This window comes from Xanthomonas sp. F4 (genome assembly GCF_011761895.1).
On the sequence record NZ_JAASQX010000002.1, the window covers coordinates 226,356 to 341,698 of the forward strand.

At 66.0% G+C, this 115,343-nt stretch carries 96 protein-coding genes, 5 tRNA genes and 2 pseudogenes (1 of these 103 only partly in view); 46 read left to right on the top strand and 57 right to left on the bottom strand.

Features of this window, described 5'->3' with window-relative positions; translation table 11 throughout:
• Positions 1 to 93 carry the 3' end of a TraX family protein gene (locus FHR66_RS08925; RefSeq protein WP_160968095.1) on the top strand. Its footprint begins 606 nt before the window's first position, so only the last 93 of its 699 coding nucleotides appear in the window; its start codon lies beyond the left edge, outside the window; it ends in the stop codon at positions 91 to 93.
• Between the two features lie 183 nt (positions 94 to 276).
• Here the strand turns inward: FHR66_RS08925 and FHR66_RS08930 are convergent, their stop codons facing one another.
• The 4 genes and pseudogenes from FHR66_RS08930 to FHR66_RS08940 form a co-directional block, all read right to left on the bottom strand.
• A complete protein-coding gene (locus FHR66_RS08930) occupies positions 277 to 558 on the bottom strand; it encodes a hypothetical protein (RefSeq protein ID WP_160968037.1) in 282 nt (93 codons plus the stop codon).
• Positions 559 to 826: 268 nt separating this feature from the next.
• A complete protein-coding gene (locus FHR66_RS21070) occupies positions 827 to 1,279 on the bottom strand; it encodes a phospholipase D-like domain-containing protein (protein WP_237475362.1) in 453 nt (150 codons plus the stop codon).
• A 298-nt stretch (positions 1,280 to 1,577) separates the two neighbouring features.
• A pseudogene (locus FHR66_RS21075) lies at positions 1,578 to 1,658 on the bottom strand (hypothetical protein); the annotation flags it as partial.
• Between the two features lie 90 nt (positions 1,659 to 1,748).
• On the bottom strand, positions 1,749 to 3,338 hold the full coding sequence (locus FHR66_RS08940; protein WP_160968035.1) for an N-acetylmuramoyl-L-alanine amidase: 1,590 nt from the start codon (positions 3,336 to 3,338) through the stop codon (positions 1,749 to 1,751).
• A gap of 219 nt (positions 3,339 to 3,557) precedes the next feature.
• Between FHR66_RS08940 and FHR66_RS08945 the strand changes: the two are divergent.
• Positions 3,558 to 4,441: pseudogene (locus FHR66_RS08945) on the top strand (IS481 family transposase).
• 48 nt (positions 4,442 to 4,489) lie between these two features.
• Here FHR66_RS08945 and FHR66_RS08950 read toward each other — a convergent pair.
• Entirely contained in the window at positions 4,490 to 5,770 is a 1,281-nt protein-coding gene (locus tag FHR66_RS08950; RefSeq protein ID WP_343160676.1) for a phospholipase D-like domain-containing protein, read from the bottom strand.
• Positions 5,771 to 6,144: 374 nt separating this feature from the next.
• Complete coding sequence (locus FHR66_RS08955) at positions 6,145 to 6,375, bottom strand: hypothetical protein (protein WP_160968033.1); 231 nt, start codon at positions 6,373 to 6,375, stop codon at positions 6,145 to 6,147.
• Positions 6,376 to 6,564: 189 nt separating this feature from the next.
• On the opposite strand from FHR66_RS08955, the gene FHR66_RS08960 reads away from it, so the two are divergent.
• From FHR66_RS08960 to FHR66_RS08985, 6 genes are read left to right on the top strand one after another with little or no spacing between them, the layout of a single operon-like run.
• Positions 6,565 to 7,074, top strand: a complete 510-nt coding sequence (locus tag FHR66_RS08960) for a ZrgA family zinc uptake protein (protein WP_160968031.1) — start codon at positions 6,565 to 6,567, stop codon at positions 7,072 to 7,074.
• The gene (locus FHR66_RS08965) at positions 7,071 to 7,784 is read left to right on the top strand and encodes an ABC transporter ATP-binding protein (RefSeq protein WP_160968029.1); all 714 of its coding nucleotides are present in this window, start codon (positions 7,071 to 7,073) and stop codon (positions 7,782 to 7,784) included. The genes FHR66_RS08960 and FHR66_RS08965 overlap by 4 nt, the downstream gene beginning before the upstream one ends.
• Before the next feature lie 2 nt (positions 7,785 to 7,786).
• Positions 7,787 to 9,040, top strand: coding sequence for an FtsX-like permease family protein (locus FHR66_RS08970; protein ID WP_202394819.1), 1,254 nt, complete (start codon positions 7,787 to 7,789; stop codon positions 9,038 to 9,040).
• Positions 9,041 to 9,042: 2 nt separating this feature from the next.
• On the top strand, positions 9,043 to 9,636 hold the full coding sequence (locus FHR66_RS08975; RefSeq protein WP_160968025.1) for a DUF3299 domain-containing protein: 594 nt from the start codon (positions 9,043 to 9,045) through the stop codon (positions 9,634 to 9,636).
• Positions 9,623 to 10,273, top strand: coding sequence for a DUF3299 domain-containing protein (locus FHR66_RS08980; protein ID WP_237475361.1), 651 nt, complete (start codon positions 9,623 to 9,625; stop codon positions 10,271 to 10,273). Before FHR66_RS08975 ends, FHR66_RS08980 begins: the two co-directional genes overlap by 14 nt.
• Positions 10,274 to 10,285: 12 nt before the next feature.
• Positions 10,286 to 11,092: a hypothetical protein gene (locus tag FHR66_RS08985; protein ID WP_237475360.1), complete on the top strand. Its 807-nt coding sequence runs from the start codon at positions 10,286 to 10,288 to the stop codon at positions 11,090 to 11,092.
• Positions 11,093 to 11,212: 120 nt separating this feature from the next.
• Here the strand turns inward: FHR66_RS08985 and FHR66_RS08990 are convergent, their stop codons facing one another.
• Complete coding sequence (locus FHR66_RS08990) at positions 11,213 to 12,130, bottom strand: LysR substrate-binding domain-containing protein (RefSeq protein WP_160968023.1); 918 nt, start codon at positions 12,128 to 12,130, stop codon at positions 11,213 to 11,215.
• 137 nt (positions 12,131 to 12,267) lie between these two features.
• Here FHR66_RS08990 and FHR66_RS08995 point away from each other — a divergent pair, with 137 nt between their 5' ends.
• Complete coding sequence (locus tag FHR66_RS08995) at positions 12,268 to 13,485, top strand: FAD-dependent monooxygenase (RefSeq protein ID WP_160968021.1); 1,218 nt, start codon at positions 12,268 to 12,270, stop codon at positions 13,483 to 13,485.
• A 126-nt stretch (positions 13,486 to 13,611) separates the two neighbouring features.
• On the opposite strand, the gene FHR66_RS09000 is transcribed toward FHR66_RS08995, so the two are convergent.
• On the bottom strand, positions 13,612 to 14,253 hold the full coding sequence (locus FHR66_RS09000; RefSeq protein ID WP_160968087.1) for a TetR/AcrR family transcriptional regulator: 642 nt from the start codon (positions 14,251 to 14,253) through the stop codon (positions 13,612 to 13,614).
• Between the two features lie 312 nt (positions 14,254 to 14,565).
• Here FHR66_RS09000 and FHR66_RS09005 point away from each other — a divergent pair, with 312 nt between their 5' ends.
• From FHR66_RS09005 to qatD, 7 genes are all read left to right on the top strand, one after another.
• The gene (locus FHR66_RS09005; RefSeq protein WP_160968019.1) at positions 14,566 to 15,720 is read left to right on the top strand and encodes an epoxide hydrolase family protein; all 1,155 of its coding nucleotides are present in this window, start codon (positions 14,566 to 14,568) and stop codon (positions 15,718 to 15,720) included.
• Between the two features lie 797 nt (positions 15,721 to 16,517).
• On the top strand, positions 16,518 to 17,165 hold the full coding sequence (locus FHR66_RS09010) for a hypothetical protein (protein WP_009602080.1): 648 nt from the start codon (positions 16,518 to 16,520) through the stop codon (positions 17,163 to 17,165).
• Positions 17,149 to 18,255, top strand: coding sequence for a helix-turn-helix domain-containing protein (locus FHR66_RS09015; protein ID WP_343160675.1), 1,107 nt, complete (start codon positions 17,149 to 17,151; stop codon positions 18,253 to 18,255). The genes FHR66_RS09010 and FHR66_RS09015 overlap by 17 nt, the downstream gene beginning before the upstream one ends.
• A gap of 177 nt (positions 18,256 to 18,432) precedes the next feature.
• Positions 18,433 to 20,280, top strand: coding sequence for a KAP family P-loop NTPase fold protein (locus FHR66_RS09020; protein WP_160968018.1), 1,848 nt, complete (start codon positions 18,433 to 18,435; stop codon positions 20,278 to 20,280).
• Positions 20,281 to 20,516: 236 nt separating this feature from the next.
• Positions 20,517 to 21,122, top strand: coding sequence for a Qat anti-phage system associated protein QatB (gene qatB, locus FHR66_RS21080; RefSeq protein WP_304951781.1), 606 nt, complete (start codon positions 20,517 to 20,519; stop codon positions 21,120 to 21,122).
• The gene (qatC, locus tag FHR66_RS09030) at positions 21,119 to 22,396 is read left to right on the top strand and encodes a Qat anti-phage system QueC-like protein QatC (protein ID WP_160968016.1); all 1,278 of its coding nucleotides are present in this window, start codon (positions 21,119 to 21,121) and stop codon (positions 22,394 to 22,396) included. The genes qatB and qatC overlap by 4 nt, the downstream gene beginning before the upstream one ends.
• Positions 22,393 to 23,127 (top strand): Qat anti-phage system TatD family nuclease QatD, encoded by a 735-nt coding sequence (qatD, locus tag FHR66_RS09035; RefSeq protein WP_160968015.1) that lies wholly within the window; start codon positions 22,393 to 22,395, stop codon positions 23,125 to 23,127. Before qatC ends, qatD begins: the two co-directional genes overlap by 4 nt.
• Before the next feature lie 21 nt (positions 23,128 to 23,148).
• Here qatD and FHR66_RS20915 read toward each other — a convergent pair whose 3' ends face one another.
• Positions 23,149 to 23,478 (bottom strand): hypothetical protein, encoded by a 330-nt coding sequence (locus FHR66_RS20915; RefSeq protein WP_208417144.1) that lies wholly within the window; start codon positions 23,476 to 23,478, stop codon positions 23,149 to 23,151.
• A gap of 102 nt (positions 23,479 to 23,580) precedes the next feature.
• Between FHR66_RS20915 and FHR66_RS09040 the strand changes: the two genes are divergently transcribed.
• The 5 genes from FHR66_RS09040 to FHR66_RS09060 all read left to right on the top strand — a co-directional run bounded on the left by FHR66_RS09040 (position 23,581) and on the right by FHR66_RS09060 (position 31,271).
• Positions 23,581 to 23,907, top strand: coding sequence for a helix-turn-helix domain-containing protein (locus tag FHR66_RS09040; protein WP_160968014.1), 327 nt, complete (start codon positions 23,581 to 23,583; stop codon positions 23,905 to 23,907).
• 206 nt (positions 23,908 to 24,113) lie between these two features.
• Entirely contained in the window at positions 24,114 to 24,479 is a 366-nt protein-coding gene (locus FHR66_RS09045; protein WP_237475358.1) for a hypothetical protein, read from the top strand.
• Positions 24,480 to 24,628: 149 nt separating this feature from the next.
• Positions 24,629 to 29,530, top strand: a complete 4,902-nt coding sequence (locus tag FHR66_RS09050) for a type ISP restriction/modification enzyme (RefSeq protein ID WP_160968013.1) — start codon at positions 24,629 to 24,631, stop codon at positions 29,528 to 29,530.
• A gap of 124 nt (positions 29,531 to 29,654) precedes the next feature.
• On the top strand, positions 29,655 to 30,560 hold the full coding sequence (locus FHR66_RS09055; protein ID WP_237475357.1) for a restriction endonuclease: 906 nt from the start codon (positions 29,655 to 29,657) through the stop codon (positions 30,558 to 30,560).
• 87 nt (positions 30,561 to 30,647) lie between these two features.
• Positions 30,648 to 31,271, top strand: coding sequence for a histidine phosphatase family protein (locus FHR66_RS09060; RefSeq protein ID WP_160968012.1), 624 nt, complete (start codon positions 30,648 to 30,650; stop codon positions 31,269 to 31,271).
• 35 nt (positions 31,272 to 31,306) lie between these two features.
• Here FHR66_RS09060 and FHR66_RS09065 read toward each other — a convergent pair whose 3' ends face one another.
• The 7 genes from FHR66_RS09065 to FHR66_RS09095 form a co-directional block, all read right to left on the bottom strand.
• On the bottom strand, positions 31,307 to 31,786 hold the full coding sequence (locus FHR66_RS09065; protein WP_160968011.1) for a hypothetical protein: 480 nt from the start codon (positions 31,784 to 31,786) through the stop codon (positions 31,307 to 31,309).
• On the bottom strand, positions 31,779 to 34,112 hold the full coding sequence (locus FHR66_RS09070; RefSeq protein WP_237475356.1) for a hypothetical protein: 2,334 nt from the start codon (positions 34,110 to 34,112) through the stop codon (positions 31,779 to 31,781). The genes FHR66_RS09065 and FHR66_RS09070 overlap by 8 nt, the downstream gene beginning before the upstream one ends.
• Entirely contained in the window at positions 34,109 to 35,623 is a 1,515-nt protein-coding gene (locus FHR66_RS09075; protein ID WP_237475355.1) for a site-specific integrase, read from the bottom strand. The genes FHR66_RS09070 and FHR66_RS09075 overlap by 4 nt, the downstream gene beginning before the upstream one ends.
• A gap of 20 nt (positions 35,624 to 35,643) precedes the next feature.
• Positions 35,644 to 36,756: a tyrosine-type recombinase/integrase gene (locus tag FHR66_RS09080; RefSeq protein WP_202394787.1), complete on the bottom strand. Its 1,113-nt coding sequence runs from the start codon at positions 36,754 to 36,756 to the stop codon at positions 35,644 to 35,646.
• Between the two features lie 280 nt (positions 36,757 to 37,036).
• Positions 37,037 to 37,252 carry a hypothetical protein gene (locus tag FHR66_RS09085; protein ID WP_160968009.1) on the bottom strand — a complete coding sequence of 72 codons (216 nt, stop codon included), beginning with the start codon at positions 37,250 to 37,252 and terminating at the stop codon, positions 37,037 to 37,039.
• A gap of 56 nt (positions 37,253 to 37,308) precedes the next feature.
• The gene (locus FHR66_RS09090) at positions 37,309 to 38,559 is read right to left on the bottom strand and encodes a sensor histidine kinase (protein WP_237475354.1); all 1,251 of its coding nucleotides are present in this window, start codon (positions 38,557 to 38,559) and stop codon (positions 37,309 to 37,311) included.
• The gene (locus FHR66_RS09095; protein WP_160968007.1) at positions 38,556 to 39,245 is read right to left on the bottom strand and encodes a response regulator; all 690 of its coding nucleotides are present in this window, start codon (positions 39,243 to 39,245) and stop codon (positions 38,556 to 38,558) included. The genes FHR66_RS09090 and FHR66_RS09095 overlap by 4 nt, the downstream gene beginning before the upstream one ends.
• Before the next feature lie 108 nt (positions 39,246 to 39,353).
• On the opposite strand from FHR66_RS09095, the gene FHR66_RS09100 reads away from it, so the two are divergent.
• From FHR66_RS09100 to FHR66_RS09120, 5 genes are read left to right on the top strand one after another with little or no spacing between them, the layout of a single operon-like run.
• A complete protein-coding gene (locus tag FHR66_RS09100; protein WP_160968005.1) occupies positions 39,354 to 40,814 on the top strand; it encodes an efflux transporter outer membrane subunit in 1,461 nt (486 codons plus the stop codon).
• A gap of 29 nt (positions 40,815 to 40,843) precedes the next feature.
• Entirely contained in the window at positions 40,844 to 41,662 is an 819-nt protein-coding gene (locus FHR66_RS09105; RefSeq protein WP_160968003.1) for a MipA/OmpV family protein, read from the top strand.
• Between the two features lie 23 nt (positions 41,663 to 41,685).
• Positions 41,686 to 42,804 carry an efflux RND transporter periplasmic adaptor subunit gene (locus FHR66_RS09110; protein WP_160968001.1) on the top strand — a complete coding sequence of 373 codons (1,119 nt, stop codon included), beginning with the start codon at positions 41,686 to 41,688 and terminating at the stop codon, positions 42,802 to 42,804.
• Positions 42,801 to 45,875 carry an efflux RND transporter permease subunit gene (locus FHR66_RS09115; protein WP_160967999.1) on the top strand — a complete coding sequence of 1,025 codons (3,075 nt, stop codon included), beginning with the start codon at positions 42,801 to 42,803 and terminating at the stop codon, positions 45,873 to 45,875. The genes FHR66_RS09110 and FHR66_RS09115 overlap by 4 nt, the downstream gene beginning before the upstream one ends.
• The gene (locus tag FHR66_RS09120; RefSeq protein WP_160967997.1) at positions 45,872 to 47,737 is read left to right on the top strand and encodes an alpha/beta fold hydrolase; all 1,866 of its coding nucleotides are present in this window, start codon (positions 45,872 to 45,874) and stop codon (positions 47,735 to 47,737) included. The genes FHR66_RS09115 and FHR66_RS09120 overlap by 4 nt, the downstream gene beginning before the upstream one ends.
• A 387-nt stretch (positions 47,738 to 48,124) precedes the next feature.
• Here the strand turns inward: FHR66_RS09120 and FHR66_RS09125 are convergent.
• From FHR66_RS09125 to FHR66_RS09140, 4 genes are all read right to left on the bottom strand, one after another.
• Positions 48,125 to 48,200 (bottom strand) — tRNA-Glu (locus tag FHR66_RS09125).
• Positions 48,201 to 48,244: 44 nt separating this feature from the next.
• Positions 48,245 to 48,320: transfer RNA gene (locus FHR66_RS09130), tRNA-Ala, on the bottom strand.
• Between the two features lie 113 nt (positions 48,321 to 48,433).
• A tRNA-Glu gene (locus FHR66_RS09135) sits at positions 48,434 to 48,509 on the bottom strand.
• Between the two features lie 46 nt (positions 48,510 to 48,555).
• A tRNA-Ala gene (locus FHR66_RS09140) sits at positions 48,556 to 48,631 on the bottom strand.
• 441 nt (positions 48,632 to 49,072) lie between these two features.
• On the opposite strand from FHR66_RS09140, the gene FHR66_RS09145 reads away from it, so the two are divergent.
• The 3 genes from FHR66_RS09145 (at position 49,073) to FHR66_RS09155 (ending at position 53,662) form a co-directional block, all read left to right on the top strand.
• A tRNA-Leu gene (locus FHR66_RS09145) sits at positions 49,073 to 49,159 on the top strand.
• Positions 49,160 to 49,321: 162 nt separating this feature from the next.
• Positions 49,322 to 49,702: a response regulator gene (locus FHR66_RS09150; protein ID WP_160967995.1), complete on the top strand. Its 381-nt coding sequence runs from the start codon at positions 49,322 to 49,324 to the stop codon at positions 49,700 to 49,702.
• Between the two features lie 150 nt (positions 49,703 to 49,852).
• Positions 49,853 to 53,662, top strand: a complete 3,810-nt coding sequence (locus tag FHR66_RS09155) for a PAS domain-containing protein (RefSeq protein WP_237475352.1) — start codon at positions 49,853 to 49,855, stop codon at positions 53,660 to 53,662.
• Positions 53,663 to 53,755: 93 nt separating this feature from the next.
• Here the strand turns inward: FHR66_RS09155 and FHR66_RS09160 are convergent, their stop codons facing one another.
• The 3 genes from FHR66_RS09160 to FHR66_RS09170 all read right to left on the bottom strand — a co-directional run bounded on the left by FHR66_RS09160 (position 53,756) and on the right by FHR66_RS09170 (position 58,143).
• Positions 53,756 to 56,122 (bottom strand): Tex family protein, encoded by a 2,367-nt coding sequence (locus FHR66_RS09160; protein WP_160967991.1) that lies wholly within the window; start codon positions 56,120 to 56,122, stop codon positions 53,756 to 53,758.
• Between the two features lie 95 nt (positions 56,123 to 56,217).
• The gene (locus FHR66_RS09165) at positions 56,218 to 57,783 is read right to left on the bottom strand and encodes a hybrid sensor histidine kinase/response regulator (RefSeq protein ID WP_237475364.1); all 1,566 of its coding nucleotides are present in this window, start codon (positions 57,781 to 57,783) and stop codon (positions 56,218 to 56,220) included.
• 144 nt (positions 57,784 to 57,927) lie between these two features.
• Positions 57,928 to 58,143 carry a hypothetical protein gene (locus tag FHR66_RS09170; protein WP_010342968.1) on the bottom strand — a complete coding sequence of 72 codons (216 nt, stop codon included), beginning with the start codon at positions 58,141 to 58,143 and terminating at the stop codon, positions 57,928 to 57,930.
• 177 nt (positions 58,144 to 58,320) lie between these two features.
• On the opposite strand from FHR66_RS09170, the gene FHR66_RS09175 reads away from it, so the two are divergent.
• Positions 58,321 to 59,532 carry an NAD(P)/FAD-dependent oxidoreductase gene (locus FHR66_RS09175; protein ID WP_160967987.1) on the top strand — a complete coding sequence of 404 codons (1,212 nt, stop codon included), beginning with the start codon at positions 58,321 to 58,323 and terminating at the stop codon, positions 59,530 to 59,532.
• A 150-nt stretch (positions 59,533 to 59,682) separates the two neighbouring features.
• On the opposite strand, the gene FHR66_RS09180 is transcribed toward FHR66_RS09175, so the two are convergent.
• The 5 genes from FHR66_RS09180 to FHR66_RS09200 all read right to left on the bottom strand — a co-directional run bounded on the left by FHR66_RS09180 (position 59,683) and on the right by FHR66_RS09200 (position 63,271).
• A complete protein-coding gene (locus FHR66_RS09180; protein ID WP_160968079.1) occupies positions 59,683 to 60,138 on the bottom strand; it encodes a hypothetical protein in 456 nt (151 codons plus the stop codon).
• Entirely contained in the window at positions 60,135 to 60,335 is a 201-nt protein-coding gene (locus FHR66_RS09185; RefSeq protein WP_026144177.1) for a PspC domain-containing protein, read from the bottom strand. Before FHR66_RS09185 ends, FHR66_RS09180 begins: the two co-directional genes overlap by 4 nt.
• An 81-nt stretch (positions 60,336 to 60,416) precedes the next feature.
• Entirely contained in the window at positions 60,417 to 61,493 is a 1,077-nt protein-coding gene (locus FHR66_RS09190; RefSeq protein ID WP_160967985.1) for a class III poly(R)-hydroxyalkanoic acid synthase subunit PhaC, read from the bottom strand.
• The gene (phaE, locus tag FHR66_RS09195) at positions 61,490 to 62,611 is read right to left on the bottom strand and encodes a class III poly(R)-hydroxyalkanoic acid synthase subunit PhaE (RefSeq protein ID WP_160967983.1); all 1,122 of its coding nucleotides are present in this window, start codon (positions 62,609 to 62,611) and stop codon (positions 61,490 to 61,492) included. The genes FHR66_RS09190 and phaE overlap by 4 nt, the downstream gene beginning before the upstream one ends.
• Before the next feature lie 45 nt (positions 62,612 to 62,656).
• Positions 62,657 to 63,271 carry a CDP-alcohol phosphatidyltransferase family protein gene (locus FHR66_RS09200; protein WP_160968077.1) on the bottom strand — a complete coding sequence of 205 codons (615 nt, stop codon included), beginning with the start codon at positions 63,269 to 63,271 and terminating at the stop codon, positions 62,657 to 62,659.
• A 142-nt stretch (positions 63,272 to 63,413) separates the two neighbouring features.
• On the opposite strand from FHR66_RS09200, the gene FHR66_RS09205 reads away from it, so the two are divergent.
• Positions 63,414 to 64,172 carry a 3-hydroxybutyrate dehydrogenase gene (locus FHR66_RS09205; RefSeq protein WP_160967981.1) on the top strand — a complete coding sequence of 253 codons (759 nt, stop codon included), beginning with the start codon at positions 63,414 to 63,416 and terminating at the stop codon, positions 64,170 to 64,172.
• A gap of 629 nt (positions 64,173 to 64,801) precedes the next feature.
• Here FHR66_RS09205 and FHR66_RS09210 read toward each other — a convergent pair.
• From FHR66_RS09210 to ppsR, 3 genes are all read right to left on the bottom strand, one after another.
• A complete protein-coding gene (locus FHR66_RS09210; protein WP_160967979.1) occupies positions 64,802 to 65,290 on the bottom strand; it encodes an NUDIX hydrolase in 489 nt (162 codons plus the stop codon).
• Positions 65,291 to 65,367: 77 nt separating this feature from the next.
• Positions 65,368 to 65,865: a DUF1249 domain-containing protein gene (locus tag FHR66_RS09215; RefSeq protein WP_160967977.1), complete on the bottom strand. Its 498-nt coding sequence runs from the start codon at positions 65,863 to 65,865 to the stop codon at positions 65,368 to 65,370.
• Positions 65,866 to 65,990: 125 nt separating this feature from the next.
• A complete protein-coding gene (ppsR, locus tag FHR66_RS09220; RefSeq protein WP_160967975.1) occupies positions 65,991 to 66,812 on the bottom strand; it encodes a posphoenolpyruvate synthetase regulatory kinase/phosphorylase PpsR in 822 nt (273 codons plus the stop codon).
• A gap of 145 nt (positions 66,813 to 66,957) precedes the next feature.
• On the opposite strand from ppsR, the gene ppsA reads away from it, so the two are divergent.
• The gene (gene ppsA / locus FHR66_RS09225; RefSeq protein WP_160967973.1) at positions 66,958 to 69,333 is read left to right on the top strand and encodes a phosphoenolpyruvate synthase; all 2,376 of its coding nucleotides are present in this window, start codon (positions 66,958 to 66,960) and stop codon (positions 69,331 to 69,333) included.
• 5 nt (positions 69,334 to 69,338) lie between these two features.
• Positions 69,339 to 70,289 carry a mechanosensitive ion channel family protein gene (locus FHR66_RS09230; protein ID WP_160967971.1) on the top strand — a complete coding sequence of 317 codons (951 nt, stop codon included), beginning with the start codon at positions 69,339 to 69,341 and terminating at the stop codon, positions 70,287 to 70,289.
• A 96-nt stretch (positions 70,290 to 70,385) separates the two neighbouring features.
• On the opposite strand, the gene orn is transcribed toward FHR66_RS09230, so the two are convergent.
• The 3 genes from orn to mntR all read right to left on the bottom strand — a co-directional run bounded on the left by orn (position 70,386) and on the right by mntR (position 72,020).
• The gene (orn, locus tag FHR66_RS09235; RefSeq protein ID WP_160967969.1) at positions 70,386 to 70,958 is read right to left on the bottom strand and encodes an oligoribonuclease; all 573 of its coding nucleotides are present in this window, start codon (positions 70,956 to 70,958) and stop codon (positions 70,386 to 70,388) included.
• Positions 70,959 to 71,058: 100 nt separating this feature from the next.
• Positions 71,059 to 71,559: a tRNA adenosine(34) deaminase TadA gene (gene tadA / locus FHR66_RS09240; RefSeq protein WP_160967967.1), complete on the bottom strand. Its 501-nt coding sequence runs from the start codon at positions 71,557 to 71,559 to the stop codon at positions 71,059 to 71,061.
• Entirely contained in the window at positions 71,556 to 72,020 is a 465-nt protein-coding gene (gene mntR / locus FHR66_RS09245) for a manganese-binding transcriptional regulator MntR (RefSeq protein ID WP_160967965.1), read from the bottom strand. The genes tadA and mntR overlap by 4 nt, the downstream gene beginning before the upstream one ends.
• A 228-nt stretch (positions 72,021 to 72,248) precedes the next feature.
• Here mntR and FHR66_RS09250 point away from each other — a divergent pair, with 228 nt between their 5' ends.
• Positions 72,249 to 73,520, top strand: coding sequence for an Nramp family divalent metal transporter (locus FHR66_RS09250; protein ID WP_237475474.1), 1,272 nt, complete (start codon positions 72,249 to 72,251; stop codon positions 73,518 to 73,520).
• A 56-nt stretch (positions 73,521 to 73,576) separates the two neighbouring features.
• Here FHR66_RS09250 and FHR66_RS09255 read toward each other — a convergent pair whose 3' ends face one another.
• A complete protein-coding gene (locus FHR66_RS09255) occupies positions 73,577 to 75,286 on the bottom strand; it encodes an ATP-binding protein (protein WP_160970766.1) in 1,710 nt (569 codons plus the stop codon).
• Positions 75,283 to 76,797 carry an ATPase domain-containing protein gene (locus FHR66_RS09260; RefSeq protein ID WP_160970764.1) on the bottom strand — a complete coding sequence of 505 codons (1,515 nt, stop codon included), beginning with the start codon at positions 76,795 to 76,797 and terminating at the stop codon, positions 75,283 to 75,285. The genes FHR66_RS09255 and FHR66_RS09260 overlap by 4 nt, the downstream gene beginning before the upstream one ends.
• A gap of 542 nt (positions 76,798 to 77,339) precedes the next feature.
• On the opposite strand from FHR66_RS09260, the gene FHR66_RS09265 reads away from it, so the two are divergent.
• The gene (locus FHR66_RS09265; RefSeq protein WP_237475472.1) at positions 77,340 to 78,917 is read left to right on the top strand and encodes an MASE1 domain-containing protein; all 1,578 of its coding nucleotides are present in this window, start codon (positions 77,340 to 77,342) and stop codon (positions 78,915 to 78,917) included.
• On the opposite strand, the gene FHR66_RS09270 is transcribed toward FHR66_RS09265, so the two are convergent.
• Positions 78,839 to 79,258 (bottom strand): hypothetical protein, encoded by a 420-nt coding sequence (locus FHR66_RS09270; protein ID WP_160970772.1) that lies wholly within the window; start codon positions 79,256 to 79,258, stop codon positions 78,839 to 78,841. The genes FHR66_RS09265 and FHR66_RS09270 overlap by 79 nt on opposite strands.
• A gap of 254 nt (positions 79,259 to 79,512) precedes the next feature.
• Positions 79,513 to 80,400 (bottom strand): LysR family transcriptional regulator, encoded by an 888-nt coding sequence (locus FHR66_RS09275; RefSeq protein WP_160970762.1) that lies wholly within the window; start codon positions 80,398 to 80,400, stop codon positions 79,513 to 79,515.
• 114 nt (positions 80,401 to 80,514) lie between these two features.
• Here FHR66_RS09275 and FHR66_RS09280 point away from each other — a divergent pair, with 114 nt between their 5' ends.
• Complete coding sequence (locus FHR66_RS09280; protein WP_160970760.1) at positions 80,515 to 81,291, top strand: class I SAM-dependent methyltransferase; 777 nt, start codon at positions 80,515 to 80,517, stop codon at positions 81,289 to 81,291.
• A 293-nt stretch (positions 81,292 to 81,584) separates the two neighbouring features.
• On the opposite strand, the gene FHR66_RS09285 is transcribed toward FHR66_RS09280, so the two are convergent.
• Positions 81,585 to 82,475, bottom strand: a complete 891-nt coding sequence (locus FHR66_RS09285; RefSeq protein WP_160970758.1) for a LysR family transcriptional regulator — start codon at positions 82,473 to 82,475, stop codon at positions 81,585 to 81,587.
• Between the two features lie 107 nt (positions 82,476 to 82,582).
• Here FHR66_RS09285 and FHR66_RS09290 point away from each other — a divergent pair, with 107 nt between their 5' ends.
• Both FHR66_RS09290 and FHR66_RS09295 read left to right on the top strand, forming a co-directional pair.
• Positions 82,583 to 84,154 carry a proton-conducting transporter transmembrane domain-containing protein gene (locus tag FHR66_RS09290; protein WP_160970756.1) on the top strand — a complete coding sequence of 524 codons (1,572 nt, stop codon included), beginning with the start codon at positions 82,583 to 82,585 and terminating at the stop codon, positions 84,152 to 84,154.
• A 23-nt stretch (positions 84,155 to 84,177) separates the two neighbouring features.
• The gene (locus FHR66_RS09295; RefSeq protein ID WP_160970754.1) at positions 84,178 to 86,613 is read left to right on the top strand and encodes a YbcC family protein; all 2,436 of its coding nucleotides are present in this window, start codon (positions 84,178 to 84,180) and stop codon (positions 86,611 to 86,613) included.
• A 249-nt stretch (positions 86,614 to 86,862) separates the two neighbouring features.
• Here FHR66_RS09295 and FHR66_RS09300 read toward each other — a convergent pair whose 3' ends face one another.
• Positions 86,863 to 87,768, bottom strand: a complete 906-nt coding sequence (locus FHR66_RS09300; protein ID WP_160970752.1) for a LysR family transcriptional regulator — start codon at positions 87,766 to 87,768, stop codon at positions 86,863 to 86,865.
• 79 nt (positions 87,769 to 87,847) lie between these two features.
• On the opposite strand from FHR66_RS09300, the gene FHR66_RS09305 reads away from it, so the two are divergent.
• Complete coding sequence (locus tag FHR66_RS09305; protein ID WP_202394993.1) at positions 87,848 to 88,513, top strand: DsbA family protein; 666 nt, start codon at positions 87,848 to 87,850, stop codon at positions 88,511 to 88,513.
• Positions 88,514 to 88,568: 55 nt separating this feature from the next.
• Entirely contained in the window at positions 88,569 to 89,399 is an 831-nt protein-coding gene (locus FHR66_RS09310) for an MBL fold metallo-hydrolase (RefSeq protein WP_202394992.1), read from the top strand.
• Positions 89,400 to 89,515: 116 nt separating this feature from the next.
• On the opposite strand, the gene FHR66_RS09315 is transcribed toward FHR66_RS09310, so the two are convergent.
• Genes FHR66_RS09315 through FHR66_RS09325 form a run of 3 tightly spaced genes read right to left on the bottom strand, consistent with a single transcriptional unit; the run spans position 89,516 to position 91,446 of the window.
• Positions 89,516 to 90,154 (bottom strand): DsbA family oxidoreductase, encoded by a 639-nt coding sequence (locus FHR66_RS09315; RefSeq protein WP_167087726.1) that lies wholly within the window; start codon positions 90,152 to 90,154, stop codon positions 89,516 to 89,518.
• Between the two features lie 16 nt (positions 90,155 to 90,170).
• Entirely contained in the window at positions 90,171 to 90,824 is a 654-nt protein-coding gene (locus FHR66_RS09320) for an NAD(P)-dependent oxidoreductase (protein ID WP_160970748.1), read from the bottom strand.
• A 4-nt stretch (positions 90,825 to 90,828) separates the two neighbouring features.
• Entirely contained in the window at positions 90,829 to 91,446 is a 618-nt protein-coding gene (locus tag FHR66_RS09325; protein WP_160970747.1) for an FMN-dependent NADH-azoreductase, read from the bottom strand.
• A gap of 109 nt (positions 91,447 to 91,555) precedes the next feature.
• Here FHR66_RS09325 and FHR66_RS09330 point away from each other — a divergent pair, with 109 nt between their 5' ends.
• Complete coding sequence (locus FHR66_RS09330) at positions 91,556 to 91,990, top strand: winged helix-turn-helix transcriptional regulator (protein WP_160970745.1); 435 nt, start codon at positions 91,556 to 91,558, stop codon at positions 91,988 to 91,990.
• 437 nt (positions 91,991 to 92,427) lie between these two features.
• On the opposite strand, the gene guaA is transcribed toward FHR66_RS09330, so the two are convergent.
• From guaA to folD, 3 genes are all read right to left on the bottom strand, one after another.
• Positions 92,428 to 93,993, bottom strand: a complete 1,566-nt coding sequence (guaA, locus tag FHR66_RS09335) for a glutamine-hydrolyzing GMP synthase (protein WP_160970743.1) — start codon at positions 93,991 to 93,993, stop codon at positions 92,428 to 92,430.
• A gap of 127 nt (positions 93,994 to 94,120) precedes the next feature.
• The gene (guaB, locus tag FHR66_RS09340) at positions 94,121 to 95,578 is read right to left on the bottom strand and encodes an IMP dehydrogenase (protein WP_160963519.1); all 1,458 of its coding nucleotides are present in this window, start codon (positions 95,576 to 95,578) and stop codon (positions 94,121 to 94,123) included.
• 234 nt (positions 95,579 to 95,812) lie between these two features.
• Entirely contained in the window at positions 95,813 to 96,724 is a 912-nt protein-coding gene (gene folD, locus FHR66_RS09345) for a bifunctional methylenetetrahydrofolate dehydrogenase/methenyltetrahydrofolate cyclohydrolase FolD (RefSeq protein ID WP_167087728.1), read from the bottom strand.
• 51 nt (positions 96,725 to 96,775) lie between these two features.
• Here folD and FHR66_RS09350 point away from each other — a divergent pair, with 51 nt between their 5' ends.
• Both FHR66_RS09350 and FHR66_RS09355 read left to right on the top strand, forming a co-directional pair.
• Positions 96,776 to 97,072, top strand: a complete 297-nt coding sequence (locus tag FHR66_RS09350; RefSeq protein WP_160969890.1) for a DUF1244 domain-containing protein — start codon at positions 96,776 to 96,778, stop codon at positions 97,070 to 97,072.
• A gap of 2 nt (positions 97,073 to 97,074) precedes the next feature.
• Positions 97,075 to 97,839, top strand: coding sequence for an alpha/beta hydrolase (locus tag FHR66_RS09355; protein WP_160969892.1), 765 nt, complete (start codon positions 97,075 to 97,077; stop codon positions 97,837 to 97,839).
• A gap of 104 nt (positions 97,840 to 97,943) precedes the next feature.
• Here the strand turns inward: FHR66_RS09355 and FHR66_RS09360 are convergent, their stop codons facing one another.
• The 11 genes from FHR66_RS09360 to ndk all read right to left on the bottom strand — a co-directional run bounded on the left by FHR66_RS09360 (position 97,944) and on the right by ndk (position 110,431).
• Positions 97,944 to 99,794 carry a monovalent cation:proton antiporter-2 (CPA2) family protein gene (locus FHR66_RS09360; protein WP_160969894.1) on the bottom strand — a complete coding sequence of 617 codons (1,851 nt, stop codon included), beginning with the start codon at positions 99,792 to 99,794 and terminating at the stop codon, positions 97,944 to 97,946.
• An 831-nt stretch (positions 99,795 to 100,625) separates the two neighbouring features.
• Positions 100,626 to 101,762 (bottom strand): molybdopterin-synthase adenylyltransferase MoeB, encoded by a 1,137-nt coding sequence (gene moeB / locus FHR66_RS09365; protein ID WP_160969896.1) that lies wholly within the window; start codon positions 101,760 to 101,762, stop codon positions 100,626 to 100,628.
• Positions 101,763 to 101,813: 51 nt separating this feature from the next.
• Entirely contained in the window at positions 101,814 to 103,031 is a 1,218-nt protein-coding gene (locus FHR66_RS09370; RefSeq protein WP_160969898.1) for a molybdopterin molybdotransferase MoeA, read from the bottom strand.
• Complete coding sequence (mobA, locus tag FHR66_RS09375; protein WP_160969900.1) at positions 103,028 to 103,633, bottom strand: molybdenum cofactor guanylyltransferase; 606 nt, start codon at positions 103,631 to 103,633, stop codon at positions 103,028 to 103,030. The genes FHR66_RS09370 and mobA overlap by 4 nt, the downstream gene beginning before the upstream one ends.
• A 7-nt stretch (positions 103,634 to 103,640) precedes the next feature.
• Positions 103,641 to 105,038, bottom strand: coding sequence for a ribosome biogenesis GTPase Der (gene der, locus FHR66_RS09380; RefSeq protein WP_160969902.1), 1,398 nt, complete (start codon positions 105,036 to 105,038; stop codon positions 103,641 to 103,643).
• An 18-nt stretch (positions 105,039 to 105,056) separates the two neighbouring features.
• Positions 105,057 to 106,412 (bottom strand): outer membrane protein assembly factor BamB, encoded by a 1,356-nt coding sequence (bamB, locus tag FHR66_RS09385; protein ID WP_160969904.1) that lies wholly within the window; start codon positions 106,410 to 106,412, stop codon positions 105,057 to 105,059.
• Positions 106,412 to 107,050, bottom strand: a complete 639-nt coding sequence (locus tag FHR66_RS09390; protein WP_160969906.1) for a YfgM family protein — start codon at positions 107,048 to 107,050, stop codon at positions 106,412 to 106,414. Before FHR66_RS09390 ends, bamB begins: the two co-directional genes overlap by 1 nt.
• Before the next feature lie 64 nt (positions 107,051 to 107,114).
• Positions 107,115 to 107,987, bottom strand: a complete 873-nt coding sequence (locus tag FHR66_RS09395; protein ID WP_160969908.1) for a RodZ domain-containing protein — start codon at positions 107,985 to 107,987, stop codon at positions 107,115 to 107,117.
• On the bottom strand, positions 107,984 to 108,775 hold the full coding sequence (gene pilW, locus FHR66_RS09400; protein ID WP_184647672.1) for a type IV pilus biogenesis/stability protein PilW: 792 nt from the start codon (positions 108,773 to 108,775) through the stop codon (positions 107,984 to 107,986). Before pilW ends, FHR66_RS09395 begins: the two co-directional genes overlap by 4 nt.
• A gap of 13 nt (positions 108,776 to 108,788) precedes the next feature.
• Positions 108,789 to 109,994, bottom strand: coding sequence for a 23S rRNA (adenine(2503)-C(2))-methyltransferase RlmN (gene rlmN, locus FHR66_RS09405; RefSeq protein ID WP_010342900.1), 1,206 nt, complete (start codon positions 109,992 to 109,994; stop codon positions 108,789 to 108,791).
• Between the two features lie 11 nt (positions 109,995 to 110,005).
• Positions 110,006 to 110,431, bottom strand: coding sequence for a nucleoside-diphosphate kinase (gene ndk, locus FHR66_RS09410; RefSeq protein WP_002812972.1), 426 nt, complete (start codon positions 110,429 to 110,431; stop codon positions 110,006 to 110,008).
• 214 nt (positions 110,432 to 110,645) lie between these two features.
• Between ndk and FHR66_RS09415 the strand changes: the two genes are divergently transcribed.
• From FHR66_RS09415 to FHR66_RS09425, 3 genes are all read left to right on the top strand, one after another.
• A complete protein-coding gene (locus FHR66_RS09415) occupies positions 110,646 to 111,278 on the top strand; it encodes a TetR/AcrR family transcriptional regulator (RefSeq protein ID WP_017916933.1) in 633 nt (210 codons plus the stop codon).
• 34 nt (positions 111,279 to 111,312) lie between these two features.
• Positions 111,313 to 113,685 (top strand): 3-hydroxyacyl-CoA dehydrogenase/enoyl-CoA hydratase family protein, encoded by a 2,373-nt coding sequence (locus FHR66_RS09420; protein ID WP_160969912.1) that lies wholly within the window; start codon positions 111,313 to 111,315, stop codon positions 113,683 to 113,685.
• A gap of 165 nt (positions 113,686 to 113,850) precedes the next feature.
• Entirely contained in the window at positions 113,851 to 115,056 is a 1,206-nt protein-coding gene (locus FHR66_RS09425) for an acetyl-CoA C-acyltransferase (protein ID WP_017913732.1), read from the top strand.
• Positions 115,057 to 115,343: the final 287 nt, after the last annotated feature.

Genomic DNA, 115,343 nt, shown 5'->3' on the forward strand with positions numbered 1-115,343 from the left:
TTCCAGGTCCCACGTATGCGCTGGGCTTTCTATGGGTACTACCTTGGACACCTGGCGGTGCTGGCGTTACTGACCAAGGTGTTGGCGGCGTAGTGCGGCTGGAAAGGGTAGAAGTTCCTACAGTCGGCGCAGCGGCCAAAGAGTGGCCATCGCTTTACCCAAGCCAGACCCTCTCCACCAGATGTTTGACGTTCGCCAAGCCAAAAAACAAAGCCCCGCAAACGGGGCCTTGTTCCTAAGAAAACGATGTCGCACATAAAGTCATGCAGGTCCAACTCACCCCTGCGGGATGTCGCACTTCATCTTTCCATCCACGTAGTACGGCTTGGGGACGTCCGGATTCTGGCTGCTCTTTTCGAACACCACCTCGAACGAGTTGGGATCCGGCGTGCCCTTGCGCGACGTGCAGGCCTCCTGCAACTTCTTCTTGACCGCGGCGATGCCGGCTTCGCGGTTGGCACCGTCCGCGCTGTTGGTGAGATTGGCGACCTCGGCGAAGGCCGGCGAGGCGAGGCCCAGCAAGCTTCCTGCGAACACGAGTGCGTACAGCTTCTTCATGGCGTCTCCTTGTTGTTGGGTATCCTTACGCAGCCGGAGGCGTTTGTCGCCACGCATGCGTCAATGCCTGGCACAGCGGCCGTCTTCCAGCGCGGGGCTAGCATAGGCAGCGGTGGTTAAGGCTTCGTGGGGATAGCGGCGGCACGACGTTGCAGCACCACCCTCGCAGCGATCGTGCATCTCGGTCTCGGTTGCGCCCTGTAGCCGATACGCGTGGCCCGGGGGTGCCCAACCCTGAAAGGGCATGTCGCCAGCGCGACAGCGGAGGCTACTCGGTACGCGGCGCCTCGTAGTTCTGGCCGGGCTGCAGCGTCGTCACGTAGGGACCGTTCCAGTCACGGTCGAAGATCCGCGTCAGCGTTTCGGCCGGGCCCTTGCCCTTGACGAACACCGAAGCATCCACCGCGGTGTTGAAGTAGCTCCATTCCCAGTTGCCGGTGCCGATCACGCTGCTGCGGTCGTCGGCCACCGCGTACTTGGCGTGCTCGACCCGCGCATACGGAATGAAGCCCTGCGGCGCCGGCGGCAGACGGCTGAACTTCACCGTGATGTTCGGCAGCGCGGCCAGGCTCTTCAGATACGCCTGCATCGGTTCGCGCAGCGCCCAGTCGGCGACGATGATGTGCACCTGCACGCCGCGCGCGGCGGCATCGCGGATGGCGCTGTCGACCGGCGCCCACCAGCCCTTGGGCCCGAAGCTGCGGATCGCCGAGAGCGTCATCACCTGGATGCGCAGCGCATGCTGGCTGGCTGGCGCGGATCATCTCGACAAGCGCCGGTTCCTCGGCGCTGACCCACGCCGGCTGCAGCGCCGGCGGGCTGAAGGCGGGGTAGGCGATCAGCGGCGCGTCGCTGCCGGCGTCCAGCAGCGCCGGATCGGTGGCCGTGGCCGGGGCGAAGTCGGGCGGCTGCACGCCGCGTGCCTGCGCCTTGGCCAAATCGCCCTCGTCGGCCAGGCGCCAGCTGTAGTCGAAGCTGGCGGCGAAGGTCCTGGCGAAGCGTGCATCATCGATGCGCGCCCCGATCTCGTGGATCTGCTCCAGCGCCCGCCAGTCCCAGTTCTGGCTGCCGACGAATACGCTGGCGTCGTCGACGATCATGTACTTGGCTTGCAGCACGCCGTCGGTCAGCTTATAGACCGGCAGCACCCGCACGGGTGATGCCCGGCACCTTGCCCAGCCAGGCGACGCTTATGTGCACGTTATCGTACTTTGCACCTTTGGACTCTTAACGCCATCGCTGTCTTCCAAGTAACGATTGACGACGATGACACTGCCTGGCACTGGCCTGAGCGCAGTGCAGCGTGACTCTCCCGACAAAACGCCCGGGTTGGGGCCAGGTGAGATGTATTGCGGCACTTGTTGGCTGCACTGGTAGCCTTGAGGGCAACTTACGATCTCTGATCGCAAGTAAAGCGGATAGGACGGCGTTCCGCTATACGTTACCGAATAGGGAATTCGAGTGGAATGGGCGCCCGTTACAGGAGGTGCGCTGGTGATCGTCAGCGGGCGGCAGTCGGTCTCGCCTTTCTTGAAGGTTCGATAACCCTTCTCGACGCCCTTCATGGCGGCAAGGCGGAACGCGGAAGTTCTGAGTGCCGTGGAGTCCTCGGTATTGGTGTGAAAGCCAACTTCCACTATCGCAGTCGGCATGGATGCTTCTCGGATCTCCGCATAGGATGCGCCGTCCTTTAGATCCGGCTGGATAACATAATCCGAGTAAGCAGGCAGCGCCTGGATTATTTCTTTCATATAACACATGATGTTCTTGGACAGCTGCACCGACTGCGGATCGCCAATCTTTGTGACAATTGATGCGCCATGTGCTGTTGGCGTGCCTGCATTGGTATGGAGGGAGATGAAGGCTTCGGCTCCGATATGGTTTGCGTAAAGAGGGCGCGTCACCAAATCTTCATCATAATGCCTGAGATTGAAGCGCGCTTGGTTTATACCATTTGGGAAGCGACCCCATATTGTACTTCCCTCGTCCGGGAGGAGGCTCTTTACAAAGTAGCGCGATGCGAGGTCAGCCCAAGAGTGCCTGCTCTCGTCTTCTATTCCCCCATTGAAGATGTCACGCGTGTGCCTGACAGAAGTGACAAACTCACGGCTCCGAGTCGTCAAATAGGTCTCTAGCGACGCGGCGTACAGCGGCGTAATGTTATCTTCGTAGATATCAGTCGTCCCCGCATATGCCTCTGGGCGCTGCAGCTCCCAAGTGTTGGTTAAGAAGTGAAGATATCGACCATGACCGGGATTGATCACTACCAGACCTTGCGTTGTACTCGATTTGGTTTTTACGTATTCTATAGAGCTATGCTTTTCTTTCTTCTCTTTGTCGCGAATGTAGATTGGTGGAAACAACTCATCAAGTGTCTTTCCGTCGATACGGGCTCTGATGGATAGAAAGGTAACTTCCCCCTGAATGTAGCTATTAAGTTCCTCCGTTACTTCGCGCACCTTTTCGCCAAGGCTCTCGTCAAAATCCATTTGTTCTCTTGGTATGAAGCCTGGCCCGAGGTCTACCCAAATGATGCTTGAACTCAGCTCAGGCGTGATTCGGACCGAAATATTTTTATCTTGACCAGGCAATCGCTCCAATTGGTCCACAAACTTTTGGAGGTCAGGCTCAATCTGTTCCAGAACTTGGGCACCCTCTGGTGTTAGCGTCCGCTCATGATCTTGGGGGGATATCTGTGCGATCGTCGGCACCGCAAATGTTGAAGCCATTACCAACGATAGCGCCATTCCTTTAGTACTTCTTCCACGTTCCCTACGCATTTGTCACTCCTTTGAGTTTACGTCTAGAGTTCTCGTGATTGGCCTTATAGAGAAAGCGGCAAGCAAATTCAACAAGCCATATAGCACGCTGAGGCTGCCACTCTTAACTTTCCCCTGCATTGATTTTTTGAAGCAGGGATATGCGTCACGCTTGGAATATTCCTGTGTCCCGCAATAATCGCGCGCCTGCATAAACATGCCCGTTTGAGCCCGCGAGTGATGGACCGCATCTTGGCACATGGTCTACGCGTGGAGGAAGCGGCGCATGCCACCGGGATCAGCGTGCGCACTGCCTACAACTGGCTCAGGTGGTGCAAGGAAGAAGGGGCAGCGGGGCTGATGGATCGATCCTCGCGGCCACGTCATTGCCCACACGCCACCCCGCAGCCCATCGTGGACCAGATACTTGAGCAACGCCGCTGCCGGCAAACTTACCGCCAGATCGCCGGGCAGCTTCCCGTGGCACCAAGCACCATCGCCCGGTTGCTGCGCCGTGCAGGCCTGCATCGGCTGGCCGAGCTGGAGCCAGCGCCGCCACACAACCGCTACGAATACGCCCAACCGGGGCAACTGCTGCATCTGGACATCAAGAAGCTGGCCCGCTTCCGCCAGCCCGGCCATCGGGTCACCGGCAACCTTCAGGTCAATTCCGATGGCATCGGCTGGGAGTACATCCATCTGGCCATCGACGACCATTCGCGGGTCGCCTTCGGCTGCATCGAGCCGGATGAACGCGGCATCAGCGCCTGCCGGGCGCTGATGAAAGCGGTTCGTTACTATCGGTGCGCTTTGCGCGTGCGCTGACCGACAACGGCGCCTGCTACACGTTCCGTCGCTTCCGCCGTTTGGTACGCCGGCTCGGCATGCGTCACCTACGCACCAAGCCGTATACCCCGCGCACCAACGGCAAAGCCGAGCGACTGGTGCAAACCACTCTGCGTGAATGGGCCTACGCGCGCTCCTACGTCAACTCCCAACAACGCGCCGACGCCTTCCCCGCCTGGGTGCATCACTACAACTGGCATCGCCCTCACGCAAGCCTCGGATACCTGTCGCCCATCTCCCGTATCCCAATGAACAACGTACTGGGTTTACACATCTAGGGATTGCCTGAACCCTGAAGGTGCATGCCGCCAGCGCGACAGTAGAAGCTACTCGGTACGCGGCGCCTCATAGTTCTGGCCAGGCTGCAGCGTCGTCACATAAGGGCCGTTCCAGTCACGGTCGAAGATGCGCGTTAGCGTCTCGGCCGGCCCTTTGCCTTTGACGAACACCGAGGCGTCCACTGCGGTGTTGAAGTAGCTCCACTCCCAGTTACCGGTGCCGATGACGCTGCTGCGGTCGTCGGCCACCGCGTACTTGGCGTGCTCGACCCGCGCGTAGGGAATGAAGCCCTGCGGCGCCGGCGGCAGGCGGCTGAACTTCACCGCGATGTTCGGCAGTGCGGCCAGGCTCTTCAGATACGCCTGCATCGGCTCGCGCAGCGCCCAGTCGGCGACGATGATGTGCACCTGCACGCCGCGTGCGGCGGCATCGCGGATGGCGCTGTCGACCGGCGCCCACCAGCCCTTGGGACCGAAGCTGCGGATCGCCGAGAGCGTCATCACCTGGATGCGCAGCGCATGCTGGCTGGCGCGGATCATCTCGACCAGCGCCGGCTCCTCGGCAGTGACCCATGCCGGCTGCAACGCCGGCGGGCTGAACGCGGGGAAGGCGGTCAGCGGTGCATCGCTGCCGGCGTCCAGCAGCACCGGATCGCTGGCAGTGACCGGAACGAAGTCCGGCGGCAGCACGCCGCGTGCCTGCGCCTTGGCCAAATCGCCCTCGTCGGCCAGGCGCCAGCTGTAGTCGAAGCTGGCGGCGAAGGTCCTGGCGAAGCGCGCGTCATCGATGCGCGCGCCGATCTCGTGGATCTGCTCCAGCGCACGCCAGTCCCAGTTCTGACTGCCGACGAACACGCTGGCATCGTCCACGATCATGTACTTGGCGTGCAGCACGCCGCCGGTCAGCGTATCGACCGGCAGCACCCGCACGGTGATGCCCGGCACCTTGCCCAGCCAGGCGACGCTGTCCGGGTTCTTGGCCAGGAAGGTGTGGTCGACCAGCAGGTGCACCGCCACCCCGGCACGGGCGCGGGCGGCCAGCGCGTCCAGTACCGGCGTCAGGCCGGTGCCGGGCTTCTCGGAGATGTAGAACGCGGCGATGTCGATGCGCTGCCTGGCGCCGTTGATCATCCCCAGCCAGGTCTGCTGGGTGCGCGGCACGCCGGGTTCGCCGTAGACGCTGGCCTCGGGCACGCTCTCGACGATCTGGAACTGCGAGGGCTGCGGCCGGGCCTCGGCACCGGTGACTGCCGACAGCAGCAGGCAGACCATGGCGGCGGACAGGAAACGGCGTGCGCGATGCGCGCTGGCGATGGAAGCGAGAGGCACGTTGGGTGTCCTTGCGGGAGCTTGGGAAGTGGACGCCGGGCGGCGATGCGCGTGCATGCTACCGGCAGCCGTCGTAGCTTGGCAGCCCGTTGCTGCAACACACGTGTCAGTGAGATGCCCCGGTGCCGATGGGTTCCGGATAGCTTGGCGCGGCCCTGTCCAGGCGCGTCAGCGCGTCAGGATAGAGCGCGCCGCCGATGCGCGCGCCGGTCGGGGCCGACCTCCATCGCTTGACGACTCACTGGCCGCATTGGATCGGGACGTTGCCATGCAGGGCTGCGCCGCGACCGACACGCCCGGCCGAGCAGCGGTTGCAGAAGAAACGCATCGCGGTCCAACGGCTCCCGCGACCGCGTCGCGCCATGCGGGAGGGTTCAAACGCGACCATCGGCGAATGCAGCCTGCGCCTGCGCAAACCACTGCCGCACCTGCTGGCGATGCGGCTCGCCCCAGCAGCGCACGAACTGCTGGGTGTGATGGTCGGTGGGATCGTTGAGCGCAGCGATACGTTGCGCGATATAGGCAGGCTCCAATCGCAGGCCGCAGTCGACCTCGATGCAGTGGCGCCACGCGGTGTAGCTATCGGGAATGATGGAAGAAGACATGAAGATCCCTGAAGTTCGGCACCCACCGCGGCGCAGCCCCCCGTGCGACGCACGTCGATGGTGGCCGGATGCGAACCGCGGCTGACTGACGGCAACGGCAGGCTTGCGCCCGTGATCGATTGTTCACTAATGTTATAGTGTAACTCAACCGATGCGCTGCATATGCGACCTGGCATTCCCCTGATCCTGTTGCTCCTCTTCGCCAGTTCGCCCGCCGCCGCTGCAATCCGCCACCACGGCCCGCATGTGCACGGCCAGGCCAACCTGGAGGTCGCCGTCGATGGCACGGCCGTGGACGTGCAGCTCAGTGCGCCCGGCATCGGCATCCTCGATTTCGAACACCCGACGCGCGACGCCGGCGAGCGCCAGCGTCTGCAGGCCGCGGTCGCCACCTTGCGCGGTGCAAGCTGGTTGCAGTTCCCGGTCGCGGCGGCCTGCTCGCTGCGCAGTGCGCAGGTCACCACCGAGGGCTACGACGTGGCGATGGCCGATCCGGACGAACCTGGCCACAGCCATGCAGAATTCCACGCCCACTACGCATTCAACTGCGCCCAGCCGACGCGACTCGATCACCTGCAGGTGTTGCTCCCGCAGCGTTTCCCGGGGCTGCACACGGCGGTGGTAGATGTCGCCACCGCTGCCGGGCAGGGCCGCACCGAGGTCGTGCCCGGGCAGACCCGGGTGAAGTTGCCGGAATGAACCAGCAGCCCGTCGTCGAACTGGCCGAGGTGCGCTTCGGCTATCCCGGCAGCGCCGCTCCGGTGCTGGACATCGCATCGTTCGCGCTGCCGCGTGGGCAACAACTGTTGCTGCGCGGCGCCAGCGGCTCGGGCAAGAGCACCTTGCTGGCGTTGATCGCCGGCGTGCTGCAGCCCACCACCGGCTGCGTGCGTGTGGCCGGTCAGGACCTGGCGGCGTTGCGCAAGGCCGCACACGACCGTTTTCGCGCCGACCACTGCGGCGTGGTCTTCCAGCAGTTCAACCTGCTGCCGTTCCTGAGCACCCGCGACAACATCGCACTGGGCCTGCAGTTCTCCGCGCGCCGCGGCCGGCTGGCACCAGGCACGCAGGCGTTGGACACGGAGATCGAACGGCTGATGGTCGCGCTGGGCCTGGACGTGGCGGCGCTGTGGTCGCGCCCGGCCGCCCGCCTCAGCGTCGGCCAGCAGCAACGCGTGGCCGCTGCGCGCGCGTTGATCGCGCGTCCGCCGTTGCTGCTCGCCGACGAGCCCACCTCCGCGCTCGACCCGTTGGCGGCGCAGGCCTTCCTGCAACTGCTGTTCGCAGAGTGCCGGCAAGGCGGCACCAGTTCGATCGTGGTCAGCCATGATCCGTCGATCGCACCGCTGTTCGACGCCCAGGCCGACCTGGCCACGCTCAACCGCGCCAGCGCCGGAGGGTCGCGATGACCCTGTTGAAGCTGGCCCTGGCCAGCCTGCGCAGCCGGCGCCTGGGCGTGGCGTTGACCGTGCTGGTGATCACCCTGAGCGTGACGCTGCTGCTGGGCGTGGAGCGGATCCGCACGCAGGCGCACGAGGGTTTTGCCAGCACGGTGTCGGGCACCGACCTGATCGTCGGCGCGCGCTCGGGCCCGGTGAACCTGTTGCTGTACTCGGTGTTCCATATCGGCGACGCCACCAATAACGTCTCCTGGAAGAGCTACCAGGACCTGAGCGCGATGCCCGAGGTGAAATGGGCGGTACCGCTGTCGCTGGGCGATTCCTACCGCGGCTACCGCGTGGTCGGCACCAGCACCGGATTCTTCGAGCACTATCACTACGGCGCCAAGCATCCCCTGGCGTTCGCGCAGGGCAGGGCATTCGACGACCTCTACGATGCGGTGATCGGCGCCGACGTCGCCGCCGCGCTCGGCCGCCACCTGGGAGACGAGATCGTCCTGACGCACGGTACCGGACGCATCAGTCTGGCCACCCATGCCGACAAGCCGTTCCGGATCGTCGGCATCCTGCGCCGCACCGGCACGCCGGTGGATTCCAGCGTGCTGGTCTCGCTGCAGGCGATCGAAGCGATCCATATCGACTGGCATTCCGGCGTGCGCCTGCCGGGCCAGCACGTCAGCGCGGCGCAGGCGCGGGCGATGGACCTGACCCCGGACACCATCACCGCCTTCATGCTCGGCCTGAAGACCCGCATCGCCACCTTCTCGGTGCAGCGGCGGATCAACGAGTACCCGGAAGAAGCGATGCTGGCGATCATGCCGGGCGTCACCCTGCAGCAGCTCTGGGGCACGCTGGGCACCGCCGAAGGCGCCTTGCGCATGATCGCCTCGCTGGTGGTGCTGCTCGGCCTGGTGTCGATGGTCGCGCTGCTGGTGGCCACGCTGCAGGAGCGCCGACGCGAGATGGCGATCCTGCGCGCGGTCGGCGCACGGCCGCGCGACATCGCCTGGCTGCTGTTGTTCGAGGCCGGCCTGGTCACAGTCGTGTCCTGCGCGCTGGCGCTGCTGGTGGTGACGGCGGCCAGCTGGCTGGCGCGCGGTTGGGTGCTGGAGCATTTCGGCCTGGCGATCAACCGCATCGGGCCCAGCGCGACGGAATGGGGCTGGCTCGGTTGCGTGCTGCTGGCCGGCGTGCTCGCCGGCATCGTGCCAGCCCTGCTGGCCTATCGCCGCACCCTGGCAGATGGCCTGTCGCCGGAGCTGTGAGCATGACGCGCTGGATCCTTCCCTTGCTGGCGCTCGCCGTGTTGTGCGGTTGCGGCCGGCAGCAATCCGCGGCCCCGGTGAAGGCGCAGGAAACAGCGGCGGCCCAGCCAGCGCCGGCCAACGACGCGGCGATCAACCCGCCGCTGGGCGAGCCCGACGCCGACGGCTATCGCGAGCTGGACTGGAGCGCGATGCTGCCACCGGCCGAGCTGAAGGCGCTGGAAAACAGCGATGAGGCGCCGGTCAACCACACCGGCAAGCGTGCGATGCCGCAGACCGGCACCTACAACACCGTGGCCGCCGTGCTGGCGCGCAAAGTGCGCCTGCCGGGCTATGTGGTGCCGCTGGACAGCGACGACGCCGGCCGCGTGCGCGAGTTCCTGTTCGTGCCGTACTACGGCGCTTGCATCCACGTGCCGCCCCCGCCGCCGAACCAGATCGTGCATGTGCGCCTGGACACCCCGATCGACCCACCCGACATGTACAGCCCGTTCTACCTGACCGGCCAACTGCGCGCCGAAACCCTCCACGGCGAACTCGCCGGCACCGCCTACACGATGGAGCAGGCGCACCTGCATCCTTATGAAAAAGGCTGATCGCCATTTCGCGCTGGTCGCGGTGCTGTGCCTGCTGGCGGCCTGCCACGGTGACGGCGGGAAGCAGCCGGACGCCACGCCGACACCATCACCGGTAGCGACGCACGCGACCGCAGCCGCCGACAGCGTCCCGGACACAGTGGAACGCTGGGAACAACTGGCGCCGGCCAACGACATCTACCAGCGTCCACCGCCGCGGATCAGCGCGTCCTGGCGAGGCGACGCCACGGTGATGGATCAGGCGGCGCCGGTCGACGATGGCCCGTCGGTGGTCAACGGCATGCCGATCGACCATTCCGGCACCCAACGCGCCGCGCAGTTCGGATCGTCGCAAGTGGTGAAGGGGCTGGAAGGCAAACGCTTCGCCCTGGACGGCTACGTGGTGCCGCTGGAAAGCGACGACGAGGGCAAGGTCAGCGAACTGCTGTTCGTTCCGTTCTATGGCGCCTGCATCCACGTACCACCGCCGCCACCGAACCAGATCCTGCACGTGGTGCTACGCACCCCGATCGACGTGCCCGAGCTGTGGGACCCGTTCCACCTGCAGGGGCGGCTGCATCTGGCCGACTTCAAGGCGGATATCGCCAATGCCACCTACGAGGCGGAGGACGCCACGATCACTCCGGTGCAGGGCTGAATGCGCGGATCTGTGCGCCTGAAGTCGCCCATGCTTTTGGCGATCGCGATCGCCGCCTGTGCGTTGGTTATTACCGGCGGCGTGCTGCTGACGTTACGCAAGCACGGGCACGTGGTATCAACACCGAATGCTGCTGCGACCACGGCGACCCATCCGCCAACTGTGCCCGCATTCCATGTCGCGCCATTGTCCGACGATGCAGCCGACAAGCGCATCACCACACTGCTGCAAAGCGACGCCGCATTCGCGCGCGACGCCACTTTCCTGATCGTGGCCAGCGTCCGCGAACGCTGCGCACCCGCCCATGCCGGCGAACTGGCGAAGATGGCCAACCGCGCCCGCCTGCCGGTATTGGCCGCGACGTCCGAGGTGACCGCACGCGAACCGGACCTGGACCATCCGATCTACCAGGCGATCCAGCGCATCGCCGCTGCCGCACCCTGCGGCCGCGCACTCGACCTGGCCGCGACCGGCCTGCCGCTGCAACTGGACCCAGAACGCTACGCGGCAGCGTTCCCCGACAGTTACTACCAACCGACGCTGGACACCGTGCCGCACGAATACGCCGGCCAGCCGCTGGGCGCCCGCGCGGCGCAGGAATGCCAGTCAATCGCCTACGCGGTGCTGCCGCTGGGCCGGGACGGCTGGCAGTGCAGGGCGCTGTGGTCCGGCGTGCGCCCGCGGATCGTCAAGGCCTGCGAGCAGGCCCGTAGCGAAGCCGGGCAAGGGGCTGGTGACGCGATTCCGCCCGAGGTCGCCAACCGGCTGACGCCGGTGGTGGCTGGCTTGCTGGAGAAGTTGCCGGAATCCTGTCGCTGAGCGCGCGCGTGCTTTCGCACGGCGGAAGCTAACGGCTCCGAAAGGCCGGAGTTGGCCAAGACAGAAGTTCGCGAAGCAGCTGATTAGAAAGGCTCCCACGCCACGTTATCGCGTCGGGCCTTACGTTGACGTGCCCCCGAACCCCTGCAACCGCACCTGGATGAACTCCAGTAACGCCCGAACCCGAGCAGTGACCGAATGACGGTGACTGTAGGCGCCAAGCAATTGCAGCGGTGCGGGGCTTAGATCCAACTGCACTTCCTGCAACCGGCCCGCGGCAAGATCGTCCTGGCACGGGTGGGCTGCAACGATCGCGAAGCCAAGTCCCTGGCGCGCGCCGGCCACAGCAAGCTCTCCGCTATTGACGCGGTAGCGGCTGCGCACAGGCACCTTCACGATCTCGCCCGCAGGATCGAGAAACTGCCAGGGCTGGCCCTTCAGTGCGCTCACGGTGGTGATGCAAGGCAAGGACTTGAGTTCGCGCACGTAGCGCGGCGTTCCGGTTCGGGCCAACAGCGCGGGGGACGCGACCACGATGCTGGGCAGTGTCGCCAGTTCGCGGGTAATGAACGCACTGTCATCCTGACGTCCGCGATGGAAGACGATGGAGAGGTCCATGTCCTCGCGCAACACTTCCAGGCCGGTCAGGCGCGTGTCGCATTCCAACTCAATGCCAGGATGAAGACTGCAGAATTCGGCAAGGATAGGCGCGAGCAGCCTGGGCGCTTCGTTGGGCATGCACATCCTGAGAGGCCCCTTCAAATCGCCCTGTACTGCGCCGAGCTCCTCCTCCGTGGACAGCAAGGCGTCGAGGACCGGTTTGGCGCGCTCGTAAACCAGCCTCCCGGCCTCCGTCATGCGCAGGTGGCGCGTGCTGCGTTCAAGCAAGCGAACGCCGAGCCTGCGCTCCAGTGCCGCGACGTGACGGCTGACGTTCGACGACGGCAGGGCCAGCAGGCGACTCGCGCCGGAAAAGCTCTGCTCGTCGACGACGGCCACGTAGACACGAACTGCATTCAGGTCGAGCTTGCTGCGCACCGTTATCCCACCTGAGGTATGAAAGCCCGCCATTTTTGCATGCTAGTTTGCGTAACTGGTGGAGACCAAGATGCACTCCCGTCCAACGGCTGCCCTGCAACGGCACGCCTGGACCAATCGAATCGGGATGCATCGGCATGGAGATCGGAATACTGGGTGGCGGCATCGCAGGCTTGAGCGTGGCCCTCGCGTTGCACAAGCAGGGGCACATGGTCCACGTCTATGAACGTCGGAACGGGCCGGCCACCATGGGTGCTGGCGTGACGCTTTGGCCCAACGCTGGCTTTGTGCTGCAAGAGTTGGGGTTATTGGAGGATGTCGCGGCAGCGGGCGGCCGGCCATTGTCAGTGCAGCGCAAGGACGCAGCGGGTAACTCGCTGGGAGGCCTGGACATCACGCTGCTGGACCGACTCATGGGCTACCCGACCCATACGATCCTGCGTCGGGACTTGCAGGCGGTGCTGCTGGACCACGTGGCACGCGCTGGTATCCAGGTGGAGTTCGGGCATCGCGCGGTAGCCATTGATCTGGATGCCGGCGATAAGGCCGTGGCGCGGTTCGAGAACGGGAAGCGTATCCGCCCGGACCTGCTTATCGGCGCGGATGGGCGCATGAACTCGGTGGCGCGCAGGTTCGTCGCAGGGGACAACACGCCCATTTACCAGGGCTTTGTGAACTGGATCGGCGTTGCACAGGGAAGTGGCGCGTTGGTGAGCGACCTCGCAATTCAGGACTACTGGGGGTCTGGCGATCGTTTCGGTTGCGTCCCGATCCGGACAGATCTGGTGTACTGGGCCGCCGCGCAGGCGCGGCCATTGCCCGAGGCGACGCCAGCAGCGGATCTGCGCAAGGAGGTGATGGATCTGTTTGCAGGATGGCCCGAACCTGTCGCGCGCCTCATCGAGGCCACGCCGGCGCACACCATCCAGCTGATTGCCGTCCATGACGTGGAGCCGCTGCACACATGGAGCCGAGCAAATGTGCTGCTCGTAGGAGATGCGGCGCACGCGCCGCTGCCGACCTCGGGCCAGGGCGCCTGTCAGGCATTGGAAGACGCCTGGCATCTGGCGCGGTGCCTCGCTGGCGCCGACGGTGGCCTTGATGAAGCACTGCCACGCTTCGCCGCAGTCCGCGGACCAAAGACCTTAAAGCTGGCAGAGCAGGGCCGAATGTTCGCACGCGGCCTTTTCGCCCAAGACCCCGAAACCTGCCGTCTTCGCAATGAGCGCGCCAAGGCGTCCGATCCAGTGCGCGATGCCCAGGCCATGGCGGCAACATGGTCGCAGGGGTTGCCGATGGCCGACTGCCTTGACCGGGCGCCGGCCAACGGTGCTGGCAGTCTGTATCGTCTATGACAGACGATTTTGATCCGGGCGTAGCATGGTATTTCTGGCCGCCCGAGCCAAAGATCAGCAGTTTATCGCCTCTCGTTCGTCCACTCTTCGTGGGAGAAAAAAGTGCGGGCTAAGCCGGAAGGCATGTCAACGAGGGCGCTCAGTCTTTAGCTGACCCGCAGCTCTGAGAAGCCCAAGTGCCCACTCGACGCGGTCTGATGCAGTGTCGACCAAGTTGCCGGGGTCTTCTCCCAGCAGCGCTCGAAGTTGATGCGGGGCGAAGACCAGGTCGACGAAGTTGCGTGCCAACGTGGACGGGTCGGCAGGTTGATCCGGGCCATCGAGAATCGCCACGCGGACGCGCTGCAGCCCGCCCTCCCAACCGATCCGGTTGACCTCAGTGGCAAGCGCCGGCGCTCGGATGGACGTGCCGACGACCAAACGCATCATGGCCACTGTCTCGGGTTGCAAGGCGTGCGCGAGTATTCCTTGACCTGCGAGCCTTAGCCGCCCCTCCAGATCCATCGGGACGCTGGCAGGGGCGGGCGCGGGCTGCGTCTCGACATCACGGCGAATCACCGCCTCGAAGATGGCGTCTTTGTTGGCATAGCGGGCATAAAGACTTGCCTTTCCTGCGCCCGCCAATCGCGCAATGTCTTCACACGAGGTGTGCTCGAAGCCGCGTTCCAGAAAAAGTTGCAATGCCGCGTCGAGTAGGCGCCGCTCGACATCGCCCGCCTTATCTAGCGGCGGCCTCCCGCCTTTGGATTTCTGCTTCGCAGTTTTCATCGACGAAAAGTTACACGGCGCTTGCGCTTTCAACAACTGAACGATATCGTTCAGTTGTTCTCTGCACGAGCCCTGGGCTGCACGTTGCATCGCAGCCGATGTGACAGGGCGCTTGTCTCTTCTATTGCACTGGCCATCCGCGGGTTTCGGCGCAAAAAGAGTCAAGCGAGAACGATGTGTCGAACGCCGGTCTGAATTCGCGGGTTGTCGTCGCCGGCGCCTTGACCCAGCTGGATAACGATCGCTACTGCGCGCGAACTTGGCAGACCGATCGTCGGACCCTAACCAGAACGTATGCATCGGGAGCCTAAAATGACGGACGCCATTGCACCGTTTCAGATCCACGTCTCACAGTCAGAACTCGATGACCTCCAGCAACGTCTCGGGCAAACCCGCTGGCCCAGCGCGGAAACGGTGAGCGACCAGAGCCAGGGCCCACAAGTCGAGCGCATTCGACGTCTGGTCGACCGCTGGCAGACTGGCTACGACTGGCGCGTAACGGAGAAGCTTCTGAATGGCTGGAACAGCAGTCGCACTACCATTGACGGATTGGATATCCATTTCCTTCATGTGCGCTCCCCGGAACCGGATGCGCTTCCATTGCTGTTGACGCATGGATGGCCGGGATCCATTCTTGAGTTTCGTGAGGTCATCGGCGCACTGAGTGACCCGGTAGCCAATGGCGGTAAAGCGTCGGACGCCTTTCATTTGGTGATTCCGTCGTTGCCTGGCTTTGGTTTCTCCGGGAAACCCGTCACCAGCGGATGGGGAGTAGGGCGAACGGCGATGGCATGGGTCCAGTTGATGCAGCGGCTGGGCTACGGCAAGCGGTGGGGTGCCCAGGGTGGCGACTGGGGCAGTGCGATCACGACAGCACTTGGATTTATGCAGCCGCCAGGCTTGGTCGGCATCCATCTGAACATGGTGATGTTCGACCCGAGCGCAGAGGAGATCGCCAACGCCACGCCTGCTGAGAAGAGGATGCTCGATGACGCCAAGCGCTACTACACAGAATTTTCCGGCTACATGCGGCTTCAAAGCACGCGGCCGCAATCTGTGAGTTTCGGCTTGGCTGATTCTCCGACCGGCTTGGCTGCCTGGATCTATGCGCTCTTTCAGGACGTCTCCCAAAGCAACGGCGAACCCGAAAAAGTGGTCACATTGGACCATCTCATCGACGACATCATGTTGTACTGGCTCCCCAATGCAGGCCCAAGCTCCGCGCGGTTTTATTGGGAAGCCGCGCATGAAATAGGGACAGCGATGCCTTCGCACGCGATGCGGACGCCAACGGGCATCAGCATGCTTCCAGGAGAACAGGTGCGTATTTCCCGGCAATGGGCAAAGCGACGCTTTGAGGATTTACGTTTCTTTGGAGAAGCGGAGCGGGGCGGGCATTTCGCTGCAATGGAAAATCCGTCCGCTTTTGCTGATCACGTGCGAGAGACCTTTCGGTCGCTTCGATGATGGTTGGCGGATTGGATGGATCCAGAGCGTTGGAGATCGCCATGGCGATCGCGTCACCATAGATGCCGACGGTGACCGGATTGTTGGAGACGTTACCGGAATCCTGTCGCTAAGCGCGGTTGCGGTTGTGCTGCGAGCGTAAACTGCTCCGAGCGCCACTTCTCAGGCTTCTCATTGCGCGCAGCGTGACGAGCAGCGCTTACGCATCCCGAAGCAGAAAGCGCCCAAAAAGCGCTGCTCATTGAGCTTCAGCACATGCAGGAAGCGACGCCGCTTGAGCGCGACACTTTTACCCAACGTGGGCGCGCCAGGGAAGATCGGGCACATGCGAAGGTAGATCGGGCGTGCTAGGAGACCAAAGAGGCTCATCAATTGAGAGCGAACAGGTAGGGTACGGTCCAAGCAAAGGACACGAACCGGAGAAGCTGCTGACGCGTTTCTAGCCGCATCCAATACAGGCGCGCCCGTGCCAGGCGAACATGTAATTTCGCAATCTTGGTACTAGTTAGCAGGTGTTGCGCGCCAAGAGCCATGGACACATGGTGTCGGCGATAGCATTTGGCCTTAGAGCGTGTTGCCTGGTCGCTGCCCACGCGTCTGTTGCCATCGCTTGCCGGCTTGGGCGCAACGACTTCACCTCAATCTAGGCGAAGTTTCCCGCCGGTCTGTTGCGCACTTCGACTACCACCTGACCTCAGTTCTCCCGGTTGCCGCGGGCGCCCGTCGATCTAGGAGTTGACAAAATCCAAGTTTGGAACAATCATCAGCTTTACAAATCCACGATTGGGAACCGGCAAGTGGACAAACTGGCAAGTCCCTCAGATATCTCCCACGAGTTGGCGCCTAGTCGCCTGAGCATTGTCGCGCAGGTGATGTTGGATGTTCTGGACAAGGCGCTGCTCGATACGAACACCGAACACGATTGCGCGTACACCCGCGGCACGCTCCCCTGGGGTCGTATCCGGAATGCGCTGAAGCAGTTGATCGCGACGCGGCGATATCCCTGGTTGAGTTTGAAGCACGGCGGCAATGACCTCCTGATCGGCATCGGCCCCCATCCTGTTCGGTTTTTTCTGGATGACCACCTTAATCCTCGCAAGCTTCGAGTGCTGAACCCCACCGAGAGTGAGGCAATCCAGCTTGAGCTCTTGCCCCAGTCCGGAGACAAGTCGGTCGATCTGTGGCGATTCATTGTCGAGCGCGCACTGACCGAGGACGACGAGCATCAGGTCTTCTTTGTCGGTTACAACCGAATGACTGAAGTGGTCGCGCAGTGGCAGTACAGCGAGTCGGTGCGTTCGCTCCATGCGGTGGACGATCACATCCCGGCAGCGGCTGAACTCGCGCCGCTCGACCTGACTCCTATTTACGACGAAGTAGCAACATCCGGTGATTCCTATGAAGCCAACGCAAACGCCGACGCAGTTGGTGACCGAGACCTTTAATGGCGGACAGCTTCGACTCGCGCGTCACTTTTGGGGCAAGACACTCAACGACGTAGCGGTCGATATCGACAAAACCCGTCAGTACGTCTCCCAACTGGAAACCGGAAAAGCAAAACCTCGATCAGATGACCCGATAGTTCTTTCGTTAGCGGATTCGCTCCAGGTCATGCCGGCATTCTTCTACAAGACTGCCGGTACTTTATTGTCTGAAGACCAGGCGCACTTCAGGAAATTGGCCACCACCAAGACCAGCACGCGGCAACGGGTGCTAGCGATGGGCACCATATTCGACCAACTCGTGGAGTTCTTCGACACGAAGGTGAGGTTGCCGGATGTCAATTTCCCGGATGAGTCCGGCGCTCACACGGCGGAAGAGATAGAGCTTGCGGCGGAAAGAGTGCGTCGCCATTGGTCACTGGGCGTAGGCCCAATCGCCCATATGGTGCGCGTGGTGGAGAGTGCGGGCGCCGTTGTGGCGTTCTTCAATGACGCCTCGACCGAGGTTGATGCTCTCTCGATCACGTCGCGGCGCCCGGTCATCGTCCGCAACGACGCCAAAGCCAGCCCGTTTCGGATGCGTTTTGACATAGCCCACGAGCTGGGGCATTTGGTCTTGCACGAAGGGCAGGTAACCGGGGATCGCAAGACCGAATCGGAAGCCAATCGATTCGCTTCGGCATTCCTCCTTCCCCGATCGACATTCCTGAAGGTTTTTCCCAAACGCGGAACCCGCATCGACTGGGCCGGTATTCGTGCGCTGAAGCTGGAGTTCCAAGTCAGCAAGGCGGCGATCTTGTATCGGGCCAAGTCCTTGGAACTGCTCGATGACGATCAGTACCGAGGTGCTGTGATTACCCTGAAGAACCGCGGCGAGGCTATTCAGGAGGCCGAAGACGCGTTCAGCCAGAAGGAAGAAGCGGAGATCGTAACCAAAGCGTTGGAAGTCCTTCGCATCCATCACAAGCTCGGTCGGGAGGCGGTGGCCAAGCAGTTGCACGTGAACCCCGCGCTACTCGCTCAGATTTTGCCCGTTAGCCCGGAGATTACCGAACCAACGCGGACGAAGCCCGTGTTACAGCTAGTGAAGTAACCCCACCAGAAGCATCGCAATGAGCAAAGGCCTAGACAGAACCGTATCCGTGTACTGCCTGTTGCTGCTCATAGACACCGCGGTCATTGCTATGAAGTATGGCTTCTAGCTGTCTACAAAAGCTTGGTCGATCCAAACTAAGCTTTTAAGACAATTTGGAGTCCGGGGGGGGGCTTGATGTGGGCCGATAACGAGACCGAACGTGATTTCCTGAACTTCTCTGGTGTGGCGGACACCATCGCCGAAATCATCGCGCAGGCTCAGGGTAAGCCGATTTCAATCGGCGTGTCCGGGCAATGGGGCAGGGGCAAGTCGTCGCTGATCAAACTGACACGAGCATCTTTGACGGGCCGTTCTAAGAAGAGCGGTGATCGGGACTTTGTTTTCGTGGAGTTCAATGCCTGGCTTTATCAGGGCTATGACGATGCGCGTGCGGCACTGATGGACGTTGTCGCCGAGAAGCTGCAGGAAGAAGCTGAAAAGCGGGGCAAGGGCAAGAGCAAGGTCCTGGAGTTCATCAAACGGATCAAGTGGTTTCGCGCCGCCAAGCTGGTAACTGGGGACGCCATTGCGTTGGCCTTGGGGCTGGCTCCAACCGGCGTGCTGGGCGGGCTCTTGCGTACGGCGAAAGGCATGGCCGATGGTGTGAGTCAGAAGGAGTTCGAGAAGGGTAAGGAGCAAGCCAAGGCAGCAGCCGACGAGGCTGGCTTCCTGCTGGGGGCCAAACCCGACGACTCTCCTCCTAAGGAAATTCAGGCGCTTCGCGATAGCTTTGAGGAAGCCCTGGAAGAGCTCGGCATCACACTGGTCGTATTGATCGACGACTTGGACCGATGCTTGCCGCCCACCACCATCTCGACGCTCGAGGCTATCCGGCTCTTCCTGTTCTTGAAGAACACGGCGTTTGTGATCGCTGCCGATGATGGAATGATCAAACACGCGGTGCGCAAGCATTTCGAAGGTCTTGAAGACGATACGTTGATCACCAACTACTTCGACAAGCTTATTCAGGTGCCCATCCGTGTGCCCGCACTGGGGACTCAGGAAGTTCGGGCGTACATGATGATGTTGTTCGTAGACAACAGCGAGCTTGAGGCATCTGTCAAGGAGATTATTCATCAGAAGGTCGGAGAGCGTCTGCGCCAGAGCTGGCTCGGAAAGCGCGTGGATCGTGCTTTCATCCAATCGCTGGAAATTGACCTTCCCCCTAGTTTGCTCGGTCAGCTGGACACAGCGGATCGGTTGGCGCCTTTGATGCTTGCCGCGTCGGACATTTCGGGCAACCCGCGCCTGATTAAGCGGTTTCTCAACGCGCTTTCGATACGAATGACGATTTCGAAGGCTCAAGGAGTCGGCGTCGATGAGGCCGTTCTCGCTAAGCTGCTGCTGTTTGAGCGCCTGGGCGATCCAAAGGCTTACGCCCAACTCATTGCTTCGGTAAGCTCGCATGACAGCGGTCACCCAACAATACTGGCGGAATGGGAGGAGAAAGCTGCCAGTGGTGGTGCTGTCGAATTGGCTGCACCTTGGCAAGGGTCTTTCGTGCAAGAGTGGTTGACGTTGCCGCCTGCGTTGGCGAAAGAAGATCTTCGTGGCGCGCTATACGTTGGCCGGGAACATGCGCCTCTGATCATGCCCGAAGACAGGCTGTCGTCAGACGCTGCGGACGTGTTGACTGGATTGCTGGCGAGCCCAGACATGGCGGGTGCACTGAAACCACGCTTGGCGGCCATCAGCCGTCCCGAGATTGCCATCATGATGGATCGCCTTTTGGATCGGGCCCGGCAGGAGCAGCAGTGGGGCGTTCCAGAGATCTTGGAGGCTTGCTTGATCGTGGGGGAGCACGATCCTGCCCAGGGGCTACGGTTGGCGTCCTTCCTTCGTGATCGGCCGATCGCGCAGATCCAAGCCAGCATCGTGCCGAAGGTCGATGGCCAACCATGGGCGGACAGTCTTTTCGATCACTGGCTCAGACAAGGAGTCGGTGGTCCAGCGAAGAAAGCAATCCAGCAAAGGACGAGCTGATGGGAACCTCTCAGAGCAGTAAAGGGCCAGGGCCGGGCGTGCCGATGATTCCACCGTGGGCGGACGACTCGGCGTCAGGTGGTCCACCTGAGGATGATCCTGGGCAGAACGGACAAGACGGACAGGACGGACAGCCTGGTGAAACTCCCACACCCACCCCGACGGCGCCACCGGGCAGGTGGGGGACGACCCGCAGGAACTTGGGGGACTACGCGCAAACCGGCGACAGCAGGTCGATGCGTAGGGCGCTGAAAGGGTACGTGCGCAGCGGGTATGGAGGATCCGGCACAGCATCTCGCCGGATGGGCAGCACCGCAACCACCGCAGGTTCCCTTTCTACAGCTCTCAGCAGCTTGGCCGGAGGGGCGAAGCCCGATCCCTCTGCGGTGTTGGATCGCGCTTTGCTGGTTGGGCGCAACGCCGACGAGATCATGGATGCGATCGTCGAAGCAGTGCGACCGGTGGATGGCACCCAGGATGCGGAAGCCTCACGAGCAGCGATTCGAGACGCTTTATCCGAGCTCTTAGCGCGCTACGAGAACGCTAACCTTCTGCAGCTGACGGACGAACAGCGGGAATTCGCGATTGAGCGTTTCACGGCAAACGACGTCGTTCGTCGGTTCGAGCTCGATACGGGCCAAGTCATCATCGAAAAGGCGCCTACCACCACCATGGGTTTGGCGAGGCTCAAGGAGATTCGCAGCTACATCAAGCAGACGGTGTCCGCTTCTTTTCGGGCCTTAAAGCAGGCAGGACGCCAACTGAATTCCGACAGGGTCACCCAAGTGGTGAGGGACGCGCTGAGGGAGACATTCACGGTGTTCGAGGAGTACGTGTCTTGAAGATCTTCTGTGCACCGAAGGGCTGTTCTGTCCCGCAAGGCCACGATCTAGAGGTTCTGCTTTACGGCCAGCGCAACCGGTCTAACGATCGCCAGGGCAGTGCGGGAGAAGCCGTCCAGCGGGAAATTTACCGAGCTGGACTACTGCCGGATCAACGTGCCTGGGACTTTCTCTCGCTGGCATTGGCGGTGGTGACGGCAGATGTTTCGGTGACGCGCCGTGACAGTCCCGACGGGTGGACGCGCCAGATAGAGCTCGTCGTTGCCGTTTCGGATCCTAGCTTTTGGTCCACCCAATCCAATGCCATCCAAGCAATGCTGGGCTTCCTGTCCACGGATCGCTGGAACATCAGTTTTGTCGAAGGAGGGCACACACCCAAAGCGCCGTCGAAGTTAGTTCGGCCCAAGGAAGATTGCGTGGTGTTGCTTTCCGGGGGGCTGGACAGCTTGGTCGGTGCGATCGATTTGGTAGAAAAGGGCTTTTCGCCCATTTCTGTGAGCAATGTGGTCCGAGGCGATGCGGACAATCAGAGCGTGTTCGCTGAGCGTATCGGTGCAGGCCTTAAGCACTTGGCTCTCAATCACAACGCTACCCCACCGTGGGATAAGGAAGATTCACAGCGCGCTCGATCCATCATCTTTTTGGCATTCGCTGTTGTCGCGGCAACCACGCTCGAGCGCTATCACGAAGGCGAGGAAGTCCCCGTGTTTGTTTGCGAGAACGGATTCATCGCCCTTAATCCATCTCTGACGCACACACGGTTGGGCAGCTTGAGCACCCGCACGGCGCATCCGGAGTTCTTGAGCAGGCTGCGTGATCTTCTGGCCTCAGCGGGGCTAAGGATTCGGCTGGAGAACCCGTATGAAGACAAGACAAAGGGTCAGATGTTGAATGAATGTATGGATCAAACCTTGCTGGAAGAACTTGCTCTCTCTTCCGTCAGTTGTGGCCGCTACCGCGTGTTTGGCTACCAACATTGCGGGCGCTGCGTTCCTTGTCAGGTCCGTCGGGCGGCAATCAATGCCTGGGAGCATGTGGACGACACGGGCTACAAATTCAAGAGCTTGGGTAAGAAGGACACCGATCACGCGAAGTTCGATGACGTAAGATCCGTCGCCATGGCCATTGCTGAAGTGAAGGCGGATGGGATCGATGCTTGGCTCTCTTCCTCCTTGTCGTATCCGCGGATGGGCGACAGGCCACGGCGCCGTGCGCTCGTGCAACGTGGGCTCGCTGAGCTTGAAAGCCTGCACGCAGAGCTTGGTGTGACGTGATCGACTTTCACTGCCACTTGGACCTGTATCCGGACCCTCACGCAGTCGCTGCGGCGTGCCAGGAGCGGGGCCTCTACGTCTTGTCGGTCACCACCACGCCATCGGCTTGGAATGGCACCTCGGCCTTGGCGTTGGGCAAGAGCCGTATCAGAACCGCCCTGGGGCTTCATCCTCAGGTGGCCCATCTGCGCAAGTCGGAGCTGCCGCTCTTCGAGCAATTGGTGGAGCAGACGCGCTACGTGGGCGAGATCGGTTTGGATGGGGCGCCAGAGTTCAAGCCGCACTGGAATGACCAAGTGGAAGTCTTCGAGCGAATCCTTGCAGCCTGCTCCAGCGCGGGCGGCAAGATCCTGTCGTTACACAGTCGCCGCGCGAGCAAAGACGTTCTGAGTCGGCTGGCAGAGCATCCGTGGGCAGGAATTCCTATCCTTCATTGGTTCAGCGGCACGGTGAAAGAGGTCGACAGGGCCGTCGAACTGGGATGCTGGTTCAGTGTGGGCCCAGCCATGCTAGGCAGTTCAAAGGCCCGTGCTCTGGTGGACCGCATGCCCAGGGAGAGAGTGCTCACCGAATCCGACGGTCCGTTTGCGCAAGTTGACGGCCGCTCCATTCTTCCGTGGGAGGCGTCGTCCGCGGTGCTGGGATTAAGCGCTGCGTGGGCAGTGCCGCCCACTGAAGCAGAGCAGCAACTTGCTGAAAATCTGAGGCGCTTAGGCTCGGCATCGTTCTAGAAGTGCCAGCGAGCCCACCGGTCAGCCGTCGCGGAGGCGAGCGGACGCCTTGTCGATGAAGAGTGACATCTCCAACCGGGAGGACATTGCCCCGGGCGGGACTTCTATAGCTAGCTTCTGGGCGAGCACTGATGCCAGAGCCATCTGAGCATCAGTTGGCGCCTTGATGTCCCAGTCCAAGGCTTCAGACAGTGCGCTGGTCAAGTGTTTGCCAAGCCTAACGTTGAATCGCTCACGCGCAGCAGCCTCTCGCAACCGGGCCCATTGACGAACGAGGGCGCGCTCATCCGCCTCAGAGATTGGGATCTCGAGGGCTATGCCGTGCTCAGGTGCTACTAGATAGAGGCCCATGGAACTGTTGAGTCCTTGAAGGCTTGACCAGGCACTAAGGATATCTTAGTGTGAAATCGTGGACGCTTGCGCCATCCTAGGGTTCCAACCGTAGGGGGCCCAGTGTCCGACACCACGCGTCCAATCTTTGCCCAGAGACTGGCTGAAGCACGTACTCGGGCAGGTCTTTCCCAGGCGCAGCTTGGCGTTCTGGCCGGTATGGAGCCTGAAGTGGCAAGTCCTCGCGTCAACCAGTACGAACGCGGCGTGCACGAGCCCCGCGCCGATATGGCGAAGAAGCTTGCTGAAGCCTTGAATGTTCCGGCGGCGTTCTTGTATACCGAGGACGAGATGTTGGCCAAGCTGCTCCTGCGTTGGAACGATCTCAGCAAGACGCAGAAGCGCGATCTGGTGAAGCAGGTCGAGCAGTCGACTGCCACAAGCAAGTGACGATCGGACTGGCCGTGCGCGCGCATTTCAGCTGTATGGTCGCTCGGCAGAGTGAATGGCTGACGTCCGGAGCGAACTCGTAAGGGTCGCTTTTACCGTCCTGCTTGATGTGGCCGATTTATCTCTTCGGCCACTTTCCACGTGATGCAGCCATACGCGATTAGGGAACGTTTATGGGGGTAGGGCGGCTGGCCCATGACCACTTCGTGGCAAAGCGATCCCCGGGCAACCGCTTCAACCAGAGGGATGTCGCCGCCTGGGTGCGTCGGAGCTTCCACCCGGAGCGGGCGCTGTATAGGCTCTTCATCACCCAGTACGCAGCCCGTGCCGAGGCCCAGCGCGCAGGGTTCGCCAAGAGAAGGCTGGCCCACTGGGTATTCACCGACGAAGAGAACGAGCGGATTCCGAACTTCTATACCTCCATCAACGACTTCGTCGACAGGCTGGAGTCCGCTCGGGCTATCCGGCAACTGCCAGCGCCCAGGGGCGAGTGTGAAGTCCTTCCGCCGCCCGCCGCCGGCTGGCTCCCGGGCGCCTACGTGGCCCCGGGCGACGATTCCGGAGGCCGATAGTCCCCGCTTGTCGCTCTTTGAGCTGACGGCACCTAGAATCTAGGGTTAGAGGGGGCACGCGATGTCATGCATGACATTGATTTCAAATGACATTGAGTCCGTCGCCCCTATTCTTCCTTCGATTCACCGCCTTTACAGGATCCGGATTCGTGACCTCACTTGAGACCCTGCTCGACACCCTCCGCCAGTCGTCGATGACTGAGCGCGAGAAGGGCACTTACTTCGAGGACTTGATCCTCGCCTACCTGCGCAACGAGGCCACCTACCGCGACCTCTACCGCCAAGTCTGGACGTGGGCCGAATGGGCGCCGGCCCACGGCTTCTCCGCCAAGGACGACGGCATCGATCTGGTCGCTGAAGAAGCTGGCACTGGCGCCATCCACGCCATTCAGTGCAAGTTCTACGAGTCAGAGCACCGACTGCTAAAAAGCGAGATCGACAGCTTCTTCACCGCCTCCGGCCGCAAGCCCTTCACCCACCGTGTCATCGTCAGCAGCACCAACCACTGGTCCGACAACGCCGAGAACGCGCTGATCGACCAGCAGCCCCCGGTCAGCAAGATCACTCTCCACGATCTGGAGGAAAGCCAGATCGAATGGGCGAAGTTCCAGCCCAAGGCTGCGGTCACGCTGAAGCCAAAGAAGTCCCTTCGCCCGCACCAGCAATCCGCCCTCAAGGCCGTGACCGCCGGCCTCAAGGAGGCTGACCGCGGCAAGCTGATCATGGCCTGCGGCACCGGCAAGACCTTCACCAGTCTCAAGATCGCGGAAAGCATGGCCGGCAAGGGCGGCCGCGTGCTGTTCCTGGTGCCCAGCCTGTCGCTGCTGCAGCAAACGCTAACCGAGTGGACCCAGGAAAGCTCGATTCCCCTGCACAGTTTCGCGGTGTGTTCCGACAGCGACGTCGGCAAGAAGAAGGGCCGCAAGGAGGACGACGCCGTCCAGACCCTCGCCCACGAACTGCGCTACCCGGCCACCACCGACGCCCGCGCACTGGCCAGAGGTGTCGCCGCGCGCAGCGACGACGCGCACATGACCGTGGTGTTTAGTACCTACCACTCCATCGAGGTCATCCACGACGCCCAGCAGCAGGGGCTGGCCGATTTCGACCTGATCGTCTGCGACGAGGCCCACCGCACCACCGGCGCCACCTTCGAGGGCGACGACGAATCCGCCTTCGTCCGCGTCCACGACGCCGGCTACATCCGCGCCGCCAAGCGCCTGTACATGACCGCCACGCCGCGCATCTACGGCAGCGAGGCCCGGGCCATCGCTGAGCGTGACAACGTTGCCCTGTACTCGATGGACAACGAGGCGTGGTACGGCAAGCAGCTGTTCGTCATCACCTTCTCCGAGGCGGTCAAGCGCGGCCTGCTGGTGGACTACAAGGTCATCGTGCTGGCGGTCGAGGAAAGCCACATCAACCGCCGACTCCAGGCCCTGCTGAAGGACGAGAACAACACCCTGCGCGTGGACGATGCGGCCAAGATCGTCGGCTGCTGGAAGGCGCTGGCCAAGCTGGGTATCCACGAAGACGGTACCGACACGCCCGAGCCGATGAAGCGCGCCGTGGCCTTCTGCCAAGTCATCGAACCGGGGAAGGGCGGCAAGACCCACAAGGTCAGCTCCAAGGAAATCGCCGGCATGTTCCAGGCGGTGGTCGAGGCCTACCAGGATGCCGAGGACATCGAGGATGCCGCCCGCCTGACATGCCAGGCGGAGCACGTGGACGGCAGCATGAACGCCGGCCAGAAGGAGGCCAAGCTGGACTGGCTCAAGGCCCCCACACCGCCGGACACCTGTCGTGTGCTGAGCAACGTGCGTTGCCTGTCCGAAGGCGTGGACGTACCGGCGCTGGACGCCGTGCTGTTCCTCACGCCGCGCAACTCGCAGGTGGACGTGGTGCAGTCCGTCGGCCGGGTGATGCGCAACGCCCCGGGCAAGCAGCGCGGCTACGTGGTGCTTCCAGTGGTGATCCCGGCCGGCGTCGAACCGCACGACGCCCTCAATGACAACAAGACCTACGCGGTGGTCTGGCAGGTGCTGCAGGCCCTGCGCTCGCACGACGACCGCTTCGACGCCATGGTCAACAAGCTCGACCTAGTCGGGCCGGACCCCCGCAAGATGGAGGTCGTCGCCATTGCCGACACCGTCCAGCGCAAGGCCGCGCGACTCGTGACAAGCAAGGCAGCGAAAGCCAAGGGCAAGTTCGGCATCGGCGAGGGGCAGCCCAGCTACGAGGCCAAGGTGCAGGGCGAGTTCGAGTTCGAGATCGGCGAGGTCGAGCGTGCGCTGTATGCCAAGGTAGTGGAGAAATGCGGCAACCGCCACCACTGGGAGGAGTGGGCCAACGACATCGCCAGGATCGCCCAGACCCACATCGACCGCATTAAGGCGCTGCTAGAGGACGACACGCAAACCAGGGCCCGCGAAGCCTTCAACGCCTTCGCCAGCGAACTGCGCGACGATCTCAACGACAAGGTCAGCGACGCCGAAATCATCGAGATGCTGGCCCAGCACCTGATCACCAAGCCGGTGTTCGACGCGCTGTTCGCCGACTACAGCTTCGCTAGCCACAATCCGATGAGCAAGGCCATGCAGGCCGTGCTGAACGTGCTCGACGAACTGCACCTGGAGAAGGAAGCCGACACCCTGCAGGAGTTCTACGACAGCGTGAAGCTGCGCGCCGAAGGCATCGACAACGCCGCGGGCAAGCAGAAGATCGTGGTCGAGCTATACGAAAAGTTCTTCCGCAACGCTTTCCCGAAGATGACCGAGCGCCTGGGTATCGTCTACACCCCGGTCGAAGTGGTGGACTTCATCCTGCACAGCGTCGATCACCTGCTGCGGCAGGAATTCGGGCAGACCCTCGGCAGCCAGGGCGTGCACATCCTCGACCCGTTTACCGGCACAGGCACCTTCATTACCCGACTTCTACAATCCGGCCTGATCAAACCGGAAGAACTGGCACAAAAGTACAAGCACGAAGTCCACGCGAACGAAATCGTGCTGCTGGCCTACTACATCGCCGCGATCAACATCGAGGCGACTTACCACGGAATCGCCGGCGGGGACTACACGCCCTTCGAGGGCATCTGCCTGACTGATACCTTCCAGATGTATGAGAAGGAAGACCTGGTCGATCAACTGCTGGTGGATAACAGCAAGCGGCGGAAGCGACAGAAGCAGCTTGACATCAGGGTAATCATTGGAAATCCGCCGTATTCCGTTGGGCAGTCGGATGGAGCCGAGGACAATCAAAATGTCAGCTACCCGAATCTTGATAAGCGAATTTCAGAAACGTACGCGGCAAATTCTTCGGCGCGTACTCGGACCAATGTTTACGACTCATATATTCGAGCTATTCGATGGGCATCCGACAGGATCGGTGACTCAGGTGTAATAGGGTACATTACCAATGCAAGCTACATTGATGCCGGTGCGACGAATGGACTGCGTCGCTGTCTTGTAAATGAATTCTCCAGTTTATACATTTTCCATTTGCGCGGTAATTCGCGAACAATCGGAGCGCAAGCCAAAGCGGAAGGGGGTAGTGTTTTTAATATTCGTACTCCCGTTGCAATTTCCCTGTTGGTGAAGAATCCAAAAGCTAAAGAGCATGGAAAGATCATGTTCCACGACATTGGGGATTGCTTATCGCGTCAGCAAAAGTTGGAGCGCATTGTCGAGCTCGGATCGATTGACGGAATTTCTAAGGGCGGAGGCTGGCAAACAATTAAGCCCGACAGCTACGGCGATTGGCGGAACAAGCGGGACGTAAACTTCGTGCGATTCAAGGTTATGGGTGATAAGGAAGGCGCTCCGGCTATTTTTGAAGAGTACTCGTACGGGACAATTAGTCATCGCGATGCTTGGGTTTATAACTTCTCGCGTTCAAAGTTGGCAAATCAGGTGTCTTCGATGTTGAATTTTTACGATCACGAGCGCCGCAGATACCAAGCGGCCCCCGAAGTCTCGGAGCCAGTTAAGTTTGTTGAAAAGGATGATCACAAGATTTCGTGGGACGCGAAGCTTTTTCGAAGCGTGGCATCCGACAAAACGATTGCATACTCGGAACAGTTCATCGTAGATGCAAGCTATCGACCTTTCACGAGGATGCACTTCTACTTTGATCGCGCGTGCATTTGGAGTGCATATCAAGTTCACCAGATTTTCCCCACCCCAGCGGAAAAGAACATCGCGATAATGGTGAAGCAGCGTATAACGCCGGGCAGCCAATTTGTCTTGATGGTGGACGCTCCCGCAGAGCATCAAACCGACGGCGGCGCCCGGAATTTTCCACTCTATCTTTACGGCGAGTTGGAAGGCGAAGGCGCGGGCGAGCAACAATCCGGCCTTTTCAATTCGCATGAAGCGACACCCGCCGGCCGCAAACGCAGGAACGCCATCACTGATGAGGCGTTGGAGCATTTCCAGTCGGCATATCCTGATGAGCTCATTAGCAAGGAAGACCTATTCTATTACATCTACGGCCTCCTGCACTCCCCCGACTACCGCGAACGTTACGCAGACAATCTGGGCAAGGAGTTGCCTCGCATTCCCCGCGTGAGCACCGCTAAGGATTTCTCGCACTTTAGCAAGGCCGGCCGCGACTTGGCTGCGCTGCACCTGAGCTACGAAGCAGTCGAGAAGTATCCGCTTACCATCGAAGCCAAGGGCGCGCTAACCGACGCCGACTATCGCGTTGAGAAGATGAAGTTCGCCAAGATCAAGGATCCGGAGACGGGAAAGTCCATCAACGACCGCAGCACCGTGATCTACAACAGCAAGATCACGATCCGCGATATTCCCGAAGCGGCTTGGGGCTACATCGTCAACGGTAAGGCCGCCCTGGACTGGGTGATGGAACGCCAGTCCGTGCGCGTGGACAAGGCCAGCGGCATCGTCAACGATGCCAACGACTGGGCCACCGAAACCATGGGCAACCCGAAGTACCCCTTGGAACTGTTCCAGCGAGTGGTCACCGTCAGCCTGGAAACGCAGAAGATCATCGCTGCGCTGCCACCGCTGGATATCAGTGAAGACGGCTGACCCCCACATGCAGGCACAAGGACATTCCTATGAATGAAGTGGTGTGGGGCATCCACGCAGTCGCACCGGCGATGCTGATGCCTTGTTCCTGAAGCAGGGCTGCATCGCCATTGGCTGGGATGCCATGGGCGATTTGTCGCGGCTGGTAGCCGACCGCGATGCCTTCCGGCAGTGCTATGTGCGGGCCTACCCGGAGGCGAAGAAGGGCGGCATTGCCACGGTGTCTGGCATTCCCTACCGGTTCCTGCACGAGATGAAGGCCGGTGACCTGGTGGTGTACCCCTCCAAGCAGGACAAACAGGTGCACATTGGCCGAGTCACTGGCCCGTACCAGTACGTGGCCGATGCCACCCAAGGCTATCCTCACCGCCGCAGCGTGCAATGGCTGAGTCACGTGCCGCGCTTGCAGTTCACCCAGGGCGCGCTGTACGAAATCGGCTCGGCGCTCAGCCTGTTCCAAGTCAAGAGCTATGCCGACGAGTTCCGACACGCCATCGATGGCAGGCCTGCGCCTGCAATGGCGGTGGACGAGGACGATTCGGTGGCGATCGTGTCCGACGAGATGGAAGACACCACGCGCGACTTCGTGCTCAAGCGGCTGGCGCAGGAGTTCAAGGGCTTGCCGCTGGAAGATTTCGTGGTGCATCTGTTGCAGTGCATGGGCTACCACGCGCGCAAGACCCGGACGAACGAGCCCAGCGTGGACGTCATCGCGCACAAGGACCATCTCGGCATCGAGCCGCCGATCATCAAGGTGCAGGTCAAGAGCAGCGCCAGCACGGTGCAGGATCGGGATGTGTCGGCGTTGTACGGCAAGCTCGCCCATGGCGAGTACGGCCTGTTCATCACGCTGGGAAGCTACAGCCCGTCTTGCCGCAACTTCGAGCAGAGCAAGTCGAATCTGAGGCTGATCGATGGCGATGAGCTGGTGGCGCTGATCTTCGCCCATTACGAGCAGTTCGATTCACGCCACAAGGGCCTGCTGCCGTTGCGGCGCATCTATGTGCCGCAGGTGCTGGAGGCCGACTGACGGGGCATGGCCGCGAATCACCGCTTTCCCGCAAGAAGCTGGGAGCTCCCATCTGGTATCAGGCCAAGCTGACAGGAATCCGCATTAATGCTTCGCACCATCTATCTGGTACGCCACGGAGAAAGCGCCTCCAATGCTGGAGGCATCACCATGCCCCATGCCTTGATTCCACTGACAGAAGCGGGACGCAAGCAGGCAGACGCGCTATCGGCTCGGCTGCCCGCCCAACCTCCCAGGATTCTTGCCTCGCCCTTTATTAGGACACTGGACACCGCAGAGCCTTACGCCAAGCGAATGCAGGTCAAGATCGAGCAGGAGCCGTTGCTGCAGGAATTCGACATGGTCGACCCGGTGTTGATCGCCGGCATGGATCAAGCGCAACGGCGTCCGATCGCCGATGCGTTCTGGAAAGAGGGTGATCCCACAAAGCAGATGGGCGAGCAGGCCGAAAGCTTCGGGCAGTTCGCGAGCCGAGTGTCCACGTTCATGGCCGACCGGCTCCCACTGCTTCCGGACGGAACGGTCTGCTTCGGCCACGGCATCTGGATCGGCATGGTGGCTTGGAAGCTGTTGTGGTTCAGCGTGGACACCAGTGATGACATGCGCCGCTTCCGGCGTTTCCAGACTGGCCTGCCGCTGACCAATGGCGCGGTCTACGCCCTTGAGGAGTTGGCGCGCGCTCAGTGGTCACTCCGCAATAGATTCGTGTGAATCACTCACTACTGGCCCGGCCCGAGCATGGCCGGCTACTTTGGCATGCGCTGCGGAAGTGACTCCACCGCTGCTTCTGGCAGCGCGCCCAACTGCGCCAGCCGTTCTCTTGAGCCGCTGTAGGATTCATAGAACTGTGCCCATTTACTGAAGCCGCCCAGTTCGCCAACTGCGCGGATCATCGCGACGTGGGATGCGGTTAGCAGAGCGACCTGCGATTCGAGGTCGGCGATGCGCACATCGCGATCCGCCAGGGCGCTGGCCGCGGCAACACCAGAGAGCTTTCCCGGCCTGCCTCGCCAACGACGGAATTCGGCTTGCCGCTCCTGATACTGCGCAAGCATGCGGCTGCGTTCTACGCTCCGGGTGATCGACGACGCTGCTTTGATTCGCGGATGCAAACGTGCAACTGCTCGCGCGGTGATGTCCTCGTCGCGAGATAACAGGTTCTCCAGCACTCGGGACATTTCCGGATCGGAATGGGATGTGGCTTGTTGCAAGCTGTCGTTATCCATCCATGACTCCAGTGCGGCGAGGAAGAGAGAGGTCGGGACCATCGGGGAACGGCTTTTCGCCTTGCTTGGTCGCCAGGAGCGTGCGCACGCCGTCAAGTCTGACCTTGGCATGTTGAATCTGGTTTGTGCGGCCGATGCTCTTTGAAGGCTTGGCCTCTGCGATCTCGACAGCTGCGGTCAGCTTGAGTTCGAGCGTCTGCAGGTGACGGCGGTTCTCCGGCAAATTGGTTGCCGATAGATGGCGGCAGCCGGAAAAGCACTCGAGATGCTTTGGACAGGGATCGACAGTGAAGCTGTTCAAGCAATGACCGTAGGGAGTCGCGTGAAAACCGTCTGCTTCGACCTTCAGGAACTCGAACGCGGCGGTGTCACCCTCGATGCTCTGGATCTTCTTGAACGCATCCACGATTGGACCGCTGGCTTTCCCGGATTGGATCATCTTCGCGACAGTGCTGGCTTTCTCGCCGAGCGCCATTTCCACGTCTGCAGGCAGTTCGAGTTGATCCAGCTCTTCCGCCAGGCTGCGATGATCGTACTCGTAGCTTTGGGCCACGCTGCGGCGATTGAAGCGTTTGGAGATGATGGTGTCGGCCACGCCGAGACGGAAAAGCTCGGTGTTCTGTAGGTGACGCAGCGTGTGGGAGGTGAGCACCAGATCCTTGTCGTCGTCAGATTGCCCATACCGTTTGAACAGCGTGTCACGGGACTTCTGCTCGCCCAAGGCAAGATTGACCAGGCTTGTATCAGGCCGACCAACGGAGACGTATCGGGTGACATCGCAGACCCCGTTGTTTCGCTCCTCAGCCAGCGATCGTTTCGGATGCAGGAAAAGGAATTCCCAGGAAGCAAAGCTGCGATCGGCCAGGCTGAAAAGGTCTGTGTCCGGCAACTTTGATCTGGCCGCGAAACGAAGGTAATTTTCAAGATCTCCGATCTTGACGTAGACCTGGCTCATGTCACGCCTTCCATTGGGTGAAACTGTCCTGCCTTCAACGTCTCTCAGTACCAATGCGCCACCATCCTTGCCCTCGAATTCCGCCATTCGGCGAAAGTACATGCGAGCGGTCGAACTCATCTCACCCTGCAAACTGGCGTTCAAGCTCTTTTGAACCTCGTGGAGCTCGTCGAAGCAGTCGGCAGAGTAGTTCTGGCGGCACTTCTGCATCCAATACTTCTTTTTGTCCTCGGCCAGGTCTAACCAGAAGGCGTTTCCGGAGAGGCGGGTGTAGATTTGCGTGGTCGGCACCAGCTCACTGAGCGCAAAGTCTGGAAAAACGCGCCCTGTTTCAGTCTGCTTCCTCAGCGTGTTCCTTAGCGGGTTGGTGATTGCCGCAGCACGGGTCAGGGTCTCGCTCACGATCTCCTCGAACATCTGGGGAACGTAGTGAGCCTTGTCGATGAGCACCTTGCTGTCGGCATTCTTTGCCTGCTGCTTCTCGGCGAAGTGCCGGATCATGAGCGATTGAGAGTACCCGCCTAGCTCCCCTGCAGGCCGCTGCTTCGAGTCGTAGTAGTGCCGTTCCGTTCGCCACTCAACAGGAAGGAGCGTCGCCTCTCCAATTCTGAAGCCCGTTAAGATCATGATGCGAATGGCTGCAAAGCGCAGTTCGTCCATGAAGGTCAGGGGCTGCTCGGTCATGACGATCCGGACCAACTCCCAGAACGCGCGACGTTCGGGTAGGCGCTCAGCGCGTTTGCGATCTTCCAGGTTGTGCCGAATCTCCGCTTGAGAATTGAGAAATTTGGACCGCCGAGTGGCTCTAGGCTGGAGACGCGTGGCGGCGAGGGCAGGGTAGAGCGGTCCGACATCGGCCAAGTGGTTGGTATCAAACAACACCTTGGTCAGCCCCGCGATCAAGTCGCCAAGTTTGCCCGATGCCTGGATGCTGTTGCCGGTACGAACCGCGAGAGCCATTTCGTCAACGGTGACACTCCACGGCTCAGTGCCTCCCGCGCATGTAGCGATCACGCGCAAGGGGCGCGCCACATTGTTGGCGATGTGACCGAACGAGTTGCGGCGAACAAATAGCTGTTCCATGACGGCAGCTTTGATGAGGTCTTGCCATGCGGGCGAAAAAGTGCGAGCAGACAGAACCGGCAGCCCGTTGAAAGAGCGGGATGCGTTGATCGCTTCAATTGCCAGACGTTCCGAACTGAAGTGGCGCAAACGATGTATGGGAGCAACGCCTCCTGCTAGCGCAGTGAGGTGCCATTCATGCCCTTTGATCGCCGTTCCGCTCTCATCCAGCGGAATTTCCCAAGGAACCCCATGCGTTGCGGCTAGCTCCATTCCGAGCTTGATGAAAGCGGAGAAGTGGGGATTCAAGACGGCAGACCGTCAAGCTCAACCACCACCGCCTGAACTTCGGCGATCGTTCGTTCGAGCTGTAGATAGGCTGGCGAAACCGCGTCGCCACGAGATGAGTCATGGAAGAACCTCGCCACACCTCGAAAGTCGGCTAGAACTTTCGAGTGCATCCGAACGTCGTGAATCGGCATGAACTTCCTACAGCCATAGCAGGACAAGATCGGGTTGTAGGGACACGCAGCCTGCCCGGAGGTGCATCCACCGATCCCCGCGATCGGAACACCATGTGGCGCTCCGCCGATCTGCTGGGACTCCTTCAATTGCGCGAGCTCTTCTGGACTGATAAACCGATCGTGGGCAATGCGAGCAACGCGCTGATAAATCTCGGAGATTCCCAGTGCTTTGTTCACCCGCTCAGCCTGGCTGGCCGATGTTTCGTAGTACACGAGCGCAGTAGTTATATCCGAGTGCCCAAGGAACTCGGCAAGTTCCTCTTGGCTTGCGCCAGCATCAACGAGACGTTGAGCGGCTGTGTGCCGCAGATTGATGGCAGTCGCGTCGAACTCGAGGAGGTCGCGAAGTAGGGAGCTTATGCGACGACTTGCTTCATGAGCGGATGTGGCGCCGAACACCCTAGCGCCCGCATCATCGCCACTAGCCTGAAAGTATCGATCGATCTCGACGAAGAGTGGGGTCCACTCGCGTTTCACGCGCCTAAGCAGCGCCTTAGCGGCACTGGAACTCCGCTGCTTCGCCATCCGGAATGTGATGTGGGCAGACGCGAGCATGCCGACATCTTCTCGACGAACTTTTACGTCACGAAACGTGAGCATTGCAATCTGAATAGGTCGCATTGCGAACTGATACGCACAAAGCAACATCGCTGCGTCTTGTACATCTTCGAGATCCAGCAACGACTTACTTGCCTGGATCGCCGCCTCATCCAAGAACCGAACTATCGCAGCTTCATCGTTAACCGAAATAAAGGCTTCACCCGATCGGACGACGGCATACTTGTCTTTGAAGGGGAGGGGTAGAGCAGATATGACATCGTGATAGGAGTCTGACCAGCCATTGATGCGATGTTGGCAGAGCAGCTTGAGGATCGATTTAGCGCAGGAGTAGGCGTCTGTGGGCAAGGTCTTCGCGAGGAAGGCGGTCCATACGGAAGAGATTCCTGTGGGCCCAGCGCTCAAAAGCCCAGTAACATCTTCGCTTCCAAAGTGCTTCCCTCCGATCGTGTACATTGCGGCGGTCCTCGGCGCAAAGCCCTCTCCAATGATGCGAAGAAATACGTGCTTTAGAATGGTTCCAAAGGCCTCTTGAACCAGAGCGAACTCGATGTTGATAACGCTTCCATTCGCATGAACTTCGAAGCGGTTGGCTGCCGCAGGACTTCGAATGGAGCGAGTCGTGTCATCGAAATCGTCGTAGTACCTAATCACGGGCGGCAACGGCGGAAGCTGCGCAGCGACTTCGCTCAGCGTTGACGCATCGAGCCGACGATGATGATCACGGTGCATATCCATATGTATTCCTATGGCGCAACTCAGGAAGGAATTGCTCTCAGAACCTCCAGTCGATCGTCAAATGCGTTGTTCCACACCGACGATAGACGGTCTTCGAACACCGCTCGCGCGTAGCGAACGGGCATCTGTGATTCTCGCGACCAGCCGAAGAAGGCCCGGAGCTTCTGCAGTGCTTCATCCATTGAGTCCCCATGGTGAAGAAGTTGATTCAGTCGCACTACGGCACAAGTATGACGAAGGTCGTGTGGGGTGACTGAATTTTTTCCACTTCGTTCCTTCAGCTCTTGGAGAGTGGAGGGTGGTAGGGCGGCGGAGATTTTCAGGAACATCTTCGTCAAGGATTCAGTGGACAGCGGACTGTCCTGCTGTGTATTCAGCAGGAAGGCGTGACCTGTCCTACCTCGATAGTTTTCAACATAGGTTTGTACTAACCCCGCAACCGCTTCGCTCACTGGCAGTTGGCGGATAGAGTTCGCCGACTTGATGCTGGGTCTGGAGTACCTCGGGTCATCGCCGTCATCGGAGTAAAGGCTCTCTTGCACATTCATCCAGCAACGAGATCTCTTCTGCCCTTCATCAAATCCGTCCTTGATCACGTCTGCGGTAAGCAACAGGAGCTCGCCGCGTCGAAGCCCCTGATGGAGCATCAACAGGAAGGAAATAAAGGCGAGCCATCGCGTGCGCTGTCGTACAAAAGGATTGGTCGCCGATGCCGGGTCTAGCATTTCGTAGAGTGCCTTGATCACGCTCGCCGGCAATGAACGGACCTGACTCGGTTGGCGGCTCCTGCGGACGTGGAGCTGCCCATACAAGTGGGATAGGCGATGCAGGCGAGCTTCGATCTGCTGAAGACGGTCGATTGGCAGCGTTGACTTGGACAACCAGGTGACCACAGACCCGACAAATGCTAAGCCGGCGCGCCAACGTGATTCGTCTGCCGGACCAACGGAAGGTTGATTGCGGATCGATATGAACCAGGACTCTAGGATCTCGGCGAGCACGACCTCGTTCAGGTGTCCCAAGGCGTCATCTAGCGCGTGGGCGCCGAACTGACGATCCGCATGGCCGTACAGACTCTCGATGTACCGAAGCTTCTTGACCTGGCTAGATGCGGCGAGGTCATGGTTGGACATCAACGCCCAGACGCTAGCCCAGTAACGAGGCAGCCTGTGAACATCGTCAACTAGTAAGGCGCCCCGTAGTGAAGCGGGAACCTGAGGATCCGTAAGCACGTTGAGCAAGGGCTGTTTCCTGTTGAGGAAGCAACACTATATGTACCATCGAACAAGGACTCTGTTGCGGGCCGAAGGCTCCTATCTAGGGCTTCCACGCAACACTAGGAGAAGTACTAGATTTTCGCATAATGTATCTTATGTAAAATCGAACTGCGGCAGTGCTCCTCGCGTCAGCCCCTCAGCGCCTCCCCATCCGGCGCTGTATCTGCGCCATCTGCTTCGCACTGAAATCCCTGCTGTGCCGATCCAGCAACGCAACCACAGTCGCATGTGCCTCATCGGCCCGGCGCCGCAGCTCCTGGATGGCGGCGTTCTCGATGGCTCGCCATTCTTCGGCAGTCTTGCCTGTTGGGATGGCTTGGCGCTGGCGGTTGGTGTCCAATGCGGTACTCATGTGGAAGCTAGTCCTGAACGCATTCTTCGTGCAGTGACTTTACCGCAGCGCCGATCTCAAACCTGCCGTTTGCGCGGATTTGGCGCAGGCGCGTTGCCTCCACCCGGGCCGGCGTCACCTGGAAACCCAGGCGGCAAACGCACCCGCGCGCACAACCCGCCGCCTTCGCGGTTGGCGAATTCCAGCGCGCCACCGTGCGCTTGGCAGATGGCCGCGGCGATCGACAGGCCGAGGCCGCTGCCGCCGGAATGGCGTGCGCGCGAGTCGTCGGCACGCCAGAAACGGTCGCCCATCCGCGCCAGCGCTTCCTCGTCGACACCGGGACCGCGGTCGGCGACGCGGATCATCACACCGTCGGCATCGGCCTGCGCCTCCAGCGCCAGTTCGCCACCGGCCGCGGCGTAGCGCAGCGCATTGTCGATCAGCACCGACAGCACCTGGCCCAGGCGATCGCGGTCGGCGCTGATGTACAACTGTTCGGGAATGCGCACCTGCACCTGCATGCCGGCCTCCTGCAGCGGCTGCGCGGCCCAGGTCAGGCGTTCGCGGACCAGCGCGCCGAGCGCGAAGCGCTGCGGCTCCAGCATCAGCTGGTTGGCGCGGGCCATCGACAGCAGGTGCAGGTCGCCGACCAGGCGATTGATCTGCTCCAGTTGGCGCTGGACCATGCGCAGCTGCTCTTCGCTGCTCGGGAACACCTGGTCGAGCATGCCCTGCACCCGGCCCATCGCCGCATTCAGCGGCGTGCGCAGTTCGTGCGCCAGCATCGCGCTGGACTCGCGCACCTCGCGTTCGTACTGCTGCAGCTGCGCGCTCATGCCGTTGAAGTCGATGGCCAGCCCGGCCAGTTCGTCCGGTGCACCGGGTACCACCCGCGCACGCGCGGCGAAATCGCCGTCGCTGATCCGCCGCGCCGCCTCGGCGACGTTGGAGAACTGCCGCGACAACGGCCGCGAGGCGAGCAGGCCGCAGACCACGATCACCGGGATCGATGCCAGGATCATGCCCGCCAGCAGCAGCCAGTCGCGGCTGGCCAGCCCGGGCAGGAAATCGGCCACGTCGTAGTAGGTCTCGAACAACTCCCACAGGCGCCGCGCGTTGCTGTGCGGATCCTCGCGCAGTTGCAGCATCTCCTGCCGCGCCTGCGGCGGCAGGCGGCTCAGCGTGGAGGCATCCCAGATCGCGAAACGCAGCAGCATGCCCAGCGCGATCGCGATGATGGTCAGCACCGCCAGCGCGCTCATGCGCAGGCCTACCCACTGCCACAGCGGCACGTGGCGCCTGCGGCGGAACCAGGCCCAGTTCATCGGAAGCGGTAGCCGATCGCGCGCACCGTCACCAGCAGGCCGGTGACCTGTTCGTGTTCCAGCTTCTTGCGCAGGTTGTGCACGTGCGCATCCACCACCCGCTCCAGCGCATCGCTGTCGGGCAGGCAGATCTCCAGCAGTTCGCTGCGGGTGAAGGCCTTGAACGGCGTCTTCATCAGCGTCGCCAGGATGTTGAACTCGGTCGGAGTCAGTTCCAGCGCCACCTCGTGGCCATCGGCATTGCGCACGGTGGCGCGCACCGCCGCCGTGTCCACGGTGAGCCGCTCGTGGCGCAGCGGTTCCTCACTGGCGCGCGCCGGCCCGGCGCGACGCAGCACCGCATACACCCGCGCCACCACTTCCTTGGGGCTGTAAGGCTTGACCACGTAGTCGTCGGCGCCGTAGCGCAGCGCGCCGAGCTTTTCCGGTTCGTCGCCCATCGCGGTGACCATGATTACCGGGGTATCGCTGCTGCGGCGGATCGTGGACAGCACCTCGGTGCCGCTGAGCCGCGGCAGCATCACGTCCAGCAGCACCAGGTCCGGCTTCCACTGCGCATGCACGGCCACCGCCTTCTGCCCGTCCTCGGCGATGGTGACCTCGAAGCCATCGCGGCGCAGGTAGGCCTCGAGGATGCTGGCGCTGTCGGCATCGTCTTCGACCAGCAGGATCTTCTTCGCGTGCATTGCCTGGTGCCTGTATTTCGCGTCTTGATGGAATCTTGAAGATTCCTAGAAGGCGGCTTGAACATGCCCGCCCATGCTGGCAGTCGAGTTCGATCACCGACCGCCGCCATGATTCTACCGTTCCTGCTGCTCCGCCCGCGCCGCACCGGCGCCCTGCTCGGCCTGCTCGCGCTCGTCCTGGGTGGCTGCTCCCTGGCGCCGGTCTACCAGCGCCCGCAAGCGGCCCTGCCGCCCACGCTGGGCGCGACCACTGCGACCGAGGCTGCCGCCCCGAACCGTAGCGACAATGCGCTCACCGAGCAGGAACAGCAGTTCGTGCAGGCGTTCTCGCCACAGCACGACCTGACCCCGCTGCTGACCCAGGCGCTGGCCCACGACCCGGACTTCCGCAATGCCGTGCTGACCGTGCAGCAGGCGCGCGCGCAGTACCGCATCGAACGCGCGCAGCAGCTGCCGCAGCTCGGCCTCGATGCCCAGGGCACGCGCCGCAGCTACGACGACGCGGCCACGCAGGCGCGCTACGGGCAGAAGCTGAGCACTGTCGCGGTCGGCGTGGACGGCTTCGAACTGGATCTGTTTGGCAAGCTGGCCTCGCTGTCGGCGGCCGCGCAGCAGCGTTACCTGGCCTCTGAGGATGGTCGACAGGCGGCGCGCGGTGCGCTGATCGCCGAGGTCCTGCGCGCCTACACGCTGGAACGCGCCGCCCTGCAGAGCCAGCAGCAGGCGCAGACCATCGCCGAACGCAGCGCCGCACTGTTGGCGATCGCCACGCGCCAGCAGTCGGTCGGGCTGATCTCCCGCGATGCGCTGGACCGTCAGCGCCACGACGACGACCAGGCCCAGGCGCGCGCGCAGCAAGCTAGCAGCGACCACGCCGCCGCCCGCCGCGCCCTGCAACTGCTCGCCGGCTACGCCACGCCCGATGGCGCCGGCACCCTGCAGGATCTGCTGCCCCGCGCCGAGCAGGACGACGGCCACGCCTGGCGCGACCTCGACTCGCAGCTGCTGCTGCAGCGCCCGGACGTGCGTCAGGCCGAGGCAGAGCTGCGCGCGCGCAATGCCGACATCGGCGCCGCACGCGCCGCGTTCTTCCCGTCGATCCGCCTGAGCACCTCGCTGGGCACCGCCAGCGAGGCATTGAACGGCCTGTTCATGCCCGGCAGCCGCACCTGGAGCTTCATGCCGCAACTGCTGCTGCCGTTGTTCGACGGCGGCCGCAACCGCGCCAACCTGGATCTCGCGCAGCTGCGCAAGGACGGCGCGGTGGCCGACTACGAGAAGACCGTGGAAGCGGCGTTCCGCGAGGTGGCCGATGCGCTGGATGCGTTGCCGGCGCTGCAACAGCGCGAGCGCGGCGAACGCACCAACCTGGAACGCGAACGCCAGCGCGTGGCGCGCCTGCAACAACGCGTGGCGCAGGGCCTGCAGGACCGCCCCGAGCTCCTGGCAGGCGATATCCAGGCCGCACAGGCCGAACTGGCGCACCTGCAGGCGCGCCAGGATCTGCTGCTCGATCGCATCGCGCTGTTCCGCGCGTTCTACGGCGTGCCGTTGCCGCACGCGCCCTGACCTTTCCCCCACCGCACGAGGTTGACCCGATGAAACATGTCCTGTCCGTTCTGTCGCCCACGCTGACCATGGCCTTGCTGGCGCTGCCGCCGGCCGCGCACGCCGCAGACCCCGATCCGGCATCCAGCGCCGGCCTGTTCGGCGACCGCACCCAACTGAGCGTGGGCGGCGGCGCCATGCTGACCCCGCGCTATGCCGGTTCTGCCGACGATCGCGTGCAGGCGGTACCGGTGTTCTCGGTGCAGCGCGGCATCCTGTTCGCGGACACGGTGCGCGGCGCCGGCGTGCAGTTCCAGAATGCGCACGGCTTCTCCGCCAGCCAGTCGTTCGGCTACGACCTGGGCCGCCTGCAGCGCAACAGCAGCTGGCGCCCCGGCTCCAGGAGCCTGGCTGGAATGGGCGACGTGCCCGGCGCGATCACCGCGCGCAGCCTGGTCATGCAACAGCTGACCCCGTACCTGGCGCTGGACGCCGAAGCCGAGTTCGCGCTGAAGGACGGCGCGCGCCGCAACCGCTATCGCGCCGGGACGCGCTTCACCCTGCTGCAGGCCGCGGCCGACAACGTCACCCTGGACCTTGACGCGCACTTCGGCGACCGCCGCTTCAACCAGGCGTACTTCGGCGTCACCGATGCGCAGAGCCTGGCCAGCGGCTTCCAACCGCACCGTGCCGATGCCGGCGTGTACGCCTACACGGTCGGTGCCGAATGGGATCACACCCTGTCGCCGCACTGGACTGCCTCGCTGCTGCTCAACGCCACCCGCTACGTCGGCGCCGCCGATGGCAGCCCGGTGGTGCGTCGCCGTGCCGCTGCCGGCGGCGGCGCCACCGTCACCTACACCTTCTGACCGCTTCCGGGACACCGCCGACCATGACCCTGCGCCCCACCCTGCTTCTCATGCTGTGCCTGCCGCTGGCTGCGCTGACGCTGTCCGGCTGCGACCGCGAGGCCGCGCCGCCCGCCGATGCGCCGCGCGCGGTCAAGCTGGAAACCGTCGGCAGCGACGCCGCGCATGACAGCACCCGCTACCTCGCCCAGGTGCGCCAGCAACAACGCGCCGATCTCGGCTTCGAAGGCGGCGGCCGCATCGCCACCATCGCCGTGGACGTGGGCGACCGCGTGCACGCCGGCCAGGTGCTCGCGCGCCTGGATCCGGAGCCGAACCGCCTGCGCCTGCAGCAGGCCGAGGCCGGCGTCGGCATCGCCGCGGCCGACCTGCAGCAGCAACAGACCCAGCTCGCCCAGCAGCAGGCCATGTTCGACGACGGCGCCGCCTCCGCCGCGACCCTGACCGCCGCCAAGAGCGCCTTCGCCGCGGCGCAGGCGCGGGTCCGCAGCGCACAGTCGGACCTGGCGCTGGCGCGCCGCGCGGTGCGCCAGTCGGAACTGCGTGCGCCGTTCGACGGCAGTGTGGTGGCGCGGCTGCAACAGCCCGACACCTTGGTCAGCGCCGGCCAGCCGGTGGTGCAACTGGACGGCGCGGATCGCGCGCAGGTGCTGGCGACGCTGCCGGCCGATCGCGCGGCCGCGCTGCAACCCGGCCAGCGCGTCCTCGCCTACCGCAGCAGCGCGCCGCAGCAGGGATTGCCGCTGCGCCTGCGCAGCGTGTCCGAACGCGTGGACGGCGGCGCCACCGTGCAGGCGCTGTTCGACAGCACCGGCACCGATGCCGCGCAGCCGCGCAGCGGTGAATCGCTGCTGCTGGCCCTGCCCGACAGCGCCGCCAATCAGGCGCCGAGCGTGCCGTTGAGCGCGCTGATCCCGAGCATGGCCGATGGCCAGACCATGGTGTTCGTGTACCGCCAGGACAACGGCAGCGTGCGCCGCCGCCAGGTCGTCGCTGGGCACGCCGATGACGGCCGCGTGCAGATCCTGCGCGGCCTTGCCGCGGGCGAACGCATCGTCGCCGCCGGCGCCGCCTTCCTCCACGACGGCCAGCACGTCGTGCCGTTCCGTCCCACCACCCGCCTCGGCACCACCTCGCCATGAACCTGACCCGCGCCACCCTGCAGTCCAGCCGCCTGGCGCTGTTCAGCGCCGCCCTGATCCTGATCGGCGGCATCGTCACCTTCCTCGGCTTTCCGTCGCAGGAAGAACCCAGCGTGACCGTGCGCGATGCGATCGTGCAGGTCGGGTTCCCCGGCATGCCCAGCGAACGCGTGGAAAACCTGCTCGCGCGCCCGCTGGAAGAACGGCTGCGCGAGGTCAGCGGTCTGAAGAAGATCGTCACCACCATCCATCCCGGCAGCGCCATCGTGCAGGTCACCGCGCAGGACAGCGTCAAGGACCTGCCGGCACTGTGGCAGCGTGTGCGCAGTAAGGCCGCCGAAGCCGGCGCCGAGCTGCCCGCGGGCACACAGGGGCCGCTGGTGGACGACGACTTCGGCCGCGTCGCCATCGCCTCGATCGCGGTCACCGCACCCGGCTTCAACACCGCCGAGATGCTCGGGCCGCTGCGGCAGATGCGCGCGCAACTGTACACCGTGCCGGGCGTCGAGCGGGTCACCTTCCACGGTCTGCAGGACGAGCGCGTCTATGTCGCCTTCGACCGCACCAAACTGGGCGAGGCTGGTCTCACCCCGGCCACGGTCGCGCAGCAACTGCGCGCGCAGAACGTGGTCGCCGGCGGCGGCCTGGTCGCCGCGTCGGGCATGGCGATGACCGTGACCACCTCCGGCGAAGTGCGCGACCTGGACGACTTGCGCAATACCCCGATCGCGACGCAGGGCGCCGACGGCCCGCGGCAGATTCCGCTGGCGCAACTGGCGCGGATCGAGCTGATGCCGGTGGATCCGCCGGAGGCCGGCGCCATCTACCAGGGCCAGCCGGCGGTGGTGGTGGCGGTGTCGATGGCCCCGGGCAACAACGTCGCCGAGGTCGGCAAGGCGCTGCGGCGCACCCTGGGCGAGACCGCCAAGGCGCTGCCGGTGGGCTTCGCGCAGCACGTGGTCACCTTCCAGGCCGACGTGGTCGAGCGCGAGATGGGCAAGATGCACCACGTCATGGGCGAGACCATCGTCATCGTGATGGCGGTGGTGATGCTGTTCCTCGGCTGGCGCACCGGCCTGATCGTCGGCGCGATCGTGCCGCTGACCATCCTCGGCGCGCTGATCGCGATGCGGGCGCTGAACGTGGAACTGCAGACCGTGTCCATCGCCGCGATCATCCTGGCGCTGGGCCTGCTGGTGGACAACGGCATCGTCATCGCCGAGGACATCGAGCGGCGCCTTGCCGCCGGCGAGGAACGCCGCGCCGCCTGCGAGGCCGCCGGCCGCAGCCTGGCGATCCCGCTGCTGACCTCCTCGCTGGTGATCGTGCTGGCGTTCTCGCCGTTCTTCTTCGGCCAGACCAGCACCAACGAATACATGCGCTCGCTGGCGATCGTGCTGGCGGTGACCCTGCTCGGCTCGTGGCTGCTCAGCATCACCATCACCCCGCTGCTATGCATGTACTTCGCCCGCGCGCATGCCGCGCCTGCGGACGGCCATGATGATACCTATACGTCCAAACCGTATCGCCTATACCGGCGCGCGATCGAGGCGCTGCTGGCGCACAAGGCGCTGTTCCTGGGCAGCATGCTGGCGCTCCTTGCGCTGGCGGTGACGGTGCTGGTCTCGGTGCCGTACAGCTTCCTGCCCAAGTCCGACCGCCTGCAGTTCCAGATGCCGGTAACCCTGCAACCGGGCAGCGATGCGCGCGAGACCCTGCGCACCGTGCAGTCGATCAGCCAGTGGCTGGCCGACCGCCGGCAGAACCCGCAGATCGTCGACAGCATCGGCTACGTCGCCGACGGCGGCCCGCGCATCGTGCTCGGGCTGAACCCGCCGCTGCCGGCGGCCAACATCGCCTACTTCACCGTCAGCGTGCGGCCGGGCAGCGACATCGACGCGCTGATCGCCAAGGTGCGCACCCACCTGCGCCAGGCCTACCCGGCGGTGCGCGCCGAGCCCAAGCGCTTTTCGCTGGGCTCGACCGAATCCGGCGTGGCGATCTACCGGGTGATCGGCCCGGACGAGGCGCAACTGCGCCGCCTCGCCGCGGGCATCGCCGACACCTTGCGCGCCCTGCCCGGCACGCTCGACGTCAGCGACGACTGGGACAGCCGCATTCCGCGCTACGTGGTGCAGGTGGACCAGGCCAAGGCACGCCGCGCCGGCGTCGCCAGCGAGGACATCGCCCAGGCGCTGCAGCTGCGCTACGGCGGCGTGGACGCCTCGGTGATCCACGACGATGGCACTAACGTGCCGATCGTGCTGCGCGGCGACGGCGCCCAGGATGCGCGCGGCGGCAATCCCGGCAACACGCCGATCTACCCGTCCTCCGGCGCCGCGCCGCTGCCGCTGGCGGCGATCGCCGACATCCAGCTGCGTTCGGAACCCTCGACAATCCAGCGCCGCAACCTGAGCCGCGCCATCACCATCACCGGCCGCAACCCGGACCTGACCACTGACCAGGTGGTGGACGCACTGGCCGACAAGGTCGCGGCACTGCGCCTGCCGCCGGGTTACCGCATCGAGATGGGCGGCGAACTGGAGGACGCCGCCGAAGCCAACCAGGCGCTGCTGCAGTACATGCCGCATGCGCTGGGCGCGATCCTGCTGCTGTTCGTGTGGCAGTTCAATTCGTTCCGCAAGCTGTTCATCGTGGTCGCCAGCATTCCGTTCGTGCTGATCGGCGCCACCCTCGCCCTGCTGGTCACCGGCTATCCGTTCGGCTTCATGGCCACCTTCGGGCTGCTCGCGCTGGCCGGCATCATCGTCAACAACGCGGTGCTGCTGCTGGAGCGGATCGAGGCCGAACTGGCCGATGGCCTGCCCCGGCACGAGGCGGTGATCGCCGCGGCGGTCAAGCGCCTGCGCCCGATCGTGATGACCAAGCTGACCTGCATCGTCGGCCTGATCCCGCTGATGCTGTTCGCCGGCCCGCTGTGGACCGGCATGGCCATCACCATGATCGGCGGCCTGGCCCTGGGCACGCTGGTGACCCTGGGCGTGATCCCCGTGCTGTACGACCTGCTGTTCGCGCGCCGTGCCGGCATGCCGGCGAAGGCCGCGGCATGAGGCGGCAGCGCTGGCACCGCGGAATCTCGACTTGCGCGATGCTGGGGCTGGCACTGTGTGCGGGCGGTTGCGCCAGTGTCACCGTGCAGCGCGTGGATGCGGCGCGCTACATCCAGGCCAAGCGCGGCGACGCGCTGAGCGCCGCGCGCCCCAGCGACGCCGCCCTGCAAACGCTGAACGTCGCCGGGCTCGACGTGGCAAGCTGCACGGCAAAGGTGCCGCCCTGCATCGACCAGTTGCTCGGCAATGCCGACCTGGACCAGGAACGCGTCCTGGCAACGGCAGCGGAACTATCGCTCCTGGCCGCGCAGCGTGCCGCCAGACAACGACCGGACAGCGACGCCACGCTGGCGGCCTGGCTGCAGACCGCGCGCTACGCCTACGCCTACCTGTTCTTCAGCGGACGCACGCCCAGCGAACGCGCCTTCGAGGAACGCCAGACCCAAGTGCGCGACTACTACAACTACGCCGTGCAGCAGGCTGTGACCGCGTTGTTCGCACGCTACCGACAGCATCCGCCCGCCACGCACGACGCCGACGCGCAGATCGCCGCCCTGCCCCACTGGACGGTGACGCTGGATGCCAGCGTGGGCAGCCCACAGGACATGCCGATGCCCGAGGCGATGCTCGTGGCCAGCGACCTGCGCTTCGACGGATTGCGCAGCGTGTATCGGCGCGACGGCTTCGGCGCGGAAATGGTCGCGGTCCTGCCGCAGCCGGCGGGCGCCACGCGCGACGCCGATGCCGCGCCCGCCTACAGCGACATGCCCACGCCCAACCTCACGGTGTTGCTGCGCTTCGACGGCCGCAGCCTCAAGGAGGTGCTGGCCAGCCACACTGCGCACGTGGAGGTCCACGACCCCTCGGTCAGCGAGCGGGTGGCGATGGGCGGTGTCGACGTGCCGCTGGCGGCCAACTTCAGCGCCGGCTATGGCGTGTGGATGGCGCGCGCCGGCTTCGCCGCGCAATCGCTGCGTACCCTGCTCGGCCTGGGGCACGGCATCGACCGGCCGCATGTGTTCCTGACCCAGCCCTACGATCCGAACCGGCGCGTGCTGGTGCTGCTGCACGGGCTGGCCAGCAGCCCGGAGGCCTGGGTGAACCTGGCCAACGACCTGCTCGGCGATCCGCAGGTCCGCGCGCGCTACCAGATCTGGCTGGTGTACTACCCGACCAACCTGCCGATCCCCTACACCCACCTGCAGGTTCGCATGGCGCTGCAGCAGACACTGGATCAGCTCGATCCGCAACGCCGCAGCGTGTCCGCACACGACATGGTGCTGATCGGACACAGCATGGGCGGCGTGCTGGCGCGCTTGATGATGTCTTCCAGCGGCGGCGAGCGCCTGTGGCGAACCTTGTTCGACGAAACGAAGCTGGATCCGCAGGCACGTCAGGCGCTGCAGGACAGGCTCGGACAGATGCTGCATTTCGCGCCGATGCCGGAAGTGTCGGAGGCGATCTTCCTGGCCACGCCGCAGCGCGGCACGCCCGAGGCCGCTGGCACCGTCGGCGAACTGGCGCGCGCCGTGATCGGCCTGCCCCGGCGCGTCCTCGATCAGTTCAAGGACATCGCCGGCAAGGACAGGCTCGGCGCACTGCCCAACAGCATCGACAGCCTCAGCGACCGCGATCCCTTCATCCTCGCCGCGGCGCAGTTGCCGATCTCGCCGCAGGTGACCTACCACTCCATCATCGGGCAGGAGGATCCGCGCGTGCCGCTGGCGCAGTCCAGCGACGGCATCGTGCCGTACTGGAGTGCCCACCTGCCCGGCGCCGCCTCGGAAACGGTGATCGTCTCCGGGCACAGCGTGCAACGCACGCCGCAGGCGATCCTGCAGATCCGCCGGCTGCTGCACTGAACGGGCGTCAGCCCCTCTCCCCTCGGGGGAGGGGTTGCGGTGAGGGTACGGAGCGCAGCGACGCGCGGTCGGAATGCAAATGACGTATGTGCTGACGGCTGGAATGCTATGCGCGGCCGTACCCTCATCCGCCCCTGCGGGGCACCTTCTCCCGAAGGGAGAAGGGAGAAGCAAAGCCCCTTTCCCCTCGGGAGAGGGGTTGGGGTGAGGGTACGGGCGCAGCCACGCACACCATGGATGCAAGCAGGCACTCAGAAGAAAGCCATTGTTCGAAGATGCAAGCAATCCACCGCTTGAAGCACACGCCCTGCGGCGCTCTTCCGTTCACCGCCCACGCCCACAACACCCATAAAAAAACACCCGGCAATGCCGGGTGTTTTCGAAAAATGGCGTCCCCACGGGGATTCGAACCCCGGTCGCCACCGTGAAAGGGTGATGTCCTAGGCCTCTAGACGATGGGGACGCGGATAACGATGTTGCTTTGCGGACGGCCTATGTCCGAAAAGTTGGTGGAGCCAGCCGGGATCGAACCGGCGACCTCTTGCATGCCATGCAAGCGCTCTCCCAGCTGAGCTATGGCCCCACGTGTACTGGCAGAAGCGGAATCATACCCGACTTTCTTCCGATGTACAAACCCCGCACTCAACATGTTCGGCAGAGCCGAACCCGGATGCGCGCGAGGAATTCCTGCGAAAATGGCGTCCCCACGGGGATTCGAACCCCGGTCGCCACCGTGAAAGGGTGATGTCCTAGGCCTCTAGACGATGGGGACGCTGTGTAACGGTGTCGCCTTTGCGGACGGCCTATGTCCGAAAAGTTGGTGGAGCCAGCCGGGATCGAACCGGCGACCTCTTGCATGCCATGCAAGCGCTCTCCCAGCTGAGCTATGGCCCCACGTGCTGCGAGGAGCGGAATATTAACGATCGTGATCGGCACACGCAAGCGTTTTTTTGCGGAACGTTTGCGACATCGCAAAGGCCATCGCCACGCCCTCTGGAATCGACTCGCGCCCCTGCTTTGCGCAGGGCGCACGGCTCACGCCAAGCCATTGCTGCGAGCTGCGTCTGGCGCGGTGCGTAGCGCAGAATCGCGCTGCGCCCGCGTCGCCACCGGTCGCCCGCGATTGCCGATATCGGCACAACGCAAAGGGCGTGCGTGGCAAGCGCGCGGCAAGGGGGTTGCAACGGCGCACCACACATATAGGACGCACCGCAGGTGCAGAGAGCGGCTCACACCACCACAGCCTCCGCTATGTCCTCACCTGCCCGGCCCCGACAACCGCAAGAACGGATCGCTAGCGGCGCGGGCGAACAGTCGGCTATACTCCGCGGCCGCGCCGAAGTGGCGGAATCGGTAGACGCAGCGGACTCAAAATCCGCCGCCCTTAAAAGCGTGTGGGTTCGAGTCCCACCTTCGGCACCAGGACTGACGGCAGCTTCGGCTGCCGTTTGTTTTTTGCGCGATCACCACAGCGCATTGACGGCGATCACAGGTAAACGCTTCATTTTCCTGTCGTCGTTTGTCTAGGCGGCGGCCGTGACGGTCCCGTTATACTTTCCGTTCCCAAACCTTAACGAGCAAGCGATGTCGGCATTGCGGGGCCTGCGTATCCTGGTGGTCGAGAACGACGAGATGAACGCCACGCTGCTCGAGCTGCAGCTTGCCCAGGCCGGTGCCGAGGTGGTTGGCGTCGCCGCCTCCGTGCAGCAGGCCCTTGCCCTGCTCGACAGCGAACGCCCGGACCGGGCCGTGCTCGACTTCCGCCTCTCCGCCGGCGAAACCAGCGAGCCGGTGGCGCGGGCGCTCAGCGAACGCGGCACTCCCTTCGTGCTCGCCACCGGGGTGGCCGCCGACGCCCTGCCTCCCGCCTTTACCGCCGGCGTGGTGCTCACCAAGCCCTACCTGTCCGAGCAGCTGATCAAGGCATTGCAGGACGCTCACGCCAAGACGACCGCAGGCCCCTGAGAATCCTCGGCAGTAAGCCCGCCGCCTGGCGGGGACGATTCGAGGGACTCAGCCATCAACGCCCAGGACTGTTCGCCGCCTCCTGTCCGGTTTCCCGCCGGCAGCGTCACGGGCGCCTTGCTGCGCGCCATCGATTGGCATGAGCACGAAATGGGCCCGATGGAGCAGTGGCCACGGAGCCTGCTCACCGCGCTGTCGATCTGCCTGAACTCGCGGTTCCCGATGGCGGTGCGTTGGGGCGAGCGCCAGTTCAACCTCTACAACGACGCCTACGTGCCGATCCTCGGGCTGCGGCATCCGCAGGGCTTCGCCCGGCCGATGGAAGAGGTGTGGCCGGACGTGTGGCCGGAGGTCCGGGCGCAGGCAGACCAGGTGATGGCGAGCGGCGAATCGACCTGGAACGAACATATCCCGCTGAAGATGATGCGCAACGGCTACAGCGAGCAGGTGTACTTCACCTTCTCCTACAGCCCGCTGTTCGACGACGAGGGCCGCATCGCCGGCGTGCTGTGCGTGTGCACCGAGGACACCGCACGGATCACCCTGGCCCGCGAACGCGACACGCTGCTGAGGGCGCTGGACGCGCAACGCGCGCAGATGGCCGACGCGTTCGAGCAGTCGCCGGCGGCGCTGGCGATCCTGCGCGGCCCGGACTACGTGATCGAGACCGTCAACCGGCGCTACCAGCAATTGATCGGACCACGCGACGTGGTCGGCCGGCCACTGACCGAGGCCATTCCCGAAATCCAGCAGCAGGGCGTCATCGGCCTGCTCGACAACGTCCGCACCAGCGGCCAGGCGTTCATCGACGAGTCGATGACCTTCCACCTGTGCCGCAGCCCGCACGAAGCGACCTCGGAAACCACGCTGGAATGCGTGTACCAGCCGATGCACGACGCCGAGGGCCGGGTCAGCGGGATCCTGGTGCACGGCATCGACCGCACCGAGCAGGCGCGCGCGCAGGCGCACGACAGCTTCCTGCTGATGCTCGAGGACACCCTGCAGAACCTGCACAGCACCGAAGCCATCTGCGAGACCGGTGCCGCCCTGCTCGGCCAGCACCTGGGCGCCAACCGCTGCGCCTACGCGATCGTCGAGGCCGATGAGGACGTGTTCGACGTGCGCGCCGACTATGTCGACGGCGCCTCGCACCTGACCGGGCGCTCGCGCTTCAGCGACTTCGGCAGCGACCTGCTGGAGTGCATGCGCGAAAACCGCCCATGGGTGGTACAGGACACCGAGACTCACCAGCCGCCGATGCGCCTGGACGATCCCAACTACCGCCGGCTGGGCATGCGCGCGGTGCTCACCGCGCCGCTGCACAAGGCCGGCCGCCTGGTCGCGGCGATCGGCGTGCACCAGACCCATCCGCGGGTGTGGACCTCGGCCGAGATCGAGTTGGTGCGGCTGGTCGCAGCGCGCTGCTGGGAGTCGATGGAGCGCGCGAGCGCGCAAAGTGAACTGGCCAGCAGTGCCGCACGCCTGAGCGAGCTGGCCGATGCGATGCCGCAGATCGTGTTCACCTCCACGTCGGATGGGCATGTCGACTACTTCAACCGGCGCTGGTACGAGTACACCGGGCTGCCGGTCGGCGAGGCCGGCTACGACAGCTGGCGCAAGGTGCACACCGACGAAGGCCTGGCGCGGGTGATGGAGGTGTGGCCGGAGGCGCTGCGCAGCGGCAAACCGTACGAGATCGAGTATCCGCTGCGTCGCCACGATGGCGAGTACCGCTGGCATCTCGGCCGCGCCTTGCCGATCCGCGACGACAGCGGCCGCATCGTGCGCTGGATCGGCACCAACACCGACATCCACGACCGCCGCCTGGTCGAGCAACGCCTGCAGGAAAGCGAACTGCGCTTCCGTCAGCTGTGCGACAACGCGCCGGTCATGATCTGGATGTCCAATGCCGATGGCGACTGCGAATACATCAGCCGCCAGTGGTATCTGTTCACTGGGCAAAGCGAGCAGGAAGCGCTGGGCAGCGGCTGGCAGGAAATGATCCATGCCGACGACCTGGCCACGGTGGGCCGTACCCTGGCGCGCGCCTGCGCGGATCGTCGCGCCTACACCGTGGAGTACCGCCTGCGCCGCCACGACGGGGAATACCGCTGGTGCGTGGACACCGCCACACCGCGCTTCAGCTCGTCGGGCCAGTTCCTCGGCTTCATCGGCTCGCTGCTGGACATCGCCGAGCGCAAACGCATCGAGAACGCCACCGCCGCCGAGCGTGCGGCGCTGGAGATGATCACCACCGGCAAGCCCCTGAACGCCGTGCTGGAGGCGATCGCGCGCGGCATCGAGTCGCAGAGCGACGTCGGCCTGCGCTGCACCATCATGCTGGTCGACGAGCACCGCCAGTGCCTGCTGGAAGGGGCCGCGCCAAGCATGCCGCAAGGCTTCCGCAAGGCCGTGCAGCGCTTGCCGATCGGTCCCAACACCGGTTGCTGCGGACGCGCCGCCTACCTGCGCCGGCAAGTGCTGTGCAGCGACGTGCGGGTCAATCCGCATTGGCAGGACTATCTGGCCGTGGCCATGGAAGCGGACATCATCGCCTGCTGCTCGACGCCGATCCTGGCCAGCGACGGCGAAGTGCTGGGCGTGGTCGCGCTGTACCACCCGTTCGTGCACTACCCCAACCCGCACGAACAGGACCTGGCGCGCTCGGCCTCGCACCTGGCCGGCATCATCATCGAGCGCCGCGGTACCGACCTGCGCCTGCAGCAGCTGCTCGCCGCAGAGCAGAGCGCGCGCAGCGAGGCCGAGCGCGCCAGCCGCATGAAGGACGAATTCCTGGCCACGCTCAGCCACGAACTGCGCACGCCGCTCAACGCGATCCTGGGCTGGTCGCGGCTGATGCAGGACGAGGCGGTACGCGAGAAGGATCTGGGCAAGGGTCTGGAGGTGATCGAACGCAGCGCCCATTCGCAGGCGCAGATCATCGACGACCTGCTGGACATGAGTGCGATTCTCTCCGGCAAGGTGCACCTGGAGCCCAACGACCTGGACCTGCGCGGACTGCTCGGCGAGACCATCGATGCGGCCCGCCCCGGCGCGCAGAACAAGGGTGTCGACATCGTGCTGGTCGCCGACGAGGCCACCGCCCTGCCCTATCTGGGCGATCCGGTGCGGCTGCAGCAGGTACTGACCAATCTGATCGGCAACGCGATCAAGTTCACCCCCAGCGCCGGCACGGTCACGGTGACCCTGGACAGCACCAGCACCCATGTGCGCATCGCCGTCAGCGATACCGGCATCGGCATCGACCCGGCGTTCCTGCCGCATGTGTTCGACCGCTTCCGTCAGGCCGATGCGAGCAGCACGCGCAGCGCCGGCGGTCTCGGCCTGGGCCTGGCGATCGCCAAGCAACTGGCCGAACTGCATCAGGGACAGTTGTCGGTCAGCAGCGATGGCATCGGCCTCGGCGCGACCTTCACCCTGCTGCTGCCGCGCAACGACCTGCAGAGCCTTGACCCGATCCGCCGCGACGACGCGGCGCTGTCCGGCGGCGCGCTACGCCGCGGCGGCATTCGCCTGGACGGCGTGCGCGTGCTGGTGGTGGACGACGACATGGATTCGCGCGGCGTCACCCAGCGCTTCCTGCAGGAGGCCGGCGCCGTGGTCGAGACCGCGGTCTGCGCCGACGATGCCGAGGCGCTGCTGCGCGAGCGGCCGTATGCGCTGCTGGTCAGCGACGTCGGCATGCCGCGCCGCGACGGCCACAGCCTGATCCGCAGCGTCCGCAGCCGCGGTGCCGGTGCGGCCAGCCGCATCCCGGCCATTGCCCTGACCGCCTACGTGCGCAGCGAGGATCGTGCGCTGGCCCTGGAGGCCGGCTTCGATGCGCACCTGGGCAAGCCAGTGGATCCGGTCAAGCTGCTTGGGCTGGCCGCGTCGCTGGTGGCGCCACCACCGGCCACGCTCGCGCCGGACCAGAGCCCGCACGCCGAACCGGCCTGATCAGGCCGGTTCGGCGCATTGCGCGACCGCAGCGGGCGATCGCGACTGCAACGGCCGGCGCAGGCGCGCCGGCGCTCCTCCTCTTCTGGAACGTCAGCCGCGCTTGGCGCGGGCGAACGCGTCGGCCAGCGCGCTGTTGACCGGCGGCGCCGCCGCGGCCGGACGCGGCTTGGCGTTGCCGCCGCCCGGGTTGCCGCGCCCGTCGCGCTCGCGCCGCGGTGGGCCGCCGGCATTCCGCGCACCGCTGTCGCGGTCGGCGGGACGCGCCGGTGCCGGCGTGTCGTCCAGGCGCCGGGTCAGCGCGATGCGCTTGCGCGCCACGTCCACCTCCAGCACCTTGACCTTGACGATGTCGCCGGCCTTGACCACGTCGCGCGGATCCTTGACGTAGCTGTCCGAGAGCGCGGAGATGTGCACCAAGCCGTCCTGGTGCACGCCGATGTCGACAAACGCGCCGAAGGCGGCGACGTTGCTGACCACACCTTCCAGCACCATGCCCGGCTTGAGGTCCTTGATGTCCTCCACGCCGTCGGCGAAACGCGCGGCCTTGAACTCCGGGCGCGGATCGCGGCCCGGCTTTTCCAGTTCCTTGAGGATGTCGCGCACGGTCGGCAGGCCGAACTTCTCGTCGGTGAACTGGTCCGGCCTGAGGCCGCGCAGGAAGCCGCCGTCGCCGATCAGCGCCTTGATCGGCTTGCCGGTGGCGCCGACGATGCGCTCCACCACCGGGTAGGCTTCCGGATGCACTGCCGAGGCGTCCAGCGGCTCCTCGCCATCGGCGATGCGCAGGAAGCCGGCGCATTGTTCGAAGGTCTTGTCGCCCAGCCGCGGCACCTTGAGCAGGTCCTTGCGGCGCTTGAACGGGCCGTTGTCGTCGCGGTGGCGAACGATGTTCTCGGCCACACTCGACGACAGCCCGGACACGCGAGACAGCAGCGCCGCCGAGGCGGTGTTGACGTACACGCCGACCGCATTGACGCAGTCCTCCACCCGCGCATCCAGTGCCCGCGCCAGGCGGTACTGGTCGACGTCGTGCTGGTACTGGCCCACGCCGATCGCCTTGGGTTCGATCTTGACCAGTTCCGCCAGCGGATCCTGCAGGCGCCGTGCGATCGACACCGCACCACGCAGCGACACGTCGAGCTGCGGGAATTCCTTGGCGGCGAACTCGGAGGCCGAGTACACCGAGGCGCCGGCCTCGCTGACCACGATCTTCTCCAGCTTCAGCTGCGGGTTCTGCTTGATCAGGTCCGCGGCCAGCTTGTCGGTCTCGCGGCTGGCGGTGCCGTTGCCGATCGCGATCAGTTCCACGCCGTGCTGCGTGCACAGCTGCCGCAGCGTGTGCAGCGACTGGTCCCACTGCCGGCGCGGCTCGTGCGGGTAGATGGTGTCGGTGGCCAGCAGCTTGCCGGTGGCGTCGACCACGGCGATCTTGCAGCCGGTGCGGATGCCCGGGTCCAGGCCCAAGGTCACGCGCGGCCCGGCCGGCGCCGCCAGCATCAGGTCCTGCAGGTTGTCGCCGAACACCGCGATTGCCTCGGCCTCGGCCTTTTCGCGCGCCTGGTTGAACAGGTCCAGCAGCAGGTGCATGTGCAGCTTGGCGCGCCAGGTCATGCGGCAGGCATCCAGCAGCCAGCGATCGCCGGGGCGGCCCTGGTTGGCGATGCCCGCGCGCAGCGCGACGCGACCCTCGGCGTACTGGTGGCCGGCCTCCGCATCGGCGCCGGGATCCAGCTCCAGGTACACGATCTCCTCGCGCCGCGCGCGGAACAGCGCCAGCAGCCGGTGCGAGGGAATCTTGGCCAGCGCTTCGGCATGGTCGAAGTAGTCGCGGTACTTGGCGCCTTCATGCTCCTTGCCCTCGGCCACGCGCGCGCGGATGACCCCGACCTCGCCCAGCCAGCTGCGCAGTTCGCCGACCAGCGCGGCGTCCTCGCCCCAGCGTTCCATCAGGATCGCGCGCGCGCCTTCCAGCGCGGCCTTGACGTCGGCCACGCCCTTGTCGGCATCGACGAAGCCGGCGGCGAAGGTCTCCGGCACCAGCGTCGGATCGGCCAGCAGGCCGTCGGCCAGCGGCTCCAGCCCGGCCTCGCGGGCGATCTGCGCGCGCGTGCGGCGCTTGGGCTTGTATGGCAGGTACAGATCTTCCAGCCGCGACTTGGTATCGGCGGCGACGATCTCCGCGCGCAGCTCGTCGCTGAGCTTGCCCTGCTCGGCGATGCTGGCCAGCACCGCGGCACGGCGCTCTTCCAGTTCGCGCAGATAGGTCAGGCGCACTTCCAGGTTGCGCAACTGGGTGTCGTCCAGTCCGCCGGTCACTTCCTTGCGGTAGCGCGCGATGAACGGAACGCTGGCGCCCTCGTCGAGCAGGGCGATGGCGGCGCGCGCCTGCGCCGGCTGCGCGCCGATCTCGGCGGCGATGGTGTTGGCGATCTGCTGGGCGAGCTGAGTGTCGTGCATTGCGTCCGGCCGAAGCCGCCTTGCGGAAAACCCGCATTTTCGCAGTGCGCGCGCCGCCGGGAAACCCCGTTGACAGGCGCGCGCCGACCTGTCGGTCAGCTCACGCCGTTGGGACCGTCCAACACCATGCGCACCTTGCGGGTGAGTTCCTGGCGGTTGTACGGCTTGGCCAGCACCTCGAACTCGTTGCCGCCGGCATCGGTGCGCTCGATCGAGGACTCCGCATAGCCGGTGGTCAGCAGCACCTTGATCTTGGGCCGGCGCCGCCGCGCCTCGCGCGCCAGCATCACGCCGTTGAGGCCGCCCGGCATGATCAGGTCCGAATACAGCAGGTCCACGTGCACGCCGGTGTCGAGCAGTTCCAGCGCCTCGCGGGCGTTGTAGACGACATGCGTGGCATAGCCCTGGTCCTCCAGGAACAGCCGCGCCAGCTCGGCGATGTCCGGCCGGTCCTCGACGATCAGGATGGTCTCGTCGCCCTGGCGGTCGAACGGACGGCGCGTGCGCGAATCGCGCGGCGCCATGTTCTCGACGTTGTCGTCGATCGGGAAGTACAGGCGCACGGTGGTGCCGTGGCCATCCTCCGAATACAGGCGCACCGCGCCGCCGGACTGCTTGGCGAAGCCGTACACCATCGACAGGCCCAGGCCGGTGCCCTTGCCTTCTTCCTTGGTGGTGAAGAACGGATCCAGCACCCGCGTCAGCACCTCCGGCGGCATGCCGCTGCCGTTGTCGGTGATCGACACGCATACATAATGGCCGGGCAGCAGGTTGTCGTAGGTGGTGGGTTCGTCGGCGCGCACCGAGACGTTGCGGGTCTGGATCACCAGGCGCGGCGATGCCTGTTCGGCCATGGCATCGCGGGCATTGATCAGGATGTTCAGCAGCGCCACCTCGGCCTGGGTCGGGTCGATCCGGCAGTTGCGCAGGTCCGGCGCCAGTTCCAGCGAAAACGCGATGCCGTCGCCCAGCGTCCGCTCGGCCACATCGCTCATCCCGGCCACCAGGGTATTGAGGTTGAGCACGCGCCCTTCCAGTTTCTGCTTGCGCGCGAACGCCAGCAACTGCTGGGTCAGGCGCGCGGCCTGGCCGGCGGCATCGCGCGCGCGGTCAACGCTCTTGCGCAGCAGCAGCGGATTCAGCGGATCGCTCTCGACCGCATGCTCGATCAGTTCCAGGTACCCGGACATGACCTGCAGCAGGTTGTTGAAGTCGTGGGCGATACCGCCGGTAAGCTGGCCCAGCGCTTCCATCTTCTGCGCCTGGCGCAGCGCATCCTCGGCGTCGCGGCGACGGCTGACGTCCAGCTGCGAACCGAAGAAGTACACCAGCTCGCCGCGGTCGTCGTAGACCGGAGAGATGTACAGCGCGTTCCAGAAGCTTGAACCGTCCTTGCGGTAGTTGAGGATCTCCACCGCCACTTCGTCGCTCGAGGTGATCGCATCGCGGATGCTGCGCACCGTTTCCCGGTCGGTGTCCGGTCCCTGCAGGAAACGGCAGTTGTTGCCGATCAGCTCATCGCTGCCATACCCGGTCATCTCCAGGAACGCGCGATTGACGAAGATGATCGGGTTGTCCGGCTGCCGCGGATCGGTGACGATCATGGGCATGCGCGTGGTCTGCACGGCAGCGAAGAAAATATCGCTGCGCTGGTTGGACATGTCGGTGGGAGCGTCAGGGTCGACGGTGGTGTGCGGCGCCGGGCAGTTGCTGATTTCTGGTGCGGGCATGGTCGATGGCAGGTCGATGCGAACCGTCGCTGGCCCGGCTAGACGGGCGGCCACACCGGGGTTCGCACGCCGGCGTCAACGCGAATAATACCTGTGCAGGCGTTCTACCACGATATCGTCCTGCAGCGACTCCAGGGCCATGATCCGCACCTGCCGGTCGCTCAACGCCAGCACGCGCTCGACATAGATTTCCGGGCCTGCCTCGGTTTCCTTCATGGACTTGCGGAAACCGTAGGGCATCACGCCCTTCTCTCCGTCCTTGCTGCCACCGATATACAGAACGACCGACATGACGCTTTCTCTACAGGGAATTCGTGGAACTGGCGCGCACCATACACAGCGCCATGTGAGGGACTTCTGCACCGAGGTTAATCGCGGCTGTTTGCCCGAGCATGACGTCCGCCGCGGCTCACGCGGACTTAACCAGGCCTGCGCGTAAGTCGCACATCCTTTCTGCGCCGGGGCGTCATGGATCTCAAGAGCGGTTATCCCTTCTGGTCGGTCCGCAACGGCCTCATGCAGAGTTTCCCGCAGCTACGCGACGACGTGCGCTGCGATGTCGCCGTGGTCGGCGGCGGCATCACCGGCGCGCTGATCGCCGAAGAACTGAGTACGCACGGGCACGCGGTGACAGTGCTGGAGCAGCGCGACATCGGCTGGGGCAGCACCGCCGCCAGCACGGCACTGTTGCAGTACGAGATCGACACCCACCTGATCGACCTGGCCAAGCGCTATGGCGAACGGGCCGGCGCCCTCGCCTATGGCGCCTGCGCGCAGGCGTTGGAGCAATTGCGCGACCTGGTGCGGCCGCTGCGCGATGTCGACTTCGGCTGGAACGACAGCCTGTACTACGCCAGCAAGCGCCGGCACGTGCGGGTGCTACAGGAGGAGCTGGAGGTGCGTGCGCGGCACGGCCTGGACGTGGAATGGTTGGGCGCGCAGGCGCTGGACGCCAACTACGGCATCCAGGCGCACGGCGCGATCCTCAGTCACCAGGCCGCGCGAGTGGATCCGTACCGCCTTACCTATCGCCTGCTCGGCCGCGCGTTCCGGCGCGGGGTTGGCGTCTACGACCGCACCCGCATCGCACGGATCCAGGTCAATGGCCGAGGCGTGACCCTGCACACCGACCAGGGCGCGCAGGTGCGCGCCGGCCACGTGGTGATGGCCGCCGGCTACGCCAATCAGCATTGGCTGGACCAGCGCGTGGCGCGCAACCGCAGCAGCTACGCCTTCGTCAGCGACCCGCTGGAACCCTCCGTTCTCGGCCCGCTGCGCGACACCATGATCTGGGAAAGCGCGCGGCCGTACCTGTACCTGCGCAGCACCGGCAACGGCCGCGTCGTCGCCGGCGGCGAGGACGACAGCGTGGATGTGCCGGCGCGCCGCGACGCGCGCGTCGACAGCAAGGCGCGCACGCTGTCGCGCAAGATCGCCAAGGTAATGCCTGGGCTCAAGCTGCAGCCGACCTTCGCCTGGGCCGGCACCTTCGCCGAGACCGAGGACGGCCTGCCGTTCTTCGGCCCGCACCCGCAGCACGGCCCGCGCGTACAGTTCGCGATGGCCTACGGCGGCAACGGCATCACCTACAGCATGATCGGCGCCGGCCTGCTGCGCGCGCAGATCGAGCGGCATGCGCATCCGCTCAAGCGCCTGTTCGGCTTCTCCCGGCTCGACTGACCCGAGCCGCTACAAGCGCCACTGGTACCTCCGTAGGAGCGGCTTCAGCCGCGACGGGCTTTCCCGGGAACGCCCCCTGTCGCGGCTGAAGCCGCTCCTACGCGATAACGTCGTGCATGGCGAACGCAGCGGTGTGCTGGCGCCACGCACTCAACCAGTGCCCGGCCACCAGCCGCGGCCTTGCAGCGCATAGCGATCCGCGGCGCGTTCCAATGGATTGCGCACGCTGACACCGCCGCACGCCAGGTACACCGGCAGGAACAACGGTCCCAGCAGCATGTACTGCAGCACGTGCGCACGTTCGTGGTCGCCGAGCCGTACCGCGGGATGCCGGCAACGACCGGCGGCGTGTTCGTAGGTGGCGCAGGCCACGTCCAGATCGTCGGCGCTGAGCAGGATCACGTTGCCCAGGGTCATCGCCCCGCGCGGCCGCAACGGCATCCGTTCGAACACCAGCGCCAGCTCGCGGCGGCTGAAGCGCAGGCGCGCACCGAAGGCCAGCGCGATGCCCCCAGCAAGCACACCGAGCAAGGTATTGGGCAAGGTCCACAGCACACCGACGGCGAGGCCGGCACGGCGCCAGGCCGGCGGCAGCGGCCGCTTCAGTCGGCTTCGTTGGGAATCAGCAGCCACAGGATCAGGTAGACCAGGATGCCGGGGAAGGCGGCCGAGACGATCGAGCCGACCACGTACAACACCCGCAGCAGGGTCGCATTCCAGCCGAAGCGGTGAGCGATGCCGCCCATCACGCCCGCGATCATGCGGTCGTTCAAGGAGCGCGACAGCGAACGGGGTTGCGACATGGCGGCGGCTCCAGCGACGGCGGCGACTCACTCTACCGGCGCCGGGGCGGGCGCCGCGTGACGGTGCGCCATGGTTGGCGCTCAGTGCCCGCCATCGCGGTCGGCCAGCCACCGGTGCAACGCCGCCGGCACTTCGCGCTGGGCACGGCCGGAGACGTAGATGCCGATATGGCCGCCGCGGAAACTCAGTTCGGCGTAGTCGCGGCTGCCGACCACGCCGCGCAGCGCCCGCGAGGCGTCCGGCGGCACCAGGTGGTCCTGCTCGGCATAGACGTTGAGCACCGGCATGGTGACCCGGCCCAGGTCCACCGTGTGCGCACCGATGCGCGCGCGCCCGTGCATCAGCGCATTGTCCTGGTAGAACTGCTTGACGAACTCGCGGAAGGTCTCGCCGGCCAGATCGGGCGAATCGAAGATCCATTTCTCCATGCGCAGGAAGTCCTCCAGCGCCCGCGGATCGTCGAGGATGTCGAGCAGGCCGACGTACTTCTGCAGATTCAGCCGGAACGGCTTGAGCATCAGGTAGCTGACGTTCATCAGATCCGCCGGCACGTTGCCCAGCGTGTCCACGAACAGGTCGACGTCGACCTGGCGCGCCCAGTTGGACAGCATGTTGTCCGGGGTATGGAAATCCACCGGCGTGACCATGGTGACCAGGTTGCGCACCTTCTCCGGCTGCAGCGCCGCGTAGCACAGCGAGAACGTGCCGCCCTGGCAGATGCCGAGCATGTTGACCGGCGCACCGTCAGCGGCCGCGCGCAGATGGTCCACTGCGCCGTCGATGTAGCGCAGCAGATAGTCCTCCAGCGTCAGGTAACGCTCGGACCGATCCGGGTAGCCCCAGTCCAGCACGTAGACGTCCTCGCCCAGCGCCAGCAGGCCCTGCACCAGCGAGCGGTCGGCCTGCAGATCGACCATGTACGGGCGGTTGACCAGGGCATAGACGATCAGCAACGGCACCTTGGCGGTGGGGGGGCGCTCGCCGACGAAGCGGTACAGCACCACCTTGCCGTCGCGCCACACTTCCTGGCGCGCAGTCGCGCCGTAGTCCACCGTATCCAGGCCCGGCAGCACGCGCAGGCCTTCGAGCAACTTGCGCTGCAGCTCCAGGGTTTCCTGGAGCAGATCGTCGCTGCTGAAACTCAGCGGTCCCTTCATGCGCGACTCCGACGCCCAGCGGGCTTGGTTCCCGCCCGCCGCGACGGGGTGGCGGGCGCGGCCTTCGCTGGCTTGGCGGCGTTGGATCTGGATTTGGATTCGGGTGCGCCTGCTGCCGCCTTCGCAGCGGCGGGCTTGGCTGCGGTCTTCCTGGCGCTTTTCCGCGGCACAGAAGAAGCCGGCGCAGCAGCAGGTGCAGGCGCGACAGGCGCACCCTGCCCTTCTGCGCGCTCGATCCGCCGCAGCCGCCGTTCCAGGTCGGCGATGCGCCGATGCGCAGCATCCAGTTCGGTGCGCGTGGGCAGGCCCACCTGCTCGCAGACCTGCTCGGTCTCGCGCTGCAGCAGGGCACGCAGGCGCATCTGCGCGTTGGCGACGTCGGCGTAGACCTGGCGGAACTCCGGCGACAGCGCGGCCGCCGCATAGGCTTCCTCGGCCGCGTCGATCCACAGGTCGAACATCGCCCGCGCATTGGTCAGTTGCCGGCCCGGGTCCTCGTGGCCGCGCAGCTTCTCCTCGAACAGGCCGAAGGCGCGGTCGATGGCGCCCTGCAGCAGCCCCAGATAGGCCTGCAACTTCGCCTGGTAGTCCTGCTGCGCCTTGGCCAGCGCCCGCCAGCGCGCCTGGTGGTTGCGCGCCGGGCCGAACCCGGGCATCTGCAGCCACGGACCGCTGTCGCGCTGCAGCCCTTGCAGCCACTGCGCCGCCTGCTGCAACCACGGATCGATGCCACCCTGACCGGTGCCGCGCACCGCGCCCAGCAGCCATTGCAGCAACTGCTCGCGCTGGCCCTGCACCTGGCGTTTCCAGGCCTCGGCGACGTCGGCGCTGCTGGCATCGCGGCCGGCGAACTGCGCGGCCACCTGCTGCATCGCGCCGAGCCAGTCGCCGGCATGCTGCTGGAACTGCGCCACCGCGTCCTCGGCCTGCGGCGCGCTGCCGCGCGGCAGCCACTGGCTCCAGGCCGCGATCGCCTCGCGCCAGGAACCGGTGCCGTCGCCAGCCGCGGCCGACGCGGGGGCCGGTGCGCCCTGGCGCAACGCGGCACTCCAGGCCTCCCAGTACTGCCGCGTCATCGCCTCGAAATCGCCGGCGCCACCGCCGCCGCTAGCCTTCATCGCCACTCTCCCGAACTGGCCCGCGATGATAGCAACCCGCTGCGATCAGGGCTTGGGAATGCGCAGCGTCTTGCTGATCATCAGCGAGCCGGACAAGGCGAACAGCAGCGACAGCGGGTGCAGCAGCCACGGCCCCAGTCGCCATTCGCCCCACCACAAGGCATCGCCGATATGGCCAAGGTGCGCGGCGACCGCCAGCACGATGACCAAGCCCAGACTGCTCGGGATCGGCGTGCCCTCGAAGTACGGCACCTTGTCGCCGTCGCCGGCGATCTGCTCGGCGGTGACGTTGTAGCGGGCCAGGCGGCTGACCCCGCAGCAGACGAAGAAACTCAGCACCAGCCAGTCCCAGCCGCCCTGCATGCCGCAGGCATAGGCCAGCGCGGCCGGGGCCACGCCGAAGGAGATCACGTCGGCCAGCGAGTCCAGCTCGCGGCCCAGGGTCGAGGACGACTTGCGCCAGCGCGCCACCCGGCCGTCCAGCGCGTCGAACACGAACGCCAGCGGGATCAGCGCCATGCCGAACAGCAGATCGCTGCGGCGGCCATCCTGCAGGAAGCGCATCGCCGCGAACACCGCGCCGGTGCCGCAGAAGGCATTGGCCAGGGTGAACCAGTCGGCCAGCTGGAACTCGCGCAGCATGGAGAAGTGGCGTTTCATCGGCATAACGTGGCGGATCCGGCGTGAGCGGCGAGCGACGGCACAGGGTAGCGTGGTGCCGCCGCACTGGCGAGCGGCCGCTGCCGAGCGTCGCCGCGCGCTGCTACGCTGGCGGCTCCCCACTTCCGCGCAGGCACTCCCCATGCAGACCGTCCTGATCACCGGCGCCGCCAGCGGCATCGGCGCCGGCATCGCCCACGAACTTGCCGCGGGCGGCCGCCACATCGTCGTCAGCGACCTCGACCTGGCTGCCGCCGACGCGGTCGCCGCGCAGTTGCGCCAGGCCGGCGGCTCGGCCGAGGCGGTGGCGCTGGACGTGGCCAGCGCAGGCAGCATCACGGCGGCGCTGGGCGCCGTCAGCCGGCCGGTGGACGTGCTGGTCAACAACGCCGGGCTGCAGCACGTGGCGCCATTGCAGGAGTTCCCGATGGACAGGTGGAGCCTGCTGGTGGAGGTGATGCTGACCGGCGTGGCGCGGCTGACCCAGGCGGTGCTGCCGGGCATGCGCGAGCGCGGCTTCGGCCGCATCGTCAACATCGGCAGCATCCATTCACTGGTCGCCAGCCCGTACAAGAGTGCCTACGTCGCCGCCAAGCACGGCCTGGTCGGCTTCTCCAAGGTGATCGCGCTGGAGACCGCCGATACCGACATCACCATCAACACGCTCTGCCCCAGCTATGTGAAAACGCCGCTGGTGGACAAGCAGATCGCCGACCAGGCGCGCACCCGCGGCATTTCCGAAGCCGACGTGATCGCCCAGGTGATGCTCAAGCCGATGCCCAAGGGCGTGTTCATCGCTTACGACGAACTGGCCGGCTGCGTGGCGTTCCTGGCCTCGCCGGCGGCGCGCAACATCACCGCGCAGACCATCGCCATCGACGGCGGCTGGACCGCGCAGTAGCGCTGCGGCAAGCACGCAGGTCCGGCTGCTGGATCGCGCGATCGACACTGGCGAATTTTTCGCCAACACGGCGGCGGCCGTTGCGGCACAACGCCACCCGGATCTTATCCACAGCGTTCGTGCGATTTCATCCACACCGGCTGTGGAGAAGCGCGACCGGGACTGCTGAAATTTTCACCACCCGGCAAAATCGGGCAGCCATTTCAGTGACTTGCCATGCTTGCCCACAGGCTTGTGCAGGATCGATCCACAGCCGCTGTGGACAAGCCCGACGCGGCGTCACGCGGAGGCGACCGAGCGGTGCGCCGGACGACGGGAGAGGCGCTAGCACTCGTCCTTCTCCCCTCGGGAGAAGGTGCCCCGCAGGGGCGGATGAGGGTGCGGGCGAAGCCTCGTGCACCCAAACTCCGCGAGATGCTTTCGCGTCGTACCCTCACCCCCAACCCCTCTCCCGGTGGGAGAGGGGCTTAGGCTGTTCCCTTCTCTCATTGGGAGAAGGTACCCCGCAAGGGCGGATGAGGGTGCGGGCGAAGCCTCGTGCACCCAAACTCCGCGAGACGCTTTCGCGCCGGACCCTCACCCCAACCCCTCTCCCGAAGGGAGAGGGGCTTTATGGCAGCGCGAGCGTGTCAGGCCCGCGAATAGCGCCAGGACTGCATGCGCCCGTCGCGGTACGGCATGACCCCGTGGAACGGGCGCGGGTCGCCATCGAACACCAGCGGCAGGAAGTGACGGTCGCCCTCCCACAGTGGCAGCGTGTCCATCTGCGCGATCGGCACCCAGGCCAACGTGCCCTCGGCGTTCTCGGCGAACGGCTCGCCCGCGTAGGCCTCGATCAGGAACACGAAACCCAGCCAGTCCTCGCCGTGCTTGCCGAACCCCGGCCAGCTGATGGTGCCGCGCAATTGCAGCGCCTCGCAGGTGATGCCGGCCTCTTCCAGGATCTCGCGGCGCATGCCGGCCAGCACGTCCTCGTCCGCCTCCACCTTGCCGCCAAGACCGTTGTACTTGCCCAGGTGATGGTCGCCGGGCCGGGCATTGCGGTGGACCAGCAGCACCTGGGTACGGTCGGGCGAGAGCACGTAGCCCAAGGTGGCGACGATGGGGGTGTAAGGCATGCGGTGACGGCGGAGGGCGACGGGCGCGCAGTATGCCGTATCTGCGCTGTCGCCTGGTCTAGCCTGAGGCTAGACGTTTAAACGGCCGGCGTCGCGGCGTCGCGCGGCAGGGGCGGCGCCGGTCGCAGCGTGGCCACGCCGTGGCCGCGCTCGGCCAGGTATTCCAGCCATTTGCCGAGGAAGGTGTTCATGCGCATGCGGTGGCTGATCAGCTCCGCCGGCGGCGGGTACAGCCCCATCACGTCCTGCCAGCGGCGGCCGACGTAGCAATGCGTGGTCTCGGCCTGGCGCGCGTCCAGGTACAGGCGCACGTAGGCCGACGGGTCCGGCTCCCCGGTCAGCGGATCGCACAGGTCGTAGGTCAGGCGCAGTTCGACGGTGTAGCGGTGCCGCTCGATCACATCCAGGCGCAGGTCCAGGCCGTCGCCGATGCTGGACACGTAGCTGCCGGCCTCGAGGTCGGCCGGCACGAACAGGCGGTTCAGGTGCAGATAGTTCTCGGCGTACAGCCCCATCAGCCAGCCGAAACGGCTGAGCCGGGGGATGCGTTCGCTGCGGGTCATGGCGTGCTGCATGGACCGATCCTACACGCTGGATCGCGCCGGCGGCAGCATTGACGGATCGGCGCCGGCGGCCTACCGTGGAAATCCATGCGGCGACGTGCGGAAATTCCATTGCCGCCAGGAGCGGCCCCGCCCGCTCAGAACATCTCGCGCTGCAGTCCCAGCGTCGTCAGCACCTTGCTGGAAATCTCCTCGATCGAGGTATGCGTGGTGCTCAGGGTCGGAATCCGCTCCATGCGGAACATGGTCTCGGCGGCCGCCACTTCGCGCCGGCAGGTCTCCGCACTGGAGTAGCGCGAATTCGGCCGCCGCTCCTGGCGGATCTGCTGCAACCGTTCCGGATCGATGGTCAGCCCGAACAGCTTGTTGCGGTAGGCACGCAACCGCGGCGGCAACCGATCGCTCTCCAGATCCTCGTCGGTCAACGGATAGTTGGCCGCGCGCACGCCGTAATGCAGCGCCAGGTAGATGCAGGTCGGGGTCTTGCCCGCGCGCGAGACCGCCACCAGGATCACGTCGGCCTCCTCGTAGGTGAGCGCGATGCCGTCGTCGTGCGCGAGTGCGAAGTTCATCGCGTTGATGCGGCGGTGGTAGGTCTCGAAATCGACCAGACCGTGCGCCTGTCCCACCCGCGAGTGCCGCGGCGCGTTCAATTCGCGCTCCAGCGGCTCGATGAAGGGCGCGAACACGTCGAGCATCAGCGCCCCGCTCTCGGCCAGCAACATGCTCAGTTGCGGATCGACGCAGGAGTTGACCACGATTGGCCGAACCTGATAGCGCTCGCCCGCGGCATGGATGCGCTGCGCCGCGTCACGCGCTTTTTCCGGATCGTCGACGAACGACATGCGGTCGGTGACGAAGCTGAAACCGCTGAACTGGGTGAGCAGGCTATGCCCAATGGTTTCAGCGGTGATACCGGTTCCATCGGACACGTAGAACACCGGTCTGATCGTCGACATTGCCTGCATTCTCCTGGCTGAAACCCAACGGATGCGCCCGCTTCGCTTGTGCCGGCTCGGGTGCGCACTGCATCATATCGGCTTCTTCCCTCACGGACGCGGCCATTCAGCCCGCCTCGGGCGATGGCCTAACGGAGCATCGCGCTTGAACGAGAACATCCTGTGGTTGCATGAGCTGCGCCTGGCCGACCTGGCTCGCGTTGGTGGCAAGAATTCCTCCCTCGGCGAAATGATCGGCAACCTGGCGGGCCTCGGCGTGTCCGTGCCGGGCGGCTTCGCCACCACTGCCGAAGCGTTCAAGGCCTTCGTCGCCCACAACGATCTGTACCAGCGCATCTTCGACAAGCTGGCCACGCTGGACGTGGAAGACGTGGGCGCACTGACCGCCGCCGGCAAGGAAATCCGCGGCTGGGTGATCGACGCGCCGCTGCAGCCGGAACTGGACCAGGCGATCCGCGAGGCCTATGCGCAGCTATGCAGCGAGAACGGCGGCGGCGACGTGGCCGTGGCGGTGCGCTCCTCGGCGACCGCCGAAGACCTGCCCGACGCCAGCTTCGCCGGCCAGCAGGAGACCTTCCTCAACGTGACCGGCGCCGACGATGTCGTGCACAAGGTCAAGGAAGTCTTCGCCAGCCTCTACAACGATCGCGCCATCGCCTACCGCGTGCACCACGGCTTCAAGCACGAGGACGTGTTCCTTTCGGCCGGCGTGCAGTTGATGGTGCGCTCCGGCGTCGGCTCCTCCGGCGTGCTGTTCACCCTGGACACCGAATCCGGTTTCCGCGACGTGGTGTTCGTTACCTCGAGCTTCGGCCTCGGCGAGATGGTCGTGCAGGGCGCGGTCAATCCCGACGAGTTCTACGTCTACAAGCCCACCCTCAAGGCCGGCAAGCCGGCGATCCTGCGCCGTTCCCTGGGCAGCAAGCTGATCCGCATGGTGTATTCGGATGTGCCCGGCGAGCGCGTGCGCATCGAGGACACCCCGGCCGAGCTGCGCAACACCTTCTCGATCAACGACGAGGATGTGCAGGAACTGGCCAAGCAGGCGCTGGTGATCGAGCAGCACTACCAGCGGCCGATGGACATCGAGTGGGCGAAGGACGGCGTCAGCGGCAAGCTGTTCATCGTGCAGGCGCGCCCGGAAACGGTGAAGTCGCGCGGCCACGCCACCCAGATCGAACGCTTCGCGCTGCAGCAGCGCGGCGAGGTGATCGCCGAAGGCCGTGCCATCGGCCAGAAGATCGGCGCCGGCGTCGCCCGCGTGGTACGCAGCCTGGACGACATGAACCGGGTGCAGCCCGGCGACGTGCTGGTCGCGGACATGACCGATCCCGATTGGGAGCCGGTGATGAAGCGCGCCTCGGCGATCGTCACCAACCGCGGCGGCCGCACCTGCCACGCGGCGATCATCGCCCGCGAGCTGGGCGTGCCGGCAGTGGTCGGTACCGGCAACGCGATGGAGCTGGTCGAGGATGGCAAGGAAGTGACGGTCAGCTGCGCCGAAGGCGACACCGGCTACATCTATGGCGAGCGCCTGCCGTTCGAGCGCACCACCACGGACCTGGGCAACATGCCGCCGGCGCCGCTGAAGATCATGATGAACGTGGCCAACCCGGAGCGCGCGTTCGATTTCGGCCAGCTGCCCAACGCCGGCATCGGCCTGGCGCGCCTGGAAATGATCATCGCCGCGCACATCGGCATCCATCCCAATGCGCTGCTGGAATACGCCAAGCAGGATGCGGCGACCAAGAAGAAGATCGACGCGAAGATCGCCGGTTACGCCGACCCGGTGAGCTTCTACGTCAACCGCCTGGCCGAAGGCATCGCCACGCTGACCGCGTCGGTGGCGCCGCACCCGGTGATCGTGCGCCTGTCGGACTTCAAGTCCAACGAGTACGCCAACCTGATCGGCGGCAGCAACTACGAACCGCACGAAGAGAACCCGATGATCGGCTTCCGCGGCGCCAGCCGCTACGTCGACCCGAGCTTCGCCGCGGCGTTCGCGCTGGAATGCAAAGCCGTGCTCAAGGTCCGCAACGAAATGGGCCTGGACAACATGTGGGTCATGATTCCGTTCGTGCGCACCCTCGAGGAAGGCCGCAAGGTCGTCGAGGTGTTGGCCAGCAACGGTCTGCGCCAGGGCGAGAACGGCCTGAAGATCATCATGATGTGCGAGGTGCCGTCGAACGCGCTGCTGGCCGAGGAATTCCTGGAGATCTTCGACGGCTTCTCGATCGGCTCCAACGATCTCACCCAGCTGACCCTGGGCCTGGACCGCGACTCCTCGATCGTGGCGCACCTGTTCGACGAGCGCAATCCGGCGGTCAAGAAGATGCTGTCGATGGCGATCAAGGCCGCGCGCGCCAAGGGCAAGTACGTGGGCATCTGCGGCCAGGGCCCGTCGGATCACCCGGACCTCGCGGAGTGGCTGATGCAGGAAGGCATCGAGTCGGTGTCGTTGAATCCCGACACCGTGGTCGACACCTGGCTGCGCCTGGCCAAGCTCAAGAGCCAGGGGTGATGCCGATGCAGTCGTGGCTGACGGCACTGACGGCGGCCACGACCGCTGCGCCTGCGGCGCGGGCGGCGCGCCCGTTCGACTGGCGGACGCTGGACTGGGCGCAGTACGCGCTCAACTGGGGCGTGGCGATCCTGATCCTGGTGGTCGGGATGTGGATCGCCAAGCGCCTGAGCGAATGGCTGCGCAGAGCACTGCTGCGGGCGCGGGTGGAAACCACGCTCAGCAACTTCCTGCGCAACGTCGCCTATGCGTTGATGCTGGTGCTGGTGCTGGTCACCGCGCTGCAAAAGATCGGCGTACCGCCGACCTCGCTGTTCGCCGTGCTCGGCGCCGCCGGCCTGGCAGTGGGCCTGGCGCTGAAGGACTCGCTGTCCAATATCGCCTCCGGGGTGATGCTGATCGTGCTGCGGCCGATGCGCGACGGCGACCACGTGGTGGTGGCCGGCCAGGAAGGCGTGGTCGACGAGATCCGCATCTTCCAGACCCGCATCCGCACCTTCGACGAGCGCATGGTGACCCTGCCCAACAGCACCATCACCACCGCGCCGATCGTCAACTACAGCGCCCTGCCCAACCGCCGCCTGGAGATCACCGTCGGCGTCGGCTACGGCGACGACCTGAAGAAGGCGCAGGAGCTGTTGCTGCAGATCGCGCAGGAGAATCCGAACATCCTGAAGACGCCCGCCCCATTCGTGCAGGTCACCAACCTGGGCGAGAGCACGGTGGACCTGATGTTGTTCGGCTACGCCAAGAACAGCGATTTCGGCGCGGCCAAGAGCAGCACGCTGGAGCAGATCCGCAACCAGCTGCTGGAGAACGGGCTGAGCATTCCGTATCCGCAGCGCGACCTGCACGTGTACCACCACGATGCCGACGGCCGCCCGATCGCGGAATTGTTGACCAAAGGCGTCACCGACGACGGCGAGACCAAGCCGGGACCGCCGCTGGCGCGCTAAGCGGCGGCTTCACCTTCTGTATTCATGCACCACTGCATCCGCCCGACGAGCGTCGGGCGGTGTTCCGCATGCGCCCCGACGCGCAAGGTTCGCGGATCAGCCCTCGCCCTGCCCGCCCAGCCTGCCCATGAAGGGACGGTAATAGCGCAGTTCGTCGATGGAATCGTGCACGTCGCTGAGCGCGGTATGCGAGGAGGTCTTGGTCAGGCCGGCCGACACCGCCGGCGCCCAGCGCCGCGCCAGTTCCTTCAACGTCGACACGTCAAGATTGCGGTAGTGGAAGAACCGCTCCAGCCGCGGCATCTGCCGGTGCAGGAAACGCCGGTCCTGGCAGATCGAGTTGCCGCACATCGGCGAGGTGCCGGGCTTGCACCACTGGGTCAGGAACGCCATGGTCTCGGCCTCGGCCTGCGCCAGCGTGACCTGGCTGTCGAGCACGCGCTGCCACAGACCGGAATGGCGGTGCTGGTTGCGGTTCCACTCGTCCATCGCCTCCAGCGTCTGCAGCGGATGGGCGATGGCGAACTCCGGGCCTTCGGCCAGCACGTTGAGCTGCGCGTCGGTCACCACCGTGGCGATTTCGATGATCGAATCGCGATCGGTATCCAAGCCGGTCATTTCCAGATCGATCCAGATCAGCCGATCGTTCGCCACGTGCGCTTGCGCCATATCACCGTCCTGTCGTTCGCGGCGGCGAGGCCGGCGCGGTAGTGTCGTATCAAGCGTCAATGATACCGCGCGGGCTGCGCGACAGGCAGGGGCTTGGCGCTCACGCGTCCAGTGGCGGCTTGCCGCGCTTGGCGCGGAAATAATTGGTCAGGCGCGTACTGGCCGCCGCCGCCAGCACGCCGCCGCGGACTTGCACGCGATGGTTATGGCGCGAATCTGCCAGCAGATCGAACACGCTGCCGCAGGCACCGGTCTTGGGATCGGTGGCGGCGTAGATCAGCTCCGCCACCCGCGCATGCACCACCGCCATCGCGCACATCGCGCACGGTTCCAGAGTCACGTACAGGCGGCTGCCGACCAGACGATGGTTGCCGAGCCGGCGGCCGGCCTGGCGCAGCGCGACGATCTCGGCATGCGCGCTGGGATCGTGTTCGGCGATGTTGAGGTTCCAGCCCTCGCCCAACACCTCATCCTCGGCCGAGACCAGGACCGCACCGACCGGGATCTCGTCGAACTCGCGCTCGGCGCGCTCGGCCAGGGCTAGCGCGTGCCGCATCCAGTGCTCGTCGCGCGCCAGTTGCGCGTCGTCGCCGACAGTCATCGCGACGCGCCGTGCTTGCGCACGAATTCGGCGAACACCGCTAGCGTCGCTTCGCTGACGTGGTGCTCGATGCCCTCGGCATCGCGGCGCGCGGTGTCCGCATCGATGCCCAGCGCCAACAGGAACTGCTCCACGGTCTGGTGGCGCTGCCGGCTGGCCGCGGCCAGCGCCTCGCCCTCAGGGGTGAGGAACACGCCACGGTAGGGGCGCTGCACCACCCAGCCGCCCTTGACCAGGCGCTTGAGCATCTTGGCCACGGTCGGCTGGGCCACGCCCAGGCGCGCGGCGATATCCACCTGCCGCGCTTCGCCGCCATCGGCGAGGAGGTCGGAAATCAACTCCACGTAGTCCTCGATCAGCTCCAGACGGTGCGCCTCGCGCACCTGGCGGAAACTTTCGACCTGCACTTCGGCGTCGAGCAGCACCGCCGGCGGCGCCATCGACTTCCCGCTTTTTTGCATTGCAACGCCCTTGTCCGGTGCCGGCGCCCCGCCGACCACCTGCCTATTCTGGCCGAAATCGCGGCTATCGCAGCGATTTGAATTGCCAATGCTAATCCATATAGCACCTGCTATATACTCGTTTGCACCCCGCCCCACCCCGTCGTCGCCATGGCCGCCCCCCTGCCCCTGCCGAGTTCCGCTGCCGAGCACGCCAGCCGTGGCGAGGCGCGCCCCAGCCTGGGCGCCATGCATGCCAGCGTCGCCGTGCCACGCAACGGCCTTGGCTGGCGCCGCTTCCTGGCCTTCCTCGGGCCCGGCTACATGGTCTCGGTCGGCTACATGGATCCGGGCAACTGGGCGACCGACATCGCCGGCGGCTCGCACTTCGGCTATCTGCTGCTGTCGGTGATCCTGCTCTCCAACCTGATGGCGATCGTGCTGCAGGGGCTGGCCGCGCGCCTGGGCATCGCCACCGGCCTGGATCTGGCCCAGGCCTGCCGCGCGCACTATTCCAAGCCGGTGAACTTCCTGCTGTGGCTGGCCTGCGAGGCGGCCATCGTCGCCTGCGACCTGGCCGAGGTGATCGGCACCGCGATCGCGTTGAAGCTGCTGTTCGGCATCCCGCTCACCGCCGGCGCGATCATCACCTCGATCGACGCGCTGCTGGTGCTGTTCCTGATGCGCCGCGGCTTCCGCGCGCTGGAAGCGTTCGTGATCGCCCTGCTGATGGTGATCTTCGCCTGCTTCCTCGTGCAGATCGTGCTGGCCGCGCCGCCGCTGCGCGAGGTGCTGGCCGGCTTCATCCCGCGCACGCAGGTGGTCACCGACCCGGCCGCGCTGTACCTGGCGATCGGCATCATCGGCGCGACGGTGATGCCGCACAACCTGTACCTGCATTCCTCGATCGTGCAGACCCGCGCCTACGAGCGCACCGATGAGGGGCGCCGCTCGGCGCTGCGCTGGGCGCTGGCCGACAGCACCATCGCGCTGAGCCTGGCACTGTTCGTCAACGCCGCGATCCTGATCCTGGCCGCCGCGGTATTCCATGCGCACGGCCGCACCGACGTGCAGGAAATCGAACAGGCCCACGAACTGCTGGCGCCGATGCTCGGCGTCGGCCTGGCCTCGACCCTGTTCGCGGTGGCGCTGCTGGCCTCCGGTATCAATTCCACCGTCACCGCCACCCTGGCCGGGCAGATTGTGATGGAAGGCTTCCTGCACCTGCGCCTGCCGCCATGGGCGCGGCGCCTGCTGACCCGCGGCCTGGCGATCGTGCCGGTGGTGGCGGTGACCTCGCTGTACGGCGAACAGGGCACCGCCAAGCTGCTGGTGCTGAGCCAGGTGGTGCTGTCGATGCAGTTGCCGTTCGCGGTGATCCCGCTGGTGCGCTTCGTCACCGACAAGCCTCGGATGGGTCCGCTGGTGGTGCGCCGCGGGCTGGCCTGGCTGGCCTGGGGGATCGCCGCGCTGATCGTGGTGCTGAACCTGAAGCTGCTCATCGACACGCTGCTGCACTGACGGCGCGGTTGCCGTGCGCTTCCGGGCCCTGGTCTTTCAGGCCCCGGCGTCGATCACTAGCACAGCGAAGCGGTGTCCGATCTGCCGGCCATGCCGGCATTGGCCCGCACTTGCTGCAGCGCGTTGGCCAGTTCGTCCAGCCGGTAGGGTTTGGACAGGATCTGCACCCCTTGCGCCTCTGCCGCGGACTTCGCCGCTTCGGCATAGCCGCTGGTGAGCAGGACCGGCAACGCGCCACGCCGCATGCGGATTTCCTGCACCAGCTCCAGGCCGTTCATGCCGCCGGGCATCATGATGTCGGAGAACACGATGTCCACCACGCGGCCGTTGGCCAGCGCACCCAGCGCCGCGCCCGCACTGGCCGCGCGGACGACCTCGTAGCCGAGTTGGCGCAACATCTCCCCGACCAGCGCGGCGACTTCGTCGTCGTCCTCCACGAGCAGCACGCAGCCGGCCTGGCCGGGCTCATCTCGAACGACCTGAAGGTCCACCAGGTGCCGATCTTCTTGCACTGGCGCACGGTGCGAGCGCGGCAACAGCAGATGGATCGCCGTGCCGCGCCCCGGCTCGCTGTCGATGTGGATGGAACCGCCCGACTGCTGCACGAAACCATGCACCTGGGCCAGGCCCAGGCCGGAGCCCTTGCCGATGTCCTTGGTGGTGTAGAACGGCTCGAACACCCGCGCCTTCACCTCCGGCGCCATGCCGCTGCCGTCGTCGATGATCGACAGGCGGATGAAATCCGGGTCGGTGGCGACGGCGCCAGGCAGGTTGCGCGCCCGTACCACGATGGTGCCGCCGTTGGGCATTGCATCGCGCGCGTTCACGGCCAGGTTCAGCACCACCAGTTCCAGTTCACCTGGGTCCACTTCGACCGGCCACAGGTCGTCGGCCAGATCGAAATCCACGTGCACGTCGCCACGCAGACTGCGGTCCAGCAACTCGCGCATGCCGCCGATCTGCCGCGACAGGTCGATCGGCTCGGGCTTGAGTTCCTGCCGGCGCGAGAACGCCAGCAGTTGCCGGGTCAGCCCGGCGCCGCGCTGTGCGGCCTTCTGCATGCCGTCCATCAAGCGTTTGCGGATCGCCGGATCGCTCTGACTGTCGAGCATCGCCAGGCCACCGGAGATCACCATCAGCAGGTTGTTGAAATCGTGCGCGACGCCGCCGGTCAACTGGCCCAGCGCCTCGATCTTCTGCGCCTGGCGCAGGGTCTCCTCGACCCGCGCGCGTTCGTCCATCTGCCGGCGCAACAGCCGATTGGCCTCCTCCAGCTCGCGCGTGCGCGCCACCACCTGCGCCTCCAGCTGCGCGGCGGCCGACGCCTGCGCCTGCAGCAGCGTGCGCACCTCGTATTGCCGCGCCCGTGCGCGCAATGCGGCCTTGATGGTGCTGGTGAAGGTGATCGTTTGCACCGGGCGTTCGAGCAGCGCCACGTTGCGCAGCGCACCCACCAGCTTGCGCCGCCATGCGACCACGAACGGCTGCTCCTGGTGGCTGGTCAGCACCACGAACGGCAGGTCCGACCAGGCCGGCTGCGCGTCGGCCCAGGCGAACAGCGCCGAGGTGTCCGCGCCGAACAGTCCCTCCTCGGCCAGGAACACCGCCGCCGCGCCGACGTGCAGCTCGCGCACCAGCATGCCCAGGTCTAAACAGTGGCACGCCACCACCCCGCCGCGACGCAGCAGTTCCACCGACGCCGGGCCGTCGCGCCCGATCGGCGTGTACACCAGGACGCGTTTTTCGGGTGCGTCGCTGCTGCTCATGCAAGCGGGTCCAGCAGCGGCAGGTCTCCCCCGCCATAGCGCGGCGTGCCGGAAAAGATGCCGCTGAATTCCTTGAGCGGCGGCCCCACGTCGATGCCCTTGCTGCTGAGCCGGAACTCGCGAATGGTGTTCTCGTGGTTGCCGCTGCGCTTCTTGACGACCGACAACGCGCGGCGCACGGTGCCGCCCACTTCGAAATACCGCAGCATCAGCACCGAATCGCTGAGATAGCTCAGGTCCAGCGGGGTCTCCATCGGGCCGACCAAGCCATGCTGCGCCAGCACCAGGATAGTCAGCACGCCGTGCTGGCCCAGATAGCTGAGCAGTTCGTGCATCTGCAGGATCAGGAAGCGCTCGTCCGGCATCGCATTGAGATAGCCGTTGAGGCTGTCGATGACGATCACCCGGGCGCCGTCGACCTCGACGCTGCTGCGAACGCTGGCGGCAAACTGTCCGGGCGACATCTCGGCCGGGTCGATCTGCTGGAAGCGGATCAGCCCGCTCGCCAAGTGCTTCTCCAGCGGCAGTCCCAGGGTGCGAGCACGCGCCTCGACCGTGCCGCGGCCTTCGTCGAAGGCGAAGAACACACTGTGTTCGCCGCGTTCGGCAGCGGCGATGGCATAGGTCAGCGCCAGCGAGGACTTGCCCACGCCGGCAGCGCCGAGCAGCAAGGCATTGGTGCCGCGTTCCAGCCCGCCACCGAGCAGCCGGTCCAGTTCGGCATTGCCGCTGGAGGTGAATGCGTCGATGTGGTGATGCTTGTAGTCGGCCGCGACCAGCCGCGGATAGATTTCCAAGCCGCCGCGTTGGATGCTGAAATCGTGGTAGCCGCCGCGGAACTGGATGCCGCGCATCTTCACCACGCGCAGGCGCCGGCGTTCGGCGCCGTAGTCGATCGCCAACTGTTCCAGCAGCACCACGCCATGGGTGATGGAATGCAGCTGGAGGTCGTTTTCCTGCGAGGACAGGTCGTCGAGCAGGATCACCGTGCATTGGCGGCTGGCGAAGAAATGCTTCAGCGCCAGCACCTGGCGACGGTAGCGCAGTGGACTTTGCGCGAGCAGGCGCAGTTCCGACAGGCTGTCCAGCACCACGCGGCTGGGATTGAGCTGTTCGACCTTCTGGAAGATCAGCTTGGTGGTCTCGGTGAGTTCCATCTCCGCCGGATGGAACACGGTGAGTTCGCGCTCCGGGTCCAGTGCGGTTTCCGGTGGCACCAGCTCGAACACATCGACCTGCTCCATGCTCCAGCCGTGGCGCGTGGCGACCAGATGCAGTTCGCGCTGGGTCTCCGAGAGCGTGATGTACAGCACGCGCTCGCCCTGCCGAACGCCCTCCAGCAGGAACTGCAGGGCGATGGTGGTCTTGCCGGTGCCCGGACGTCCTTCGTAGAGATACAGGCGGTTGGCGTCGACGCCGCCGCCGAGGATGTCGTCCAGGCCCGCGCTACCGGTGGAAATACGCGGCAATTCATCGCCATTCACGTGATCGGTCCGCCGATGGGGCGTCATGGTCGTCCTTTCTGTGCTGTTTGCACTGTGGTCAACGCGTCGTGTGCTCGGGGTGCGTGGTGACCAAGTGCAACCCGGCCGGAGGTCGCGACCACCGCATGCCGCGACGTGCACGCGCGTCGAGCACGCCGCCTCCCTTGCACTTCTTCGCCACGAACCACGCTACGTTCGGCAAAGTGATTTTTCTGTGTAGGCAAAGGCGATGGGCGGACGTCCGCGCCGCATCGCTGTCATCCGTCGAGTAGTACATGGCCGCACATCGAAGCCGGCTTCGCTCGCATGGCTTGGCACCGAACCGGTCAAAGACGTGCTACCGCACGCGCCAGCGGCAAGCAGGCCATACCGACGAAACATCTGGAATGCTGCAAGTGACGGTGCCGCCGGTGCAGGCTCGCAAATCCGAGGCGAAAGAAAGACCACGCACTCGCCTGCGGCACCGATGAGGTGCGACGCGTCTCACACTGTCGCCTACGCCAGCAACTGTCTACCCTCGACGCCGATCCGGCTTATACAGTAGCCGCGACATACCAGGGATGGCGGGGATGGCCGCGGCAAGAGATTTCGCCAAAGGCGTTCTACTGAGCGCGACCTACTGCATCGCCTTCCTGCTGGCGTGGCGCTGCTCCGTGGATCAGTGGTATCTGCCGGCAGGCGTGCGCGTCGCCAGCCTGCTGTTCCTGCCCGCGCGACGCTGGCCGTGGTTGCTGGCCGGCGATGCCGCCGCGCTGCTGACGCTGCGCATTCCCATGAGCGAGGCCTGGGGCGCGAGTACCGCCTGGGCTTACCTGAGTCCGTTCCTGCTGATGCCGGCCGTGTCGCTGTTGCCGGTCCTGGTGCGTCAGCGAGTACCGGATCTGGCGCGCAACGATCACTGGCTGCTGCCGTTGGCGCTGGCGACCGCGCTGTGGAGCACGCTCTGCAACATCGCCATCAACACCGCCTTGGGCGGCCCGGCGGGGCCAGCGCCGCTCGATGTCCTGCTGCGCTACTGGCTCGGCGATTACCTGGGCACCTTGATGTTCGCGCTGCCGGCGTTGCTGTGGTTGCGCCGCGACGAACCCACGCAGATGCATGCCTCGCTGTTGCGCGAAGGGTTGGCGTCGATCGCTGTGGTCGTCGTGCTGTCGGCGTCGATCGCCGGCGTGGACGATGCCTTGCTGCGGCAGTTGCTGATGGTGTTGCTGGTGGTCCCGGCGATCGTGCTGACGCTGCGCCATGGCTGGCGGGGCGCGGCGCTCGGCGTGGTCCTGGCGAACGTTGCGGTGGCGCTGTCCATGCCCAAGGTCGTGGCACCCGGGATCCACGACGCCGACGCGTTCGTGGTGCAGATCCTGCTCGCCGCCACGGCCACGGTGATGTTCGCGTTCGGGTCGCGCATCTCCGCGGCCTATCGGCACATGCGCGACGACGGACGCCTGCGCGAGCAGGCGCTGGCCTTCGCGCAGGCCGGTTACCTGTCCGCCGAACGCACGCTGCGCCGGCGGGTGGTCGACTACACCGATCTCAGCACGCAGATCAACAAGCTGCGCCGCGACGTGGTGGAGGATCTGCGCGCGCGCGGACACTACGCCGCCGCCATGCAGATGACCCGCACCGGCGTGATCCAGGCACAACTGCTGGACGAGTACGTCACCGCGCTCTACCCGCTCGGCATCGAGACGCATGGCCTGTACCCCACCCTGCACTCGCCGACCTTCGCCAACCTGTGCGCGACCGAGTTCCGCTGCCGCCTGCATGGCGATCCGCGGCGCCTGTCGCTGGGCCTGCAACTGGTGGCCTATCGCTGCATCCTCGACGCCATCGAGACCCTGCCCGTCGCCCACACCCACCTGCTGCAGGCACGGGTCTGGCGTGCCAGGGGGCGGCAGGGCATCGCCATCCGCATCACCGCCGACGCCGCCATGCTGAGCGCAATGCGGCGTCGCCCGGAGGTGCCGGACCGGGAACTGGCGGTCCGCCTGCAAGCGCATGGCGGCACCTGCCGGCGCCGCCATGCGTTGAGTTTCAGCTTCCTGGTGTCGGAAAGCGCTGCCGCCAGCCTTCACTCTGCCGACGTGACCTCCCACGCGTCGCCGCGCCCATCCGCGCGCAGTCGCACCACCACATCCGCGGTCCGATAGACCACACGGCCCGGCACCACTGGCGCTGCCGTCACCGTGACGCGCGCTACGTCGCTGCCCATCGGCAGCACCCACAGCGTCTTGCCGATGCGGCCGACCGCAGCGCGGACCACGCCGTTGGCGTCGTTGATTTGCAGGTAGTTCACGCCGTCGCGCGAAAACTCGTAGATGCGCCAGGCCGAATCCGTGGCGAGATTCAGCGCCTGGGGCACGCTCTCTCCCAGCCCCTTGCCGACGACCCCATGCCCGCCGGAGGGGCAACACGTCTGCGCCTGCGCCTGAAAGGACAGCGCCAGCGCCGCTGCCGCCACGATTGCCAAGCCTTTCGCCTTCGTTTCCATTCCATCGATCCTTTCCCACGCGGGGAATTCCGCCTGCATCTCAGGCTGGATCAAGGTACGTGGTCCTGGCCCGGAAGCGGTCGACAAACACCATCAGCAAGGCCGTGCAGGGCCGCTCGCCTTTGGGGAGTCCGATCGCTGAACCGTTCCGTCGCCGGCGCGTAGGAGATCGGCCTGCTGCTCACCATTCTGTACGCAGTCCCCGGGCAAGCGACTACAGACACACAGCGGCGCTGGGTACCCGCCGCGCCGGCTCAATCGTCCTTCGCCAACGCCACGAAATGGGCCAACGGCGAGCCGGAGGGCGCGTCGCGCCAGATCAAGGTCAACGGAATGGTGAACGCGGATGCCGGATCCAGCGTCCGGTACACCACGCTCTCGCGATGCAGCGACTGCAGCGCCATCGGCACGATCGAGACGCCCTGCCCAGCTGCCACCATGGCGGCGGCGGACAGCAGACGCGGCACGGTGGCCACAGCCCGCGGCGCGAAACCGGCCCGGTGGCAGGCAGCGGACAGCACATCCAGGATGCCTGGCCCGTCCGGACTGCGATACAGCACGAACTCCTCCGTCGCCAATTCTTCCAGCGCCAACGCATCGGTTGCCGCACTCAACCGGTGCCCACGCGGAAGTGCGACCACCACGGCTTCTTCAGCAAGGGTGATGGCGTGCAGCGGCGCAAAGCGCTCGGCGGGGGCGCGTACGAACGCCGCGTCCATCTCTTCGGCCCGCACCGCACGAAACAAGCCGTCGGTAGCATGCTCACGCACATCCAGCGCGACCTGCGGATAGCCTTCGCGGAACGCTCGCAGGATCCGCGGCACCAGCGGATGCAATGCAGCCGAACTGGTGTAGCCCATCACCAGGCGACCCAGTTGCCCCTGCGCCGCACGCCGCACGCGAACGACGGCGTCATCGGCCGCGGCCAGAATGGCCTGCGCATCCGCCAGGAACACGCGTCCTGCATCGTTGAGGCGCACGCTGCGCGGCGTCCGCTGGAACAGTTCGACACCCAGTTCGCGCTCCAGATCGCGGATCTGCTGGCTGAGTGGCGGCTGCTGAATGCCCAGATGCGCCGCCGCCTTGGTGACGCTCTGCGCAGCTGCCACGGCGACGAAATAACGGAGATGGCGCAATTCCATGGCGTTAATGATATTCAAAATATCCGCTCATGGTAGCAAGCAGATATTTTACATTCCGATTATCCATCCCTAGCATCGCGGTCCTTCGTGAATCCCTTTTATGGACCATCGCCGATGCCCATCGATTTCCACGCACGCCAGAACCGATACACCTACTCCGGCAGGGACGTCGATCCAGGCTGGATGGACGCCATGCAGGTCCTTGTCGCACCCGTGGGCAAGCGGATTGCCGACGTTGGCTGCGGGGGCGGCCTTTACTCGCTGGCCTGGCATGCGCTGGGTGCCGCCCACGTAACGGGCGTGGATTTCTCCGCGGAGATGGTGGCTGCAAGCCGCGAGCGAGGCACGGGCGTGGACAACCTCTGCTTCGTGCAAGGCTCCGCCGCCGCGACGGGGCTTCCCACGGCAAGCTGCGATGTGGTGTTCCAGCGCGCATTGATTCACCACCTGCCGGACTACGTGGCGTGCTTTGCCGAGGCTCGCCGCCTCCTGGCGCCCGGAGGACGCCTGCTCGTGCAGGACCGCACACCCGAGGACGTCGACCTGCCTGGATCCAGCACGCACCTGCGCGGCTACTTCTTCGACTGCTTTCCGCGGCTTCGTGCCGTCGAGGCCGGCCGTCGGCCTACGCACGCGACCGTCGCGGCGGCAATGCAAGCTGCCGGCTTCACCGACATCGCCGAGCGTTCGCTGTGGGAAACACGCAAACGCTACGATGGCGTCGAATCGCTGGCCCTGGACCTGGCGGCGCGCTCGGGTCGCTCGATCCTGCACGAACTGAGCGATGAAGAGCTGCAGTCCCTGATCGACGACCTCCGTAGCCGATTGCCCGCGGATGAGGAAATCGTCGAGCAAGACCGCTGGACCCTCTGGGTTGCACGACCCGCCTGATGCGCGTGCATGGGCCACCGCGCACGGCGCGCGCGGGATCGTGTCATCAGTAGCGAAGGAGATCGGCGCTACGTGGCAAGACAGCCATCGGCGCCGCGACGATCGAAGCCGTCAGCGGGGCTCGGCGTGGCGCCGACGCCAGGCCTCCACGTCGAGAGCGAGCCCATGCAGGGCCGCCTCGTCGTTGATTTGGCAAAGGCGGTGTGGGAACCGTTCTAGTTCGTGCTGCCGAATCCCCATGAAGCGATGCACACGCCGGTCAAGGCATGTGTCCGACGGCTGCCACAGTGGCACTACAGGCTTCCAAATGCGGCCGTCGGCTGCAGCAGCAACCGCACCAGCGGATTCGGGAAGCGCCGCGACATGGTCACGGCGTGGAAGGTCTCCACGATGTCCGGCAATTGGTCGCCTTCCACCAGCACGCCCGCGGCGATCTCGTCCTTGACCACGATCGGCGGGAGCACGGCCAGGCCGATGTCCTCGCGCGCCAGCAGTCGCATCATCGCCATGTCCTCCACTTCCGCCACGATCTGCGGGCGCACGCCCAGGCGATCGGCCAAGGCGTCGAAGCCCGCGCGCACGCTGTTGTCCACCGTCGGCAGGATGATGGGGTGGTGGCGCAGGCGGTCGGCGATGCTGGCGGCGTGACCCAACCGATCCGGCGTGCCTACCAGGCTGACCGGGCGCTCGGCGAGCCGGTGGGTCACGAACGGGGTCAGCGCGTCGCCCGGCGGCGCCTGATTGAGCAGCACCACGTCGAGGTTGAGGGCCTCCAGTGCCCGCAGCAATTCGCCGGCGCTGCCCGAACGCAGGATCAGGTCGATGTCGGGCCGACCGAGCAGCGGCCGCAAGAACTCCAACTGGAAGTTGCGCGACAGCGTGGCCAGCGAGCCGACCCGCAGCGCCTGCCGGGCAGCGCCGGTCTGCCGCAGCGTGCCCAGCAGTTCGTCGCCGGTCGCGAAGATCGCATCGGCGTGGTCGAGCACGATCTGTCCGGCTTCGGTGAGGTGCAACTGCCGCCCGCGCCGTTCGAACAGCGCATGGCCGAGGCGCTCCTCGAGCTTGCGGATCTGCACCGACAAGGCCGACTGGGTGAGGTTGAGCCGCTCGGCAGTGCGAGTGAGATTGCCGTCGTGGGCTACGGCCCAGAAGTAGCGCAGGTGGTTGTAGTTCAGGGCGGCCATCGTTCGATAATAACGAACGATATCGCGAAAACAATGAATTTTTATTCCAGCCCGACGATCGCTATCGTGGCGCCGCCCGCCACTGCGCTCGATCCGAGGGGATTGCCTTGTCGCTCTATCTGCTGCCGCTCTCTGCACCGTTCTTGCTGCTCGCCGCCGCGATGTTCGGCTTCGTTCGCAGCGGCCGACGTCCACGCCTGCTGCCCGCCTTCGCCGAAGGCGCCGCGCTCGGCGCGCTGCTCGTCGCGCTCGCCTCGCTGACGCTGCTGATCGTTCGTGGCGCCGGCGACAGTGAGCTGATCGGCTGGGGCGGCCTCGGCCTGTCGGCACGGCTGGATGCGGTGAGCACCACGATGCTGCTGCTGGTCGCCTTCGTCGGCTGGATCGTGGTCCGCTACACCCGCACCTATCTCGATGGCGAGGCGCGCCAGGGCTATTTCACCGGCTGGCTGTGCGTGGCGCTCGCGGCGGTACTGCTGCTGGTGCAGGCCGGCAACCTGGTCCAGATCGTCGTCGCCTGGATCGCGACCAGCATCGCGCTCAATCGCCTGCTGCTGTTCTATCCCGATCGCGTGGCGGCACAGCGCGCTGCGCGCAAGAAGCGCCTGTTCTCCAGCATCGGCGCCATCGCCCTGATCTGCGCGGCGCTGCTTGTCTGGAAGAGCCTGGGCACCACCGACATCGCCACGATCAACACGCTGGCCCGCGGCGGCCGGCACGACTGGCTGCTGACGGCCGCCGCCGCGCTACTCGCGCTCGCCGCGGTGCTGAAATCGGCGCAGTTCCCGACCCACGGCTGGCTCACCGAGATGATGGAGGCGCCCACGCCGGTGTCGGCGCTGCTGCATGCCGGCGTGGTCAACGGTGGCGGCTTCCTGCTGATCCGCTTCGCCGACCTGATGCTCGCAGCCCCTGGCGTGCTCGCCGTGCTGGCCATGCTGGGCGGGTTCACCGCCTTGTTCGGTGCGCTGGTGATGCTGACCCAGCCCGCGGTCAAGACCTCGCTGGCATGGTCCACGGTCGCGCAGATGGGCTTCATGATCCTGCAGTGCGGGCTGGCGCTGTTCCCGGTGGCGTTGCTGCACATCGTCGCGCACTCGCTCTACAAGGCGCATGCCTTCCTGGCCTCCGGCGGTGCCGTCGAGCAGGTGGCCTCGATTCGCCGACCCGGGCCCGTTGCGGTGCCCGACGGCGCGGCGGTCGGCCGCGCCTTCCTGATCGCCCTGGCGATCTATGTCGGGATCGGCGCCGCCTTCGGGTTCGCCTTCGGCTTCGAGCACAAATCGCCGCAGGCGCTGGCATTGGGCGCCATCCTGATCTTCGGCGTGGCCTATCTGCTGGCCCAGGGCCTGGCCGATGCCGCGCCGCGTCCGCTCACCCGCAGGACGGCGCTGTACGCCAGCGCCGCGGCAATCGGCTACTTCGCCCTGCAGACGGTGGCCGAATGGCTGACCACCGGCGTGCTGCCGGCGACGCCGGCGCCGGGCCGGCTGGAGTGGACGCTGATGGCGCTGGCGGTGCTGAGCTTCGGGCTGGTCGCGGTGGCGCAGGCGCTGTTCCCGCTGTGGGCTTCGCACCCGGCCGCCGCCGGACTGCGCGTGCATCTTTCCAACGGCCTGTACGCCAACGCCACGCTCGACCGCCTGCTCGGCGGCTGGTCTGTTCGCAAGACGTCGTGACCTCTACCCGCCAGGACACCCCCATGCTGATGACCGCGACCAACGCACCGTCCTTGTCCCAGGATCTGATCATCGCCGCCGCCAGGCGCGCGGCACGCGCCATTCCCCCGCTGTGGCCGCTAGCCTCGAGCGTGGCGGTCAATCCCTTCCTCGGCCAGGCCGGCGAACCGCTGGCGACCGCGGCAGCGCGCCTGCGCAATGCCGCCGGCATCGCCCTGACCATGCCGCGCACCTGGTATGCGGAGCGGCTGCAGTCCGGCGAGATCACCGAGGAGGACCTGCAGGCGGCCTGGCACAACGCGCCGGCCGCGCTGCGCCCGCCGAGCTTGTCCGCACTCCGACAGGCCGTCCAGGCCGCGCGCCCTGCCCCACAGGCGATCCCGACCGTCGCCGAATTGGCACGCGATGCCTCGGCCGTCGACTGGTCGGGCATCGTCGGCGAGCGCATCGGGCACTGGGCCGCCGCCTATTTCGACCAGGGCCAGGCGCTGTGGGTCGCCGGACAATCCGGCGGCGCCTACAGCGCATGGCGTCAGGTCGCGACGCATGATCTGACGCCGGAAATCGCCGGGCTCACCCGATTCGCCCAGCAGGTAGCGGACGCGCCAGCGACTGCCGAAGAGGCGATCGTCGAAGGGGTCGCCCGCCTCGGCCTCTCGCCGGACGCGCTGGACAGTTACTTCCACCGCCTGCTGACCACGCTGGGCGGCTGGAGCCAGGTCGCCCGGTATCGGCTCTGGCAAGCGGAGTTGAACGGCGGCACCGATGCCTGCGTCACCGACCTGCTCGCCATCCGCATCAGCTGGGAAGCGGCGCTGTTGGGCAAGTTCGGTTCGCAGATCGCGCCGCAGTGGCGATCCGCCATCGCGGCCTACGCCATGCCAGTGGCAGCGACGCCGGACGATGTTGTCGACAGCATCCTGCAGGAAGCGGCCGAACGGGCGGCGCAGCGGCGGCTCGACAGCGTGCTAGCAGTACCTGCTTCAACTCCTGCCGCGCCCGCCCGGATGAAATTGCAGATGGCCTTCTGCATCGACGTGCGCTCGGAAGTGTTCCGCCGCGCATTGGAAAGCCTCGATTCCGGCATCCAGACGCTCGGATTCGCCGGATTCTTCGGGCTGGGCATCGGCCATCGTCGGTTCGCTTCGGACGTGGTCGAGGCGCGCCTTCCGGTGCTGCTGACGCCGGGGTTGCAGACCTGCTCGGGAGACGCGACGTCGTCGCTGGCCGAATCCGATCTCGCCGCACGGATCACGGCCCGTGCGAAGCGTGCCTGGGGTCGCTTCAAGCTCGCCGCCATTTCTTCCTTCGCCTTCGTCGAGGCCACCGGCCCGATCTACGTCGCCAAGCTGCTGCGTGATGGATTGGGACTGACGCGGCACTCAGCGCCGAACGATCCCGCGCCGCGCCCGACCGACGCGCTCGACCTCGATACGCGGCTGACCATGGCCATGCGGATCCTCAAGGCGATGTCGCTCACCACCGACTTCGCCCGGCTCGTCGTGATCGCCGGCCATGGGGCAAACGTGGTCAACAACCCCCATGCCAGCGCCCTGCACTGCGGCGCCTGCGGCGGCTACTCGGGCGAAGTCAACGCGCGGCTGCTCGCCGCGCTGCTCAACGATCCCGAGGTACGCGCCGGCCTCACCGAACGCGGCATCGCGATTCCCACAGACACGTTGTTCGTGGGCGCACTGCACGACACCACGACCGATGCGGTCATGCTCTACAGCGCCGACCATCCTTCGCCCGCGCATGCCGCCGATGTCGAGCAGGCGGCACGTTGGCTGCACGCCGCCGGCGCACTGGCGCGTGGCGAGCGAGCGCTGCGCCTGCCGCGCGCGCAGCGCAGCCAGGACATCGCGCATCGCGCCCGCGACTGGGCCGAGCTGCGTCCCGAATGGGCGCTGGCCGGCTGCCAGGCCTTCATCGCCGCGCCGCGCGCGCGCACCGCCGGGCGCGACCTGGCAGGACGCGCCTTCCTCCACGACTACGACTGGCGACGCGACGAGGGCTTCGGCGTGCTGGAGTTGATCCTGACCGCTCCGGTCGTGGTCGCCAGCTGGATCAGCCTGCAGTACTACGGCTCGACCGTCGCGCCCGAAGTTTTCGGCGCGGGCAACAAGCTGCTGCACAACGTCACCGGCGGCATCGGTGTGGTCGAGGGCAATGGCGGCCTGCTGCGCGGCGGACTGCCATGGCAGTCGGTGCACGACGGCGAGCGGCTGATCCACGAACCGCTACGGCTTTCGGTGCTGATCGAGGCGCCGACAGACGCGGTTACCAACATCCTCGAACGTCACCCGCAGGTTCGCGCGCTGTTCGACAATCGGTGGCTGCATCTGCTCGCGCTGGACGACCACGGGCGGATGGCTTGGCGCTATGGCGGCGATCTGCGCTGGGAGATGTGCGCTGGCGATGCGTCTTCCGAGCACGATCCCGTGCCGGCCCTGGCGTGACCCAGTGTTTTCGCTCACTGCGCCCTTCCGAACGCAGGCGGGAGGGCGGGCGTCGGTTCCCCAAGCAGGCGGACATTTGCGGGATTGCGCATGGCAGCGACCCTGCAACTGCTGCGATGGCACCGATCACTCCCCGCGATCGGCGCGGGCCAGCACCGCAATGGTCCATGACAACGACATCGCAGCCTTCGAACCCCGATCGTGCATGCGTTCGCCGGATCCGCTGGCGATCGCGGTTACGCGCCCAGATCAGCGTGATGCCGCACGGTTGCCGACACCAGCAACAAGCATCTCGACAAATGCGGTGACCTTGGATGGGCGAAAGCGCGCCGTCGGGTATACCACGTGAATGCCGCCGGCCGGCAACGACCAGTCCGGCAGCACAGCGACCAGCGTTCCGGCTGCCAAGGCGTCCGCCACCAGGAAATCCGGCAAGACCGACACCCCGCCACCGGCCAGCGTCGCCGCGAGCACGGCCGGCGTCGCATTGGTCGACAGGGCCTGGCGCATGTGGACCGTGCGCCGCTCGAAATCGTCTTTGACGAAGTGCCAGGTCAGCGGCTCGCGCAGCGCGCTGTTGGCGACGAACGGAACCTGCGCGAGGTCGTCGGGGCCTGCGACCGCCAAGGTCCTGGCCAGTTCCGGGGTGGCGACCAGGCACTGCCGGAAACCGCCGATGCGCCGTGCATGCAGGCTGGAATCGTCGAGCCAGCCCACCCGGATGGACAGATCGATCTGGCTGGCGACGGGATCGATGCGCGAGTCGGCTAGGATCAACTCGACCTGGCACGCCGGGTGCAGCCGGGTGAAGGCGGCAGCGAGTGGCGCAATCCTGGAGGTCCCGTAATCGTTCGGTGCGGCCACCCGCAGCACACCGCTCGGCTCGGTGTTGGAGCGGGTGACCTCGCCGATGGCGTCTTCGACCTGGCGCAGCACGCTCACGCTGCGCGCATGCAGCAACCGTCCGGCTTCGGTCGGCTCGACCCGACGGGTCGTGCGCATCAGCAGCGCCGTCTTCAACTCTGCCTCGAGCTTGGCCACCTGCTGGCTGACCACGGTCTTGGTGATACCCAACCGTTCGGCCGCGCGCGTGAACGAGCCCGTGTCCACCACGGCCGCGAAATAGGCAAGCCTGTTGAGATTGACGGCTTCCACGCCGACCTCGTTACACTGTAAGCCAATGACTTACAGACTGTAGCATTACACACGATTTATCCGTCAATCTCGCTTCGCTATGGTGGCCGCACCTCCTCAAGCGGATCCCACCATGCGCCTCACTTACCTCTTCGATCCTCTTTGTGGGTGGTGCTACGGCGCCATTCCGGCCCTGGACCAGCTTGCGCAGGTCCCGGGCGTCACCGTGCGGCTCGCCCCCACCGGCTTGTTCGCCGGCGAGAATGCGCGGCCGATGGAGGCGTCCTTCGCCGCCTACGCCTGGCAGAACGACCAGCGCATCGCCCGCCTCACCGGGCAAGCGTTTTCCGAGGCCTACCGCAGCCAGGTACTCGGCGCGACCGGCACGCTGTTCGATTCGGCACCCGCGACGCTCGGCGTGATCGCCGTTGGCATGACCGCGCCGGAGCGCGAACGCGAGGCGCTGAAGACCCTGCAACGTGCCCGCTATGTCGACGGCCGCAACACCTCCGATCGCGTGGTCGTGGCGGAGGTACTGTCCGGCGCAGGGTTTGCCGATGCCGCGCGGCGCGTGGTCTCGCCCGACGCCGAGGTGCTTGGCGCCTATCGCGCGCGCATCGATGCCGCACGCGGCGAGATGGCGCGTTTCGGTGCACAGGGCGTTCCCACGCTCGTCGTCAACGACGCGCACGGCAGTCGGTTGTTGCCGAGCGATGTGCTGTTCGGCAACCGCGACGCCCTGGCCGCGCATCTGCGCGCCGCCTGAGTTCCCAGACCCTTCATTCCCGCTGCCTGCACGCTCGAACCCAAGGAGACCTGCAATGACCAACGACCGCCAGACGTCCACATTGACCTGGACCCATTTTCCCGCCGGCCAGAACGGCTTCTTCCGCGCACCGGTGCTGTTGACCGGTGCGACCGAAGCGCTGCTGATCGACGGCGGTTTCACCTATCCCGACGGCAAGGCGCTGGCCGAGGCGATCAAGGCCACCGGCAAGACGCTGACGACGATCTACGTCAGCCAGTCGGACCCGGACTACTACTTCAGCCTCAAGCCGGTGCGCGAAGCTTTCCCACAGGCCAAGGTCGTCGCCGCTTCCGACACGCTCGCCGCCATCCAGGCCAACGTCGAAAAGAAGCTCGCCGTGTGGGGGCCGCAACTCAAGGAGAACGGTCCGCAGACGCTGGACGACATCGTCCTGCCCGAGGCCTTCGACGGCGCCTCGCTGTCGGTCGATGGCGAGACGGTGGAGATCGTCGCGGCCCAGGGCCTGGGCAATCGGCGATATCTCTGGGTGCCGTCGCTGCGTGCCGTGTTCGGCGGCGTCCTGATCTTCTCCGGCGTGCATGTCTGGACCGCCGATACGCAGACGAAGGCTCAGCGTGCTGCCTGGGTCGCCAATCTCGATGCGATCGCCGCGCGCGCGCCGGCGATCGTCGTGCCTGGTCATCTGACGCCTGACGCGGCGACCGACCTGTCGGCCATCGCCCACACCAAGGCCTATCTGCTGGCCTTCGAGGAGGCGCTTGCGACGGCCAAGGACGCCGCATCGCTCAAGGCCGCGATGGAAGCGCGCTTCCCGAATCTCGGCATGGGTGTGGCCCTCGAGATCGGCGCAAAGGTCGCCACCGGCGAAATGCCCTGGGGCTGAGAAGACCGACAATCGCGAACTGATCCGGAGGACCTACGCAGGGTCCTCCGAGGAGAACGGCAAGCACCTGTTGGCAGTGCTGTCGTCCGACATCGAATGGACGGAGGCCGATCGCGTCAAAGAGGAACCGCGCCGGACGCCGCGCGTATCGCCGCAGCGATCTCGTCCTCGCTGCGACCGCCATTGATCGCAATACGTTCCCCAAAGACAAAGTGAGGAACCGAACGGACACCGGCATCCGCCGACCTGGCCGCTTCCGCCTCGACGCGGCGGTGCTGCGCAGGATCGAGCGCGATGGCACGCGCCTGGTCGCGGTCGAAACCATGGCCGACTGCGATGTCGGCCAGCACCTCCGCATCGGCGATGTTCTTCGCTGCGATGAAGTAGGCATCGGTGATGGCGACGGCGAGCCGATGCTGGGTGTCGCGCCCGGCGGCGGCGAGGATCAGCGCATGCGCGGCCTGGGTCGGATAGGTCCAGAGTTGGCGACCGAGATCCAGGTCGAAACCCGACGCGCGTGCTTCTCCCTCGGGACGCGCGAAGGCGGCCTTCGGATCGGTGATGCCGTAGCGCGAGCGCAGCAAGTCGGGAATGTAGAGGCCGCCCACCGGCGCATCCGGCAACAGCAGGACCGGATGCTGCCGGATGTCCACGGCCAGGTCGGGGAAACGCTCCGCCAGCACTTTGTCGAGACGGTGATGGCCGACGAAGCACCAAGGGCAACTGATCTCGGTATAGAGGTCGATTTTCAACATGCCAGATCTCCCTTCTTCAACCATTCGCGATGCCAGGCGCGGCCCGCACGAACTGCTTGTCAGTGATCTGCCTCACCAGAAAATCCGCCAGATTTCCGCGGGAAAGTTTCGAACCGAGCCTGGTTGTTCCATACCAACCCACATCGATCTTTCCGTTCGCAGGGCCATCCTGAAGGAATGGAATCCGCACCAGTGTCCAGTCCAAATCCGAGTTGGCGATCAGTTCGCCCGTAGCCTTGATGTCGTCGTACGCCTTGCGGGCAATCACCTTGAACATCAGCGCGTTCGCGCGCGAGCCAAGATCAAACCCATCCTTGGGATCGCGATAGGCAGCGGTGGAAATCTGGATAAGGCGGCGCACGCCGGCCTGCTGCATGGCGGCGATGATGTTGGCCAGGCCGTGCATGACCGGCTTGTCGCCCTGCATCTTGAAACCGTTGGGGCCAAGCGCGCTGATGACCGCGTCGGCCCCTCGGACGCATTGTGCAATGGCGTTGCGGTCCTGCAGATCGCCGACCACGATGTCGACCTTTCCCGCGAACGCGGCGAGCTTCGCGGCGTCGCGCGTGTAGACCGACAGCCGATGGTCACGCTTCAAGGCGTCCTCGATGAGCTGCCGCCCGGTCGGCCCGGTTGCACCGAACAAGGCGATGGTCTTTTTGCCGGTCATGCGCTCACGCCGCCTTCGCCAGCAAGGCAGTGATGGCCGTTGCGGCCTTGTCGATGGCGGCGTTCACCGCATCGGGGCCGAGCACCGTGCCTTCGACACGCACCACCTCGACATCGCTCAGGCCGATGAAGCCGAGCAGGTGCAACAAGTATTTGGTCTGAAAATCGAACGGTGCCCATGCACCTTCCGAGAACACGCCGCCCGTGGCGGCGACGAGATAGACCTTCTTGTCGGTCAGCAGTCCTTTCGGTCCAGTGTCGCCATAGCTGAACGTGACGCCGGGCCAGGTGACGTGATCGAACCACGCCTTGAGCTGCGAGGGCGGGCCAAAGTTCACCATGCCCGAGCCGAGCACGATCACATCGGCGCGCGTCAACTCGTCGACGAGTTCCTGGGCGATGTTCACCGCATCGACCTGTTCCGGCGTGCGCTGCTCCGGCGGCGTGATCCGGCCCTGGATATAGGCCGCGGTGATATGCGGCGGCGGATTCGCAGCGAGGTCGCGCACCGTCAGCGCACCGCCGGTGCGGGCCTGGATGGCCTGAGCGATGTCGGTGGCAAACCGCGTGGAAAGACTGTCCGCCCCACGCGGACTGGAGGTGACAAGTAGCGCGTGGCGCATGACGACTCCTAGGTATAAAATGAGAACCAAGTGATAAATTGGTTTTTACTTACCAATTTATACAAAGGATGGTATGGTCCCTGCCGCTGCCCAACAAGAAGGCACATGCATGTCACCTGGTCACATCACGCGCCCTGCCGAGTTGCCTGCACCCGACGCGGGTGGCTGCCTGGCGACCCGTCAAATCCTGGATCGCATCGGCGACAAGTGGAGTCTCTACATCGTCGCCATGCTGCAAAACGGACCGCAGCGCTTCAACGCATTGAAGCGTGGCATCGAGGGCATTTCCCAGCGCATGCTGACGCTGACCTTGCGTGGACTGGAGCGCGACGGACTGATCACGCGCACGCTGTATCCAACGATCCCGCCGCGCGTCGATTACGAACTGACCGACCTGGGAACAACGCTGTTGAAGCCGGTCATGGCGCTGGTCGACTGGGCGAACGAGCACCAAGGTGCCATCGCTGAGGCGCATCAGCGTTTCGACGCGCAGCCGGAGCCGGATCAGGTCTTGGTGCAGGGGGTTATGTACCAGCGCCGATAGGCGAGTCCAGGCTGCTGGCTTGCGCACTGCCGCACTGCCGCGGCGTCGCTGGCGTCGTCGCCTTGCGCAGAAACGCGCGCGGCAGCGACACCTTGGGCGAGGAGCTGGCGCGTGCCGAACTGCACGCCGGGGATGCTTAGTGCATCGCCCAGCGGCATACGAGCCTGCCTTCCCTCAACTGCCAGCTGGTCGTACCGTCCGTGTCAGCGGACAGCAGACGATGCCTGGCGCAAACACTGCGACACGCGCCCGACCACCGTCAAGTCGGATACTGCTTAGCGTCGCGCAAACGCAGAGAAAGGCCGATGCGTGGCTCGACAACGGCGAGCGCTACGCAAGCACGGGAAGCGACACCGGCGTGGCCGGCGAGCGCTACCCGCGATGGAGATGGCGCAACCGCAACCGACCGCTGGTGATCGCCCCAGAAGAACCGGGGTTCACTCCCACTCGATCGTCGCCGGCGGCTTGCCGCTGATGTCGTACACCACCCGCGAGACACCACGCAGCTCATTGATGATGCGGTTGCTCACCGTGCCGAGGAAGTCGTACGGCAGGTGCGCCCAGTGCGCGGTCATGAAGTCGATGGTCTCCACCGCGCGCAGGGCGATCACCCACTCGTAGGCGCGGGCGTCGCCGACCACGCCAACCGACTTCACCGGCAGGAACACGGCGAAGGCCTGGCTGGTCTTGTCGTACAGGTCGGCCTTGCGCAATTCCTCGATGAAGATGGCATCGGCCTTGGCCAGCAGTTCGGCGTACTCGCGCTTCACTTCGCCGAGGATGCGCACGCCCAGGCCGGGGCCGGGGAACGGGTGGCGGTAGACCATGCTGCGCGGCAGGCCGAGTTCCACGCCCAGGCGCCGCACTTCGTCCTTGAACAATTCGCGCAAGGGTTCGACCAGGCCCAGCTTCATGTGCTCGGGCAGGCCGCCGACGTTGTGGTGGCTCTTGATGACGTGGGCCTTGCCGGTCTTGCTGCCGGCCGACTCGATCACGTCCGGGTAGATGGTGCCCTGCGCCAGCCACTTGGCGTTGCTGAGCTTGTTCGACTCTTCGTCGAAGATCTCCACGAACAGGTTACCGATGATCTTGCGCTTGGCTTCCGGATCGCTGACGCCTTGCAGCGCCTGGAAGTAGCGGTCGGCGGCGTTGACCCGGATCACCTTGACGCCCATGTGCTCGGCAAACATCGCCATCACCTGGTCGCCTTCCTGCCAGCGCAGCAGGCCGGTGTCGACGAACACGCAGGTCAGCTTGTCGCCGATCGCCTTGTGCAGCAGCGCAGCGACCACCGACGAATCGACGCCGCCGGACAGGCCGAGGATCACTTCGTCCTCACCCACCTGGGCGCGCACGCGGGCGATCTGGTCGTCGATGATGTTGGCCGCGGTCCACAGCGTGGCGCAGCCGCACACGTCGACCACGAAGCGGCGCAGCAGGGTCTGGCCCTGCAGGGTGTGGGTGACTTCCGGATGGAACTGCACGCCGTACCAGCGCTTGGCCTCGTTGGCCATAGCCGCGACCGGGATGCGGTCGGTGACGGCGGTGATCGTGAAGCCCGGCGGCACCTGCGACACGTGGTCGCCATGGCTCATCCACACGTTCAAACGCGACGCGCCTGCGTGATCGGTCAGCCCGGAGAACAGTGCATCAGCGGCGACCACCTCGACTTCGGCGTGGCCGAACTCGCGCTGGTCCGCCGCTTCGGTGGCGCCGCCGAGCTGCGCGGCCAGGGTCTGCATGCCGTAGCAGATGCCGAAGATCGGCAGGCCGCTGTCGAACACTTCCTGCGGCGCGGCCGGCGCGCCCGGCAGCGTGGTCGATTCCGGGCCGCCGGAGAGGATGATGCCCTTGGCGCCGAAGCCGGCGATCTCGGCCGGATCGTGGTCCCAGGCCCAGATCTCGCAGTACACGCCGAGTTCGCGGATGCGCCGCGCGATCAACTGCGTGTACTGCGCACCGAAATCGAGGATGAGGATCTTGTCGCTGTGGATGTTGGTCATCTGGGGCCGGGATTGGGGATTCGGGATTCGGGATTCGCAACAGCGGGGGGCCGCGCTGCGCACGGCCAGTGGAGACGCGGCGGGCGACGAATCCCCAATCGCGAATCCCCAATCCCGCGCATGGGCATCAGCCCATGCGGTAGTTCGGCGGTTCCTTGGTGATCTGCACGTCGTGGACGTGGCTCTCGCGCTGGCCGGCACCGGTGATGGTGACGAACTTCGGCTTGGTGCGCATGTCCTCGATGGTGGCGCAGCCCACGTAGCCCATGGTCGCGCGCAGGCCGCCGATCAGTTGGTGGATGATGCCGCTGAGCGGGCCGCGGTACGGCACGCGGCCTTCGATGCCTTCCGGCACCAGCTTGTCGGCGTCGGAGGCGTCCTGGAAGTAACGGTCCTTGCTGCCCTTCTCCATCGCGCCCAGGCTGCCCATGCCGCGGTAGCTCTTGTAGCTGCGGCCCTGGAACAGTTCGACTTCGCCCGGGGCTTCCTCGGTGCCGGCGAACAGGCCACCGACCATCACCGTGGAGGCGCCGGCGACCAGCGCCTTGCCGATGTCGCCGGAATAGCGGATACCGCCGTCGGCGATCAGCGGGATGCGGTCCTGCAGCGCCTCGGCGACCATGTCGATCGCGGTGATCTGCGGCACGCCGACGCCGGCGACCACGCGCGTGGTGCAGATCGAGCCGGGGCCCACGCCGACCTTGACCGCATCGGCGCCGGCGTCCATCAGCGCCAGTGCGGCGTCGCCGGTGACGATGTTGCCGCCGATCACCTGCAACTGCGGGTAGGTCTTCTTGACCCAGGCCACGCGCTCGATCACGCCCTGCGAATGGCCGTGCGCGGTGTCGACGATGACCACGTCCACGCCGGCCGCAGCCAGCAGTTCGATGCGCTGTTCGGTATCGCCGCCGACGCCCACCGCGGCGCCGACCAGCAGCCGCGTGGCGGCGTCCTTGGCGGCGTTGGGGTTGTCGGTCTTCTTCTGGATGTCCTTGACCGTGATCAGGCCGCGCAGCTCGAAGCCGTCGTTGACCACCAGGATCTTCTCGATGCGGTGGCGGTGCAGCAGCTGCAGCACTTCCTCGTCGCTGGCGCCTTCGCGCACGGTGACCAGGCGATCCTTCTTGGTCATGATGTGGCGGACCGGATCGTCGAGCTTCTTCTCGAAGCGCATGTCGCGGCTGGTGACAATGCCGACCAGCTCGCTGCCGTCCACCACCGGCACGCCGGAGATGTTGCGGGCGCGGGTGAGTTTCAGCACCTCGCCGATGGTGGTCTCCGGACCGACCGTGAACGGCTCGGTGATGACGCCGGCCTCGAACTTCTTGACCTTGGCCACTTCGGCGGCCTGCTGCGCCGGGGTCAGGTTCTTGTGGATGATGCCGATGCCGCCGAGCTGGGCCATGGCCACCGCCAGGCGGTGCTCGGTGACCGTGTCCATCGCGGCCGACAGGATCGGCAGTTTCAGGCGCAGGTCGCGGGTCAGCCGGGTTTCCAGGCTGACGTCCTTGGGCAGGACGGTCGAATGGGCGGGGACGAGCGAAACGTCGTCGTAGGTGAGAGCTTCAGCCTGGATGCGGAGCATCGGCGGACCCGAGTGTGGGGAAGCGCGGCATTTTAACGCATTGGGGCGGGGATTGGGGAGTCGGGATTGGGGATTCGCTACGGTGGCGCCCTGCGCGGCCGATCGTTTGCCTGGCTGTCAAACGGCCGATTTCGATGATCCACCGGCAACGATGCGCCCCGGACAGGCGGTGCATGCACTTTTGCTGTCAACTTAACGAATCCCGAATCCCGACTCCGCAATCCCGCGCAGCCTTCAACGAATCCCCAATCCCGAATCCCCAATCCCCGCCGCCTCAGCGGCCTCGATCGTGTTCTGCATCAGCGTGGCCACGGTCATCGGCCCGACCCCGCCCGGCACCGGGGTGATCCAGCTGGCGCGCTGCGCCGCCGCGTCGAAGCCGACGTCGCCGACCAGACGGCCGTCGTCCAGGCGGTTGATGCCGACGTCGATCACCACCGCGCCGGGCTTGACCCACTCGCCCGGGACCAGCCCCGGCCGCCCCACCGCCACCACCAGGATGTCGGCGTCGCGCACCCGCGCCTGCAGCACCTCCGGCGGGGTGAACTTGTGGCAGCAGCTGACCGTGCAGCCGGCGATCAGCAGTTCCAGCGCCATCGGCCGGCCGACGTGGTTGCTGACGCCGACGATGGTGGCGTTGCGCCCGCGCACCGGCTGGTCGGTATGCGCCAGCAGGGTGACGATGCCGCGCGGCGTGCACGGGCGCAGGCCGAATTCGCGCAGCGCCAGGTGGCCGACGTTCTCCGGATGGAAGCCATCCACATCCTTGCGCGGATCGATGCGATGGATCAGCCGGCTGGCATCGGGAATGCCCGGCAGCGGCAACTGCACCAGGATGCCGTGGATCTTGGGGTCGGCATTGAGCCGGTCGATCAGCGCCAGCAGTTCGGCTTCGCTGGTGCCGGCCGGCAGGTCGTAGTCGAACGCCTCGATGCCGACCTTCTCGGCCGCACGGCGCTTGTTGCGCACATACACCGCGGACGCCGGGTCGCCGCCCACCAGCACCACCGCCAGCCCGGGCCGCGGCTGTCCGGCCGCCAGTCGCGCGTCAACCCGTGCCTTGAGCTCGTCGAGCAGGTCTTCGGCGATGCGTCGCCCGTCGAGGATGCGGGCCGGGACGGAGGAGACGGGCGCGGAATCGGTCATCGGGGCGGGCGGGTGTAGAGTCGGGGGATGTCCATTGTCCCCGATTCCGCCATGACCGACACCACCCGCATCGAGGCCGCCGCCTTCCGCCGCCTGCTGCAGCACCTCAATCAGGACCGCCCCGACGTACAGAACATCGACCTGATGATCCTGGCCGGGTTCTGCCGCAACTGCCTGGCCGACTGGTACCGCGAGGCGGCGGCCGCCGAAGGCGAAGACTTGAGCAAGGAGCAGGCGCGCGAGCGCGTCTACGGCATGCCGTTCACCGACTGGAAGGCGCGGCACCAGGCCGAGGCCACACCGGAGCAACTGGCCGCCTTCGCCGAGGCGCAGCGCAAGCACGGCTAGTGATGCTGCGCTACGCCGCCATTGCCCTCGCCATCGCCTATCTGAGCGTCTGCGCCCTGCTCTACCGGGGCCAGCGCGACCTGCTGTATTTCCCGCAGGGCACGCGGGTGGCGCCGGCGCAGACCGACTTCGCGCTGCGACGCGGTGCGGACGTACAGGTGCGCGGCTGGCAGGTCACTCCCGGCCGCGACAAGGTGCTGCTGTACTTCGGCGGCAATGCCGAGGACCTGCGTTCGGCACGCGCGCAGTTGCAGGCCGCCCTGCCCGGCCACAGCCTCTACCTGCTCGCGTATCGCGGCTACGGCGCCAGCGATGGCACACCCAGCGAGACCGCACTGGTCGGCGACGCCTTGGCGCTGTACGACCATGTGCGCGCCGCGCAGCCGCAGGCACAGATCGCGGTGCTCGGGCGCAGCCTGGGCAGCGGCGTGGCCAGCCAGCTGGCGGCGCGCCGCGCGGTGTCGCGGCTGGTGCTGGTGACGCCATTCGACAGCCTGGTCTCGGCGGCACAGGCGCACTATCCGTGGGTCCCGGTGCGCTGGCTGCTGCGCGATCGCTACGACTCGGCGCGGGCCTTGCACGCCTATCGCGGTCCACTGCTGATCCTGCGCGCCGGCCGCGATCAGGTGGTGCCGCCGGCCAGCACCGATGCCCTGCTCAAGGCCCTGCCGCAGCATCCAACCGTGGTCGATTTCGCGCAGGCCGACCATAACGACATCAGCGACGATCCAGGCTATGTGCAGGCGCTGCAGGCGTTCTTGCGCTGAGACTGGGCGCCTGTCGTAGGAGCGGCTTTAGCCGCGACCAGGCGTTCCCGGGAAGGCACTGTCGCGGCTGAAGCCGCTCCTACAACTCCCGCCAACGATGGCGGCTAAGTGCCGTCACGCTCCTGCACAGGTTCGGTCACCGGCACGCCTTCCGGATTCAGCGTGCGGCTCTCGCGCCGTGGCGGAGTGAACGGGGTGGGCGTCGGTACCACCGGGGTGATGTTGCCGTACATCAGGCCCCTGCCGGCACGCACGTCGCCGGCGGCGACCTCCAGTTCCAGCCGCTCGGCGTCGCGGCGGCGGATCTCGCGGGCGATGGAGCGCGCCTCGCTCTCGTCCATACCCAGTTCGACCAGCGCGGCCTGGCCGAACTCGACCGCCGATTCGAAGGTCTCGCGAATGTGATAGTCGACGCCGGCGGCGATCAATTCCAGCGCATGCTCGCGGTCGTAGGAGCGCACCAGCAGCTTGGCGTGCGGGAACTCATGCGTGGCCAGCTCGACGATGCGGTTGGCCGCCTCGCGGTTGTCGACGCACACCGCGATGGCGCGGGCGCTGTGCGCGCCGGACGCGTGCAGCACGTCCAGGCGCGTGCCGTCGCCGTAGTAGATCTTGAAGCCGAACTTGGCCGCGCTCTGGATCATCTCGATGTCGTTGTCGATGATGGTCACGTCCACGTCGCGTGCCAGCAGCGACTGGCTGGCGACCTGGCCGAAGCGGCCGAAACCGATGATCAACACGCTGCCGGTGAGGCCGTCGGCCGCGTCCACGCCTTCCATGGAGGGCGCTTCCACCGGCGCCCAGCGCCGGTACAGCAGCACGAACAACGGGGTCAGTGCCATCGACAGCACCACGATGGCGGTCAGGTTGGCGTTGATCTGCGCATCGATGACGCCGGCGCCGCTGGCGGCGGCGAACAGCACGAAGGCGAACTCGCCGCCCTGCGCCATCAGCACGCCACGATCCAGCGCTTGCGCGTGGCCGCTGCCGGTGAGCCGCGCGACCAGGTAGATGCACGCGGCCTTGGCGGCCATGAAGGCGAGCACGCCGCTGAGGATCAGCGTCCAGTTGGCCACCACCACCGCCAGGTTCAACGCCATGCCGACGCCGAGGAAGAACAGCCCCAGCAGGATGCCGCGGAACGGCTCGATGTCGGCTTCGATCTGGTGGCGGAAGGTCGATTCGGACAGCAGCACGCCGGCCAGGAACGCGCCCATCGCCATCGACAGCCCGCCGAGTTGCATCAGCAGCGCCGCGCCCAGCACCACCAGCAAGGCCGCCGCGGTCATCACCTCGCGCGCCTTGGCCGCGGCCAGCAGCCGGAACAGCGGGTTCAGCAGCCAGCGCCCGGCCGCCAGCAGGCCGACGATCGCCGCGGCGCCAACACCGATGCCGATCCAGCGCGACGGCGCCGAGGCATCCGCCGGCACCGGCGCCATCCACGCCACCACCGCCAGCAGCGGCACGATCAACAGATCCTCGAACAGCAGGATCGCGACGATCTTCTGCCCCGCCGGCAAGGCGATGTCGCCGCGCTCGCCGAGCAACTGCATCACCACCGCGGTGGAGGTCAGCACGAAGCCGGAGGCGGCGATAAAGGCCACCGGCAGCGGAAAGCCGAAGGCCAGACCGACGCCGGTCAGCACGCTGGCGCAGACGATGATCTGCGCGGTGCCCAGACCGAAGATCTGCTTGCGCAGGCTCCACAGGTGCGAGGGCCGCATTTCCAGGCCGATCACGAACAGGAACATGACCACGCCCAGTTCGGCGACGTGCAGGATCGCCTGCGGATCGGAAAACCAGCCCAGGCCGAACGGCCCGATCGCAAGACCCGCGGCGAGATAGCCGAGCACCGAGCCCAGGCCGAGCCGGCGGAACACCGGCACCGCCACCACGGCCGCGCCGAGCAGCGCCACCACCTTGATCAGTTCGCTGCTGTCGGCTGGACTTGTCATGCGCCGATTCTACGCACACCGCCGGAGCATCCCTATGGAGCGGGAAGCGACATGAGACGCGGCGCACTGCGTGCTGCGCGCACCATGCGTCGCCTGAGACATGCAGGCAGTCGATTGCCGGCCAATGTCGATCGTGCGATCAACGCGCAGAACACACTTCCCTTCTCCCACCGGGAGCCTGCTTCCCTTCTCCCACTGGGAGAAGGTGCCCCGCAGGGGCGTGAGGGTGCGGGTGCCGTCGCGCACAGCGACACCTACTGCAGGCTGGCACCACGAGTGCGCTTCGCGCCGTACCCTGACCCCAACCCCTCTCCCGGGGGGAGAGGGGCTTAAAGCGTGCACGGCACTGCTTCAGCCACCGAGACCCGCTTCCCTTTTCCCGCCGGGAGAAGGTGCCCCGCAGGGGCGGATGAGGGTGCGGGTGCCGCCGCGCACAGCGACACCTACTGCAGGCTGGCACCACGAGTGCGCTTCGCGCCGTACCCTCGCCCCAACCCCTCTCCCGGGGGGAGAGGGGCTTAAAGCGTGCACGGCACTGCTTCAGCCACCGAGACCTCGCTCCCTTCTCCCACCGGGAGAAGGTGCCCCGCAGGGGCGGATGAGGGTCCGGGTGCCGCCGCGCACACCGACACCTACTGCAGGCTGGCACCACGAGTGCGCTTCGCGCCGTACCTTCACCCCAACCCCTCTCCCGGGGGAGAGGGGCTTAAAACGTGCACGGCACTGCTTCAGCCACCGAGACCTCGCTTCCCTTCTCCCACCGGGAGAAGGTGCCCCGCAGGGGCGGATGAGGGTACGGGTGCCGCCGCGAACAGCGACACCTAGTTGCAGCTAATCCTCAGCACCACAGAACTGCGCGTAGTCGATATAGCCAGGAAACGGCCGCTCCGGCGCACACAGCGGACACTGCGGATCGGCAGACAGGCGGGTTTCGCGGAAGCGCATCGCCAGTGCGTCGAAGTGCAGCAGGCGACCGCGCAGGGGCTCGCCGATCTCGAGCAGCAGCTTCAAGACTTCGTTGGCCTGCAGCAGGCCGACGATGCCAGGCAGCACCCCGAGGACGCCGGCGTCGGCACAGTTCGGCGCGAATTCCGGCGGCGGCGGCTCCGGGAACAGGCAGCGGTAGCACGGCGCCTGCCCGCGCCGGCGGCCGGCGTCGAACACGCTGACCTGGCCCTCGAAACGCTGCACCGCGCCGTACACCAGCGGCTTGCCCAGCTTCACGCAGGCATCGTTGAGCAGGTAACGCGCAGGGAAATTGTCCGAACCGTCCAGCACCACGTCCACGTCCTGCAGCAGCCGCTCGACGTTGTCCGCGGTGACCCGCTCGCGCACCGCCTCCACCCGTACACCCGGGTTCAGCGCGCCCAGGCTCGCCGCGGCCGAGTCCACCTTGGCCTGGCCGATCCGCGCGTCACCGTGCAGGATCTGCCGCTGCAGGTTGCTGCGCTCGACCACGTCGTCATCGGCGATGCGCAACTGCCCCACCCCGGCCGCAGCCAGGTAGAAGCCAGCCGGCGAGCCCAGGCCGCCGGCGCCGACCAGCAGCACGCGCGCGGCCTGCAGCCGGCGCTGGCCGTCGACCCCGACTTCGGGCAGGCGCAGATGCCGCGAATAGCGATCGAAGAAGTCCTCCTGCTCCGGTGCCAGCGGCGGCCGCTGCAGCGGCAAGCCCTCGCGCTGCCAGCGCGTCGTGCCGCCCAGTACCGAGGCGACCTGCGTGTAGCCGGCCTGCTCCAGGAACACCGCGGTGTCGTGCGAGCGTTTGCCGCTCTGGCAGATCAGCAGCACCTCGGTGTCGGCGCCAAAATAGGCGGCCGGGTCGGCCTGCAACTGCGCGCGCGCCACGCCCTGCGCACCGCTGGCCATGCCGGTGGCGCGCTCGTGCTCCTCGCGAATGTCGATCAAGCGCGCGCCCTGCGCCTGCCGCGCCTGCGCCTGCGTGGGGGTCAGTTCTCGAATGCCCATCCGCGCATTATCGGCGCAAACCGGGCGCGCGTCCGCCGTCCGCGGCGCAGTTCAGTACGGCACCACCTCGACCACGTCGCCGGCCTGGAACTGGCGCGCGCCCTCCTCCAGCCGCAGCAGCACGTCGCTGTCGGCGGCGCCGCGCAGGCGATGCGAGCCGTCCGCGGGATTCGGCTCCGCCCACAGCTGGCCGCGCGCATCGCAGCGCATGCGTCCGCGCAGGAACTCCAGCCGGTCGTGGCGCTTGTCCCAGCCGGCCGCCAGCCGCGCGCGCCAGGCGCGGTGCGGCTCGCTGCGACGCTGCAGTGCATCCAGCAACGGTCGCCCGATCGCCAGGAAGGTCGCCAGCACCGACACCGGATTGCCCGGCAGGCCCAGGAACAAGGCGCGATCCCACTCGCCGAACAACAGCGGCATGCCCGGACGCATGCGCACCTTCCAGAACAGGATGCGGCCATGATCGGCCAGCAGCCGCGGCAGGTAGTCCTTCTCGCCGGCGGAGACGCCGCCGCAGGTCAGCACCACGTCGAATGCCGAGGCCGCATCGGCGAGCATGGCCTGGATGCGCTGCGGATCGTCCGGCAGGGTCGGCCAGGCGGTCGGCGCCAGGCCGAGCAGACGCAGCTGCGCCATCAACATGTCGCGGTTGCTGTTGTAGATCTGCCCCGGCTGCAGCGGCATGCCCGGCTCGACCAGTTCGTCGCCGGTGGCGAATACCGCCACGGTCGGCCGCGCCGCCACCGTCAGCTGGTCCATGCCCAAGGCCGCCGCCAGGCCGATGCGCGAGGGCGTCAGCAGCATGCCGGCCTCGAGCACGCGCTCGCCGGCACGCACGTCCTCGCCGCGCGCCCGCACGTGCGCGCCGGCGGCGATCTCGGCCGGGACCTGCACCACGCCATCGTGCTCGTGCACGTTCTCCTTGATCACCACCGTATCCGCCCCGGCCGGCAGTGGCGCGCCGGTGGTGATGCGCAGGCATTCGCCGGTCGCGAGCGCCTGCTGCCGATCGGCGCCGGCGAACTGCTCGCCGGCCAGGCGCAAGTCGGTCGGCGCCCCAGGGGCCAGGTCGGCATGGCGCAGCGCGAAACCGTCCATCGCGCTGTTGGCGAACGGCGGCAGGTCGATCGGCGCATCCAGCGGTTCCAGCAGGATGCGGCCATCGGCGCGCGACGCCGCCAGGCGCTCGCTGTTGACGGGACGGGCACGCGCAGCGGCAGCGACGATCGCCAACGCGTCGGTGTAGGCGATCCGGGAGGGATAGTCGGTCATGGTGGCGGCAGGATACCCGCTGCGGCCAGGTCCTGCGGCGTGTTCAGGTTGCCCAGCACGATCTCCGGCAGCGCCACCGGCCCCATCCGCAGGCGCTGCTGCAATGCCCGCGGCGCGTAGCGGGCGGCCGCCAGCGCCTCCTCCAGCGCCGGGCGCAGCGCGGACAACCGGTACAGCGCCACCAGCGGCTGCGCGCCGTCGGCATCCTCGACCCAGGCACCGTCGCACTCATCAGCGGCTGCGGCCAGCTTTGCGGGCAGATCCGGCGGCAACACGCACAGGTCGACCGGCACAGTCAGCAACCAGGGCGTGGCGCAGGCGGCGGCGAGTGCATCCAGCCCGGCGATCGGCCCCAGCGAACGCTCCGCCCCGGCCGGCGCCGCGACGCGGTCCGGCACGGCCTTCAATCCAATGGCGGCGTAGCGCGGCAAGCTGCGGTTGGCGCTGACCAGCACCACGGACACCCGCGGCGCCAGCGCCTGTACCAGCCACTCCACCTGCGCCTGCCCGCCGCGTTGCAGCCAGGCCTTGTCGTATCCGCCCAGGCGCTGCGCGCGGCCACCGGCGAGAATGCCGAGGGTGATTGCGCGCTGCGGGTCCATCGTGCGGCTACTTGCCGCGGACGTGCTTCATCAAACGCCGCTTCTTGGCGATCTGGCGCTCGGTCAGCACGTTCTTCTTGCCTTCGTAAGGGTTGGCGCCTTCGCGGAACATGAAGCGCACCGGCGTGCCGACCAGCTTGAAGCGCTTGCGGAAGAAATTTTCCAGGTAGCGCTTGTACGATTCTGGCAGCACCTTCAGGCGCGTGCCGTGGACGATGAAGGTCGGCGGATTGCTGCCGCCCGGATGCACGTAGCGCAGCTTGGAGACGTGTCCGCGGATGCTCGGCGGCGGATTGCTCTCGTAGGCGATTTCCAGCGCCTGGTTGACTTCGCTGGTGCTGAACTCGCGCACCGCCGAGGCGTGTGCGCGATGGATCGCCTGGAACAGCTCGCGCATGCCCGAGCCATGCTTGGCGGAAATACGCACCGCCTCGGCCCAGGCCACGAAGCCGAGCTTGCGCGACAGCAGATCTTCGGCCTGCGCGCGCTGGTAGTCGCTCTGCCCGTCCCACTTGTTGATCGCCACCACCAGGGCACGGCCGGCATCGAGGATCGCGCCGAGCACGGTCGCGTCCTGGTCGGTCACGCCTTCGCCGGCATCGAGCATCAGCACCGCCACCTGGCACTGCTCGATCGCCTGCAGCGTCTTGAACGCGCTGAACTTCTCCACCGCCTCCTCGACGCGGCCGCGGCGACGCAGGCCGGCGGTGTCGATCAGCCGGTACAGGCGGCCGTCGCGTTCCAGGTCCACCGCGATCGAGTCGCGGGTGGTGCCCGGAACCTCCGAAGCGATCATGCGCTCCTCGCCCAGCAGGCGATTGACCAGGGTCGACTTGCCGACGTTCGGGCGGCCGACGAAGGCGATGCGCATGCGCGCCGGATCGGTGTCCAGGGTTTCGCCGGCGCCCTCTTCCGGCAACCGCTCCAGGACTTCCTCGAGCAGGTCGTCGATGCCATGGCGGTGTGCGGCGGAAACCGCGATGGCGTCGCCGAGACCGTAGCGCGCGAACTCGGCGCGCACCTGGTCCTCGTCGGTGCCGTCGATCTTGTTGATCAGCAGCAGGGTCGGCCGCGCCAGCTTGCGCAGCCAGGCCAGGATCTCGTCGTCGAGCGACGAAGAGCCCTCGCGGCCGTCGACCACGAACAGGATCAGATCGGCCTCGCCGGCCGCGGCGCGCGCCTGCTCGGCGGTGGCACCGGCCAGGCCTTCCTCTTCGCCGGAGATACCGCCGGTATCGACGATCACGAACGGGGTTTCCGGCTGCAGCCGGCAGACCCCGTAGTGGCGATCGCGGGTGACGCCGGGCTGGTCGTGGACCAGCGCGTCACGGCTGCGCGTCAGCGCGTTGAACAGCGTGGACTTGCCGACATTCGGCCGTCCAACCAGGGCGACCAGCGGCAGCATCGCGACATCCTTCTCTTGTTATTGACCCAACCGGAACGCGGTCAGGTCGCCTTTCGTGTTCTGCATCAGCAGAATTCCGTCTGCGACCACCGGCTGCGCCACCAGCGGCTGGCGCCCGACCCGCTCGCGCGCGGCGAACTCGCCGTTGTCGAGCCGGAGCCAGTGCAGATAGCCCTTGTAGTCGCCGACCACGGCGTAGTCGCCCTGGATCGCCACACCGGTCAGCGAACGGCGCGCCAGCGCCGGCTGCGACCACATCGCCGATCCGGAGGCCTTGTCCAGCGCCCACACGGTGCCGGCGTTGTCGGCCACCACCACGTTGCCGGAGCTCACGCCGACGCCGCCGGCGCCGCCATGATCGCGGCTCCATAGCGGACGGCCGCTCGGACCTTCCAGTGCTACGGTCTGGTTCTTGAAGCTGGTCGCGAACAGCGTGGTGCCGTCGAGCACCGGGGCGCCGTCGACGTCGGCCATGCGCTCCAGCTCGGTGCGGCCTTCCGGCGCACCGATGGTCTGCTCCCACAGCACGCGGCCGTCCTGCATCGCCAGCGCGGCCAGGGTGCCGTCGTCGTTGCCGATGAACAGCACGCCCGGACCCGCCACCACCGGCGCGTTGCCGCGCACGGTCAGGCTCGGCAGTTCCTGCGCGTTGAACCAGCGCTGCTGGCCGGTGGCGGCATCGAAAGCGGTGGTGCGGCCGTCGTTGCTGCGCACGAACACCGTGTTCTGCGCGATCACCGGCGCGGCGATCACTTCGTTGGGCACCTTGGCGCGCCACTTCTCGGTGCCGGTAGCGGCATCGAGTGCGATCACCTCGCCATCCAGCGCACCGACGACCACCAGGCCATCGCCCACGCCCGGGCCGCCGGCGAAACGCGGCAGCGGACGCTTCTTCTCAAGCCGCTTGCGCTCCTTGGCCTGCTGCTTCTCGTTGCGCAGGCGCTGCTTGTAGGCGGCGCGCTCGTCCTTGGTCAGGTTCTTGCCGGACTCGCTCTCGACCTGGCTCTTCGGCTGGTCCTCGACCTGCGCCAGCTTCTGCTTGCGCGCCTGCTTGGCGTCGTATTCCCAGATGGTCTTGCCGGTCTGCAGATCCAGCGCGTAGACCGTGCCGGAGGTCGCGGCCGCATACACCTTGCCGTCGGCCACCACCGGGTGCTGGCGCACGCCGATGCGGCGCTCGCCCTTGCCGGCGTCGGTGGACCACAGCTTCACCACCTTCACCGACGGGGTGAACTTCACCAGTTCGGCCGGCTCGGCGGCCTTCTTGGCAGCCGCATCCTTGCCGGCGAACCAGCCCTTGACCGTGGTGCAGCCCGACAACGCCAGACCCAGCAGGGCCACGGTGGCGACACGCTTGAACATGACTACCTTCATCAGATCGGCTCCGCGGCATTCGGCACGCTGCCGCCCGCATCCATCAATTTCGTTTCGACCACGCGCCGCTGCGGCGAGGCCACGTCCAGGCTGGTCAGCGCTTTGGCGTACGCATCACGCGCCGCGTCGCGCTTGCCCTGCGCGATCAGCGCATCGCCGCGAATTTCCAGGCCCTGCGAATCGGTGGCCGAAGCCACCAGCGGCAGCGCGTCCTGCGGCTTGCCGCCGGAAATCAGCAGCCGCGCCACGCGATGGTCGACCATCACCTTCATTTCGCCGTCGGTCTTGAGCCCGCGCAGCGTGGTCAACGCGGCATCGGACTTGCCGGCATCGACCTGCGCCTTGGCCAGGCGCAGCGCGGCCAGTTCGGCGTAGATGTTGGTCGACCCCTGCTGCAGCTCGGCCATGTCCTTGGCGGCCTTGTCCAGCTGATTGGCCTGGATGCTCTTGAGCACCGCTTCGTAGCGGGCATTGGCCTGGGCCAGATCGCTGGAGCGCTGCTTGGTCCACCACTGCCAGCCGATGATCGCGCCGAGGCCCAGGACGATGCCGCCGATCAGGCCGGCGCCGTTCTTCCTGAGCCAAGTGCGGACGCGTTCGCTTTGTTCGTGCTCGTCGAGCAGGTCGTCAATCGCCATGCGTACTCTCGCCCCGCCGCTGCGACGGGACATGAAATGTTGAAGATGAGGAACCGCGCCGCCGTCACTCGGAGGCGGGCACCACGGAACCGTCAGAGGATACCGCAAAGCGCGCCACGTTCGCGCGCCTGAACGGGGTCAGATCCACCGTACTCCCGGCATGCTGAACCTGGACCGCGGAGGCATTGCCCAGCACCACGCGCCCGACCTGGCCCGGCGCATAGGTGCGGGTCTCGCCCGCCCTCAGCAGCGCCTTCTCCACCGGCGTGCCGTCGGGCGCGAGGATCTGCACCCAGCTGTCGCCCTGGAACGACAGGCTCAGGCTGTTCTTTTCCGGCTCCGCCGCCGGGCGCGGCATCGGCGTCAGCGAGGCGATGTACGGCGCAGCGCTCGGCGCCGGCCGTGCGGCCACCGGCGCGGCCGGCACCGTCGACGCGGCGCCATTGGCCGGCGCCGCCGGCGCGGCCGCGGTATTGCCCGGCGCGCCCGGCACCACGTCCAGCGACGCGGTGCTGGGGCCATTGTCGTCGGCGAAGTGGCTGCGGGTGGCGTACCAGACCGGCACCGCCAGTCCGGCGGTGATCACCACGTACACCATGCGCCGCGTGGCGCTCTCGAGCATGCGCCGCAGCGGCGGCGTATGCGTGTGGCTGATCAATTCGACCGGCTGCACCGGCGCGATCTGCGCGGTCTGCAGCAGCGGCTCAAGATCGACACCGAGCAGGCGCGCATAGCTGCGCAGCTGCCCGCGGACGAACACCGGCGCGCCGAGGCGCTGCCACTGCTCCGACTCGAGCGCCTGCACCACATGCAGCGGCATGCGCAGTCGGCTGCCGACGTCGTCGATGCTCAGGCCCGCCGCTTCGCGCGCTTCGCGGAGCTGTTGCCCGCAGCCTTTGGCGCCATCGAAAGCGTTCGGATTGGAATCACTGATCACAATGCACTAGCCCCGGGTGTCGTGGTCGCGGCGTCGGGAAACTCCTTGCGCAACCGCTGTTGGTAACGGCCGGCGGCAGCCTTGTCGCCCAGCCTTTGCTCAATCTGAATAGCAAGTTGTAACACGGAAGCGGTGGCAGGCGCAGCCGCCAGACGCCGCTCGGAGAAGGCGCGCGCCTCGAAAAAGCGCCCTTGCGCGACCTGGTTGCGCGCCATCGCCTCCAGTGCGAACGCGTTGTCCGGATCCAGGTCCAGCGCCTTGCGCAGATCGCGTTCGCCGCGCTCGCGCTGGCCGACCTGCAGCGCGCAGCCGCCGGCGTTGGCCAGTGCCGAGGCCGGGGTGGCGTAGTCCTGGAGCGCAAGCGCGCGGTCGAACCAGGCCAGCGATTCGGCCGGCGATCCGTTCGCGCACAGCCAGGCGCCGTAGTTGTTCAAGGTCGCACCGTCGGTCGGCGCCAGTTCGGCGGCCTTGCGGTAGTACCCGCCGGCGGTCGTGGCATCGCCACGGCGATCGGCGACCACCGCCAGTACGGTCAGCGCGTCCACCGAGCTGGGATCCAGCGCCAGCGCCTTGCGCGCGTGCGTCTGCGCCGCGTCCAGGTCGTTGGAGGCCAGCCCGTTGGCGGCCAGGCCGAGTTGCTCCTGCAAGGCCACGCGCGACTTCACCGCACGGTTGTCGCGGAACGAGTAATTCGGCTGCACCTGCTCGGCAGTGCGCACCGTGCCGGTCTTGGCGGCGATCCAGTTGCAGCCCGGCAAGGCCAGCACTGCAATCGCCACCACCGCGATGGAATGCCCTTGGCTAAGCCGCCGCATCCCGATCCGCCCGCGTCTGCAATTCGCGCTTGAACTCGGCCTGGCGGCGGGTGCGGTCCATGACCTGCCCCTTGAGCTGCCCGCAGGCCGCATCGATGTCGTCGCCGCGCGTGCGCCGTACCATGGTCAGCACCTGCGCGTCCAGCAGGATCTTCTGGAACGCGCGGATCTCGGTCTCGCCGGAGCGCTCGTAGCGCGTGCCCGGGAACGGATTGAACGGAATCAGGTTGACCTTGCCGGCGTTCGACGCCTGCACCGCGTTGTCGAACTGGCGCATCAGCCGCGCCAATTGCCGCGCATGCTCGGGCTGGTCGTTGATCCCCTTCATCAGGGTGTACTCGAAGGTCACCGACTCGCGACGCTTGTTGGCGCGCAGATAACGTGCGCAGGCCGCCATCAGCTCGGCGATCGGGTACTTCTTGTTGAGCGGGACCAGGGTCTCGCGCAGCGCGTCGTTGGGCGCGTGCAGCGACACCGCCAGCGACACGTCGCTTTCGCTGGACAGGCGGTCGATCTGCGGCACCAGGCCCGAGGTGGACAGGGTCACGCGCTTGTTGGCCAGGCCATAGCCCAGGTCGTCGCGCATCACGCTCATCGCGCGCACGACGTTGTCGAAATTCATCAGCGGCTCGCCCATGCCCATCATCACCACGTTGGTGAGACGGCGCATCTGGTGCGGCACGTTGCCCAGATGCCGCGCCGCCACCCATACCTGGCCGATGATCTCGGCGGTGGACAGGTTGCGGTTGAAGCCCTGGGTGGCGGTGGAGCAGAACGTGCAGTTGAGGCCGCAGCCGACCTGCGAGGACACGCACAGCGTGCCGCGGGTCTTGTCGGGGATGTACACGGTCTCGATCGCGTTCTTGCCGTCCACGCCCATCGCCAGCAACCACTTGTGGGTGCCATCGGCGGAGGGCTTGTCGAACACGATGTTGGGGACGACGACCTCGGCATGCTGCTGCAGCTTGGCGCGCAGCGCCTTGCCGAGGTCGGTCATCTGGTCGAAGTCGGTGACGTAGCGGTGATGGATCCACTTCATCACCTGGTGGGCACGGTAGCGCGCTTCGCCGAGGGTCTCGGCGAAGAAACGCTCCAGACCCTCGCGATCGAGGTCGAGCAGATTCTGCTTGGCCGCCGCGCCGGTCCGCACGGGATCGGCGATGGCCAAGGGAGGATGGACGACCTCGTTCACGACGACCTCGCTTAGCGCGAAACCACTTCGGTGGCGGCGAAGAAATACGCCACTTCGTTGGCGGCGTTCTCGACCGAATCCGAGCCGTGCGCGGCGTTGGCGTCGATCGAATCGGCGAAGTCGGCGCGGATGGTGCCCGGCGCGGCGTCCTTCGGATTGGTGGCGCCCAGCAGGTCGCGGTGCGCGGCCACGGCGTTCTCGCCTTCCAGCGCCTGGATCATCACCGGACCGGAGATCATGAACTCGACCAGCGCGTTGAAGAACGGACGCTCGCGGTGCACGGCGTAGAAGCCCTCGGCCTCGCGGCGCGACAGCTGCTTGTACTTGGCGGCCACGACCTTCAGGCCCGCCTTCTCGAAGCGCGAGTAGATTTCGCCGATGACGTTCTTGGCGACGGCGTCGGGCTTGATGATGGACAGGGTGCGCTCCAGCGCCATGGGAAGTTCTCCGTTGGGCGGGCCACTGAAGGCCCGAGGTTAACATGAAAAAAACCCGCGTCAAAACGCGGGCTTAGCCAGAATTGCGATGGACAATTCTATCCAATCGGCGCCGGCTTTGCACGGCCAGGCTGAATCGTGCTGCAAAGCAGCATGACGCGCCTGCCGCCCAGGCCTAGACTCAAACAATCGTTTGATTGATTCTGGCGGCCGCATGGCAAAGCAAGCGCACTTCTCGACCAAGGACCGCATCCTCAGCGCGGCCGAGGAACTGTTCGCGCAGCACGGCTTTTCCGGCACCTCGCTGCGCCAGGTCACCAGCCAGGCCGACGTCAATATCGCCGCGGTGAACTACCACTTCGGGTCCAAGGAAAACCTGGTCAACGAGGTGTTCCGGCGGCGCATGGACGAAATGACCGCCGCGCGCATGGCGCAGCTGGAGGCCGCGCAGCGGCAGCATCCCGGCCAGCTCGGCCCCGTGCTGGCGGCCTTCGTCGAGCCGGCCCTGGCGATGGCCCAGGAGCGGCAGAGCGGCGGCGCCTTCGTGCGGGTGATCGCCCGCGCCTACGCCGAGAACAACGACAGCCTGCGCCAGTTCCTGTCCGACCACTACGGCCACGTGCTGCGCGAGTTCGGCAAGGCCATCGCCGCCTGCGTGCCCGGGCTGAGCAAGCAGGAACTGTACTGGCGCCTGGATTTCCTGGCCGGCGCCCTGACCTACGCCATGGCCGACTTCGGCCTGATCAAGCGTCCCGCCGGCGTCAGCGAGGGTGCCCACCGCGCCCACGCCGCCCGCGAACTCATCCGTTTCGCCGAAGCCGGCTTCCTCGCCCATTCGGTTCCCTGATCCCGCAAACGTTGACCCACAGAGGCTGATCGCTATGTCCAATCCCCTGCTCGTCCGCCGTGCCGCCGTCCTGGGCGCGGGCGTGATGGGTGCGCAGATCGCTGCGCACCTGACCAACGCCGGCGTCGACACCGTGCTGTTCGACCTCCCCGCCAAGGAAGGCCCCGCCGATGGCGTGGTGCTCAAGGCGATCGCCAACCTGACCAAGCTCAGCCCGGCGCCGCTGGCCAGCCCTGCCCTGGCCGAGGCCATCACCCCGGCCAACTACGACTCCGGCCTGGAGCAGCTGCGCGGCTGCGACCTGATCATCGAAGCCATCGCCGAGCGCATGGACTGGAAACAGGACCTGTACAAGAAGATCGCGCCGTTCGTGGCCGATCATGCGGTGCTGGCCTCCAACACCTCCGGCCTGGGCATCAACGCCCTGTCCGACGTGCTGCCGGAGCAGCTGCGCCACCGCTTCTGCGGCGTGCACTTCTTCAACCCGCCGCGCTACATGCACCTGGCCGAGCTCATCCCGGCCAAGCACACCGAACCGGCGGTGCTGGAAGGCCTGGAAAGCTTCCTGGTCACCACCCTGGGCAAGGGCGTGGTCTACGCCAAGGACACCCCGAACTTCATCGGCAACCGCATCGGCGTGTTCTCGATCCTGTCGACCATCCACCACACCGAGCAGTTCGGCCTGGGCTTCGACGAGGTCGACGGCCTCACCGGCCCGCTGGTCGGCCGGCCGAAGTCGGCGACCTACCGCACCTCCGACGTGGTCGGCCTGGACACCATGGCGCACGTCATCAAGACCATGGGCGACACCCTGCCCAACGATCCGTGGCATGCCTTCTTCAAGGCGCCGAAGTGGCTGGAAGCGCTGATCGGCAAGGGCGCGCTGGGCCAGAAGACCGGCGCCGGCATCTTCCGCAAGGTCGGCAAGGACATCGTGGTGCTGGACCTGCAGAAGCAGGACTACAGCCCGGCCGACCGCGCCGCCGCGCCGGAAGTGGTCGAGATCCTGAAGATCAAGAACCCGGCCGAGAAGTTCGCCAAGCTGCGCGAGAGCCAGCATCCGCAGGCGCAGTTCCTGTGGGCGACCTTCCGCGACCTGTTCCACTACAGCGCCTACCACCTGGCCGACATCGCCGAGACCGCGCGCGACGTGGATCTGGCGATCCGCTGGGGCTACGGCTGGGCGCTGGGTCCGTTCGAGACCTGGCAGGCCGCGGGCTGGAAGCAGGTCGCGCAGTGGATCGCCGACGACATCGCCGCCGGCAAGAGCATGAGCAGCGCGCCGCTGCCGAACTGGGTGTTCGATGGCCGCGACGGCGTGCACGCCGCCGAAGGCTCTTACAGCCCGGCGCGCGACGCCAAGCTGCCGCGCTCGGCGCTGCCGGTGTACAAGCGCCAGCGCTTCCCCGATCCGCTGCTGGGCGAGAAGTTCGCACAGGGCGAGACCGTGTTCGAGAACGACGGCCTGCGCATGTGGCACGACGGCGACGACATCGCCGTGGTCAGCTTCAAGACCAAGATGAACACCGTCTCCGACCAGGTGCTGGACGGCCTGCAGGAAGCGGTGGGCCGCGCCGAGAAGGACTTCAAGGGCCTGGTGCTGTGGCAGCACAAGGAGCCCTTCTCCGCCGGTGCCGACCTGGCCGGCGCGCTGGGCCTGCTGCAGGCCGGCAAGGTCGACGCGTTCGAGGCGATGGTCGCCAACTTCCAGGCCACCAGCCAGCGCATCAAGTACTCGCTGGTCCCCGTGGTCGCGGCGGTGCGCGGGCTGGCGCTGGGCGGCGGCTGCGAGTTCCAGATGCACAGCGCCAAGACCGTGGCCGCGCTGGAGAGCTACATCGGCCTGGTCGAGGCCGGCGTGGGCCTGCTGCCGGCCGGCGGCGGCCTCAAGGAGATCGCGGTGCGCGCGGCGCAGGCCGCGGGTCCGGGCGGCGACGTGTTCGCCGAACTGAAGAAGACCTTCGAAACCGTGGCCATGGCCAAGGTCTCCACCTCGGCGGTCAACGCCAAGGAACTGGGCCTGCTGCGCGGCACCGACAAGGTGGTGTTCAACAGCTACGAATCGCTGTACATCGCCAAGGCCGAGGCGCGCGCCCTGGCCGAGGGCGGCTACCGCCCGCCGCTGCCGGCCCGACGCATCCAGGTCGCCGGCGACGTCGGCATCGCCACCTTCAAGATGCTGCTGGTCAACATGCTGGAAGGCCGCTTCATCAGCGAGTACGACTACGAGATCGCCACCCGCATCGCCACCGTGCTGTGCGGCGGCGAGGTCGACCGCGGCGCGCTGGTGGACGAGGAATGGCTGCTCAAGCTCGAGCGCAAGCACTTCGTCGAACTGGCCCAGCAGGAGAAGACCCAGGCGCGCATCGGGCACATGCTCAAGACGGGTAAGCCGCTTAGGAACTGAGATTTGGGAGTCGGGATTGGGGATTCGTTACGGCGGATTCCCAATTCCTGATACCACCCTCGCCTCCCACCATTTATCAGCCGGGCAAAAAGCATTCGACGCCGGGATCCGCTCTGACGAATCCCCAATCCCGAATCCCCATTCCCGGCTTTCGGAGAAAGCCAAATGAGCAAACAGATTCAGGAAGCCTACATCGTCGCCGCCACCCGCACCCCGGTCGGCAAGGCGCCCAAGGGCATGTTCCGCAATACCCGTCCCGACGACATGCTGGCGCACGTGCTGCGCGCGGTGGTGGCGCAGGCGCCGGGCATCGACACCTCGCGCATCGACGACGCGATCATCGGCTGCGCGATGCCCGAGGGCGAGCAAGGCATGAACGTGGCGCGCATCGGCGTGCTGCTGGCCGGCCTGCCGAACTCGGTGGCCGGGCAGACCATCAACCGCTTCTGCTCCTCGGGCATCCAGGCGGTGGCGCTGGCCGCCGACCAGATCCGCCTGGGCAACGCCGACCTGATGCTGGCCGGCGGCACCGAATCGATGTCGATGGTGCCGATGATGGGCAACAAGGTCGCGCTGTCGCCGAGCGTGTTCGCCGACGACCACGTGGCCATCGCCTACGGCATGGGCATCACCGCCGAGAAGGTGGCCGAGGAGTGGAAGGTGTCGCGCGAGGACCAGGATGCGTTCGCCCTCGCCTCGCACCAGAAAGCCATCGCCGCGATCGCCGCCGGCGAGTTCCGCGACGAGATCAGTCCCTACGAGATCCTCTCGCACCAGCCCGACCTGGCCGGCAACGTCATCGCCCTGCGCAAGAAGCTGGTCGACACCGACGAAGGCCCGCGTCCAGACAGTTCGATCGAAGGCCTGGCCAAGCTGCGCCCGGTGTTCCGCAACGGCCAGTTCGGCGGCAGCGTCACCGCCGGCAACTCCTCGCAGATGAGCGATGGCGCCGGTGCGGTGCTGCTGGCCTCCGAGCAGGCGATCAAGGACTACGGGCTGACCCCGCTGGCCCGCTTCGTCAGCTTCTCGGTCGCCGGCGTGCGCCCGGAAGTGATGGGCATCGGCCCGATCGAAGCGATTCCGAAGGCGCTCAAGCAGGCCGGCCTGAGCAAGGACCAGTTGGACTGGATCGAGCTCAACGAAGCCTTCGCCGCGCAGTCGCTGGCGGTGATCCGCGACAGCGGCCTGGACCCGTCCAAGGTCAACCCGCTGGGCGGCGCCATCGCCCTGGGCCATCCGCTCGGCGCCACCGGCGCGATCCGCACCGCCACCCTGGTGCACGGCCTGCGCCGACACAAGCAGAAGTACGGCATGGTCACCATGTGCATCGGCACCGGCATGGGTGCCGCGGGGATCATCGAGGCGCTGTAAGCGCGCCACCTGGGCTCTTAGCCCCTCTCCCCCCGGCAGAGGGGTTGGGGCGAGGGTCCGGTAGCAAGCACGTGTGAAATGGACCATGCGGGTGCGCGCCCTACCCTCATCCGGCCCTGCGGGCCACCTTCTCCCGGAGGGAGAAGGAGCAGGACCTAGCCCCTCTGCCACCGGGAGAGGGGTTGGGGTGAGGGTCCGGCATAGCGTTGCTGTACGAACAACGTACAAACAGAAAAGGCAGCCTCGCGGCTGCCTTTTCTGTTTGTCATCCGATTCGACCCATCTGG

Coding starts and splice junctions, on each gene's coding strand:
- FHR66_RS08930 (WP_160968037.1), bottom strand. CDS start 558: ATGAAGAAGCTGTACGCACTCGTGTTCGCAGGAAGCTTGCTGGGCCTC.
- FHR66_RS21070 (WP_237475362.1), bottom strand. CDS start 1,279: ATGACGCTCTCGGCGATCCGCAGCTTCGGGCCCAAGGGCTGGTGGGCG.
- FHR66_RS08940 (WP_160968035.1), bottom strand. CDS start 3,338: ATGCGTAGGGAACGTGGAAGAAGTACTAAAGGAATGGCGCTATCGTTG.
- FHR66_RS08955 (WP_160968033.1), bottom strand. CDS start 6,375: ATGTCTTCTTCCATCATTCCCGATAGCTACACCGCGTGGCGCCACTGC.
- FHR66_RS08965 (WP_160968029.1), top strand. CDS start 7,071: ATGAACCAGCAGCCCGTCGTCGAACTGGCCGAGGTGCGCTTCGGCTAT.
- FHR66_RS08975 (WP_160968025.1), top strand. CDS start 9,043: ATGACGCGCTGGATCCTTCCCTTGCTGGCGCTCGCCGTGTTGTGCGGT.
- FHR66_RS08980 (WP_237475361.1), top strand. CDS start 9,623: ATGAAAAAGGCTGATCGCCATTTCGCGCTGGTCGCGGTGCTGTGCCTG.
- FHR66_RS08995 (WP_160968021.1), top strand. CDS start 12,268: ATGGAGATCGGAATACTGGGTGGCGGCATCGCAGGCTTGAGCGTGGCC.
- FHR66_RS09000 (WP_160968087.1), bottom strand. CDS start 14,253: ATGAAAACTGCGAAGCAGAAATCCAAAGGCGGGAGGCCGCCGCTAGAT.
- FHR66_RS09005 (WP_160968019.1), top strand. CDS start 14,566: ATGACGGACGCCATTGCACCGTTTCAGATCCACGTCTCACAGTCAGAA.
- FHR66_RS09020 (WP_160968018.1), top strand. CDS start 18,433: ATGTGGGCCGATAACGAGACCGAACGTGATTTCCTGAACTTCTCTGGT.
- qatB (WP_304951781.1), top strand. CDS start 20,517: ATGCGTAGGGCGCTGAAAGGGTACGTGCGCAGCGGGTATGGAGGATCC.
- FHR66_RS20915 (WP_208417144.1), bottom strand. CDS start 23,478: ATGGGCCTCTATCTAGTAGCACCTGAGCACGGCATAGCCCTCGAGATC.
- FHR66_RS09055 (WP_237475357.1), top strand. CDS start 29,655: ATGGGCGATTTGTCGCGGCTGGTAGCCGACCGCGATGCCTTCCGGCAG.
- FHR66_RS09060 (WP_160968012.1), top strand. CDS start 30,648: ATGCTTCGCACCATCTATCTGGTACGCCACGGAGAAAGCGCCTCCAAT.
- FHR66_RS09065 (WP_160968011.1), bottom strand. CDS start 31,786: ATGGATAACGACAGCTTGCAACAAGCCACATCCCATTCCGATCCGGAA.
- FHR66_RS09075 (WP_237475355.1), bottom strand. CDS start 35,623: ATGGATATGCACCGTGATCATCATCGTCGGCTCGATGCGTCAACGCTG.
- FHR66_RS09080 (WP_202394787.1), bottom strand. CDS start 36,756: ATGTCCAACCATGACCTCGCCGCATCTAGCCAGGTCAAGAAGCTTCGG.
- FHR66_RS09085 (WP_160968009.1), bottom strand. CDS start 37,252: ATGAGTACCGCATTGGACACCAACCGCCAGCGCCAAGCCATCCCAACA.
- FHR66_RS09090 (WP_237475354.1), bottom strand. CDS start 38,559: ATGAACTGGGCCTGGTTCCGCCGCAGGCGCCACGTGCCGCTGTGGCAG.
- FHR66_RS09095 (WP_160968007.1), bottom strand. CDS start 39,245: ATGCACGCGAAGAAGATCCTGCTGGTCGAAGACGATGCCGACAGCGCC.
- FHR66_RS09100 (WP_160968005.1), top strand. CDS start 39,354: ATGATTCTACCGTTCCTGCTGCTCCGCCCGCGCCGCACCGGCGCCCTG.
- FHR66_RS09105 (WP_160968003.1), top strand. CDS start 40,844: ATGAAACATGTCCTGTCCGTTCTGTCGCCCACGCTGACCATGGCCTTG.
- FHR66_RS09110 (WP_160968001.1), top strand. CDS start 41,686: ATGACCCTGCGCCCCACCCTGCTTCTCATGCTGTGCCTGCCGCTGGCT.
- FHR66_RS09115 (WP_160967999.1), top strand. CDS start 42,801: ATGAACCTGACCCGCGCCACCCTGCAGTCCAGCCGCCTGGCGCTGTTC.
- FHR66_RS09120 (WP_160967997.1), top strand. CDS start 45,872: ATGAGGCGGCAGCGCTGGCACCGCGGAATCTCGACTTGCGCGATGCTG.
- FHR66_RS09150 (WP_160967995.1), top strand. CDS start 49,322: ATGTCGGCATTGCGGGGCCTGCGTATCCTGGTGGTCGAGAACGACGAG.
- FHR66_RS09155 (WP_237475352.1), top strand. CDS start 49,853: ATGGGCCCGATGGAGCAGTGGCCACGGAGCCTGCTCACCGCGCTGTCG.
- FHR66_RS09160 (WP_160967991.1), bottom strand. CDS start 56,122: ATGCACGACACTCAGCTCGCCCAGCAGATCGCCAACACCATCGCCGCC.
- FHR66_RS09165 (WP_237475364.1), bottom strand. CDS start 57,783: ATGTCCAACCAGCGCAGCGATATTTTCTTCGCTGCCGTGCAGACCACG.
- FHR66_RS09170 (WP_010342968.1), bottom strand. CDS start 58,143: ATGTCGGTCGTTCTGTATATCGGTGGCAGCAAGGACGGAGAGAAGGGC.
- FHR66_RS09175 (WP_160967987.1), top strand. CDS start 58,321: ATGGATCTCAAGAGCGGTTATCCCTTCTGGTCGGTCCGCAACGGCCTC.
- FHR66_RS09185 (WP_026144177.1), bottom strand. CDS start 60,335: ATGTCGCAACCCCGTTCGCTGTCGCGCTCCTTGAACGACCGCATGATC.
- FHR66_RS09190 (WP_160967985.1), bottom strand. CDS start 61,493: ATGAAGGGACCGCTGAGTTTCAGCAGCGACGATCTGCTCCAGGAAACC.
- phaE (WP_160967983.1), bottom strand. CDS start 62,611: ATGAAGGCTAGCGGCGGCGGTGGCGCCGGCGATTTCGAGGCGATGACG.
- FHR66_RS09200 (WP_160968077.1), bottom strand. CDS start 63,271: ATGAAACGCCACTTCTCCATGCTGCGCGAGTTCCAGCTGGCCGACTGG.
- FHR66_RS09205 (WP_160967981.1), top strand. CDS start 63,414: ATGCAGACCGTCCTGATCACCGGCGCCGCCAGCGGCATCGGCGCCGGC.
- FHR66_RS09210 (WP_160967979.1), bottom strand. CDS start 65,290: ATGCCTTACACCCCCATCGTCGCCACCTTGGGCTACGTGCTCTCGCCC.
- FHR66_RS09215 (WP_160967977.1), bottom strand. CDS start 65,865: ATGCAGCACGCCATGACCCGCAGCGAACGCATCCCCCGGCTCAGCCGT.
- ppsR (WP_160967975.1), bottom strand. CDS start 66,812: ATGTCGACGATCAGACCGGTGTTCTACGTGTCCGATGGAACCGGTATC.
- FHR66_RS09230 (WP_160967971.1), top strand. CDS start 69,339: ATGCAGTCGTGGCTGACGGCACTGACGGCGGCCACGACCGCTGCGCCT.
- orn (WP_160967969.1), bottom strand. CDS start 70,958: ATGGCGCAAGCGCACGTGGCGAACGATCGGCTGATCTGGATCGATCTG.
- tadA (WP_160967967.1), bottom strand. CDS start 71,559: ATGACTGTCGGCGACGACGCGCAACTGGCGCGCGACGAGCACTGGATG.
- mntR (WP_160967965.1), bottom strand. CDS start 72,020: ATGCAAAAAAGCGGGAAGTCGATGGCGCCGCCGGCGGTGCTGCTCGAC.
- FHR66_RS09250 (WP_237475474.1), top strand. CDS start 72,249: ATGCATGCCAGCGTCGCCGTGCCACGCAACGGCCTTGGCTGGCGCCGC.
- FHR66_RS09255 (WP_160970766.1), bottom strand. CDS start 75,286: ATGAGCAGCAGCGACGCACCCGAAAAACGCGTCCTGGTGTACACGCCG.
- FHR66_RS09260 (WP_160970764.1), bottom strand. CDS start 76,797: ATGACGCCCCATCGGCGGACCGATCACGTGAATGGCGATGAATTGCCG.
- FHR66_RS09265 (WP_237475472.1), top strand. CDS start 77,340: ATGGCCGCGGCAAGAGATTTCGCCAAAGGCGTTCTACTGAGCGCGACC.
- FHR66_RS09270 (WP_160970772.1), bottom strand. CDS start 79,258: ATGGAAACGAAGGCGAAAGGCTTGGCAATCGTGGCGGCAGCGGCGCTG.
- FHR66_RS09275 (WP_160970762.1), bottom strand. CDS start 80,400: ATGGAATTGCGCCATCTCCGTTATTTCGTCGCCGTGGCAGCTGCGCAG.
- FHR66_RS09280 (WP_160970760.1), top strand. CDS start 80,515: ATGCCCATCGATTTCCACGCACGCCAGAACCGATACACCTACTCCGGC.
- FHR66_RS09285 (WP_160970758.1), bottom strand. CDS start 82,475: ATGGCCGCCCTGAACTACAACCACCTGCGCTACTTCTGGGCCGTAGCC.
- FHR66_RS09295 (WP_160970754.1), top strand. CDS start 84,178: ATGCTGATGACCGCGACCAACGCACCGTCCTTGTCCCAGGATCTGATC.
- FHR66_RS09305 (WP_202394993.1), top strand. CDS start 87,848: ATGGTGGCCGCACCTCCTCAAGCGGATCCCACCATGCGCCTCACTTAC.
- FHR66_RS09310 (WP_202394992.1), top strand. CDS start 88,569: ATGACCAACGACCGCCAGACGTCCACATTGACCTGGACCCATTTTCCC.
- FHR66_RS09315 (WP_167087726.1), bottom strand. CDS start 90,154: ATGTTGAAAATCGACCTCTATACCGAGATCAGTTGCCCTTGGTGCTTC.
- FHR66_RS09320 (WP_160970748.1), bottom strand. CDS start 90,824: ATGACCGGCAAAAAGACCATCGCCTTGTTCGGTGCAACCGGGCCGACC.
- FHR66_RS09325 (WP_160970747.1), bottom strand. CDS start 91,446: ATGCGCCACGCGCTACTTGTCACCTCCAGTCCGCGTGGGGCGGACAGT.
- FHR66_RS09330 (WP_160970745.1), top strand. CDS start 91,556: ATGTCACCTGGTCACATCACGCGCCCTGCCGAGTTGCCTGCACCCGAC.
- guaA (WP_160970743.1), bottom strand. CDS start 93,993: ATGACCAACATCCACAGCGACAAGATCCTCATCCTCGATTTCGGTGCG.
- guaB (WP_160963519.1), bottom strand. CDS start 95,578: ATGCTCCGCATCCAGGCTGAAGCTCTCACCTACGACGACGTTTCGCTC.
- folD (WP_167087728.1), bottom strand. CDS start 96,724: ATGACCGATTCCGCGCCCGTCTCCTCCGTCCCGGCCCGCATCCTCGAC.
- FHR66_RS09350 (WP_160969890.1), top strand. CDS start 96,776: ATGACCGACACCACCCGCATCGAGGCCGCCGCCTTCCGCCGCCTGCTG.
- FHR66_RS09355 (WP_160969892.1), top strand. CDS start 97,075: ATGCTGCGCTACGCCGCCATTGCCCTCGCCATCGCCTATCTGAGCGTC.
- FHR66_RS09360 (WP_160969894.1), bottom strand. CDS start 99,794: ATGACAAGTCCAGCCGACAGCAGCGAACTGATCAAGGTGGTGGCGCTG.
- moeB (WP_160969896.1), bottom strand. CDS start 101,762: ATGGGCATTCGAGAACTGACCCCCACGCAGGCGCAGGCGCGGCAGGCG.
- FHR66_RS09370 (WP_160969898.1), bottom strand. CDS start 103,031: ATGACCGACTATCCCTCCCGGATCGCCTACACCGACGCGTTGGCGATC.
- mobA (WP_160969900.1), bottom strand. CDS start 103,633: ATGGACCCGCAGCGCGCAATCACCCTCGGCATTCTCGCCGGTGGCCGC.
- der (WP_160969902.1), bottom strand. CDS start 105,038: ATGCTGCCGCTGGTCGCCCTGGTTGGACGGCCGAATGTCGGCAAGTCC.
- bamB (WP_160969904.1), bottom strand. CDS start 106,412: ATGAAGGTAGTCATGTTCAAGCGTGTCGCCACCGTGGCCCTGCTGGGT.
- FHR66_RS09390 (WP_160969906.1), bottom strand. CDS start 107,050: ATGGCGATTGACGACCTGCTCGACGAGCACGAACAAAGCGAACGCGTC.
- ndk (WP_002812972.1), bottom strand. CDS start 110,431: ATGGCGCTGGAGCGCACCCTGTCCATCATCAAGCCCGACGCCGTCGCC.
- FHR66_RS09415 (WP_017916933.1), top strand. CDS start 110,646: ATGGCAAAGCAAGCGCACTTCTCGACCAAGGACCGCATCCTCAGCGCG.
- FHR66_RS09420 (WP_160969912.1), top strand. CDS start 111,313: ATGTCCAATCCCCTGCTCGTCCGCCGTGCCGCCGTCCTGGGCGCGGGC.
- FHR66_RS09425 (WP_017913732.1), top strand. CDS start 113,851: ATGAGCAAACAGATTCAGGAAGCCTACATCGTCGCCGCCACCCGCACC.